The organism is Sphingomonas glacialis (assembly GCF_014653575.1).
Lineage (GTDB): Bacteria > Pseudomonadota > Alphaproteobacteria > Sphingomonadales > Sphingomonadaceae > Sphingomonas > Sphingomonas glacialis.
In genome coordinates this window covers 401321-512469 of the sequence record NZ_BNAQ01000001.1, presented here as the reverse complement: position 1 = coordinate 512469, position 111149 = coordinate 401321, and the positions used below count along the sequence as shown (strand labels likewise).

The following is a 111149-nucleotide window of genomic DNA, read 5'->3' as shown; positions in this document are numbered from 1 at the left end:
TCGACGCGTTCGATCTCAGGCAAATCGTCGAGCGCCGACGACGTGCGCGAGCGATAGACGCCATCGATGAAAACGCCGACCGAGCTTTCGATACCGTCATTGCCGTTGCCGTTGCCGAAGCCGCGAATGATGAAGTTCGTCTGCCCGGTTGCGTTGAGCTGCGGCACTTTGAGCGAGGGGACGACCGACTGCAGGTCGATCAGATCCCTGATCTGCGCCCGTTCGATCGTCGCTTGGCTGGTCACGGAAACCGAGATCGGCACGTCCTGCAAGGATTGCTCGCGCTTTGCGGCGGTAACGATGATGTCGTCGCTGCTGTCCTGGCTGGCGCTGCTCGGCGTCGATCGCGACGGCGCGCTTTGCGGGGCTGGCGCCGTTGCACTTGTATCTTGCGCCGCTGCGGGACACGCGTAGAGCGAGACCAACGCCGACGCAGCGAGCAGTTCGAATTTCTTCATGATGGCATCCCCTGTCTCTGCCGCCTCCAGTCTGTGCCGGATGACGGTTTTCGAAGATCAGGTTCGTTAAATGGCGAGGCATAGTCAATGGGCTAAATTACCTAACGGCGGGGGCGTGCAATGGCGCAAGCCGCCCGGTAGAGTTGCAAATAAGGACTATTTCCATGTTGCAGTACGGCGAACCCAAGCCGCCGTACGGTCATTGCATGGGTGGATCGCGAAGGAAGCAGCGTGGACGGACGTAAAGATGAAGATTTCGGCAGCACTCAGGTCGGCGCTGACGGCAAGATTGTGGTGCCCGATGCGGTTGCCGATGCGGTTCGCACGCTGATCCGCTGGACGGGCGACGATCCCACGCGCGAGGGTTTGCTCGACACGCCGGCGCGAGTCGCGCGGGCGTGGAAGGAATATTGCGTCGGTTATACCGACGATCCGGCCAAGCATCTGTCGCGCGTGTTCGAGGAAGTCGGCGGCTATGATGAGATCGTCTTGCTCAAGGACATCCCCTTCCAGTCGCATTGCGAGCATCACATGGCGCCGATCATCGGCAAGGCGCACATCGCCTATCTGCCGGGCAATTATGTCGTGGGAATCTCCAAATTGGCACGCGTGCTCCACGCCTTTGCGCGCCGCTTGCAAGTGCAGGAGCGGCTGACCGCCGAGGTTGCCGACTGTATCTGGACCAACCTCAAGCCGCTCGGCGTCGCGGTGGTGATCGAGGCGAGCCATGCCTGCATGACCGCGCGTGGCGTGCGCACGCCGGGCGTGACGATGGTGACGAGCCGGATGATGGGCGTGTTCCGCGACGACGAACGCAGCCGCAAGGAAGTGCTCGCGCTGATCGGGCGCGGATGAGCGCTGCGCGAACCGTTCTGGTGACCGGCGCGGCGCGTCGGCTCGGCGCGACGATCGCGCGACAGCTTGCGGGGCAGGGGTGGCGGGTCGCGATCCATCACCATCATTCGAGCGCCGAAGCCGATGCGCTCGCCGCCGAGCTACCCGGCGCGATCGTGGTGTCGGGCGATCTCGCCGATCCGGGCGTTCCCGGGGCGCTTCTCGCTGCCGCACGCACGGCATTCGGCGGGCCGCTGTGCGGGCTCGTCAACAGCGCGTCGCTGTTCGACTATGATACGCCGCCCGACATCACTGCGGCATCGCTGCGCACGCACGCGGCGGTCAATCTCGCTGCGCCGGTGTTGCTGGCGAGCGCGCTCGCCTCGCAAGACGATCTCGATGCGGGCGCGGTCGTCAACATCCTCGACCAGAAGGTCGCCAACCTCAATCCCGACTTCTTCTCGTACAGCTGCGGCAAGATAGCGCTCACCGGCGCGACGACGATGCTGGCGCAAGGCCTCGGCCCGCGGATCCGCGTCAATGCGGTGTCGCCGGGCCTGTCGTTGCCGAGCGCCGACCAGAGCGAGGCGGAGTTCGTTGTCGCTGCCTCGAAGAACCTGCTGCGACGCCCGGTCGACCCCGGCGATATCGCACGCGCGGTGGGTTTCCTGCTCGATGCCGAAGGGCTGGAGGGGCAGAATGTATTCGTCGATTGCGGCCAGCGTTTCCTCAAGCGCGACCGCGACGTAATGTTCGAGGACCGCGCATGACCGCCCGCTTCACCACAGTCCTCGAGGGCCTAGAGGTCACGATGGGGCTCGGGATCCACCCCGAAGAACTCGCCGCACCGCAGCGTGTGATCGTCTCGGTGCGGATGGAGGTGGTCTATCCGACCCCGCCGAGCGAGGACCGGATCGACGCCGTGCTCGATTACGATTTCGTTCGAAGCGGTGTCCATGCGCTGATCGCCGGGCGGCACTTCCACCTCCAGGAAACGCTGTGCGAGGCGATCGCCGCGCTGTGTCTCGCCGACTCGCGCGTCGAACGCGTGACGGTGCGGACGTCGAAGCCCGACATCTATCCCGACGCGGCCGTCGGGTGCGAGATCATCCGGGCACGGTGAGGCGCGATCCTCCCCGTGCCGGGGAGGATCAGGCGCGGTTGGCGGCGCTGAGCACGGCGCGGACCGACGCGGTCGCGATGTCGGCGTCGATGCCGACGCCGAATACCGTCTGCCCGCCAGCGGTGCGGCACTCGACATACGCCGCCGCCTGCGCATCGGCACCGTGGCCGATCGCATGTTCGCTATAGTCGACGACGTCGAGCTGCGGCCCGGTGGTGTCGCCAAGTGCAGCGATCACGCCCGAAATCAGGCCGTTGCCGCGCCCCGAGATCGAGCGCTCCTCGCCATCGACCGCGACATGCCCGATAAAGAGGCGATCGCCGACGCTCCCGCTCTCGGTATAATCGAGCAAGCGGAAGCGATCCGTGTCACGCGCGAGATAGGTCGCCTCGAACAGCCCCCAGATATCGCTCGCATTCATCTCGCGGCTTGTCTCGTCGGCGAGGCGCTGGACGTGACGGCTGAAATCGGCCTGGAGCCGCTTGGGCAGCTTGAGGCCCTTGTCCTGCTCGATCACCCAGGCGACGCCGCCCTTGCCGCTCTGCGAATTGACGCGGATCACCGCTTCGTAGCTGCGCCCGAGATCGGCCGGGTCGATCGGCAGATAGGGGACTTCCCACAGCGTATCGTTCTTGGCTTCCTGCGCGGCGAAGCCTTTCTTGATCGCATCCTGATGGCTGCCCGAGAAAGCGGTGAACACCAGGTCGCCGGCATAGGGCGTGCGCGGGTGGACGGGGAGCTGCGTGCAATAGTTGACGGTGTTGACGACCGCGTCGATGTCCGAAAAATCGAGCTTCGGATCAAGGCCTTGCGTGTACATGTTGAGCGCGACCGTCACCAGGTCGCAATTGCCGGTGCGCTCGCCATTGCCGAGCAGGCAGCCCTCGACGCGATCGGCGCCCGCCATCAGCCCGAGCTCGGCGGCGGCGACGCCGGTGCCGCGGTCGTTGTGCGGGTGCAGGCTGAGCGCGACGGTGTCGCGGTTCCGGATGTTGCGGCCGAACCATTCGATCTGGTCGGCATAGACGTTGGGCGTCGCGCACTCGACCGTCGCGGGCAGGTTGAGGATCAGTTGGTGGTCGGGCGTTGGGCGAAGCACGTCCATCACCGCCTCGCAAACCTCGAGGCTGAAATCGAGCTCGGCGGTCGAGAAGGTTTCTGGGCTGTATTCGAAGAACCAGTCGGTGTCGGGCTGGGCTGCGGCCTGGTCGCGCAGGATCATCGCGCCGTCGATCGCGATCTGCTTCACTTCGGCGCGGGTCATGCCGAACACGATCTTGCGCCAGGCGGGGCTGACGGCGTTGTAGAGATGAACGATCGCGCGCGGCGCGCCACGCAGCGAGGCGAAGCTCTTCTCGATCAGGTCACGGCGCGATTGCGTCAGCACCTGGATCATCGTGTCGTCGGGGATGCGCCCGCTGGTGACGAGGCCCGAGATGAAATCGAACTCGGTCGCGCCCGCCGCGGGGAAGCCGACTTCGATCTCCTTGATCCCGACCTTGACGATCAGGTCGAACATCCGGGTCTTCTTCTCGGCGTCCATCGGATCGATCAGCGCCTGGTTCCCGTCGCGCAGATCGGTCGACAGCCAGCGCGGTGCGGTGGTGATCGTCTGCGACGGCCAGCGGCGATCGGGCAAGTCGATCGTCGGAAAGGGGCGGTATTTGGTCGAAGGGTCACGCAGCATGATCGGTCTCGCTCGGAATCGCCGTTTTGGGGCGCGGTTCGCTAGGGGCGGGGGATCCTCAGGCGCGCCGCGCTGGCCGGTATCGGCGCGCGGCAGTGTACACGCCTAAGGGCGCGTAAGTCGAAGCGAGGTAAGGCCCAGGGCGAGATCCATGCGCGTTGAATAGCGCTCGACGATCGGCCGTGTCCAGCATCAAGATGGGGTTGAGCGATATCAATTTCAGCGCACACGCGCTGGGGTAAACCGCGGCCATGCGTCAAATCATCTATACCAGCGTCACGACCAATCCCAGCGGTCGGGCCGAGGACGAGTCCGTGGCGATCCTGCGGCAGGCGTCGCTGCGCAACGGGCTCGATGGGATTACCGGCTTGCTCTACACGCAAGGGTCCGAGTTCCTGCAGGCGCTCGAGGGGCCGAACGACAGCATCGCCGATCTCCTCCTGAGCCTCACGAGCGACCCGCGCCATCGCGACCTGCGCATCCTGATCGATCGCGAGACCGAGGATCGCGAGTTTGGCGACTGGATGATGGTGCACCGGGAGCGGCGCGAGAGCGTCGACGATTTCGATCGTCGCCTCCACGGGCTGTTGCTGGGCGTATCGCGCGAAACCGCCGAGTATTTCCGCGCGCTCGTGCCCGCCTGAGCCCCAGACCCGTCGAAGCCGCCAGTGAGCCCGTTCCGGCTAAACTGGCGGCCAGGCGTCGCTTATTGCAGTTCGAACGCGGCGTTGATGACAAGCACGGTCTCGTCCGACACGACGGGCACGTACTTCGTCACGCCGAAGTCCGAACGACGGATCATCATCCGGCCGAGGAAGCCGATCGATGCCTTCTTGCTCATCGGGTTGGTCGCCGCGCCGAACAGCTTCGCGCGGAAGCTGACGGGCTTGGTCACGCCGTGGAGCGTGAGCGTGCCATCGACCTGCACGGCGTCGGGGGCGATCTGCGCGACCTTGGTCGAGCGGAAGGTCGCGGTCGGGAACTTGGCGGCATCGAACCAGTCGGCGCTCTTGAGCTCACCCGTGAGCACATCGCTCGTCGTCTGGACGCTCGCGATCGGGAGCGTCAAGTCGAGCTTGGTCGCGGCGGGCTTGGAAGGATCGAGCGTGAGCGTGCCCGAGGCGTTCGAGAAGGTGCCGGCATAAGGCGAGATGCCGAAATGGCTGACGCTGAAGGTCACCTGGGTGTGGTTCGGCTCGATCTTGTAGGTGCCGGCCTTGACGTCGGCGACGGTGCCGGCCCCCCGCATCATCTCGGGCGAAGCGGTCTGGGCGAGCGCGGGCGCGGCGATCAGCAGCGCGGCGGTAGTGGCGGCATGAAGCAGGTTAAAGCGCATTAGATACTCCTGTTAAGAAATACCCAAGTGCGGTGCCTGCGTCGCAGCGTCAAACCCCGTTTCGGCAACGAAGCGTTTCGCTGGAGTGAGCCCCTCCCCCAAAAGGGGAGGGGCGCAGGACGCGGTCAGTTCTTGCTCTGATCGACCAGCTTGTTCGCGCCGATCCACGGCATCATTGCGCGGAGTTCGCTACCGACCTTCTCGATCGGATGTGCCTCTGCCTGCTTGCGCGCGGCCTTGAGCTCGGGCTGGCCGGCGCGGTTGTCGAGCACGAAGTTCTTGACGAAGCGGCCCGACTGGATGTCGGCGAGGACGCGCTTCATCTCGGCCTTGGTCTCGGGCGTGATGATCCGCGGCCCGGTGATGATGTCGCCATATTCGGCGGTGTTGCTGATCGAATAGCGCATGTTGGCGATGCCGCCCTCATAGAGCAGATCGACGATCAGCTTGGTCTCGTGCAGGCACTCGAAATACGCCATTTCGGGGGCATAGCCCGCCTCGACCAGCGTCTCGAACCCGGCCTGGATCAAATGCGTGATCCCGCCGCACAGCACGGCCTGTTCGCCGAACAGATCGGTCTCGCACTCTTCCTTGAAATTGGTCTCGATGATGCCCGAACGACCGCCGCCGACGCCCGACGCGTAGGCGAGACCGATGTCATGCGCGTTGCCGCTCTTGTCCTGGTGGATCGCGATCAGGCAGGGGACGCCGCCGCCGCGGACATATTCGCTGCGCACGGTGTGGCCCGGGCCCTTCGGCGCGATCATGATGACGTCGAGATCGGCGCGTGGCTCGATCAGGCCGAAATGCACGTTGAGGCCGTGGGCGAAGGCGATCGTCGCGCCCTGCTTGAGGTTCGCATGGAGATCGTCGGCGTAGATCGCCGCCTGATGCTCGTCGGGGGCGAGGATCATCGTGATGTCGGCCCAGGCGGCTGCCTCGGCATTGGTCATCACCTTGAAGCCGGCGGCATACGCCTTCTGCGCGGTTGCCGAGCCTTCGCGCAGCGCGATGGCGATGTCGGTGACGCCCGAATCGCGCAGGTTCTGGGCGTGGGCATGGCCCTGGCTGCCATAGCCGACGATCGCGATCTTCTTCGACGTGATCAGGTTCAGATCGGCATCGGCATCATAATAAACGCGCATGGTAGTCCCTTTTTGGCAGTCGTCGCCCCGGCGGAGGCCGGGGCCGCTTCGTTGCTGGCGCTGTCCGCACAAACCGGACGGCCCCGGCCTCCGCCGGGGCGACGCGAGAAAATTAGATCGACGCGTTCCCGCGGGCCATTGCGACGATCCCGGTGCGCGCGACCTCGCACAGCCCGACTTCGCGCATCAGCGTGATGAACGTGTCGATCTTCTCGCGCCCGCCGGTCACTTCGAACACGAAGCTGGTGGTGGTCGCATCGACGACGCGCGCACGATAGACATCGGCGAGGCGCAGCGCCTCGATCCGGTGATCGCCCGTGCCCGACACCTTGAGCAAGGCAAGCTCGCGCTCGACATGCGGGCCGAGCGCGGTGAGGTCGGTCACCGAATGCACCGGGATCAGCCGGTCGAGCTGCGCAAGGATCTGCTCCATCGTCGCATCGCTCGCCGAGGTCACGATCGTGATCCGGCTGACCGCCTTGTCGGCGGTGACGTCGGACACCGTCAGGCTCTCGATATTATAGCCGCGCGCGGTGAATAGGCCGGCGATCCGCGCGAGAATGCCGGGCTCGTTGTCGACCATCACCGCCAGAGTGTGGCGCGAGGCTTTTTCCTTGGTGATGTGCATTAAACCAGCGCCTTCGCTTCGTCGTCCATTTCGCCCGACACTTCGCTCGCCTGGAGCAGCATCTCGGTATGCGCCGCTCCGCTCGGGATCATCGGGAAGCAGTTTGCCAGCTTGGCGACGCGGCAATCGACGATCACCGGCCCGTCATGGTCGAGCATCGCGGCGATCCCGTCGTCGAGCTGGCCGAGCCCTTCGATACGGATGCCCTTCCAGCCATAGGCCTCGCCGAGCTTGACGAAGTCCGGGAGGGAATCGCTGTAACTCTCGGAATAGCGGCTCGAATAGGTCAACTCCTGCCACTGGCGGACCATCCCCATATATTCGTTGTTGAGGATGAAGATCTTGACCGGCAGCCGGTACTGGCTCGCCGTCGCCAGCTCCTGGATGTTCATCTGGATCGAGGCTTCGCCGGCGATGTCGATCACCAGCGCCTTGGGATTGCCGAGCTGCGCACCGATCGCGGCGGGCAGGCCGTACCCCATCGTGCCGAGGCCGCCGCTGGTCAGCCATTTGTTCGGCGCGTCGAAGCCGAAATGCTGCGCCGCCCACATCTGGTGCTGGCCGACCTCGGTGGTGATGATCGGGGCGCGCTTGTGCGTTGCCTCCCACAGCGCGCGGACCGCACGCTGGGGCATGATGTCGTTATCAACCTCTGGAAAATCGAGGCTTTTCTTGGCGCGCCACTCGCCGATCATCTGCCACCAGGCGGCGAGATCGGGCTTGGGATGGCGTCGCGCCTTGAACACGCGGACCATGTCCTCGAGCGCGTGGCCGACATCGGCGACGATCGCGAGATCGACGCGCACGTTCTTGTTGATCGACGAGCGATCGATATCGACGTGGATTTTGCGGCTGAACGGGCTGAACGCGTCGAGCCGCCCAGTCACCCGGTCATCGAAGCGCGCGCCGAGGCAGACGATCAGGTCGGCCTTGTTCATCGCCAGATTGGCTTCGTAGGTGCCGTGCATGCCGAGCATGCCGAGCCACTGCTCGCCGCTCGCCGGATAGGCGCCGAGGCCCATCAGCGTCGACGTGACGGGCGCGCCGCTGATCCGCGCGAGTTCGCGCAGCAACTGGCTCGCCGCCGGGCCGGCATTGATGATGCCGCCGCCGGTGTAGAGGATCGGGCGCTCGGCGGCCGCGAGCATGTCGACCGCTTGCTCGATCGAGGTCTGGTCGGCCTTGATCTGTGGGCGATAGGTCTTGTGGCGAATGGGACCTGGCTTGGTGTAGCGCGCGGTCGCGACCTGGACGTCCTTGGGGATGTCGATCACCACTGGACCGGGACGGCCCGATGTGGCGATGTAGAACGCCTCGTGGATCGTGTCGCCGAGCTTGGCCGGGTCCTTCACCAGATAATTGTGCTTCGAACAGTGGCGCGTGATGCCCACCGTGTCGGCTTCCTGGAACGCGTCGGTGCCGATCAGCGCGGTCGGCACCTGGCCGGTGATCACCACCATCGGGATCGAATCCATCAGCGCGTCGGTGATCCCGGTGACGGCATTGGTCGCGCCGGGGCCCGAGGTGACGAGCACCACGCCGGGCTTGCCGGTCGAGCGGGCATAGCCTTCGGCGGCATGCGTCGCGGCTTGCTCGTGGCGCACCAGGATGTGCTTGATCCGCCCGGAGCGGAACAGGGCGTCGTAGATCGGCAGGACGGCACCGCCCGGATAGCCGAAGACGACCTCCACGCCGAGATCGCACAGCGCCTCGATCAGGATGTCTGCTCCGCTTTTCTCGGTCACGTCTCGTCTCCCGTCGCGCCGCCAACGATTAGCAGCCTTCGAGCGGTGCTGCTAGAGAAACGAAATGTGCGTGTCAACGGCTATCTACGTAATAATATGTCGAAACTACCGCTTCTTTCGCCGCTTTCTAACGCGGCAGTCCGATGCCAGCTCGCCGGAGGCTGATTGCGGAACCAAGTATATTGGCGTTTTGCATATTGCCGCGTTGCGAGTGCGACCGCATCAACCGCTTGTTTTTGCGATATTTCTCCCGACAACGTAGAAGCAACCTCCCTGACGCCAATGGCGCGCCGGATCGGGGCTTCGGGGGCGATTTCGCTGCGCGCGAGCAGCGCGCTCACTTCCGCGCGCGCACCGCCCGCGAGCATCGTCGCCGCGCGGCTATCGCAGCGTGCCCACAGCCAGTCACGATCGGGCAGCAGGACGATCGCGGCGAGCGAGATCCGCGTGCCGATCCCGCCGCTGCGCTCGGCTTGCCAGCTGGCGAGCGTCCGCCCGGTCGAGCGCACCACTTCGAGCGCGCGCGCCACGCGCGTCGTATCGGTGGGGGCGAGCCGCGCGGCGGCGGGGGGATCGAGCGCGGCGAGTGCCGCATGCGCCTGCGCAACGGGCAGCGCGCGGACCTCCGCGCGGATGGCCGGGTCAATCTCGGGCACCGGCGCGATTCCGTCGAGCAGCGTACGCAGGTACAGGCCGGTACCGCCGACCAGCACGGGCAGCTTGCCGAGCGCGTGCGCACGGTCGATCTCGGCGCGCGCCTCGTCGGCCCAGCGCGCGGCGGAATAGCTTTCGGCGCCATCGACCTGGCCGAACAGCCGGTGCGGCACGCGCGCTTCGTCCGCCTCGGTCGGGCGCGCGGTCAGGACGCGCAGGTCGCGATAGACTTGCGCGGAATCGGCATTGATGACGATTCCGTCGTGACGTTCGGCGACCGCGATGCCGAGTGCGGACTTGCCGCTCGCGGTCGGCCCTGCGATGAGCGCGACCTGCGGGAGATTCACTGTGTTCATTGCCACCTTGATAGCATCGGAAACGCTCAGCGCAGGCGATCTTTCTGCAGCGATCGACCGGATTGCGGCTGTGGGGTGCGCACCGGCGACCTCGGCGTGGATCGAGCCCGAGAAGGCGGTCGATATCCTGTTCGGTGTTTCGCCCGACGCCGCGCGCAAAGCACTCGAGGGTGTGTTCGAAGGCGTCGATGTCGTCGTGCAATCGGTCGAAGGGCGCGAGAAGAAGCTGCTCGTCGCCGACATGGATTCGACAATGATTACCGTCGAATGCATCGACGAGCTCGCCGATTATGCCGGCATCAAGCCGCAGATCGCGGCGATCACCGAAGCGGCGATGCGCGGCGAGCTCGATTTCGAGGGCGCGCTCGATGCGCGGGTCGCATTGCTCAAGGGGCTCGACGAGGCGGTGATCGAGCGCTGTCTCGCCGAGCGCGTGACGATCATGCCGGGCGCCGTGGCGCTGGTGCGGACGATGCGGGCGCGTGGCGCGACCGCGATCCTGGTGTCGGGCGGCTTCACGCGCTTTGCCGAGCCGGTCGCCGAGCGGATCGGCTTCCACCGCGCGATCGCCAATCGGCTCGAGCTCGGCGACGGCGTGCTGACGGGCACGGTCGCGAAACCCGTCGTTGGCTCCGACACGAAATTGCAGACGTTGCTCGCGGCGCGGGCCGAGTTTGGCTTACTGCCCGAGCAAACGCTCGCGGTGGGCGACGGCGCGAACGATCTGGCAATGGTGCAGGAAGCGGGGCTCGGCGTCGCCTATCACGCCAAGCCGATTGTCGCCGCAGCGGCGGCGGCGCGGATCGATCACGGTGATCTCTCGGCGCTGCTCTACGCTCAGGGCATCGCGCGCGACGATTGGGTGACCGCCTGACGCGTGGCGTGCGCCGCGCTTATGGCGCGACGGGCACGCAAGGCTTGATCGATCCGCACGCCGATTGCGCGGCGCCTTTCGACGCGAAGGGCCCGAAGAGCACGCGCGTCATCGCGCCGCTCTTTACATAGGATACGTCTGCACCGCCGAACCGCCGACCGACCTGGCTCCACAGCTTGCGCGCATTGGCGGGGTCTCCGAACGAGCCGAGCTGCACCTTCCAGCCGCCGCGGCTGGTCGCGACTGCCGTCGGCGCTGGCCCGCGTGCTGGTTCGGGGGTGGGGATCGGCGCGGGCGGGCGTAGCCGTGCCGGCTGAGGACGCTTCGGCTGCCGCTCGGGCGCTAAAGCCAGCACCTCGGGTTTGCGCGGGACGTTGGGGTCGTACGCGGACGGCGGCAAGTCGGTGCTACGCACGCCAGCGCCGCCCGGCTTGCTGGCGAGTGCAGGCGGCAGTTCGGGGCGTTGCGCCTCGGCCTCGTAGCGTCGCGCGAGCTCGAGGCCTTGCTGGCGCTGGTCGGTCGGGATCGCCTTGTCCATCTGCGCTTGGACTTCGGACGCCTTCGGCGTGTTGGCGGCGGCGGCGCGGACGATCCATGCATAGGCACGCGGCCAGTCCTTCGCGCCGCCATCGCCGTTGAACAACATCGTGCCATAGACCAGCTGCGCCCGCGGCTCGCCGCGCAGCGCTGCTTTCTCGAGCCACGGCGCGGCGTCGTTCGGCTTGTGCTGATCGAACAGGATCAGCCCGTATTTCGCCTGGGCGGCGACATGGCCCTGGAGCGCCGCCTTGCGGAACCAGCTTTCGGCGACGGGAATATCGGTGGGTACGCCGCGCCCGAGCGTATAGGCCTGCGCGAGGTTGAACTGCGCGTCGGCATCGCCGGCATTCGCCGCCGGGCGCCATTCGGCAATGGCTTTCTTATAGTCGGCGCGGCCCCACGCCTCGACGCCCTCGCGCACATCCGCCAGCGCGGGGCTCGCCGAAAGCAGCGTTCCCGCCAGCGCCATCCATACTCGTTTGCGCATGATCGTCGTCCTGTCCCGTGCGTCTGTACCACCTGACCATGCCGACTATCGCGGGCTTGGCAAAGATTTCGTTAGCCGTTTTGCGCCGCGCGCCGGCAGCACCGAGGGCGTTAACCCTTCCTTGACCGATCCTATGGCATTCGGTGGCCTCGATTAAAGGGGCGAAAGGGGCTCATGCGCGTTCTTGCGATGGCATCTCAAAAGGGCGGATCGGGCAAGACTACCTTGTCCGGCCACCTGGCAGTACAGGCGCAGCTCGCAGGGGCGGGGCCGGTGGTGCTGATCGACATCGATCCGCAGGGGTCCTTGTCGGATTGGTGGAACGAGCGGCAGAGCGAGTTTCCCGCTTTCGCGCAGACCACCGTCGCGCGGCTCGCCGCCGATCTCGAAGTGCTGCGCCAGCAGGGCTTCAAGCTGGCGATGATCGATACCCCGCCCGCCATCACCATGGCGATCCAGAGCGTGATCGCGGTGGCCGAACTGATCGTCATCCCGACGCGGCCGAGCCCGCACGATTTGCGCGCCGTCGGCGCGACGGTCGACCTGTGCGAGCGCGCGGGCAAGCCGTTGCTGTTCGTCGTCAACGGCGCCACGCCCAAGGCGCGGATCACCTCCGAAGCCGCGGTCGCGCTGTCGCAGCATGGCACGGTCGCCCCGATCACGATCCACCACCGCACCGATTTCGCAGCGTCGATGATCGACGGGCGGACGGTGATGGAAGTCGACGCGAAGGGCCGCTCGGCGCAGGAAGTGCGCGACCTGTGGACCTATATCTCCGACCGGCTCGAGAAGAATTTCCGCCGCACGGTGTTCGCGACGCCGACTTCGATCAACGGCTTTGGCGCGCCGCGTCCCGCCGCGGGAGGTGGTTTCGGCCGCCGCGTGGTGAGCTGAGATGAGCATGTTCGGAAACCCCAAGCCGACCGCCCCCAAGGCGACGGCGTCGCTGTCCTCGACGCTGCTCGCGCGCAAGGGCATGGCGAAGCCCGCGATGCGGCCGCAGGGCTTTGGCGGGTTCGGCGCGATGCCGGGCGCGCACGACGATCTTGGCTGGAACGACATGGGCGACACGCCGCCGGTTCCGCCGGTGCTCGTCCAGCGCGAAGTGCTGCGTGAGGAATTCGCGCAACCCGTCGCAGCGCCCGAGCCGGTCGTGATGCCTGAGGCCGTTCCGGTCGCTGCCGAGCCCGAGCCAGCTGCAGCGTTGGAGCCCGAGCCTGCGCGCCTCGTGTCGAAGCCCGTTTCGGTCGCAACCGCGACGCGGATCGGCCGCGAGACGAGCAAGAAACACAACAAGAAGCGCCCCAAGTCGGCGTTCACGCTGCGGCTCGACGAAGACCGGCATCTCCGCCTGCGTCTGGCCAGCGCGCTGCACAATGCCTCGGCCCAGTCGCTGGTCACCGAGGCGCTCGATCAATTCCTGCAAACCTTGCCCGAAGTCGAAAATCTGGTGCGCCAGTTGCCGACACGGGCGCAGCGCTAAACCCCGAGGAGGGCGTTACGATGAAGACCCGGTCCGCCATCACTTTCGGCCCGCTTACCGTGGGGCTTTCGCTCCTCATGCTCGGAGGCACGGTTGCGGCCACCGCAATGTCGACGATCGCCGCTGCCAGCGCCCGCGCGCAATCGCGCGCCGAGAAGGAAGCGCGCACCGAGGCCGCCGCGGCGCAGCAGGCGTTGCGCGCAGGCCGTTTCGCCGAGGCGATCGGCCATGCCGAGCGCGCGGTCGGCGACCAGCCCGACGCAGCCGAATATCGCATGATTCTTGGTCAGAGCTATCTCAAGGCCGGGCGCTTCGCTTCGGCGCGCGATGCCTTTGCCGACACGCTGACGCTTGCCCAGGGCAACGGCAAGGCGGCATTGAACCTCGCGCTCGCGCAGATCGCGACGGGCGACTGGGCCGGTGCGCGCACGACGCTCGACGCCAACGCGGCGACGATCCCGGTCAGCGACCGCGGCCTTGCGATCGCACTGGCGGGTGACCCCGCAACCGCGGTCGAAATGCTCGGCGCTGCGGCGCGCGGCCCCGAGGCCGACGCCAAGGTCCGCCAGAATTACGCGCTGAGCCTGGCGCTTGCCGGACGCTGGCGCGAGGCGCAGGCGGTGGTGGCAATGGATGTCGCCCCGGCCGATGTCTCGCGGCGCATCCTCGATTGGTCGACCTTCTCGCGGCCCAGCTCGGCGTCGGATCAGGTCGCGACCTTGCTCGGCGTGACGCCAGCGGTCGATCCCGGCCTGCCGGTCGCGCTTGCACTCAACGGCGCGGCGCGCGGCGGCACGACCGCGCTGGCGAAGGCCGAACAGCCGATCGACAGCTATATGCCCGGCCAGGTCGGGGCCGAGCCTGCAGCCCCGCCGGCCCCCGTCGCAGTGGCCGAAGTCGCCGCGGCGCCGACGCAGCAGGTCGCCGCGGTCGGTCCGACGATTGCCGGCGTGGTGTTCGCCGAACGCAAGGAAGTCGTCCAGGCGTTGCCGGTCGCCTATGCCAAGGCCCCGACCAAGCGCGGCAGTGTGGCAGAACGCATCGCGGTCGCGAGCAGCGGCGCTGCGCCACGCGCTGCGTCGGCATTCCCCGAACCGCGTGCGCCGATGCGCGGCGGCTTCGTCGTTCAGCTGGGCGCCTATGATACCGCAGGCGTCGCGCACGATGCGTGGACGCGTGTGACGCGCCGGTACGCCGGTTTCGCGAGCCACACGCCGCAAGGCATGACTGTGTCGCGCGGCGGCAAGCAATTCTACCGCTTGTCGGTCGGCGGCTTCGCGCGCGCCGATGCGGTGTCGATGTGCCAGCAGTATCGCAGCCGTGGCGGCGCGTGCTTCGTCCGCGCCGGCGCGGGCGATCAGGTCGCGATGTGGGCCAAGGGGCGCGAACTGGCGTCGCGCTGAGGCGGCGTCAGGCGGGGACGGGAAGGGCGGTACCGCCCTTGAACAGCCGCAGCACCTTGCCCTGTACCGGCAGCCCGTCGAACGGCGTATTGCCGGCCTTGGCGTGAAGCCGGTCGCCCGCAATCTGCCACGGTGCTTCGGGCGCCAGCAGCAACAGATCCGCGGGCGCGCCGACGCCAAGCGACCCCGCTTCCACGCCGAGCACCTTCGCCGGATTGGCCGCGAGCAGCGCGAACAGGCGCTGGAGCGAGATCGTCTCGTCGCGCACCAGACCAAGACCAAGCGCGAGCAGCGTTTCGGCGCCCGCCATGCCCGATGCCGAGTCGGCGAAAGGCAAGCGCTTCTCTTCGGGGCCACGCGGATCATGGCCTGAACACAGCACGTCGATCGTCCCGTCGGCCACGGCAGCGACCGCGGCCTGGCGGTCGCTCTCGTTCCGCAGCGGCGGCGAGAGGTGCGCGAAGGTGCGGAAATCGGTCATCGCGATGTCCGACAGCAGCAGATGCGCGGGGGTTATCCCGCACGTCACGCGGACACCGCGCCGCTTGGCCGCACGCACCAGCTCGAATCCGGCGGCGGTCGTGACTTGGCGGATGTGGAGCGTCGCGCCGGTCTCCTCGGTGAGCATCAGGTCGCGCGCAATCGCGAGTGCCTCGCCGATCGACGGGGCGGAGGGGAGGCCCATCCGCGTCGCGGTCTCGCCTGCGGTGGCGACGGCGCCTGCGGTGACGCCGCCGTCTTCGGCATGGGTGATGACGCTCAGACCAAGATCGCCGGCATAAGCGAGGACTTTGCGCATCACCCCCGAATCGGCGATCCAGCGAGCGCCGGTCCCGACCGCGCGCGCACCGGCATCGCGGTTGATCGCCATCTCGGCGAGATCGGTGCCGGCGAGGCCACGCGTCGCCGCGGCGATCGGATGGATCCAGAGGCCAGGGCGGCCGATCAGCGCTGCGCGCTGGACGATGCCGGGATCATCGAGCACCGGCGACTGATCGGGCATCAGCCCGACGCGAACGATGCCGCCGGCATGGAAGGCGGGCAGGTCGATCGCGAACACGCCGAGATCGACGATCGCGGGCGCAAGCGTCGCGCCGCCGCAATCGATCGTCTCGGCCCCTGCCGGTACGTCGATCAACCCCGTCGCGACGATCCGGTCGTTCTCGACGAGCACGCCGCCCTGCGACACGCCGCCGAGCGGGCAGACCAAGGTCGCGTTGAGCAAGGCGAGCATCCGGCTCATGCCCAGCCCGCCACGCCGCGCGAGCGCCGCGTCAGCACATCGAGGCACGCCATGCGGACGGCGACTCCCATTTCGACCTGTTCGGTGATCGCCGAGCGCGCATGGTCGGCAACGGCCGAATCGATCTCGACGCCGCGGTTCATCGGCCCCGGGTGCATCACCAGCGCATCGGGCGCGGCGCGCTCGAGCCGCTTGAGCGTCAGCCCGTAGCGCAAATGGAACTCGCGGTTCGACGGGATGAAACCGCCCGCCATTCGCTCGTTCTGAACGCGGAGCATCATCACGACGTCGGCGCCCTCGAGCGCGGTGTCGAAATCGGTGAAGGGGGTGACCCCCATCCGCTCGATTCCCTCGGGCATGAGCGTCGCCGGTGCACAGACGCGGACTTCGGCGGCGAGCGCGGTCAGCGCGAGAATGTTCGAACGGGCGACGCGGCTGTGGAGGATGTCGCCGCAAATCACGACGCGCTGCCCGGCGATCGTGCCGCGGCGGCGACGAATCGTCAGCGCGTCGAGCAACGCTTGCGTCGGATGCTCGTGCTGCCCGTCGCCGGCGTTGAGCACTGGGCAATCGACTTTGCCCGCGATCAGCCGGACCGCGCCCGAGCTCATGTGGCGGATGACGATCACGTCCGCGCGCATTGCGTTGAGCGTCATCGCGGTGTCGATCAGCGTCTCGCCCTTCTTCACCGAGCTTTGCGCCGCATGCATGTTGACGACATCGGCGCCGAGCCGCTTGCCCGCGATCTCGAACGACAGCAGCGTGCGCGTCGAATTCTCGAAGAAGGCGTTGATCAGCGTGAGCCCGCCCAGCCGCTTGTCGCTGATCGCGCGCGTCCGGTTGGCGGCGACCCAGCCATCGGCTTCGTCGAGCAGGAAGACGATTTCGTGCGGCTGCAATCCCTCGATGCCGGTGAGGTGCCGGTGCGGAAACACGGCGCGGCCCGGGATGAGCGAGGCGGGGCGGTGATCGGACGGTTGCATCGAGGCCGTCGGGTAGCCGTGCCGCGGGTTGCTGGCAAGGCCGGATAGGGGTGGGAGAGGGCGGCGAGCGACCCTCTCCCCATATCGTCTGATCAGTTCGACGGCTCGTGATACGGGCAGCCATTCACCCGCGCGCGGAAGTCCGCCGAGTGACGATAGGTATCGCGCCGCGCGCGGTTGATGTTGCCGAGCGGTTGGTGCGCGGCGATCCCGGTCCACACGCTGAAGCGCGTTTCCTCGTTGATCTGCTGGACGTGGGCGTCGCTCCAGCTGTCCTGCGCCGCGGCGCGGATCGTGCCGACGCGCACGAACGGGCTCGTCCACAGCACAGTCGCATCCTCGACCGGCTGCGCTTCGAGATCGCGGCACAGTTGGACGCGGAATTCCCATTCTGCGTCGAGCGTGCGCATTTCGGTGCGGACGTCTTCGCGGATCGCGTCCTGACGACCCTCGATCGCGATTTCCTTGCCGCTCAGCGCGATCATTGCCGGCGCCACGGGTGCGATGCTGAACTTGGCGATATAGTCGCCGAAGCGGAAGGCGGTCGCGCTGTAATAGGTCTCGCCGAGCGGCTCGACATTGGGTGCGCCGCCGAGCGAATTGATCGCCGCGGGAGCCTCGGCCCCGACCGCTTCGAAGGCGTGCCGTACGCCGCGCAAGGCGGCCGAGACGACCTTCTTGGTGCCCTCGAGCCGATCGGTGGTCTTGGCGAGCAGCTTGAGGTTGCCGAGGAACTTCTCGGCGGTCTTCGCCTGGAACACCGGGCCGTTGACCATCACGAAGTCCTGCGCGGCGCCCTCGGAGCCTTGCAAACGGTCGCCTGCGACATCGAACACCTTCATGGCGAGGCCGCGCGGCAGGCCGATCGCATCGGGCAGGATATCGCCGGCATTGGTCGACAGCCGGATCAGCACCTTGTGGCGTCCGCCCTGCGCGAACAGGCCCTGCGCGAGCTCGGCCGGCAAGTCCGAATCGATCGTCAGTTCGCCTTCGAGCAGCCCGTGCGACTTGGCGTGGACCGATCGCACGGCATGACCATAGTCCTCGGCCGTCCGTTCGAGGATTGTATCGAAGGTTTCGTTGAGATCTGTAACGGTTGCTTGCTCATCTGGCTGGGGTTGCTCGACGTCGGGACGGTAGCGGATCGGGGACTGTAACATAGGGACGCCTTTACTTGGGGGGGCTGGATCTCAAGGAACACGCGAGCCCAACGCGCCAGCGCGACAAACGCTGCCTGTCGTGTTTCCTGCTGCCTTTCAGCAAGCGTTCAGAATTGCCGATTTGGCGGTTTTCCGCGGGATAGCGTGGTTTCTCCCTGCCGTGGAAGCCGCACGTCCTGCCGGATAGCGGTTGCCAAGCCGGGCACGGCTGCGCTTGTGAACCGCACCACGCCATTTCAAAAGGGTAAGTATATGCGCTCGAATATTGTGAAGTCCGCAACGGTAGCCATGATCCTCGCGGGATCGATCGGCGTTAGCGGCTGCGCGACCAAGGGTTATGTCAACCGCCAGATCGCCACCGTGAACACGCGCATCGACGGCATCGATGGCCGCGTCCGCACCGTCGAAGGCGTATCGGGCCAGGCGCTCACCCAGGCACAGGCTGCTGCCGGCCAGGCACAGCAGAACGCACAGCGGATCGACCAGATCAGCGGCCGCGTCGATGGGCTCGACCAGCAAGTCCAGCAGCAGGCACAGCGCGCACAGCGCCGCCCGCGCGGCTGATCGCACTCCCGCATTCCTCTTATTGTGACCGGACGCATTGCTGAACCAAGTCGAGATGCCAAACAGGCCGTTCTCTCTGCGTCATGGTGTGGGCATGGCCGCAGCACTGCTGGGTCTGATCGCAGGCGCGATCGGACCCACGGCAGCGCTCGGCCGTGCCCCGCTGTCCGACAAGGCGGAGTCGCCTTCGGTGGCGACGCCGTCCAGTCGCAAGCCCGTAAAGGCCAGGGGTAACGCCCCGGCCAAATCCGTGTCCAAGGGTGGGGCCAAAACCGCCGCTGCGCGCCGCGCGGCGGCCAAGGCCAAGGCCACCGACACGCCGCCGCTGCCCGGACCGGTGCGGTCCGAGGCGGCGAGCCGGGTAATCGCCTGGGTCGGATCGGCGCACGACAATGGTACGCTGCCCTATATCGTCATCGACAAGCAGGCGGCCTCGCTTTCGCTGTTCGATGCGAAGGGCACCTTTCTCGGCGAGACCCCGGTGCTGCTCGGCATCGGCATCGGCGACGATTCCACCCCCGGGGTGGGCGCCAAAGACCTGTCCGAGATCGGGCCGGCCGAACGCACGACGCCAGCCGGGCGGTTCGTCGCCAAGTTCGGCCGCGCATTCGGCCGCCAGCGCGTGCTGTGGGTCGATTACGCCAATTCGGTCGCGCTCCATGCGGTGATCACGACGCACAAGACGGAACAACGCGTCGAGCGCCTGCTGTCGCCGACGCCCGACGACAATCGCATCAGCTTCGGCTGCATCAATGTCGGGACGAGCTTCTACACCAAGCAGATCCGGCCATTGTTCCTCAAGACGGGCGGGGTGGTCTATATCCTCCCCGATACCAAGCCGCTCGATACCGTCTTCCCGCGGGTACGCTTGCTGCCGTATCTCGCGCCGACGGCACCGGCCGAGCAGGTCTCGGGCTAGGGGCTGTCGGCTCTCTGGGCGGCCGCGTGCCCGGATCAAAGGAAGTGCCATGATCTTGCTTGCCCTCGCGATCGCCGCACCCGAAGCACCGCCGGTGGTGGTGAGCCCGCTCCAGACTTCGCAACTCGCCGAGGCGTGCAGCGGCAAGGATGCCGACACGACCGCGAGTTTCTGTACGGGCTATATCCTCGGGGCGTTCGACGCCTTGTCGTTGTCGCACCAGATCTGCCCCTCGGCGGCCAATGCGTCGACGATCAAGGTGGTGAGCGTCGCGCGCAAATATCTTCGCAGCCACAAGAAGAGCTGGAGCAGCGCGCCGATCTTCGTGATCCGCACCGCGCTGAAAACGGCCTTCGCGTGCAAGGGCCCCTGAACGCCGCTCGCGCGGCTGCTAGGTCCGTGCAGCCAAACGGGGATGACAGGATCGCGAAACGCTCCTAGTTCCGCGGGCGATGGCCGCCCTTCGCATCTTGTTTCGAGCGCATCGGCGGCTGGCCGGCCTGCTGCTGGCGCTCGCGCTATTGGCCAAGATCATGATTCCCGGCGGCTTCATGCCCGTCGTCACCAGCAACGGCCTCGTGCTCGAACTGTGCTCCGGCATGGAACGCACGCAAGCGCCGATGGCGATGGCAATGCCGGGCATGGCGGGCGACCATCACGACCAGAAGGGCGACAAGGCTGAAAGCCCGTGCAGTTTCGCGGGTCTGACGGCACCCGTCATCGCGGGTGCCGACCCCGCATTGCTCGCGATTGCCGTGCTGTTCATCGTGGCGCTCGGCCGGGTGGCGGAGCGTCGGGTCGTGCTGCCGTATCGCCATGCGCTGCGACCGCCGTTGCGTGGACCCCCGGTAGCGGCCTGATTCCTCGCCGCAAGGCTGAGCGACGGTGCGCGCGGATCAGGTCCTGGCGTGCAGGATAGCAATCGAAATCGCTGACAGGCCCTGCGCCTGCTTCCCGATCCCCGTCGACAGTCCCTGTGGCGAGCAGCGCTCGATCATATTGCGCGATGATCGAGCGTCAGCAGCACGAACCCGTGCGCGAGGCACCCGAACGGGCCGCGCGCGATGGGCTTCGTCCCATTACCCTATCGAACAGGGACCTTCTCATGGTCAGCCGCTCATCCGTGCTCGGCGTCACGTCGTTTTGCGCCATGCTCGCAAGCACAACCGTTCCGGCCTTTGCCGACGAGCGCGCATCGCCAGCGCCCGATTCAAGCCTCGACGATATTCTCGTCACCGCACAGCGCCGCGCCGCGACGATCGAGAACGCGCCTTCGTCCAAGGCGTCGATCGACGCCGCGACGATCGCGACGACGATCAACGCGCGCAATGTCGAGGATACGCTCAAATATCTCCCGAGCCTCGTCGTTCGCAAACGCCATATCGGCGACAGCCAAGCGCCGCTTGCGACACGCACCTCGGGGCTCGGCGCGAGCGCGCGCAGCTTGATCTACGCCGATGGCGCAATCCTCTCGGCGCTGGTCGGCAACAACAACACCTCGGCCAGCCCGCGCTGGAGCCTGGTATCGACCGAGGAGATCGCCCGCGTCGACGTGCTCTACGGGCCGTTCTCGGCGGCATATCCCGGCAATGCGATCGGCGCCGTAATCAACATCACGACGCGCTTGCCCGATAGTTTGGAGGGCACGCTGGTCGCGGGAACCACGGTCCAGCGTTTCGACCTGTACGGCACGCACCGCACCTTGCCGGCCTATCAGCTCGGCGGCACGTTCGGCGATCGGTTCGGGCCACTCGCGGTCTTTGGAAGCGTCGATCATGTCGACAGCCACGGCCAGCCGATCGGCTTTGCCACCGCCGCCGCCACTAAAGACGCGACCGGCACGCCGACAACGGGTGGCTATGACGACGTCAATCGCACCGGCGGCGCGATCCGCGTCGTCGGCGCGACCGCGTTCGAGCATCAGGTGCAGGATCGCGTCAAGCTCAAGGCTGCGCTCGATCTCTCCGCCGCGCTGCGGCTGACCTATGTCGGCAGCCTGTTCCTCAGCACCACCGATTCGACTGTCGAGAGCTACCTCACCAACCCGGCGAGCGGCCTGCCATTCTATGCCGGCACCACGATCAACAACGGCCGAATCTACACGCTGGCCGCCAGCGCCTTTGCCGGCAGCGTCTATCGCACCGAGCAGCGGCAATGGTCGCACAATCTGTCGCTCAACGGCAGCGGTACCCGGTTCGACTGGCAAGTGATCGGCACGCTGTACGATGTCGACAAGGATCAGCAGCGCATTTCGAACACCGCGCTGCCGGCTGTGCAAACGGGCGGGGCGGGTTTCATCACCGACCTGGCGGGAACCGGCTGGAAAACGCTCGACGCTAAGGGCGCGTGGCGATCGGATGCGGCGGCGACGCATACGGTGAGTTTCGGGGCGCACGCCGATTGGTACGAACTCGACAGCAATCGCTACAACACCAGCGACTGGGTCGGCGGATCGAAGGGTGCGCTCAACCTGCAAGGTAGCGGCAAGACGCGGACGTACGCGCTGTGGGCGCAGGATGCCTGGCGGATCCTGCCGCCGCTGACGCTTACGCTCGGCGGGCGCTACGAATGGTGGCGCGCCTATGACGGCGTGAATTTCGCGCAGTCGCCAGCGATCGGGCCGGTCCGTCAGCCGGCGTTGAGCAGCAATCGATTTTCGCCCAAGGCAGCGCTCGCCTATGCGATCGACCCGCACCTGACCGCGCGGCTGTCGTTCGGCCAGGCGTGGCGCTTCCCGACCGTCGGCGAGCTCTATCAGATCGTCACGACACCGGTCGCGTCGGTCCCAAACCCGAACCTGCGCCCCGAACGCGCGCGCTCGCTCGAACTGGCGCTCGAGCGGCAGGACAGCCGGGGAACCTTGCGGCTCGCTTTGTTCAACGAAGTGATCAGGGACGCGCTGATTTCGCAGACCGGCCCGCTGGCGGTGACCCCGGTTCAAGTCGGCACCTATGTCCAGAATGTCGACGAGACGCGGGCGCGGGGGGCCGAACTCTCGGTCGCCCGGACGAACGTCGTCGGGCGGGTCGATGTCTCGGGCAGCGTGACCTATGCCGACGCGATCACCAGCAAGTATGCGGTCCTGCCCGGCGCAGTCGGCAAGCTGCTCCCGAGCGTGCCGCGCTGGAAGGCGACGGCGGTGGCGACCTGGCGACCCGTCGAGGGCGTCGCGCTGACGGCTGCTGCGCGCTACGCCAGCCGCAATTACGGTGCGCTCGATAACGCCGACGTGGTCGGCAACACCTATCAGGGCTTTTACAGGTATTTCGTCGTCGATCTGCGCGCGCAGTTTCGCGTCGCGCAGCATATCGAATTCGGGATCGGGGTCGATAACGTCAACAACGACCGCTACTTCCTCTTCCACCCCTTCCCGCAACGCAGTTTCGCCGCCGACGTGAAGGTGACGTTCTGATGCCGGCGATCGCGACCTCAGCAAGCACGGTTCCGGCCGGGCAGGCGCTGTACCGCTGGGTGTGGCGCTGGCACTTCTATGCCGGGCTGTTCGTCCTGCCCTTCATCCTGATCCTGGCGGTCACCGGATCGATCTATCTGTTCAAGCCGCAAGTCGAGCGGTGGGAAGAACGGGCGTTTCGCGGTCTCGGGACTGAGGGCGCAGTGGCTCCCGAGGCACAGCTGTCGGCGGCCCTGGCAGCCAATAAGGGGATGCGGTTCAACCACTATCGCCTGCCGCGCGAGGCTGGCGACGCCGCGATGCTTCAGTTGGTGGATGCGGACGGCAGACCGCGCGAGGTCTACGTCTCGCCGCAGGGGCGCGTGCTCGGCAGCCTCGATCCCGCGGCGCGGATCGAGGCGATCGTTGCGCGGATCCACGGGTCGCTGCTGATCGGCACACTCGGCGATCGGCTGGTCGAGCTCGCCGCGAGCTGGACGATCGTGCTGATCCTGTCGGGCCTGTATCTGTGGTGGCCGCGACCGTTCAGTCTTGCAGGGACACTCTGGCCGCGGTTCTGGCTGCGCGGGCGGCCGCTGCTCAAGGATCTGCACCGCGTCACTGGGTTCTGGGTGGCGGGGCTGGTCCTGGTCATGCTCGCGAGCGGCCTGCCCTGGGCGGGCGCGTGGGGCGGGACGTTCAAATGGGTGCGAGCCGAGCTTGGGCTGGTGAAGGGGCGGCAGGATTGGAAGATCGGCGTCGATGGAGGCCACGCCGGTCACCACGGCGCGATGACCGATATGCCGACGGCGCGGGCGCCCGAGCCGAAGGGCCTGCCGCTCTCGGTCTTCGTCGCCAAGGCAGCGGCGGAGCGGATGGCGTTTCCCGTGCTGGTGCTTCCGCCGCACACCGTCCAGAAGTTCGGACCACCGACCGGTGCCGTATGGACGGTGAAGTCCGAGGCGCAGAACCGCTGGCTGGATCGGCGCGTGACCTATGATCCGGCGAGCGGGATCGAGACCGGGCGATCGGGCTTTGCCGACCTGCATGTGATCGACCGGATCGTCAACACCGGGGTCGCCTGGCACGAGGGGCAATTGTTCGGCCTTGCGAACCAGCTGATCGGGGTGGCGACCGCGATCTCGCTGATCGCGATCAGCGTGCTCGGCACGCTGCTGTGGCTCAAACGCCGACCCCGGGGGCAGGTGGCGGCGCCACCCCGGCGTGGCGCAGCGGCGCCGGGGTGGATGTTCGCGCTCCTCATCGTGCTCGGGGTGCTGCTGCCGCTGTTCGGCGCGTCGGCGCTGGTTCTCGCACTGGTCGATCGGATTGTCGTGTCGATCCGTGCGCGGGGTCAGGCGGAGGTGACGGCATAGCGCAGCGCGACGATGCCATGCCCTTGCGTCTCGGCGCCGAGCAAACTCAAGCGGACTTTGCCGTTCAAGCCCTCGGTGCCGTAGGTCACGATCCCGTCCACCGCTGCGCCGCCATCGAGCGCGGGCGCGACGAGGACGTGGAGTTCGTCGACCACTCCCGCCGCGAGCAGTGACCCGTTGATCCCGCCGCCGCCCTCGAGCAGCAGCTTGGCGATGCCGAAGTCGCGCCCCAGCGTCTCGAGGATCTCGGCGAAATCGAATTCGTGATCCGGCGAGACGATATAGGAAACGCCGTCGGCGGCCAGCTCTGCGAGATGGCTGTCCGCCACATCCGGACCGAGCAGCACGATGACGGCATCACCCCCCACGGTGCCACCGTCGAAATGCAGCTTGCCCGAACGATCGAGCGCGATCGCATAGCTGTCGGCGCGGGTCGCGACGTGGAGCGGTCGTTCGACCGCGCCTGGCGATGCGGGCGGATGCGGTGCGGCCTTCGACATCTCCGCCATCGTCACGCGGCCGACGAGCCAGGCGTTGCCGCCGAGCGCGTCGTGCGCGCTTTCATACGCGGCGGTCCAATCCTTGCGGCTTCCGTCGGGGCTTTCGGTATAGCGGCTCGGATGCAGACGCCCGTCGATCGACGACTGCATCAGGCAAATCACATACGGCTTCGCCGCCGCACCCGCGTCGCTCTGGGTTACCATTCGACACCGATCTTGCCGAAGTGCCCCGCGCCCATCTCGTAGCGAAAGGCATCGCCGAGCGCCTCGAGCGGGAATCGGCGATCGACCACCGGGCGGATTCCGGTCGCGTCGAGAGCGCGGACGAACGCCTGCTGTTCGCGCCGGCTGCCGACGATCAGGCCCTGCAACCGCGCTTGCTTCGCCATCAGCGCCGCGGTCGGGACTTGGCCGGCGGCGCCGGTCAGCACGCCGATCAGCGAGATATGCCCGCCGACGCGCACCGCTTCGATCGATTGCGCGAGCGTGCCGGGACCGCCGACTTCGACGACATGGTCGACACCGCGGCCGTCGCTCCAGTCGCGCACCGCTTTGCCCCACTCCGAGTGCTCGCGGTAATTGAGCGTGAAGTCTGCGCCGATGCGCTTGGCGCGCTCGAGCTTCTCGTCCGACGACGAGGTAATCGCGACGGTCGCGCCCATCGCCTTGGCAATCTGCAAAGCCCAGATCGACACGCCGCCCGTGCCGAGCAGCAGCACGCTGTCGCCCGCCTTGAGCTTGCCGTCGACGACCAGCGCGCGCCACGCGGTGAGGCCAGCGGTGGTGATCGTCGCCGCCTCGACCGCGTCATAACCCTTTGGCGCATGCGTGAAGGCGCTGGCGGGCAGCACGACGAATTCGCAGGCGAAGCCATCGATCCCGTCGCCGGGCGTGCGGCTGAAGTCGCCAATCGTCGCGCTGCCGTCCTGCCAGTCGGGGAAGAAGCACGAGACGACGCTGTCGCCGGGCGCGAATTCGGTGACGCGTTCGCCGACCGCCTCGACGATCCCGCCACCATCGGCGAGCGGGATACGGCCGTCTGCGGTCGGCATCCGCCCGGTCGCGATGCCGAGATCGTGGAAGTTGAGCGAACTGCCGTGCAGCGCGACGCGGATCTCGCCCGCGCCCGGCGCGCCCGGATCGGGACGGTCTTCGAGTGTCAGATGATCGAGCCCGATCGGGGCCTTGAGAACCATCGCCTTCATGCCGGAAATCCTTGCTGTGTGCGGGCGCAACGCTTGGGGGGCGTTAGTTTTCCCGCGATCACCCGATATTGCGGCGGGTATCGTCTCCGTCGGAGCGAACCCGCTCGCGCATCGACTGCCGGATGTAGAACAGATGCGAGCCGACTTGCGCGACCTTGACGAGCGAGTCGCGCCAATAGGGGACCATCCAGTCGGCGTGATAATGCGTCGCGCGTCCGACATCGGCGAACACGCGCCCCGCGAGCGCGCGGCGGGCGGCCTGGCGTGCGGCGGCCCAGCCGTCATGCACCGGCCGTCGCACGAACGATCCATCGCAGGTGAACGAGAATTGGCATCCGATCGTGCGCGTATAGCCTTGATAGACCACGCCGCAGATCGTCCGCGGAAAGCCGCGCGCGCGGACGCGGTTGAGGATGACCTGGATCACCGCTTTCTGCCCGCGCGCGTCGTCGCCCGCTTCGTAGAGCGCGGCGGTGGCGAGGCATTCGGTGGCTTGCAAGCGCGCGGCGGGGCCACCGTCGAAGCGGTAGCGCGCGGCCGGGACGCGGAAGCGCGGCTCGACCGGGACGGCGCGGTTCGACGCGCGGGCTTGCGCCATCGTTAGCGGCTTGGGGCGCTCCGGGTTCGGCTCTGTCGGCACGCTTGGATAGAGGAACGTCGCGATCAGCAGGATCGCGGCGACGCTGCCGAGCAGCAGCAGCCAGGTCTCCGAAGCGGCGTCGCGCGCGACGCTGCGCGATCCTGCGCGTCGCTTTGGAGGGGGTGGTTTGCGCGCCATGGCCGCGCGCTTATTCAAAGCTTCCAGCCCGGGCGCAACCGCTCGTGTGTAGATGCCTGTCGGCGCGGGTTTTAGCGCGCGGTTTGCTGGTCCGTGGGATCGGGAAGCACGACATAGGCGGCTCCCGGAACCGCCACCGACATACCTGTCGGGTGGAGACGCCCGTCGGCGTCGATCGTCAGCGTCGTCACAGTCTGCGCCTTCTCGTGCGCGACGATCACCAGCCCCGCATCGTCGAGCAGCAGGAAGTGGCGCGGCGACGCGCCGCCGGTCGCGGTATGACCAAGCAGCGTCGGAACGCCGGCATCATCGAGCGCGAATACCGCGATGCTGTCATGCCCGCGATTGGAGACGTAGAGCCGATCGCCCGCGCGATTGATCGCCAGATGCGCGACGATCGAATCGCCGTGCCAGCCGTCGGGCAGGGTCGAGAGCGTGGTACGATGCGTGAAGCTGCCATGGCTGCGATCGAGCACGCTCAGCGTATTGTCGAGTTCGCCGATCACGTAGGCGCGCTGGTCGAGCCGCGGGTGGAGAAGAAGATGCCGCGGTCCCGAGCCCGGGGCGGCGCGATAGGCGCGCTGCGGCGCGTGCAGCGTACCTTCTGCCGCGATCGGAAAGCCGAGGATTTCGTCGGTCCCGAGATCGGTCTGGTAAAGCCAGTGCCCGTCGGGGCTGAACCCGACCCAATGCGCGTGCGGCGCTTCCTGCCGCGCCGGGTTTGGCCCGGATCCCTGATTGGCACTGACCTGCACGGCGCCCGTAGGCAGCCCGCTCTGCGGATCGAGCCGCAACAGCGTCACGCTTCCGCTCATGTAATTGGCGACCGCCAGCAGCGTCTCGGTCGGATCGAGCGCGATATGGCACGGCGCGGCGCCATCGACCGCGATCGACGCGAGCCGCTCCCACCGCTGGTCGGCGTAGCGGTGGACACCGACGCTGCCTGCGTCGGCTTCATCGACGATATAGTGCAGCCGGCGTCCCGGCGCGTAGATGCTGAACGAGGCGTTGGGGGCGTCGGTATAGGGCGCGCCGAGCCGCCACGCTCCCGCCTCGTCGCGGCACAGCGGCTGGATCCCGGCGCCACCGCCGCCACGATAGGTGCCGATCCCGACGCAGAGGGCAAAGGGAGCTTCGGTCATCGGAAATCCTGTTCGGCGGCGGTCGTGTTACGAGGCCGCGCCCGCGACGCCGAGCTGATCGAGCACGAACGCCTGCCACTCGGCATTCTGGCGGAAGCGTTCGAAGCGGCCCGACTTGCCACCATGCCCCGCCTCCATGTTGACGCGGAACACCAGCGGATTGGCACCGGTCTTGAGCTCGCGCAGCTTGGCGACCCATTTGGTCGGCTCGTAATATTGCACCTGGCTGTCCCACAGGCCGGTGCCGACATACAGCGCCGGATACGCCTTCGCCGCGACATTGTCGTAAGGCGAGTAGCTCAGCATATAGTCGTAATACGCCTTTTGCGCGGGGTTGCCCCATTCGTCATATTCGAAGGTGGTGAGCGGGATCGAGGCGTCGAGCATCGTCGTCACGACATCGACGAACGGCACCTGCGCCACGATCGCCTTGTAATCCTGCGGCGCCATGTTGGCGACTGCGCCCATCAGCAGCCCGCCCGCGCTGCCGCCCATCGCCGCGACGCGGTCCTTCGCGACGTATTTCTGCGCGACGAGGAAGCGCGTGACGTCGATAAAATCGGTAAAGCTGTTGCGCTTCTTGAGCAGATGGCCGTCGTCATACCAGCCGCGCCCCATTTCCTGCCCGCCACGAATATGCGCGATGGCATAGACTACGCCGCGATCGAGCATGCCGATCCGGCCGGGATCGACGGCGGGATCGGTCGACATGCCGTAGCTGCCATAGGCGTATTGGAACAACGGTGCGGTGCCGTCGCGCTTCAGCCCCTTGCGATAGACGATCGACACCGGCACGCGCGTGCCGTCGCGCGCGGTCGCCCAGACGCGCTCGGTGACGTAATTGGCGGGGTCGTAGCCCGGCACCGGCGCGACCTTGAGCACGCGCCGCGCGCCGGTCTTCACATTGACCTCATAGGTCGTCGTCGGCGTGACGAGCGAGCCGTAGGTGTAGCGCACCCACGGTGTCGCGGTCTCCTCGTTGACGTCGAGCGCCATCCGGTAGGCGGGCTCGTCGGCCTTGACCGGGATCGATGTGCCGGCGTCGGTGAGCAAGCGGATCATGCGATTGCCGCCCTCGCGCTGGTCGATCGCGACGAAGCCGGCGAACGGCTTGAAGCGCTCGATAAACACGCTGTCGCTCGCCGGCGTCAAGTCACGCCACGCGGTGACGCCCTTGGCGACGTCGGCATCGGTGACCGTGACGAGCTTGTAGTTCTTCGCCGCGCGATTGGTGCGGATGATCCAGCGTCCGCCCTGATGGTCCGCCGTGTAGCGAAACTCGCGTGCGCGTGGTGCCAGCACGGTAAACGCGCTCGGGTTCGACGCCGGCGCGCAGCGTTGTTCGTCGCTCACCGTGCTCCCGACGGTGATGCAGATGAAGCGATCGTCGGCGGTGCGCGCTATGCCCATCTGGAAGGTGTCGTCCTTCTCCTCGTAGAGCAACGCATCGGCGGCGGGCGCGGTGCCGAGGACATGCGCCATCACGCGATAGCCGCGCAGCGTCACCGGGTCCTTCGCGACGTAGAGGATCGTGCGATTGTCGTCGGCCCATACGACGCTCGGCTCGGCATTGGCGATCGTGTCGCTGCGCACCGCGCCGGTCGCGAGATCCTTGATCTTGAGGACGTATTGGCGACGCCCGACGGTATCCTCGGCCCAGGCGACCTGCGCGTTGTCGGGGCTGACCGCCCAGTCGCTCAGCGCGAAGAAGCTGTGGCCCTTGGCCATTGCCGGCTCGTCGAACATCGTCGTGGCGGGCGCGGTGGCGGCGCCCTTGCGCCGCTCGATCAGCGGATAGTCGGCGCCGGCGGCGAAGCGCGAGGCGTAGTAATAGCCGTTTTTCGCATAGGGGACCGAGCTGTCATCCTGTTTGATGTGCGCGACTGTCTCGGCATAGAGCTTGGCTTGGAGCGGCTTCAACGGCGCGAGGCGCGCATCGGCATAGCCATTTTCCGCGGCAAGATAGGCGAGCATCGCCGGGTCCTTGCGGGTGTCGTCGCGCAGCCAGTAATAGTCGTCGGCGCGCGCGCCGTTGGGCGAGGTTACCTGGAACGGCCGCTTGGCGACATGCGGGGCGGGGGGCGGCGTCTGCGCCTCGGCCTGCGATCCCAGCATCACGGCGCCACACGCCACTATCGTCCACCGCATCGTCGCATCCCCTGTCGATCGAGTTCGCGGGCAGGGTGGCGACCCACTGCCCGACGCGCAAGGGGACTTTGCCACCCGCGCGGCGGGGCGCAGCGGTCACTCCGCCATATAAGCGGCGAATGCGTCCTTCCAGTCGGGGTGCCAGCGCGACAGGGCAGGGCGGTTCTCGGCCACGTCGCCGGCCGCCCAGGCGATCCGCTTGGCGTCCTGCTCAGACGTCGTCTCGTTGTCGGGGCAGACGATGTAGAAATCGCCCGCAGCTAGCCGTTCGAGCATCAGCGCGACGACTTGCTCGGGAGTCCACGCGCCCGCGGGCTTTTCGGTGCTGCCGGGGCGCGTCATGCCGGTGAAGGTGAAGCCCGGCACCAGCAGATGCGCGCTCACCCGGTCGCCGCAGCGAGTCCGCAGCGTGTGCGCGAGGCCTTCGGTCAGCGCCTTCACCCCGGCCTTGCTGACATTGTAAGCGGTATTGCCGGGCGGCTGGGTGATGCCCTGCTTCGAGCCGGTGTTGATGACGAGCGCCGGGCTGCCATGGTCGAGCATCGCGGGGACGAAGCTCTGCACGCCGTTGAGCACGCCGAGCAGATTGACGCCGAGCACCGCATCCCAGACCTCGGCATCGGCGAACACGTCTCCACCCGCTCCAATCCCGGCATTGTTCATCAACAGCGCGACCGTGCCGTGCTCCGCAACGATCCGGCCGGCGAGCGCGTGCATCGCCGCGCGGTCCGACACGTCCACGGTATGCGCGATCGCGCCGTCAATCGAGGCGGCGGCGGCCTCGAGCGCCTCGCCCGAGCGGTCGACCAGCACGACGCGCATCCCGGCCGCCGCAAAGGCGCGCGCGGCGGCGAGGCCGATCCCGCCCGCCGCGCCGGTGACGACGGCGAGGTTGCCCGGCGCGATCGCCGCAAACGAGGCCGTGCTCATTGGTCCACCGTCGCCATCGAGACCGCGGGGTAGCGCATCCCCTCGGCACTGCCCGGCGGCAGCACTGCGTCGATCCGCGCGAGCGCGTCGGCATCGAGCACGATTTCGAGCGCGCCGAGATTGTCCTCGAGGTAGCTGCGCCGCTTGGTGCCGGGGATCGGCACAACGTCGTCGCCCTGCGCGAGCACCCAGGCCAGCGCGAGCTGCGCCGGGGTGCAGCGCTTGGCCGCCGCCATTTCCTTGATCGCCGCGACGAGATCGAGGTTCTTGGCGAACGCGGCACCCTGGAAGCGCGGATGCATGCGGCGGCTGTCGCCCTCCGCCAGATCCTCGGGCTTGGTGAACTGCCCCGTCAGGAAGCCGCGGCCGAGCGGGCTGTAGGGGACGAAGCCGATGCCGAGCGCGCGGACCGTCGGCAGGATTTCGGCCTCGACGTCGCGGCTCCACAGCGAATATTCGGTCTGCAGCGCCGAGATCGGGTGCACCGCATGCGCACGCCGGATCGTCTCGGGCGCCGCTTCCGACAGGCCGAGATAGCGGACCTTGCCTGCCGCCACGAGCTCGCTCATCGCGCCGACGGTATCCTCGATCGGGACGCCGGGATCGACGCGGTGCTGGTAATAGAGGTCGATCACGTCGAGCCCGAGCCGCTTGAGGCTCGCATCGCACGCCTGGCGGACGTAATCGGGATGGCCGTTCACGCCGCGGAAGCTGCCGTCGGGCCCGCGGACGTTGCCGAACTTGGTCGCGACGACGACCCATTCGCGCCGCGTCCGCACCACCCGGCCGATCAGCTCCTCGTTCGCGCCAACGCCGTACATGTCGGCGGTGTCGAGGAAGGTGACGCCGAGATCCAGCGCGCGGTTGATCGTCGCGACCGACTCGGCCTCGTCGCGGCTGCCGTAGAAGTCCGACATGCCCATGCAGCCGAGACCGAGCGCCGAGACTTCGAGGCCTTGCTGGCCGAGCTTACGCATTTGCATTGCGGACGTCCTTAACGATTAGGAAAGCGAGCGCACAACGAAGCCGCGGGCGCTTGTTTCCAACGGGTTCGCGGCGGCCCGAATGCCGCGAACCCTCCGCCCGCCGGTTCAGTCGACGAGCGTCGCGGTATCGCCCATCAGCTTGGGGAAGAACCCTTCATGGGCGGTGCGCAGCGCGTCGAGCGTGACGACATGATCGTCGTCGGGCAGTTCGAAGATCAGCCGACCCGCGATCGTCCGGCCGATCCGCTCGATCTCGACCCCGGCAGCATCGGCGGCAGTGAGCGTCTCGAGCAGCAGATGGTCGGCGATCGTCGCGACGTAGAGGCCCTGGTCCTCGCCGAACAGCGAGCACGCCACGCCGCACGGCAGCGGCGCGTGGAGCATCGCGCCGACATTACCCGCAAGCGCCATCTCGGCGACCGTGACGGCCACGCCGCCATCGGACACGTCGTGCACCGCGGACAGCGCGCCGGTCGCGATGTGCGCGCGGACGAACTCGCCGTTGCGGCGCTCGGCTTCGAGATCGACCGGCGGGGGCGGGCCTTCCTCGCGGCCATGGACTTCGCGGAGCCACAGCGACTGGCCGAGATGCCCGCGGCGGTCGCCGATCAGGACGATCACGTCGCCGGTGCCCTTGAACGCGATCGTCGCCGACTTGGACCAGTCGGCGAGCAGGCCGACGCCGCCGATCGCGGGGGTCGGCAGGATCGCCGAGCCGCCGCCGGTCGCCTTGCTCTCATTGTAGAGCGAGACATTGCCCGAGACGATCGGGAAGTCGAGCGCGCGGCACGCATCGCCCATGCCGTCGAGGCAACCGGTAAGCTGCGCCATGATCTCGGGGCGCTGCGGATTGGCAAAGTTGAGGCAGTTGGTGACGGCGAGCGGCGTCGCGCCGACCGCGGAAAGGTTGCGATAGCATTCGGCGATCGCCTGCTTGCCGCCTTCATACGGGTCGGCATAGCAATAGCGCGGGGTGCAGTCGGTGCTCATCGCGAGCCCCTTCTGCGTGCCGTGGACGCGGACCACCGCGGCGTCGCCGCCGGGGCGCTGGACGGTGTCGGCGCCGACCTGGGTGTCATATTGCTCCCAGATCCAGCGGCGCGAGGCGATGTCGGGCGAGGCCATCAGCTTGAGCAGGTCGGCGGCGATGTCGCTTGCCTCGGGGGTGGCGCCGAGCGGCGGCACCTTGGCCCAGGCTTGATACTCTTCCTTCGACGCGGCGGGGCGGTCGTAGAGCGGGGCTTCGTCGGCGAGCGGGGCGAGCGGGATGTCGCAGACGGTCTCGCCGTTGAACTTCAGCACCATATGGCCGGTCTCGGTGACCTTGCCGATCACCGCGAAATCGAGCTCCCACTTCTTGAAGATCGCTTCGGCGAAATCCTCGCGGCCGGGCTTGAGCACCATGAGCATCCGCTCCTGGCTCTCGCTCAGCATCATCTCGTACGGCGTCATCCCGGTTTCGCGCTGCGGCACGGCGTTCATGTCGAGCTCGATGCCGACGCCGCCCTTCGACGCCATCTCGACCGCAGAGGAGGTGAGGCCGGCGGCGCCCATGTCCTGGATCGCGACGATCGCGTCCGAGGCCATCAGCTCGAGGCACGCTTCGATCAAGAGCTTCTCGGTGAAGGGATCGCCGACCTGGACGGTCGGGCGCTTCGATTCCGAATCCTCGCCGAAATCGGCCGAGGCCATCGTCGCGCCGTGAATGCCGTCGCGGCCGGTCTTCGAGCCGACATAGACGATCGAATTGCCGATCCCGCTCGCCGCCGAGTAGAAGATCTTGTCCTGCTGCGCGATGCCGACGGTCATCGCGTTGACGAGGATGTTGCCGTCATAGGCCGGGTGGAAATTGACCTCGCCGCCGACGGTCGGGACGCCGACGCAATTGCCGTAGCCGCCGATGCCGTGGACGACGCCCGCGATGAGGTGGCGCATCTTGGGATGATCGGGCCGGCCGAAGCGCAGCGCGTTGAGGTTGGCGATCGGGCGCGCGCCCATCGTGAAGACGTCGCGCAGGATGCCGCCGACGCCGGTCGCCGCGCCTTGGTACGGCTCGATGTAGGATGGATGGTTGTGGCTCTCCATCTTGAAGATCGCGGCCTGGCCGTCGCCGATGTCGATGACGCCGGCATTCTCGCCGGGGCCGCAGATCACTTGCGGGCCGGTGGTCGGCAGCTTTTTCAAATGGATACGCGAGGATTTGTACGAGCAATGCTCGGACCACATCACCGAGAAGATGCCGAGCTCGGTCAGGTTGGGCTCGCGGCCCATCGCGACGAGGACGCGCTCATATTCTTCGGTGGACAGCCCGTGCTGGGCGACGATCTCGGGGGTGATCTGGCTCATGGAGTGTGCCTTTAGCGGGCGGTTGCGCGTCCGTCACCCTTATCGCGCGGGTCGATCTGCGACGAAGCGAGTTTGGTTGACTCGATTGACCCCTGGACGGGGTGTTGTGCGCGGCGATCGTTTCCGATTTTGGCATGATCTGCGGGGTTCGTGGTCGCGCGTGCGGGCCGGCGTTGCGGTTCGCTGTTCCTAGGCTTTCTACGATTTGAAAGAGCAGACCTGAACATACCAGAAACACGGCCTGTAGGACAGCGCTTTTACATCCTCCCCGGCACGGGGAGGGGGACCGTCCGCCCCCTTCGGGCGGATGGTGGAGGGGGACCTCCGCGACCGTTACGCTCGCGGCGCGCCCCCTCCACCCTTCGCTGAATGCTCAGGGTCCCCCTCCCCGTGCCGGGGAGGAGTTAAGCCTTCGCCTCCTCGACAAAATCCACGTCGCGGCGTTCGGGGCCTAGCCAGGTCCAGAGTACCAGCACGAGCGCGGTCACCCCGGCGACGAGCGCCATCGCATAGCCGTAATTGCCGCCATGCGCCTCGGCGATCCCGGCCTGGAGCGGCCCGTTGCGCGAGGCGATCAAATTGCCGAGTTGATAGGCGAAGCCCGGAAACATCCCGCGCACCAGCGCCGGCGACAGTTCGTTGAGATGCACCGGCACGATTCCCCACGCGCCCTGCACCGCGACCTGGACGAGAAATGCGCCGAACCCGAGCAGCAACGGCGTCTGCGCGAACGCCCAGAGCGGGATCACCGGCAGGATGAGCAGGCTGGCGATGATGATCGCGCGCTTGCGGCCGATCGTCTCGGACCAGATGCCGAAACTCAGCCCGCCGACGATCGCGCCGATATTCATGATCGCGGTGAGCGTGCCGATCGTGTGCGTGTCGAACTTGTGCTGTTCGCGCAGGAAGGTCGGGTAGAGATCCTGCGTACCGTGGCTGAAGAAGTTGAACGCGGTCATCAGCACGACAAGGTAGAGCGCGATCTTCCAGTGGCGAGCGAGCTCGACGAACGGGTTGGGTTTCGCCTCGTCCTTGCGCGCCTCGAACGCGGGGCTTTCGTCGACGTGCGAGCGGATGATGAAGACGAGGATCGCCGGCGCGATCCCGACGACGAACATGCCGCGCCAGCCGATCTGGTCGAACAGCAGGAAATAGATGAGGCTCGCGAGGAAATAGCCCGAGGGGTAGCCCGACTGGAGCAGCCCCGACACCGGCCCGCGCAGCTTGGGTGGGATCGATTCCATCACGAGGCTCGCGCCGATCCCCCATTCGCCGCCCATCGCGAAGCCGAACGCCGCGCGGACGACGAACAGCATCGTCAGCGAGGTGACGAAGGCCGAGGCGAGCGAGAAGAAAGAGAAGAGCAGGATGACGATCATCATGATCGGCCGCCGCCCGACGCGGTCGGCGAGCCAGCCGAAGAAGAACGCGCCGAACGGCCGCGCGGCGAGCGTGAGGAAGGTCGCTTCGGTGACGTGCTTGACGTCGGTGCCGTATTCGGTGGCGATCGCCGAAAGCATGAAGACGAGCAGGAAGAAGTCGAACGCGTCCAGCGTCCAGCCGAGATAGCTCGCCCAGATCGCACTGCGTTGCGATGGGCTGAGCGTGCGCAGTTGGTCGATCAGCGTCATGGCGGCTCCGGGGCGGTCGGGGGGAGCTTAGGGAGGCGAGGCGAGGAGGCCAAGCGGTTAGCGGGGGGCGGGTGGTGCGAGACGGCTCGCCTCCTTCGTCACCCCGCCCTTGTGCCGGGGCCTACCGTCCCGCGAGAGCCGCACGCGCCGAACGCGCGTCTCTGTGGACCCCGGCACGGGGCCGGGGTGACGGCGGGGGCCGTCGTTTCATCCCACCGGCTTCGCGTCTTCGCGTGAAGAAGAAGTCTGGTTCACGCGAAGGCGCGAAGACGCGATGCGCAACCCCTCTGCGTCCTCCGCGCCTCTGCGCGCAAAAAAAGAAGGTGGTTCGCGCAGAGGCGCAGAGGACGCGGAGAAGAAGTGGCGCAGAGATGAAGAGGCGACACCGTCGCCGATCCACCAATCCCATCCGTGACCCCGGGCTCGTCCCGGGGTCCACCGTGCCGCGCGTTCTGCGCGTGCAGCTCCTGCGGACGGTGGACCCCGGCACAAGGCCGGGGTGACGGCGGCAGCGGCGGCGGTGGCGTCGGGAATGGTCTATCGCGCCGGCAGCCCCGCGACGAAGCGGTCGACGTCGGCGGCGCTTTGATCGGGATGTTCCTCCATCGGCACGTGACCGACCCGGGGATAGATGATCAGCCTGCTCGTCGGGATATGGCTATGCAGCCATTCGCCCGACGAGAGCGGGATCAGATGATCGAGCGCGCCCCACAGGATGAGCACTGGCATTTTCAGCGCTTCAAGCTGCGCCGGTGTCGCGCTATCGGGCGGCAGCGCGAAGCGGTCGATCGTCGCGACGCGGTTGCCGGGATAGCGCAGCAACTCCCAATAGCGATCGATCATCGCCGCATCGACGCGGCGCGGATCGCCGAATACCTGGGGCAGGCTGTCGGCGATCAGGCTGCGTGGGGTGATGACTGCGGCGATATTGCGCAGGATGGGGATCCGCGCGATGCGGAAGGCGAGCGGGGCGTCGTGCGATCCGCCCGGTTCGGGCTGGCCGACCGAATCGACCAGGACGAGCGCGCGGACATGCTCGGGATGCGCCAGCGCGTAATGCCACGCGACCCCGCCGCCCATTGAATTGCCGACGACCACCATCCGATCGACCGCCAGCCGCCTGCGGATCTGCTCGACGACATCGACATAGGCGGCGGGGCGATAGTCGTGCGTCGGACTCGCGCCGGTCAGGCCGTGGCCGGGCAAATCCATGCGGATGAGGCGATAGCGCGTCTGGAGTCGCTGCGCCCACGGTTCCCAGGTGTGGAGCGAGGCGTTCGAGCCGTGGACCAATAGGAGCACCGGCGCATCGCGCGGGCCGGTGTCGCGCAGATGGACGCGCAGGCCCCCGCCGAGATCGACGAACTGCGACGGCGGCGCGCCGTATTTGGCGCGCATCGCGCGCGGATCGGTGTCGGGGCTGCGAAAGGAGAGAAAGGCGATGAACAGCGACGCAAAGATCGCTGCCGCGATTGCAGTGAGAATTCGTGTGCGCACCGATTTCCCCTTGTCACCCCTGACGCCGTGATGTGGCGCCGATCACCCCATCATTACGGGTTCGCAAGGAATAACAAGGGGAAAGGGGATCAGGCGTCCTGGCGCGCGAGCCATTCCTCGAGCCACTTGATCGTATAGTCGCCCTTCTGGAAGTCGGGGTCCTCGATCAAGGCCTGGTGGAGCGGGATCGTCGTCGTCGGGCCGTCGATGACGAACTCCTCGAGCGCACGGCGCAGCCGGCGGATCGCGCCGGCGCGGGTGGTGCCATAGACGATCAGCTTGGCGATCATCGAATCATAGTACGGCGGCACGCGGTAGCCGGCATAGAGCCCGCTATCGACGCGGACGTTCATCCCGCCCGGTGCGTGATACGCCTTCACCAGCCCCGGCGACGGCGCGAAGGTGCGCGGGTCTTCGGCGTTGATGCGGCATTCGATCGCATGGCCGCGGAACTGGACGTCTTCCTGGCGGAGCGTCAGGCCGTGGCCCTCGGCGATGCGGATCTGTTCGCGCACCAGGTCGAGCCCGGTGATCGCCTCGGTGACGGGATGTTCGACCTGGAGGCGCGTGTTCATTTCGATGAAATAGAACTCGCCATTTTCCCACAGGAATTCGATCGTCCCGGCGCCGCGATAGCCCATGTCGGCCATTGCCTTCGCACAGACGCCGCCCATCCGCGCGCGGTCTTCCTCGCCGAGCACGGGGGAGGGGGCCTCTTCGAGCACCTTCTGGTGGCGGCGCTGGAGCGAGCAATCGCGCTCGCCCAAGTGGATCGCATTGCCTTCGCCGTCGCCGAACACCTGGAATTCGATGTGGCGCGGGTTGCCGAGATACTTTTCGAGATAGACCGTCGCATCGCCGAACGCGGCCTTCGCCTCGCTGCCGGCCTGCTGCATCAGCGTCTCGAGCTGATCCTCGGAGGTGCAGACCTTCATCCCGCGACCACCGCCGCCCGACGCCGCCTTGATGATCACCGGATAGCCGGCCTGCGCCGCAATTTCCTTGGCTTCGGCGAGATCGCTGATCGGACCCGCAGAGCCCGGAACGAGCGGCAGGCCGAGCGCGCCGGCGGTGCGCTTGGCCTCGATCTTGTCGCCCATCGTGCGGATATGCTCGGGCTTGGGGCCCACGAAGATGATGCCGTGGGCTTCGATGATCTCGGCGAACTTGGCGTTCTCCGAGAGGAAGCCGTAGCCCGGGTGGATGGCGTCGGCGCCCGAGATTTCGGCGGCCGAGATGATATTGGGGATGTTGAGATAGCTCTCGGTCGCGCTCGGCGGCCCGATGCAGATCGCCTGGTCGGCGAGTCGCACGTGCATCGCATCGGCGTCGGCGGTCGAATGCACCGCGACGGTCTGGATGCCCATTTCGTGGCAGGCGCGGTGGATCCGCAGCGCGATCTCGCCGCGGTTCGCGATGAGGAGCTTCTTGATCTCGGCCACGTGCTTACTCGACCACCACGAGCGGCTGGTCGAATTCGACCGGCTGGCCGCTCGTCACCAGCACCGCGGTGACACGGCCCGCGCTCGGCGCGAGGATCGGGTTCATCACCTTCATCGCCTCGACGATCAGTAGCGTGTCGCCAGCGGCAACGCTGTCGCCGACGCTGACGAAGGTCTTCGCCTCGGGGTTGGGCGAGAGGTAGGCGGTGCCGACCATCGGCGATTTGACCGCGTTGAGCGCGGCGGCCGGCGCAGCGACGATTTCGGCGGGTGCCATCGCTGCGGGCGCGGGCGCGCTGGCAACGGGGGCGGGGGCGTATTGCACCGCGCTCGCGACAGCTGCCGCCTTGCGCGCGATGCGGATCTTGCGCCCGCCATCTTCGACTTCGATCTCGGTCAGCTGCGTGTCATCGAGCAGCTGGGCGAGCTGACGCACCAGATCGACGTCGATCCGCATTGCATCCGTGTTCGTATCTTCGGCCATACGACCCTTATCTCCCTTGTTACGGCGCGTCCTGTCAGAGACGCGCGGCGGCTTCAAGCGCCAGCATGTAGGAAAATGCGCCGAAACCGCAGATCGTCCCGTGTGCAACGGGGGAGATACGGCTGACATGGCGAAAGGCTTCGCGTGCGTGCGGGTTCGAGAGATGGACCTCGATCACCGGCGTGCGGATCGCCTTGATCGCATCGTAAAGCGCGATCGAGGTGTGCGTATAGGCGCCCGCGTTGAGCAACACTGCCTTGGCGGGGAGCGCTTGTGCCTCGTGCAGCCAGTCGATCAGATGCCCCTCGTGATTCGATTGGCGCAGGTCGATCGACAGGCCGAGCTCGCGCGAGCGGTCCTCGAGCTGGCCGGCGATGTCGTCGAGCGTTTCGTGGCCGTAGATCTCGGGCTCGCGCGTGCCGAGCAGATTGAGGTTGGGACCGTTGAGGACGAAGATCGTTTCGGGCATCGCGCGGGACTTCCGGTTGCGGGCGGTTGAATGCTGCCAGGCCTCGGCCTAGTTGAGCAGACCCATAGCCCGTTCGCCCCAAGCTTGTCGAAGGGCTGTTCGTCCCGGCCGGGACGGACAGGGTTTCGCCAAGCTCAGCCCGAACGGGGAACGAACGTGCCGCATACCGATGGAACCGTCAGCATCCAGGTCAATGGCGAGCATCGCCGCGTGCGCAGCGGGCTGAGCCTCGCCGAGCTGGCGCAGGATCTGGGGCTGCTGCCCGAGAAGGTCGCGATCGAACGCAATCTCGAGGTCGTGCCGCGCTCGACGCTCGGCGACGTGCTGGTCGAGGATGGCGACGAGCTCGAGATCGTGCATTTCGTCGGCGGGGGGGATCATGCCGCCGCAGTCGATGCCGACACCTGGAGCGTCGCGGGGCGTACCTTCCGCTCGCGTCTCATCGTCGGCACGGGCAAGTACAAGGATTTCGCGCAGAACGCCGCCGCGCTCGAAGCGTCGGGCGCCGAGATCGTCACCGTCGCGGTGCGCCGCGTCAACGTCTCGGACCGCAACGCGCCGATGCTGACCGATTTCATCGACCCCAAGAAAGTCACCTATCTGCCCAATACCGCGGGCTGCTTCGATGCCGAATCGGCGATCCGCACGCTGCGGCTTGCGCGTGAGGCGGGCGGTTGGGACTTGGTGAAGCTCGAAGTGCTGGGGGAAGCGCGCACGCTCTATCCCGACATGGTCGAGACGCTGCGCGCGACCGAGATCCTCGCCAAGGAAGGCTTCCTGCCGATGGTGTACTGCGTCGACGATCCGATCGCGGCGAAGCGGCTCGAGGATGTCGGCGCGGTGGCGATCATGCCACTTGGTGCGCCGATCGGATCGGGGCTGGGGATCCAGAACCGCGTCACGATCCGGCTGATCGTCGAGGGCGCGAAGGTGCCGGTGCTCGTCGATGCCGGGGTCGGCACCGCGTCCGAGGCGGCGCAGGCGATGGAGCTCGGCTGCGACGGCGTGCTGATGAACACCGCCATCGCCGAGGCGAAGGATCCGGTGATGATGGCGGCGGCGATGAAGGCCGGGGTCGAGGCGGGGCGGCTCGCTTATCGTGCCGGGCGGATGGGGCGGCGGATGTATGCCGATCCGTCGAGCCCGCTCGCCGGCCTCATTTGAGCGAAATCGGCCATAGTATGAAACATAAGTTATGGAACTAGCCCGGGACTAGTCCGTTTAAACCTCGGGACTAGCCGATGTCGACCCGCGACATCGAACACCGAAAGGATAGTATCATGGGCGAATTCGTCGACAAGGTCAAAGGCAACGTCAATGAAGCCATTGGCAAGGTGAAGCAGCACAGCGATAATCCCGAGACGAAGGCCGAAGGCGCCGCGCAGGAAGCCAAGGGCAAGGCCCAGCAGGCTGCCGGCACCGTCAAGGGCGCGCTCGGCGACGATATCTGATCTTCGGATCATTTGCGTAAAGCGTACCGAAAGGCCGCTCCGATTACGGAGCGGCCTTTTTGGTGTTTGCCGCCATCGCAGTCAGCGTCGTTCCGGCGGTGATCGCTTCGATGTCGGTCTTGAGATGGAGCAGGCGCACGCCGGTCTCGCCCATCGCGCGGGCGAGCGCCGGGGCAAACGCCGCGGTCGTCTCGACCGTCTCTGCCCAGCAGCCATAGGCGCGGCCGAGTGCGGCGAAATCGGGATTGTGCAATCGCGTACCGGTGACGCGGCCGGGATATTCGCGCTCCTGGTGCATGCGGATCGTGCCGTAGCCGCTATTGTCGATTACGAGCACGAGCATGTCGGCGCCATGCGCGACCGCGGTGGCGAGTTCCTGACCGTTCATCAGGAAACAGCCATCGCCGGCGAGTGCGACGACGGTGCGATCGGGATGGCGGAGCGCGGCGGCGGTCGCGGCGGGGACGCCGTAGCCCATCGCGCCTGCGGTCGGCGCGAGTTGCGTGCCGGGCCCGGCGTAGCGCCAGTAGCGATGCCACCAGCCGCTGTAATTGCCAGCGCCGTTGCAGATGATGCTGTCGGCGGGGAGGTGCTCGCGCATCGTTGCCACGCAGGGGCCGAGGTCGAGTGCAACGCCTGCGCGCGGGGCGGGGGTGGACCAGGCGAGATACGCAGCGTGCGCGTCGGCGCCTGAGTCGAGCATCGGCATGTCGATCGCAAGCAGCGTATCGGCGAAGCTCGTCATGTCGGCACAAATCGCCAGATCGGCGCGGTAGGTCTGGCCGAGTTCGTTCGGATCGGGATGGATATGGACGATCCGCTGGCCGGGATGGTCGGGCGTGATTAGCGTATAGCCATCGGTGGTCGCCTCGCCGAGCCGGGGCCCGGCGACGATCAACAGGTCGGCCTCGCGGATTCGCGCGACGAGCGCTGGATTGGGGCCGTACCCGAGATTGCCCGCCCAGACCGGCGATTCGTTCGCGATCGCATCCTGGCGGCGGAAGGCCGCAGCGACGGGGACGCCCGATCGCTCGGCCCAGGCGGCGAAATCGCGCGCGGCGGCTGGCGTCCAACCCGCGCCGCCGACGATCGCGAGCGGACGCTCGGCCGCGCCGAGCAGGGCTGCGAGGTCACACATCTGGACAGGATCGCATGCCTGGACGACGCGCTCGACGCGCGGGCGATCGAGCGCTGCGACGTCGTCGAGCAGCATGTCCTCGGGCAGCGCGAGCACGACCGGCCCGGGCCGCCCCGACATCGCGACGTTCCACGCGCGCGCGACATATTCGGGGATGCGGCGCGCATCGTCGATCTTCGCCGCCCATTTGGCGATGGGGCCGAACATCGCGGGGAAGTCGATTTCCTGGAACGCCTCGCGGTCCTTCGTCCCGCGATCGACATCGCCGATGAACAGCACCATCGGCTGCGAATCCTGCATCGCGACATGCACGCCGATCGAGGCGTTGGTCGCGCCGGGCCCGCGCGTGACGAAGGCGACGCCGGGGCGCCCGGTCAGCGCACCGTCGGCGCACGCCATGAAGCCGACGCCGCCCTCCTGCCGGCACACCACCAGGTCGATCTGCGGCGTGTCGTGGAGCGCGTCGAGCACTGCGAGGAAGCTCTCGCCGGGGACGGTGAAGATTCGATCGACCCCTTGCGCGACGAGTTGATCGACGAGGATGCGCCCGCCGGTGCGGGGGGTGGGGGAGGTGGTCATCGCCATTTTGTAGCGGGGCCGCGGCGGCTTGGGTAGGGCTCTGCGGGGCCGCAAGTGGCGTGAGAAACGTCGCATTCCCCGGCGAAGGCCAGGGCCCAGTTGCGATGGCGGTAAGGGGAACAGTCGCGCGCCCGATCGGCGACGCCGCGACTAGGCCCGGCCTTCGCCGGGGAACGATGTGCGGCGAGCGGGCGGCTATCTGTCGAAAAATCTTACAGCTGCAACCTTGCGGCTATCGGCGTTAACTAGTTGAAAGCGCGAGAAACCGGGATTTCTCAAAACTGGCACGCGGGGTGCACTACTCTGTGTACGCCGAGCGATAATCGCTTCAGCAGGGCGGGCCAGCGCTACAGAGCGCGGCCCGCCCGACCCGGCATCCTCACTTCTCGGTCGAAACGCCCTGTTCCTCGAGCAGTGCGGCGAGCTCGCCGCTCTCGTACATCTCCATCATGATGTCCGATCCGCCGACGAATTCGCCCTTCACATAGAGCTGCGGGATCGTCGGCCAGTCGGAGAATTGCTTGATCCCCTGGCGGACGCCCTGGTCCTGCAGCACGTCGACGCTGCCGAACTCGGCGCCGAGATGGTTGAGGATCGCGACCGCCCGGCTCGAAAAGCCGCACTGCGGGAAGAGCGGGCTGCCCTTCATGAACAGGACGACGTCGTCCTTCTGGACGAGTTCGGCGATGCGGATCTGGTCTGGATCGGTGCTCATAGGTTTACTCCTGGACTGGTACGGCGGTGGTCAACTGGAGCGCGTGGAGCACGCCCCCCATCTTGTCACCGAGCGCGGCGTAGACGGCGCGCTGTTGCTTGAGGCGGGGCAGCCCGCGGAAACTTTCCGACACGACGCGGGCGGCCCAATGGTTGTTGTCGCCCGCAAGATCGGTCATCTCGACCTGCGCGTCGGGGATTCCCGCGACGATCAGCGAGACGATCTCATCGGCGGCCATCGGCATTATTGCGACCCCATCAACTGGCGACGCGCCTCGACGGTCTTTTCCTCGATCGCGCGGCGAATCGCCGGCTCGTCGATCTCGACACCTGCGGCGGTCAAGTCGCTGACGAGCTTGCGGATCACGTCCTCGTCGCCGGCTTCCTCGAAATCGGCCTGCACCACGGCGGTGGCATAGGCGTCCGATTCTTCCTTGGTCAGCTTCATCTGCGTTGCCGCCCATTGCCCGAGCAACCGGTTTCGGCGCGCCACGATCCGGAAGGCAACTTCTTCGTCGCGGGCATATTTGGTTTCGAAAGCGCGCTCGCGATCGTCGAAAGTGGTCATGGTCGGTCCCCTTGGGCCTGTCGAAATAGCGCCTTCGAGATAAGCGTGCTGCAGGGCATGCGCAACGCCCGCCGCGCGGCTTCGCATCGAAAGCAACTTTGTCGCATCTGAATCGCTTGCTTGGCCGTAGCCGGGACAGCCCGCATCGGTTTACACGCAATCGATCGCTTCACTGTCCAAAGCCGGGATTTCGACCATCAATGGCCACATTGCCCGACCGATCCTCTCCGCCAGACCTGGCGCCGTCGCTGCCCGAGGCGCACCGCACGCTCAAGGTATGGGCGACGGGCGATGCGCGGCGTTCGGGCTGGCGGCAATGGCTGGGCTTTGCCGGGCCGGGGTTCCTGGTCTCGGTCGGCTATATGGACCCGGGCAATTGGGGGACCGATCTCGCTGGCGGAAGCCAGTTCGGCTACAGTCTGCTGTGGGTCATCCTCGCGTCGAACCTGATGGCGATCTTCCTGCAGATCCTCTGCGCGCGGCTCGGGATCGTGACGGGGCGCGACCTCGCGCAGTCGTGCCACGATTATTATCCGCGGCCCGTCGCGGTGGCGCTGTGGCTGCTGTGCGAGATCGCGATCATCGCCTGCGATCTGGCCGAGGTGGTCGGCTCGGCGGTGGCGCTCAACTTGCTGCTCGGGCTGCCGCTGGTGTGGGGCGTGCTCGTCACCGGGCTCGACGTGCTGCTGTTGCTGCTGCTCATCAACCTCGGCTTCCGCAAGATCGAGGCGGTGGTGATGGCGCTGATCGCGACGATCGCGTTGTGCTTCGTCTACACGATCTTTCTCGCCAAGCCCGACTGGAGCGCGGTGGCCTTGGGGGCGGTGACGCCGGCGATTCCGAATACCGCTGCGTTGCTGGTGGCGCTCGGCATCCTCGGCGCGACCGTGATGCCGCATAACCTCTATCTGCACAGCTCGATCGTCCAGACGCGCGCGGTCGGGCGCACGCCGCGCGACGTCAAGGCGGCCTTGTGGTTCAACACGCTCGATACCGTGCTCGCGCTGGGCGCCGCGTTCTTCGTCAATGCCGCGATCCTGGTGCTGGCGGCGGCGGTGTTCTGGCGCTCGGGGATCGTGGTGGATGATCTGCGCCAGGCGTTCGAGTTGCTGCGCCCGGCTTTGGGCGGCGTGGCGGCGACGGCGTTTGCGCTGGCGCTGCTGGCCTCGGGGCAGTCGAGCACGATCACGGGGACGCTTGCCGGGCAGATCGTGATGGAGGGGTTCCTGCGGATTCGCATCGCGCCGTGGATCCGCCGGCTGGTGACGCGCGGGATCGCGATCGTGCCAGCCTTGGTGGTGATCTCGGCGAGCGGGGGCAAGGATACCGTCGCGCTGCTCGTGGTGTCGCAGGTCGTGCTGTCGATGCAGCTGCCGTTCGCGATCTTCCCGCTGATGATGGTGACGAGCAGCCGCGCGCGGATGGGGGACTATGCCAATCCGCTATGGGTGAAGGTCGTTGGCTACGCGATCTGCAGCGTGATCGCGGCGCTCAACGTCTATCTGCTGTGGGAGACGATCGGGCCGGTGTGGGTCGGCGTGATGGCGGCGGTGGTGGTGGTGTTTGCGCTCTATGTCTGGGTGTCGGAGCGCCGGGTGGCGGCGGGGCGCGTAGCCAGTTCGTAAGCCGCTTTCGCGTCTTCGCGTCTAAAAGAAGGCTGGTTCACGCGAAGGCGCGAAGACACGAAGAGCGACGCCTCTGCGTCCTCCGCGCCTCTGCGCGCAAAAAAGAAGATGGTTCGCGCAGAGGCGCAGAGGACGCGGAGCAGAAGAAGAGAAAGTTGCATGGCCTGGGGCCGACGCTCCCTCCGTCGTCACCCCGGGCTTGTCCCGGGGTCCACCGTACCGTACCCGCTGCCGATGAGGCGTATGGGGGACGGTCGACCCCGGCACAGGGCCAGGGTGACGGAAGGGGGCCTCAGTCCGCTACCTTGACCACCAGCTTCCCGATCGCGGCCCGCGCCGCCATCTTGGCGATCGCCTTGCCGCCATCCTCGAATGCGAAGGTCTCGGTGACGCGCGGGGCGATCTTGCCGTCCTGCCACAGCTGGAAGAGCCGCGCGATGTGTGCGGCGTTGGCCTTGGGATCGCGTGCGGCGAAGGCGCCCCAGAAGACGCCGCAGACGTCGCAGCTCTTGAGCAGCGTCAGGTTGAGCGGGAGCTTGGGGATGCCGGCGGGGAAGCCGACGACGAGATAGCGCCCCTCCCATGCGATCGAGCGCAGCGCGGGCTCGGCATAGTCGCCGCCGACCGGATCGTAGATCACGTCGTAGCCGGCCTTTCCGCCGAGCGCCTTGAACTGTTCGGCCAGCGCCTTGGACTGGTCCTTGTCGAACGGCGCGCGGGCGTAGATCAGCGTCTCGTCGGCACCCGCATCGCGCGCGGCCTGCGCCTTTTCCTCGGACGACACTGCCGCGACGACGCGCGCGCCGAACGCCTTGCCGAGTTCGATCGCCGCCAAGCCGACGCCACCCGCCGCGCCGAGCACGAGCAGGCTCTGCCCCTCGGCGATATGCCCGCGGTCGAGCAGCGCGTGGATCGTGGTGGCATAGGTGAGCAGCAGCGCCGCACCCTCGGCGAAATCGCGCTCGGGCGGGAGCGGGTAGAGCGAGCCGGCCGGCACCGCGACCTTCTCGACCAGCCCACCGTGCCCGGTCATGCCGATCACGCGGTCGCCGACGCTCCAGCCGGTCACGCCTTCGCCGATGCTCTCGATCACGCCGGCGATCTCGCCGCCCGGCGCGAACGGGCGTTGCGGCTTGAATTGATATTTGTCCTCGATGATCAGCACGTCGGGATAGTTGATCGCGCAGGCCTTCACCGCGACCACGACTTGCCCCGCGCCCGCCACCGGATCGGGCAGTTCGTCGAGACCTAGAGTTTCAGGTCCGCCCGTCGCTTTCGACAGAAGTGCTCGCATGTGCCCGGTCTCCGCTCATCCACGGCCGGTGTTCTTTTACCCCGGCTTCGTATTTCGAAATCTGGGTATCTCTTGCCAGCGTAAGACCGATCTCGTCCAGCCCTTCCATCAGGCACTGGCGACGAAACGCGTCGAGTTCGAAGTCGAAGCGATCCTGATAGGGGGTGGTGACGGTCATCGTCTCGAGATCGACGGTGATCGGCTGGTCTTGCGCGACCTCGATCAAGCGGTCGATCGCGTCCTGCGGCAGCACGACCGCAACGATCCCGTTCTTGAAGGCGTTGCCCGAAAAGATGTCGGAAAAGCTCGGCGCGAGGACGGCGCGGATGCCCATGTCGGCGAGCGCCCAGGCGGCATGCTCGCGGCTCGACCCGCAGCCGAAATTGTCGCCCGCGATCAGCATCGGCGATCCGGCATAGCGCGGATCGTCGAAGATGTTGCCGGGGACCGCGCGCACCGTTTCGAACGCGCCCTTGCCGAGCCCCTCGCGGGTGATCGTCTTGAGCCAGTGCGCGGGGATGATGACGTCGGTATCGACGTTCTTCTGGCCCCAGGGATAGGCCTTGCCCGAAACCTGCGTCACTGGCTGCATGCGTTAGCGTCCGGTTGATGTCGGCGTGGTCGCCGCATTGGTCTTGGCGGTGGCGACATAGGCGGCCATCCCGCTGAGAATGGTGCCCATCACGAGCAAAACCAGAACGCGCTTCATACAATGCCCCTCAAGAACTCGTAACCAGGTTACGAACATCGCTCAGTCTCCCCGTGACGGCGGCCGCAGCCGCCATCGCGGGTGAAACCAGATGCGTGCGCGCACCCGGTCCTTGCCGTCCTACGAAATTGCGGTTCGAAGTGGAAGCGCAGCGTTGCCCCGGCGGCACTTTGTCGGGGTTCATCGCCAGGCACATCGAGCACCCCGGCTCGCGCCATTCGAACCCGGCGGCGAGGAAGATGCGGTCGAGCCCCTCTGACTCCGCCTGCGCCTTGACCAGCCCCGAACCGGGCACGACGAGCGCGGTGACGCCATCGGCGACGTGACGCCCGTCGGCGACCTTCGCGGCGGCGCGCAGATCCTCGATGCGGCTGTTGGTGCAGCTGCCGATGAAGACGTAATCGACGCCGACGTCCTGCATCGCGGTGCCCGCGGTGAGGCCCATATAAGCGAGCGACTTGCGCGCGGCGTCGCGCTTGGCGGGATCGGCGAAGCTGTCGGGATCGGGGACGACGCCGGTGATCGGCACGACGTCCTCGGGCGAGGTGCCCCAGGTCAGCAGCGGGGCGATCTCGGCCGCGTCGATCGTGACGACCGCGTCGTACACCGCGCCAAGGTCGCTCGGCAGCGTGCGCCAATAGGCGAGCGCCTCGTCCCAATCGGCATCTTTGGGCGCCATCGGGCGGCCCTTCAAATAGGCGAAGGTCGTCTCGTCGGGCGCGACGAGGCCGGCGCGCGCGCCCGCTTCGATCGACATGTTAGCGATCGTCAGGCGGCCCTCGATCGACATCTCGCGGATCGTCGAGCCGGTATATTCGAGGACATAGCCCGTCCCGCCGGCGGCACCGAGCTTGCCGATGATCGCGAGCGCAACGTCCTTCGCCGAGACGCCGAAGCCGAGCGTGCCGTCGACGCGGACTTCCATCGTCTTCGACTGGCCGAGCAGCAGCGTCTGCGTGGCGAGCACATGCTCGACCTCGCTCGTGCCGATGCCGAAGGCCAGCGCGCCGAGTGCGCCGTGTGCCGAGGTGTGGCTATCGCCGCAGACGAGCGTCGTGCCGGGGAGGGTGAAGCCCTGCTCGGGGCCGACGACATGGACAATACCCTGTGCGGGGGCGAGGGCATCGATATAGTCGATGCCGAAATCGGCGGTGTTGCGGGTCAGCGCGTCGAGCTGCGCCGCGCTTTCGGGATCGGCGATCGGCAGCGGACGCCCCCCGGCGTCGCGGCGCGCGGTGGTCGGCAAGTTATGGTCGGGCACCGCGAGCGTGAGGTCGGGGCGGCGGACGGTGCGGCCGTTCGCGCGGAGGCCGGAGAAAGCCTGCGGGCTGGTCACTTCGTGGACGAGGTGACGGTCGATATAGATCAGGCAGGTGCCGTCGTCGCGCTGTTCGACGACGTGGTCGGCCCAGATTTTTTCGTACAAGGTGCGGGGGTGGTTCGCCATAAGGCGCTCGCCCTAGCCGAAAGATGCGCCGAGGCAAAGCTTTGGATGCCGGAAGTTGCGCCGCGCGCAAGGCGGCGACTGCGCGTACCCGTCGGTACGCGCAGCCCCGCTCCCTCACTTTGCAGTGATAAAGGGGTCCCAATTGACGTAATAGGAGATCGGGCGGAGCTGCCCGACCGTCACCTTGATCTGGATCTGATAGGTCTGGTGGCCGACATTCATCGCCTGACCGATCCAATAGGCGCCGACCGGTTCGGTACCGATCGGCGGTTGCTGCTGTGGATAGCCCTGCGAGCCGAACACCGACCCCTGCGACACGGTGAAACCGGTGATGATCACGGTATCGCCGCTGCCGGGATTGATCGGCACGGTGTTGAAGCCGATCAGCGAGCCGACCGGGACGACGGTCGACAGCTCCATCTGGCCTTCGTTGGTGCTGCCGTTCGAGACCTGATTGTCCATCATATAGACGCCGTGGCTGATGTTCTGGCCCTGCTGCGAGGCGACATAGGCGGTGTCGACCGCGATGGTAACGAAAGCCTGGGGCTGCAGCACCGCCGTCTGCACCAGCACGAGGTTGGATGCGCTCATCATTGTGACGATTCCTTTGCGATTTCGAGAAGATCGGACCGGGCGCGCGTCGCGCGCTTATTTCACCGCCATCGACGGGTCGAAATTGATCGTGATGCCCGCGCTGCCCGGCTGCTTCTGGGCGTTGATCGTGACTTGGTAAGCATCCTGACCGGTCGCCTGGACCTGGCCGACAAAGGCGCCGGTGCCGTCGGCTTGCGGCTGGCCGCCCGCGCCCCAGATGTTGGCGTTGCCGATCGCGGTGAGCGTCGGGACGACCGTGCTGGTCGCATCGATGTTGTAGACGTTCCATTGGATCGTCGAGCCATTGGTCACCTGCGTCAGCAGGTTGGGCGTGCCTTCGTTGGTGCTGCCCGCGCCGACGCGGTTGTCGACGGCATAGACGCCCCTGGTCGAGCCGTTCTGGATCGCGTTGATATCGACCCAGATCTGGATGAACACGGTTGCCGAGCTTGCCACTCCACTCTCCTTCGCTGCGTGATGGGGAACGCGGTGCGCGGCAGCGTCGGGGAAATCGGGTCCGATCGCTGTCGCGCAGGGCTTAGCCGACGCAAAAGGCGCGCGCAGGCGATGTTGGCTCCGAAACGACCCGAACCACGCGCGCGCGCGCGGACGACGGCGGGCGGTCCTGGATATTTCCGCTGCACAACGGATGCGATTGTTCGCAAAGGCGCGTCGCGCGCGTGCGCGGCTCAGCGCGCGGGCATCGTCCGGTTCAGGAAGGCGACGCTGTCGGCGAGCACCGGCGCCTTGCCGCGGAACGGCACCGACAGCGCCATCGCGACATTCTCGTGGTTGATGCCGGGATAGTTGCGGAACTCGACTGCGCCGCCCTGTGCTTTCAGCGCAGCCGTCAGATGGATCGCGTTGCGCGGGCGGACCTCGGTGTCCTCGGTCGAGGTGACGAGCAGCATCGGCGCGGCGTCACCGCGCGCGAAGTGGATCGGCTGCGTCATCAGCGGGTCCTTCGCGCCCTGCATCGCGTCGATCGAGCGCTTCTTGTCGAACGGGTAGAAATCGTACGGGCCCGACAGGCCGACCGCGGCCTTGATGATCCTGGGGTCGACTTGCTCGGCGGCGAGCCAGCGCGAGTCGAGCGTCAGCATCGCGACGGTATAGGCGCCCGCCGAATGGCCGGCGACGCCGATGCGGGTCGGGTCGCCGCCAAACGCTGCGATGTGGTCGCGCGTCCATTTGACCGCCTGCGCGCCGTCCTGGAGCATCGCGGGGAAGCGGATCTGCGGGACCTTGCGGTAATCGGGCACCACTACGACGAAGCCGTTTCGCGCAAAGGCGCGCGCGGCGAAGGCGTAGCCCTGGCGTGTGCCCGCGACCCAGCCGCCGCCGTACCAGAAGATCAGCACCGGGCGCCTGGTCACCGGGCCGGCGGGGCGCCACACGTCGAGCGTCTGGCCCTCGCTCCCGAAGGGGATCGCGGTGCCGGCGCGTTCGGTGCCCGAGCCGCCGCCCATCGCCGCGTCGAGCAAGCTGAGCTGGCCGGGCGGCGAGACGAGCGCGTAAAGCGCTCCTCCGGCGACGACGAGGAGCAGCACGATTCCCGCCAGTGCCCAGCGGATCATGCGCGATGATCTGCGGTGATCGTACCCGCTGCGGCGAGCTCGGCCTCATGCGCCGCCTCGCGCCAGCTTTCGGTGAGCGCGGCGCTTTCCCATTCGCGCATTGCCGGATGCTCGAGGATGTGCGCGACCCACGCAGCGCCCGCGGCGCCGACATCGAGGCCATAGGTGCGCACGCGGAAGGCGACGGGCGCGAAAAAGGCATCGACCGCGCTGAACGTCGGGCCGGCAAGCCACGGCCCGCCGAAGCGATCGAGCCCCTCGGCCCAGAGTTCGGCGAGCCTGGCGATCTCGCGGGCGAGCGCCGGGGTCGGGGCGGGGGGGCTGACCCGGACGCCGACGTTCATCGTATAGGCGTTCCGCACCGCGCCGAAGCCGCCGTGCATTTCGGCGGTGGCACATTGCGCCCAGCCGCGCGCGGCTTCGTCGTCCGGCCAGACGCCGGGGTGCCGCTCGGCGAGATAGAGGACGATCCCGAGCGAATCCCACACGGTGCGGTCGCCGTCGAGCAGCACGGGGACCTGGCCGGTCGGCGAAAACGCCCGGAAGGCGTCGTAATTGACGGCTTGCGTGAAGGGTTCGAGCCGATCCTCGAACCGAATCTCGAGCGCGCGCAGCAACAGCCACGGCCGCAGCGACCAGCTCGAATAATTCCGGTTCGCGGTGATCAGCGTGTAGCCCATCGCCTTACACCGCGTACTGCGCGGTGGTCTTGGCGGCGATCTCGTCGGCGGTCACGCCCGGCGCCATCTCGATCAGCTTGAACGGCGACTGATGGTCGGGCCGCTGGAACACCGCGAGATCGGTGATGACCATGTCGACGACGTTCTTGCCGGTCAGCGGCAGCGTGCAGGCCGGGATGAACTTGGGGTCGCCGTTCTTCGAGCTGTGCTCCATCACGACGATGATCTTCTTGACGCCGGCGACGAGATCCATCGCGCCGCCCATGCCCTTGATCATCTTGCCCGGGATCATCCAGTTGGCGATGTCGCCATTCTCGGCGACTTCCATCGCGCCGAGCACGGTCAAGTCGATATGCCCGCCGCGGATCATCGCGAAGCTCTGGTCCGAGCCGAAATAGGCCGATTGCGGCAGCTCGCTGATCGTCTGCTTGCCGGCGTTGATCAGGTCGGCGTCTTCCTCGCCTGCGAGCGGGAAGGGGCCGATGCCGAGCATGCCATTCTCCGACTGGAGCGTGACGGTGACGCCCGCGGGGATATGGTTGGCGACGAGCGTCGGGATGCCGATGCCGAGGTTGACGTAGAAGCCGTCCTGCAATTCGCGCGCGGCGCGGGCTGCCATTTCGTCACGAGTCCAAGCCATTATTTCTCTCCAGAATTGGTGGGCGTCCAGCGCTTGTCGGCGGGGAAGACGTCGTCGATCCCCCCTTTCAACGCGGTGCCGTAAACGGGGTTGGGCATGACGAACCAGAAGCGGCCCCACATGCCGTGGATAGGAGGCGACGAGGCCACCGCGCGGCGCTGTTGCGGGGTGCCGGTGAACAGGTCGGAGAAGTCGCCGAGCTGGTCGCCGCCCATCGCCACGACGCAATAACGCGCGGCGATCGCCTGGCGGCGGGTGTCCTTGCCCGAGCCGCTGCCGAGATCGCCCTTCAGCCACAGCGTTTCGCCGTGTTTGGCGGTGCCGAGGCCGGCATGGCCGATCGCCTGTTCGGTGAAGCTGGCGGTCGCGGCGGAGCGGTTGGTGTTGAAGACGACCGTCACGCCCATCGCGCGAAGCTCGTTGACCGCGGCGATCGCGCCGGGGACGGCCTCGACGCGGTCGACGCCGGCTTGCTCCCATTGCTGCCACAGCGCTGCGTCGTAGGGGCGCCCGGGGTGCCGCGCGTCGTCATATTCGAAGCCGAGGTTGAGCAGCAGCGTCTCGTCGACGTCGAACACGACCGCGCGGGGGCGGTCGCCGCAGGGGATGGTAGCAGGCTGGTCGAGCGTGGCGCCGGGCTGGAGGACCGCCGAGGTGCGGTCGCTCATCGCCTTGGGATCGGCCTTCTCGCTCGCGATGCGGCGGCGGACGGCGTCGACCAGGACGTTGTAGGCCTGGTGGTCGAGCGCGGCGGCTTCGCCCGAGCCGTAGAGGAATTGCATGCCGGGGGGGATGGTGGGGGCGGCTGATACAGGCGCGACGGGTGCCTGTGGCACGGTCGTACACGCGGACAGCATCAACGCGAGCGCTGCCGCTATCCCCCTCCCGCTTGCGGGAGGGGTTAGGGGAGGGAATGACCTGGAAGCTTGGGCGACGCCCGAGACAGGCCCTCCCCCAGCCCCTCCCGCAAGCGGGAGGGGGGAAGAAGAAGCGAGGTGGTTCACGCCGCCTCGCGGACGGTGCGGAATTCGATGCGCTTGTCGTATGGGCTGCCGATGATCATCCGCTTCACATAGATTCCCGGCAGATGGATGCAGTCGGGATCCAACGACCCGACCGGGACGATCTCCTCGACCTCGGCGACGCAGATCTTGCCCGCGGTCGCCATCGGCGCATTGAAGTTGCGCGCGGTCTTGCGGAAGATGAGGTTGCCGCTCTCGTCGGCCTTCCAGCCCTTGATGATCGACAGATCGGCGCGGATGCCGCGCTCGAGGATGAACTCCTCGCCGTCGAAGACCTTCACCTCCTTGCCCTCGGCAACGAGCGTGCCGACGCCGGTCTTGGTGTAGAAGCCGGGGATCCCGGCACCACCCGCGCGGCAACGCTCGGCGAGCGTGCCCTGCGGGCAGAATTCGACCTCGAGCTCGCCCGAGAGATACTGCCGCTCGAATTCCTTGTTCTCGCCGACGTACGAGGAGATCATCTTCTTGACCTGGCGCGTACGGAGCAGCTTGCCGAGGCCTTCGCCGTCGATGCCCGCATTGTTGCTGGCGATCGTCAGGTCCTTGGTGCCGGCGTCGCGGATCGCGTCGATCAGCCGCTCGGGGATCCCGCACAGCCCGAACCCGCCCGCGCAGATCGTCATGCCATCATGGAGCAACCCGTCGAGCGCTGCTGCCGCATCGGGATAGAGTTTCTTCATGATGCATCGACTCCTTGTTTTGGAGCGCGATAGGCGGGGCCGCGGCATCGATCAATAAGGGGGGATCAATATGCGAGGCGCAACCCCGGCCGCGGCCATTCCATGCTCACGAGTTGCCCGGTGCCCGACAGCGTGATGTAGGCGGTGCGCATATCGGGTCCGCCCCAGCAGATGTTGGTGGTGAACGGATCGGGCGTGGCGACGAAATCGACGAGTTCGCCCGCAGGCGAGATGACCGAAATTCCGCTCTCGCCGATCGTCGCGACGCAGATGTTGCCGCATTCCTCGACGCCGAGCGAATCGAAGAATTTGTAGCCCGCGGGGCGATAGAGCGGGATGCCGGGTCCACCGAGGCCGGCGGTGAGGTCGACCTCGCCCGGCGCGGTGATGTCGAACGCCATCAGCCGGCAGGTATAGGTCTCTGCGGCGTAGAGCCGCTTGCCGTCGGGCGAGAGCCCGATGCCGTTGGGGTTCTCGCTCGGGAAGATCACCTCGGCGAGATGGCGCCCGTCGGCGTGCGAATAGAAGATGCCCGTGACGTCACGCTCCCGCTCGCGCGTTTTGCCGTGGTCGGTGAACCAGAAGCCGCCGGCATCGTCGAACACGATGTCGTTGGGGCCGCGCAGGCTGCAGTGGAAGTCGCCGTCCTTGTAGAGCACCTCGACCTCGCCGGTCTCGATGTCGATCCGCTCGATCCGCCCGCCCGAATAGTCTTCGGGCTGGCCGTGCGGGACGAGCAGGCCGCTCGGGGTTTCGACATAGTGGAAGCCGCCATTGTTGCAGCAATAGAGCTTGCCGTCGGGCCCCAGCGCCAGGCCATTGGGGCCGCCGCCGGGTTCGGCCACGGTGGTCTTGGTGCCGTCGGGATGGACGCGCGTGATGCGGCCGGCTTCGATCTCGACGAGGATGACGCTGCCGTCGGGCATCGCCACGGGGCCCTCGGGAAAGCGCAGGCCGGTCGCCAGGGTGGTGAAAGTCATCGCTCCGCTCCTGTTTTTTGGGGCAGCCTATCCCTCCTGCCGGGGCGAGCAAGCAAGCACTTGACTACAGACGTAATCGATACGATTACATCCGTAGTCATTACGGAGAGCGACTCGTGGCCGAACGCATCAGCGATGCCGAACATGCAGTGATGGAAGTGTTGTGGGACGAGAGTCCGCTGACCGCACAAGACGTGGCCGAGCGCATTCCCGACACGCGCGAGTGGAGTGCCAACACCGTCAAGACCTTGCTCGGGCGTCTGCTCGCCAAGAGCATCATCGCGCATGAACAGGATGGCCGACGCTATCTGTATCGTCCGCTCGTGAAGCGGGAAGACTATGTCGCGGGCGAATCGCGCAAGTTGATGGATCGGCTGTTCGGTGGCAGACTGAGCCCGCTCGTCGCGCACCTCGCCGACCGCGATGCGCTCACCGCACAGGATATCGCCGAGATCGAAGCACTGCTCAAGGAGCTCAAGGCATGACCGACTGGATCTCGCCAAGCTGGCTGATCGAAGCGCTGATCGGATCGAGCGTATTGATGGTCGCGGTGCTGCTGTTGCGGCGCCCGGTGCGCAAGGCGTTCGGCGCCGATGTCGCCTATGCGCTGTGGCTGCTCCCGGTGCTGCGGCTGGCGCTGCCGCCGCTGCCAAGCGCGTGGCATGACGCGGCCGTCGCGCCGGTGCTGCACGCGACCGAGCAGATGAGCGTGCTGTTCGCCGAGCCCGTCGCAGCCGCGACCGCGGCGTCGGCGCCGGCGCAGGAATGGCTCGTTCCCGTGCTCGCCGCACTGTGGATCGCGGGGGCGGGGGCGTTCGTCGCGTGGCATGCGCTGGCGCATCACCGCTTCTGCCGGCGGATGCTCGACCAGGCCGCGAGCAGCAAAGAGCATGGCGGCGTGTACGTGATCGAAACGGGCGCCGCGAGCGGTCCGCTCGCCTTCGGGGTGTGGCGCCGCTACGTCGCCTTCCCGCACGATTTCGCCGAGCGCTTCGAAGCCGAGGAGCGCGATCTCGCGCTCGCGCACGAGCTTGGCCATCATGCGCGGGGCGATCTGATCGCCAATTGGGTCGCCTTGGTCGTGCTCGGGCTCCACTGGTTCAATCCGATCGCCTGGCGTGCCTTCCGCGCGTTCCGCGCCGACCAGGAAATCGCCAACGATGCGCGCGTGCTCGCCGGCATGAACCCGATGCGCCGCCACACTTATGCCTGCGCGATCCTCAAGGCGGCGCATCCGAGCTTCCTCGGCGGTACGGTGTCGGCGACCTGCCATCTGCACACGATCGACGATCTGAAAGGGAGGTTGAAGATGTTGACCACGACCAGGACGTCGCGCACCCGGCTGCTGGCGGGGGCAGGAATGCTGACGCTGCTCGCCGCGGGTGGGCTTGGCCTCACCGCCTCGGGCACCGCCGCCGCCGCCAAGGTGCGCAGCACCGTCGAGGCGGCCACGGGGGTCGATCTCGCGAGCCTCGACCAAGCGGTGGCCGCCCCGCCGCCGGCCGCCGCCGTCCCTACGGCCCCGCCTGTCCCGGCCGCGCCACGCCCGGCACCGCGGATGCGCGAGCACGTCGAGGCCTCGGACACGCCCGGCCCGGGCCTGCCGCCCGCGCCCGAGCCGCCACTCCCGCTGTCGGACGTCGCCGATGGCGTTCCGCCCGCGCCGCCTGCACCGCCGATGCGCGCGACTGGCAAGTCCGGCCCGGGTATGACGACGACGATGGTCACGGTGACGAAGGACGGCAAACGGGTCGTCCGCTATGGCCGCTACGTAAAGCTCAACCGCGACGGCAGCGCGACGCTGGTCGGGGAGATCGGGGCGATGCCGCCGATCCCTGCAATGCCTGCGAGGCCTGCGATCGGATCGATGCCGCCCATCCCGCCGATGCCGCAAGTCTCCTCGCGGAATTGCGGTCCGCGCGGCAAGGACGGAACGATGGTGATCAAGGAGCGCAGCGCGATCCGGCAGCGCATCATCATCTGCACCGATCGGATTGCTGCCGCGGCCGCCAAGGGCGCTGCGATGGCTGCGAACAGCAAGGACATGGAGCGCAACGCGTACAGCCATGCGCTCGACGGGCTTAACCGCTCGCGCGCGCACGTCATGGCGTCAGCGGCAATGACTGCCGCGCAGCGCAAGGAAGCGCTTGCCGGTATCGATACCGCGATCGCCGAACTCGAAGCGGATCTCGCGCACGCCCGATAAGACCTGGCGGGAATGGCCGGGCATAAGCTCCGACGGGTCGCGCCCTTGCCTTCGCCGGCGCGACCCGCCATTTCGATGCGATGATCGAGCAAACCCCCGGCGTGCCCGAGCAGCTCGAGCCTCTTGTCGCCCGCCTGCTCGCGCCCAATCCGTCGCCTTTCACGCACACCGGCACGCAAGTGCATCTGGTCGGGACGACCGATCTCGCGGTGATCGACCCGGGACCCGACGACCCAGCGCATATCGACGCGATCGTCCGCGCGATCGCCGGGCGGCCGCTCCGCGCGATCATCATCACCCATACGCACCGCGACCACAGCCCCGGATCGCGCCCACTGGCCGCCGCGATCGGCGCGCCGATCGTCGGCTGTGCGCCGCTCGCGCTCGACGACGCAGGGATCCGCGCCGATGCGGCGTTCGACCGTGGCTATGCGCCCGACCGCGTGCTCGCCGAGGGGGACAGCGTATGCGGGGAGGGGTGGACGCTGACCGCGCTTGCGACGCCGGGGCATACGTCGAACCATCTCGCCTATGTCCTGCCCGAGGCGCAGGACGGCGCGGGGGCGCTGTTCAGCGGCGATCATTTGATGGGCTGGTCGACCAGCATCGTCTCGCCCCCCGACGGCAACATGACCGCGTATATGGCGAGTCTTGAGAAGCTGCTCCCGCGCACCGAGCGTCGCTATTATCCCGCGCACGGCGACCCGATCGAGAACCCCCAGCGCCTCGTTCGCGGGATGTTGGGGCACCGCAAACAACGCGAGGGGCAGATCCTGCGCAGCTTGCGCGACGCGCCCGCCGCGATCGGCGAGATGGTCGCGCGCATGTATGTCGGGATCGATCCGCGGCTGTTCCCCGCCGCCGAGCGATCGGTGCTCGCGCATCTGATCGACTTGCGCGACCGCGACCGCGTCGCCGAGCACGGCGGGATCTGGAGCCTGACGTCATGACCTTCATCGGCAAGTTCGCCGCGGCGCTCGCGCTGATTGCGCTGTTCATCCTCGGGCTGGTGTGGGGCATCGGCGCGCTGGTCGAGCACAAGCTCGCCGGCCCCGATCCGGTGACGATCGCGAGCGGCTCGCTCGAGGGCTTACGCGAACAGAACCGGCTCTCGGCCTTCGCCGCGCGCTTCGTCGCGGTGTCGACCTCGACGCAATCGCAATTTGGGCTGCAGGCGAAGAAGACGCTGATCATGCCCGGACTCGTCGAATATCATGTCGACATGGGCCGCCTCAGCAAGCGCGACGTGACGTGGGACGCCAAGACGCGGACGCTCGGCGTCGTGCTGCCGCCGGTCGAGGCATCGGCGCCGCAGATCGACCTGACGCAGATCCGCGAATATGGCGAGGGCGGCATCCTCTCGACGATTACCGATGCCGACGCGCGGCTCGAAAAGGCGAACCGTGCCGCGGGGCAGCGCGAGTTGGTGCGCCAGGCGAGCGGCGCGGTGCCGATCCGGCTCGCGCGCGACGCCACGCGCCGTGCGGTCGAGCGCAGCTTCGCGCTGCCGCTGCGCGCCGCGGGGCTCGATGCGAGCGTCAAGGTGCGCTTCGCCGACGAAGCCAAGGACGGAAGCGAAGTGTGGGATACGACCAAGTCGATCGCCGAGGTTCTCGCCAACCGCTCCTGACGGATGTTAGCGACTCAAGCCCGCTTCGCCTGCTCGAGTTGCGTGTTTTGCCCGCTCGACTGTGATAAGACGCGCCCACGAGTCGGTTTCATCGCGGGGTGGGCATGGCAACTATCGCAGCGCCGGATACGATCGTGCGGAGCGACGATCGTTTCTTTCTCGTTACATCCTATCTCATGGCGTTGGTCGTCTTTGCGGGCTTTTCGTTTGCACTCGCGAGCGGCCGGTCGAGCTTCGCCTCGCCGCCGATCGTCCATGCCCATGCGCTCGTCTTCATGGGTTGGGTGGTGTTGTACGTCGCGCAGAACAGTTTGGTGTCGAGCGGCGCGATAGCGCTGCATCGCGGGCTGGGCTGGATCGGCGCGGGTTGGGTCGTCGCGATGGTCGTGCTCGGCACGCTCGTCACGACGCGGCTGGCGCAGCTCGGGCGCGTGCCGCCCGTTTTCCTGCCGGCGCAGTTCCTCGTGTTCGACCCGGTGCTGATCCTGACCTTCGCCGGGCTGACCGCCGCGGCGATCGTGCTGCGGCGATCGACGCAGTGGCATCGCCGGCTGCATTATTGCGGGATGGCGCTGCTGCTCGGGCCCGCGCTCGGCCGCCTGCTGCCGCTGCCGTTGCTCATTCCGTATGCTTATGAGGTCGATTTCCTCGCGGTCCTGATCTTCCCGCTGATCGGTATCGCCGCCGACATCCGCCGCTCGGGCAGCGTCCATCCGGCGTGGTGGTGGGGGCTCGGGGCGATCGTCGGGTCGACGGTACTGGTCGAGCTGATCTCCTTCAGCCCGCTCGGCGCGGCGTTCTACGCGGCGGTCGTCGCTGGAACACCCGGCGCGGCGGTCTCGGGCTATGCTTTCCCGCCATTCCCGGGAATGCCTTGATCCCGCGCGCGCGTGCGTCCATTTGACGACCTCCACGACGAGGAACTGACTATGGACGCGCGCAACGGGATCGGCGGTAGCCTGACGGGATTGGACTTGCGCGCCGAGATCGACCGGCTGCGGACCGAGCGCAACGCCGTCATCCTCGCGCATTATTACCAGAAGCCCGAGATTCAGGATCTGGCGGATTTCGTCGGCGACAGCCTCGACCTGTCGAAAAAGGCCGCGGCGACCGACGCCGATGTCATCGCCTTCTGTGGCGTGCGCTTCATGGCCGAGACCGCCAAGATCCTCAGCCCCGACAAGATCGTCGTGCTGCCCGACATGGATGCCGGCTGCAGCCTCGAGGACAGCTGCCCGCCCGACAAGTTCGCGGCGTTCCGTGCGGCGCATCCCGATCACATCGCGCTGACCTACATCAACTGCTCGACCGAGGTGAAGGCGCTCAGCGACGTCATCGTGACGAGCTCGTCCGCCGAGAAGATCCTCAGCCAGATCCCACTCGACCAGAAGATCATCTTCGGCCCCGACAAAAATCTCGGCGGCTATCTCGCGCGCAAGACCGGGCGCGAGATGCTGCTATGGCCTGGCGTCTGCATCGTCCACGAGGCGTTCAGCGAGACCGAGCTGCTCAAGCTCCAGCTGCAATATCCCGGCGCGCCGGTCGCGGCGCATCCCGAATGCCCGCCCTATATCCTCGACCATGCCGATTATGTCGGGTCGACCAGCGGGATTCTCGCCTTCGCCGATACGATGCCCGGCGACACGCTGATCGTCGCGACCGAGCCGCACATCATCCACCAGATGCAGAAGGCGGCGCCGCTCAAGAATTTCATCGGCGCGCCCGGCGCGGACGGCAACTGCAACTGCAACATCTGCCCGTACATGGCGCTCAACACGCTGGAAAAGCTCTACGCCGCGCTACGCGACCTCACCCCGCGCGTCGAGATCGAGGAAGGGCTTCGCTTGCGCGCCAAGAAGAGCCTCGATGCGATGCTGGCGATGGCGAGCGGGACCGTGGGGATGGGCGATCTTGGCCCATTACGTGTGTCCGGCGACTGATTGAGTTTATGGAAGCACCCCCGATGCTATGCGAAACCATCGGGATGCAGCGATATTTCTTCCATGTCCTGAACCAGACCTCGTACGTTCGCGACGAGGTCGGTGCCGAACTGGCGTCGCTCACGCTTGCGCGCGCGCGGGCGTCAGACGCGGCGGGGGAAATCCTGACCTCGGATCTGCGCGAGGGAAAGACCGACATCGTCTTCGACGTGCACGTCGAGGATGACGAAGGCGCGCGCTTCCTGACGGTCCACATCGTCGCGACCGTCGAGGCTGGAGCGCCGCCGCACTGACGCGCCGGCTTCGGTTATGACAGGTGCAGATAGCGCGGGTTGAAATCGCTCGCGTCGCGCAGTGCGTCCCAGTTCAGGATCTTGATCTGGCGCCGGTCTCGCGAAATGAGGCCGCGCTGCGTCAGGGCGCGCAGCACGCGATTGACGTGCACCGGGGTGAGGCCGACGGCGTCGCCGAGCTGCTCCTGCGTCATCGGCAAATCGTAGTGTCGCTCGTTCGCGCCGGTGGTGATGTGGAGCCTGACCGCCAGTTCGCACAGCAAATGCCCGACTCGACTGTGCGCGTCACGCCGCCCGACATTGACGATCCATTCGCGAGAGATCGACGCGCTGATCAATGCTTCGGTCCACAAGGCCGTGCCGATCGCCGGACGCGTCAGCGCGAGCTTGCGCAGCGCGGCCGAGTCGATCTCGGCAACGCTGCCGCGTGTCAGAGCCTGGACGTTATGATCAGACTCGCTGAGGAAGAGATGCTGCAAATCTATGAAATGCCCTGGTATCTCGATCGACACGATTTGGCGGGCACCCTCGGTCGTCAATTTCTGGCGATAGCAGAAACCCGACAGCAGGAATGTGCAGCGCGGGGTCGGCGCGCCCTCGCGCACGAGATAGCTCGAGGTTTCGACCTCGCGTCGCGTGTACGCCAAGGCGCGCATCGCACTACGGTCGTCATCGGTCAGGGTCGCGCGCGATTCGAGTCGGGTGACGATCGTCTCGAGAACAGGATCGAAATGCATTGGCCCTCCGCCGGGGCGGGAGCGTAAGCATCTCACAGTCGCCTAGGACCCTGTAGCGGTGCGCGGTATGCCGCGCTTTAGCGTGGATCGTTCTGGCTGCGCCTATCAAATATCAATGCTCTCAATGCGGTGCGCGGTTTTCGGTAGAGCGCGGAGGGGCGCGGTGATAGGCTCGGAGCGAAGCCGAACCGACGGACCGGCGTCCGTGAGACGCGTATCCGTCTCTCGTCTCATGCGAGGAGCGTCTATGCCTCGGTGGTATTTCCACCTGTATCAATCCGGCGATCTTTTGCTGGATCCCGAAGGCACCGAGATTGCCGATCTTGCCGACGTGCGGACACGAGCGGTCGCGTGGGCGCGCGATATCATTGCCACCGATGCGAGGAACGGAGCGCTCTATCTCGACACGCGGTTGTGCGTCGCGGACGATCGCGGCGCCACTGTGCTCGACATCGCCTTTGCCGATGCGATCGCTGTTGTGCCCGGCCGCGATACGGTCGCCTGACTCGGTCGCCGTTGCGCGCCGAGCGGCAATTTCTGGCCTGATCGCCTGCGCCATCCTATAGCGGCCCGCTTTCCACCCCGCTGCCGGAGGCTGCCGTGCGCTTCACCCTCGATCGCTTCGATCTCACTGCCTTTGTGGCTGCCACGCTGGCCGAGGATCTCGGTCCGGGCGGCGATATCACGTCGAGCGCGGTCATCCCGGCGGATGCGCGCTTTACGGGCGTGATGGACAGCCGCGACGCGATCGTCGTGGCGGGGTTGCCGATTGCCGAGGAGTTCTTCGTGGCGCTCGATCCGGCGGTCGAGATCGAGCGGCTGGTCGAGGATGGCGAGCGCGTTGCGGCCGGGACCGCGCTGCTCCGGCTGCATGGCCTTGCCCGCGCGATGCTGACCGCCGAGCGTTCGGCGCTCAACACCGTCCAGCATCTGTCGGGGATCGCGACGATGACGCGCGGCTATGTCGATGCGATCGCGGGGACCGGCGCGACCTTGCTCGATACGCGCAAGACGATCCCGGGCCTGCGCGCGCTCGAGAAATATGCGACGCGGATGGGCGGGGCGACCAACCACCGCATGGGCCTGTGGGATGCCGCGATGATCAAGGACAACCATGTCGCGGTCGCTGGCGGCGTCGGCCCAGCGGTCGCGCGCGCCGTCGCGGCGGGGATCGTGCGGATCATCGTCGAGGTCGATTCGATCGCGCAGATCGAGCCCGCGCTGGCGGCGGGCGCGACGCATCTGCTGCTCGATAACATGGACCCGCCGATGCTGCGCGCGGCGGTGACGCTCGTCGCCGGTCGTGTCCCGACCGAGGCATCGGGCGGGGTGCGGCTCGACACGATCCGCGCGATCGCCGAGTCGGGCGTCACCTATGTCAGTGTCGGTCGGCTGACCCAATCGGCGCCGGCGGCCGATATCGGGCTCGATTTCACCACGCTCGGATGAGCCATTGCGCGGGGCGCGCTCGGCGCTAATCTGGCGCGCAAGGGCTTCTAAGGGGGGAAGAATCGTGGAGCGTCCAAACGCGATCGTGCTGTTCGAACGCTGCTATCTCGGCGGCGTCCTCGTCGGGTTGGTCAATGCCGCGCTGTCGTGGAACGCGAGCGTGACGCGGCTTACCGAAGATCCGGTGGCAGCCCAAATGGGGGCGTCTTTCGGGGTCGGTACGCTGATCGGCGGGATCCTGCTCGGGCTCCTGATTTCGCTGTTCCTGTGGTACTTCACCGCGCGCGCGCAGTCGGTGGTGACCAAGTGGTTCATCACCGTGTTCTTTGCGATCGGCGCGCTCGGCTTTGTCTGGAGCGTGGTGCGCGGCACCAGCCCGCAGGGGATTGGCGCGGTGCTTTCAGTCGTCGCCTTGGTGCTCGATGGCATCGCGGTCTGGCAGCTGTTCAAGCCCGAGAGCAAGATCTGGTTCGGGGAAAGTGTCGCATGAAACTTCTGTCCAAGGCCGTCGTCGTCGCAGCGCTTGCGCTGCCGGGTGCCGTCAGCGCGCAGGCGCTGCAATGCAGCGTTCCCGCGAGCTTGCCGCGCCCGCATCCCGATCTTGCGTCGGACAAGCAACCGCAGCGCGTCCGCCCGATCACCGGCTACACGCTCGCGCTGACCTGGGCCCCCGAATATTGCCATGGCAATTCCAACGATCCGGCCAAGAGCTTTCAGTGCGGCGGCGGCAACCGCTTCGGCTTCACGCTGCACGGGCTGTGGCCCGATGGCGTCGGGCAGGAATGGCCGCAATATTGCGCTGCAACGCCGCTACTCTCGCCTGAGCTGATCAAGCAGCATGTCTGCGCGACCCCGTCGCCGCAACTGCTCCAGCACGAATGGGCGAAGCACGGCACGTGCATGGGCATCACGCCCGATGCCTATTTCGCGCGCTCGAACGGTCTGTATGGCAAGCTGCGCTACCCCGACATGGACCGGCTGTCGCGCCGACCGCTGACCGCCGGCCAGCTCGCCAGCGCCTTCGCCGTCGCCAATCCCGGCGTTCCGGCGAGCGCGGTGCGCGTGACGGCGAACAAGAAGGGCTGGCTCGACGAGCTGTGGCTGTGCCTCGACAAGAGCTTCGCCTATACGCGCTGCGTCGCCGGATCGGGCGGGCTGGCGAACGCCGACAGCGTCAAGGTGTGGCGCGGCCGGCGCTTTTGAGCGCCGCCCCCGCCGACCGGACACTGCTTGCGCGTCAGCGCGCGTCGATCACCGCCGTCGCGGGATAGTGTTTGTCGAGATGGCGCTTGATCATCTTCAAGTTGCGCGTGTTCGAGCGGAACAGCAAATCGGGGATCGCGCCGATGAACGGCACCGCGCCGAGCACGAAATCGATCCCGACATTGCCGAACATCCGCGCCATCTGCGTCTTCGACATGCCGAGGTTGCGCGCTTCCCACACCATCCACGCGCCCATCGCGGCGCCGACCGCATCGCCGCCGATCGGGATGAGATCGAGGATCACGTCGAGCCCGACCTTTCGGTTGATGCCCGGAATGGTGAACAGGCCCTCGAGCAAATGCTCCATCGCCTCGATCCGTTTACGCACCGCCGCAGGGTCCTTGCCCGCATAGCGCGCTGCAAAGTCGCCGAGCGGCGGGGGAGTCATGCGAGACGTGTTGGCCATGTCACCTCAATTGGAATCGTTGCGCAAGTGACTCAACGGGTGCCACGCGCGCGAGTTCCCCGTCCAGGCCTTGAGGCCGACACTGACCAGCGACCAGCGCAGCGGACGCGCGAGCGGAATGAACGCGACATCGGCGGCCAGCGCGGCATCGGCGGCGGCAATCTGCTGCGCGCGCAGCCGCGGGGAATCGGCCTCGCGTGCCGCTTCGATCGCCGTGCTCGCGGCTTCGCTGCACGGCTGACAGGCGGTGGCGGCGTACCAGCGGCCGCTGTCATACGGCGCAACGGCGTCGATCAGCCGCAGGTCGGCCGCGGCATTCGGCGCGACGCGCTCGGGCTCGATGCCGAGCGACAGCAACGCCGCCCCGACATAGCCGAACAGCACCGTCCCGCCGGGGCCGCCCGGCACCGCGACGCGCAGCCGGATATCGCCGGGATTGACCGTACGCCATTGATCGATGCGCGCGCGCGGCGAGGGATCACCCTCGGCCGGCGCGAGCGACCATCCGGGCACTGCGGGCGGGGCGGCCGAGTCGAGCTGTTCGGGGAGGAGCTGCGTATCCGGCGCCCAGTCCGCCGCGATCGCCGCGACGAAGCCCGCGCGGTCGATCGCGCGCGCGATCGCTGCACGGTTGCCGGGATCGGCGAGCACGCCGCTGCGGTTGACCACCGCGAGCCCGAACAGACCCGCCGCAGGATCGAAGCGGCGGTTGGCGGGGGCGATCTGCGTCGTCATGACGAGCGGCCAATCGTCGAAGCTGCCGCCGGTGACGAGCGCTGTCTCGCCGCGCGTGAAGCGCACGATCGCGCGCGCGGCGCGCTCGCCGATGAGCTGGACGTTGGCGGCGGGGGAGGGCTCGACCGGCTCGTCCTCGACCGCGCGCGCCGGGTCGAACGCCGGGCGCAAGGTGACGCTGTGGCGGCGCTGCGCGATGACGCGATACGGCCCGCTGCCGCTCGGCGGCTGGACGCGGAAGATCGCGAGCTCGGGCTGCGCGAACAGTTTGAGCAAATCGGGGCGGGGGCGCTTGAGCCGGATCTCGATGACTTCGGGGGTCATCTCGACGATCTCGTCGATCGCGGTGAGGAACGGGCGCAGCGGGTTGCGCGATTGCGGCGCGAGCTGGCGGCGCAGCAGCTTGACGACTTCGGCTGCGGTCACGGGCTGGCCATCGGCCCATTCGCCGCCGCGTAGCCGGAAGATGTAGCTGGTTCCGTTGTCGATCACGCTCCAGCGCTCGGCGATGCCGGGCTCGACCTGGCCCGTGGCATCGAAGCGGACCAGTCCCTGCGCCGTCGCGTCGAGCATCAGCCGCGCCGGCGTGTCGAGCGGATCGCGCGCCGGGTCGGCCAGGGTCGGTGCGCCGCCGATGGCGCTGACCACGACTGGCCCGGTATCGGCGCGCGGCGTGCACGCGGCGAGCGCGAGCAGCGTGGCGAGGCCGAGGGTCTTGCTGGTCGGCACGAAGCGGGACGGCGCGGGCATCATCCGCGCGTCTTGCCACGCGCCTTGGCGGAGCGCCACCGTGGACCCGCCGGTGGCGTGCGGACAAGCTGGCGTTTCCTCTGGCGGCGCGCTCGGTTTTCGTGGCCCCGCAAACGTGGGTCTCGAAGGCATTGATCCGCCCTACAGAGGTTCGGCGCGCGCCAGACGATGCGGCACCAGCAACCGCCTTGGCAAACATTGCCGACAGCGTCGCGCTGGCGGCGCTAACCGGCGCCGTCAATGGTGCCAAATGGCCGCGATCACGAACCGCTCGGCCAATATCGGCAACGCCGCGGCCGATTCGCTCGCGAGGCGCTATGCCAGCGCGGCCTCATGGCGGGACCGGATGATCCGTCGCGCGCCGCATCGCGCCGCTTGCCGGTGTGGACGATCAGGTCGACGGATGTCGACACCGTCCAGGCCTCAAGCATTCGCGAGCGGCCATCACGGAGCATGGGGGGTAAGATCGGTACCCGCAGCGATCAGTTCGAGCCGCTGCGGAACCGTGCCAATGTCGATCCCTGCGGCTCGGAATTGGTCGAGCAACGTCATCAACACCGTGCTGCGCGCGGCGTAGACCGCGCGCTGATTGGCGACGTGGCCAAAGCAGTTGAATTCGATCCGTCCTTCGGTGAGCCCGTCGATAAAGACCTTGGGGGGCGGTTCGTCGAGCACTGCAGCATCGCTCGCAAAGGCCTCCTGCACCATGGCCCGTACCTGGCCGGCGTCGGTATCGAGCGGGACCGAGAATTTGATCTGGATCCGCCCCAGCGGGCCCGCCATCGTCTTGTTGAGCACCGACTTGGTGATCAGCTCGGAATTGGGGACGATCAGCGTCGAATGATCGGCCAGCTCGATTTCGGTCGAGCGGACGCTGATGCGCTTCACGTCGCCCTCGTCATTGCCGACGCGAACGAGATCACCGATCTTGATCGGGCGCTCGGCCAGCAGGATCAGCCCCGACACAAAGTTCTGCGTAATCGCCTGCAGGCCGAACCCGATGCCGACCGACAAGGCCGATAGCAGCAACGCGACTCGCTCAACCCCAATGCCGAGCGATGCGAGCGCCCAGATAAAGGCGACCGCAATCGCGACATAGCGCGCCACCAGGCTCACCGAATTGCGACCGCTCCCGTCGAGGTCGGTGATCGGCAAGTAGCGGTTTTCGAGCCAGCCCATGAACGCGCGGGTAAGCGCCAAGCCGATGCCGAGCACGACGATCCCGCGCAGGATCGTTGCCGGCGAAATTGAAACACCCCCCACTTCGATGCCCTGCGCGAGCAACCCGAGCCGCCCGAACACCGCCGCAAAACCGCCGCTGCCCCCGAACGGCGACACCAGCAGCCCAAGCGCGACGCACACCAGCACCAGGCGCAAGACGGCCGAGAGCAGGACGCCGAACTGGTCGATCACGCTGCCGCGCACCCCAAGCGCGCGGGTCAGCGTGACGCCGAGCCGGCTCGACCGCGTGAAGGCGCTCGTCGCGACATCGTCGACCGCGGCGGTCATCAGATACACGGTGGCGCCAAGAATCGCCGCCCAGGCGATGACCTGCGCGGTGAACAGGCTGAACGCGATATAGCCGAGCAACAAGGCGGTCGACGCGATGCAGACGAGCACCCACACCACGAGCAGCACGATGCCGATTCCGGCGCTCGCGGTCCCATTGGCGGCATCGTCTTTCGCCGATCGTTCGGCGCGCAGCCGCCCCAGCACCAGCAGGAACGTTGCGATCAGCAGCAAGTGCAGCAAGGCAATCAGCGTCTGGCTCGCGACCTGAGCAGCCTGGCTCGCGCCGATCGCGGTATCGAATGCCGATAGCAGGATCGTGCCAAACGACAGTCCTGCGAGGATCCAGGTGAGCGGCCTCACGCGCGCCGCCGTCTCGTCGTCGATCGCGGCGATCCGCCATGAGGGCTGGCGGCGCATGAGCAGCGCTCCGCTGACGGCGGCGGTAAACGCACTGAAGCCCGTCGCGAGCACGACCGCATCCCCCATGCCGGCCCACCGCAGCGGGAGCAGTCCCGACCACCGCAAGCCCTGCATCACGATCATCGCGGCGAGGAGCGGGCACAGCGTCCCGATGATCACGCGCCACAGCGCATTGGCCGATCGCCGCACGCGGCGCCCCGGCGCGCCTTCGACCAGAACCTTCTGGCCGAGCGCGCGCGCCCAGATCCGCACGGGGAGGAAAACGACGAAGCCAAGCACGAGGCCAAGCAGCGCTTGCCAGGGCAGGCCATGGCGCGCGCTGCCAATCTGATCGATGCCCTGCTTGAGAAAGAGACCAACCCGCTTGATGTCGCGCGGGAGCGAAGCCAGCAACGTCTGCCAGAACGTCGGCGCCAGCGGAGACGCCGCCTGGGCCGAGATCTTCTCGTTGAATTGCTGCTCGCGGCTTTGTTCGATTTCGTCGACCAATTGTTGGGCTTCGACGCTGGCGAGCCCGGCGCGCTTGGCGGTCGCATCGAGCGCGGACCGCTGTTGCGTTAGCGCCGCGCGTTGCGCCGTGATGTCGGGCGCTTCGGTCACGCCGGGTGCCGCGGGGCCGAGCCCGGCGATCCGCGCATCGAGCAGCGTGATCTGATCGTCCAGCGCGGCGCCGACGTCCTTGGCGACTTGCTGTGCGGCGAGCGCGCGCATGCGCAGCGCCTTTTGCGCGTCAGCGTCGACGCGTCCGTCGAGCGCGCGATCGACTGCGCGCAGCTCGGTCTCGGTTCGCGCGAGTTGGGCCGAGAGCGTCACGGCAGGCGTCTGCGCGGCCAAGGGCTGTGCGATCAGGATCGAGAAGGCCAGGATCGATAAGGCGAGCGCGCCCAGCAGTCGTTTTCTCATGATATCCGTCCAAACACCGCACCCGCCGTGCTCGACTGGAACGCGGGGCGCCAGCGGCGTATCCGATGCTGGGCGATCACACTACCGCTTTGCCCCGTTCGACGCGGTGCGGAGGGGGCTTGCTCCCCGTTTTTCGAGCGGGTCGGTGTGGACCTCCAGCAGGGAAGGAGGCCGGGCGTGAAGACACCGTCCGGGGGCGGCCGGGCCCCCGCATGTCACGAGCCAAGATGGGGTGTTGGGATGCAGGGGGCTTCAGGCGCTGCGGGCTCAAACAGGCAAAGCGATTACCAAAAGATTCCAATCTGGTGCGGACGGCGGGACTCGAACCCGCACACCCTGAGGGCGAGGGATTTTAAGTCCCGTGCGTCTACCAATTTCGCCACGTCCGCGCGGTACTCGTCCAAGCGCACCGAGCGCGCGGCGTCAACCCACTCAGACGTTCAAATTGGCGCGCATTTCCTTGCCGGGTTTGAAATAGGGCACGCGCTTTGCGTCAACGTCGACCAGTTCGCCAGTGCGAGGGTTGCGCCCGGTGCGCGCATCGCGTGCGCGGGTTGAGAAGGCGCCGAAGCCGCGCAGTTCGACACGGCCGCCAGCCGCGAGCCGCTTGATGATTTCGTCAAAAAAGGTCGTGACCAGAGCCTCGATATCGCGGGGCGACAAATCGGGATTTTCGGCAGCCAGCGTCTGCACCAATTCTGATCGTATCATCGTACGCGTTCCTTACCCCCAAGCCTCGCCCGAGCGGACGAAATGGCCGCTTCGGCTTGATCTACAGCAAGCCTAGCATGGGGATAGGTTGAAAACGACGGAAAAAAACGAAAGGGGCGCCTTCCTCCCGGAAAACGCCCCTTCGTCATCCTAAAGTATTACTTCTTGGCGTCGGCACCCTGCGCCTTGAGCGCTGCACCGAGGATGTCGCCCAGCGACGCGCCCGAGTCGGACGAGCCATACTGCGCAACCGCCTGCTTCTCTTCGGAGATCTGCATCGCCTTGATCGAGAAGGTCGGCTTCTTCGAACGATCGAAGCCGGTGACCATCGCATCGAACTTCTGGCCGGTCTGGAACCGCTCCGGACGCTGCTCGTCGCGATCGCGGCCGAGGTCGGTGCGCTTGATGAAGCCCGTCGCGCCGTCGTCGCCGACCTGCACTTCGAGACCCGCGTCGCGGACTTCGAGCACGGTGACCGTGACGATGGCGTTCTTGTTGAGGCCCGATGCCGCTGCCGAGATGCCGCCGGCGGCAACGCCGCCTGCTGCAGGGGCACCACGCTCGAGCTGCTTCATGCCGAGCGAGATACGCTCCTTCTCAGCGTCGATGTCGAGCACGATGGCCTGAACCATCTCGCCCTTGCGATGCAGGTTGAGCGCGTCCTCGCCCGAAACGCCCCAGGCGATGTCGGACATGTGGACCATGCCGTCGACGTCGTTGTCGAGGCCGATGAACAGACCGAATTCGGTCGCGTTCTTGACTTCGCCTTCGACGGTCGAACCGATCGGATGCGCTTCAGCGAAGGCCTCCCACGGGTTGCTGATCGCCTGCTTGAGGCCGAGCGAGATGCGACGCTTGTCGGGATCGACCTCGATGACCACGACGTCGACTTCCTGCGAGGTCGAGACGATCTTGCCGGGGTGAACGTTCTTCTTGGTCCACGACATTTCCGAAACGTGCACCAGGCCTTCGATGCCCGGCTCGAGCTCGACGAACGCACCATATTCGGTGATGTTCGTGACGCGGCCGGTCAGCTTGGCGCCGACCGGGTACTTGGCGGCTGCACCTTCCCACGGATCGCTCTCGAGCTGCTTCATGCCGAGCGAGATACGCTGCGTGTCCTTGTTGATGCGGATGATCTGAACCTTGACGGTATCGCCAATGTTGAGAACTTCCGAAGGATGGCCGACGCGCTTGTAGCTGAGATCGGTGACGTGCAGCAGGCCGTCGATGCCGCCGAGGTCAACGAACGCACCATAATCGGTGATGTTCTTGACGACGCCGTCGATGATCTGGCCCTCGGCGAGCGACAGGATGAGGCCCGAACGCTGCTCGGCGCGAGTCTCTTCGAGGATCGCGCGACGCGACACGACGATGTTGCCGCGCTTGCGGTCCATCTTGAGGATCTGGAAGGGCTGGGGGATATCCATCAGCGGGGTGACGTCGCGCACCGGGCGGATGTCGACCTGCGAACCCGGCAGGAAGGCCACGGCGCCGTTGAGGTCGACCGTGAAGCCGCCCTTGACGCGGCCGAAGATGACACCCTCGACGCGTGCCGTCTTGGCGAATTCGGTTTCGAGCGTGTCCCATGCGGCTTCGCGGCGGGCGCGGTCGCGCGACAGCATCGCTTCGCCGTGCACGTTCTCGACGCGGTCGACGAACACTTCGACTTCGTCACCGACCTTGAGATCGGCCTTCTGGCCCGGCATCGCGAATTCGCGAAGCGGAACGCGGCCTTCGGACTTCAAGCCGACGTCGATGACGGCCAGATCGTTCTCGATTGCGGTGACGGTGCCCTTGACGACGCGGCCTTCGAAGCTGTCGGCACCGCCGAGAGTCATTTCGAGAAGGGCGGCGAAATCGTCGCGGGTTGGGTTTGGCTGAGTGGCCATAAAGGGATCAGATCCTAAATCATTGTTCCGGCCAGCCGGTTGTCTCCGGCGGTCTTGGCCTATGTGTCGGAACAGCCGAATGCCGGGCCGACATCCGCCGATTGACGTTCGCGGGGGCGGGCAACTCGCTAAATGCGAAAAGGGCGCGAGAGGACATGCCTGTCGCGCCAGCCTCCGCGAGCACCGCTCGCCGGACCTCGCACCCATAGCCGAGCGCGAGGGGGCGATCAAGTCGCGTCGGTATTGACAAAGATTGGCAATGTGAGACCGTGGAAGGCGGAGATTTCAATGGCTACGATTACAATTTCCCTGCCCGATGCGATGAAGGATTGGATCGAGGCGCAGGCTGCGACGGGGCGGTTCGGCAACAGCAGCGATGTCGTGCTCGACTTGATCCGGCGGGAGCAGATCCGCTCTGAAAAGATCGCAGCGATGAACCGGATGGTCGAAGAAGGCCTGGCGAGCGGGATCTCAGACCTTACGGTTGAAGAAGTCCTGGAAGAGGCTCGACGGAAGGCGTTGGCGCGCGCTTCCGGCGCTAGTGTTTAAGCTAACGCGGCAGGCCGATGCGGATTTCGCCGCGATCTATGCCTATGGGTTCGACCGCTTCGGTCAGGATCAGGCGGAGCGCTATGCCACCGGCCTCCGCAAGGTTTTCCATTTCCTCGCGGATTTTCCCCGTGCTGCGGGCGAGCGGACCGAGACGCGGCGCCGCGTCCGCGCGCACCCGTACAAGGCACATCTTATTGTCTACGTCCTCGACGGCGAGGATGTGCTGATCGTTCGCATCCGTCATGCGCACGAAGAGTGGGCCGACGATTGACGCGGCGCTATGGCGCAATGATCTTCGACTCGACGATATCGATCGCACGCTGCACCGACGCCTCGATCGACAGGAAGCTCGTGTCGAGGAACGCCGCGTCGTTGGCGGGCACCAGCGGTGCGTTCGAGCGTGTCGAATCGCGCAAATCGCGGGCGCGGATGTCGGCGAGCACCTTGTCGATGCTGATCAGTGACCCGTGCGACCGCAGTTCGGCGTGACGGCGCTTGGCGCGAATGTTGGGGGTGGCGCGGACGAATAGCTTGGCGTCGGCGTTGGGCGCGATGACCGTGCCGATGTCGCGCCCGTCAAGTACCGCGCCGCCCGGTTGCTGGGCGAAGCGCTTCTGCCGCTGGAGCAGCGAGGCGCGCACGAGCGGATGCGCCGAGACGACCGACGCCAGCGAGCCGATCGCATCGCTGCGCAGCATCGGATCGTCGAGCAGCGAATCGTCGAAGTCGCACGCGGCGACCGCATCGGCCTCGACCGCGGCGTCCAACTCGAGCCGCTGCACGTTTGACGCGACCGCGCGATAGAGCAGCCCGGTGTCGAGATGTGGGAGGCCGTAATGGCGTGCGAGCGCACGCGCGATCGTGCCCTTGCCCGAGGCGGCGGGTCCGTCGACCGCAATAATCATCGGCGTCTAGCCACGATACGTACCAATCCAATGAGAGCGATTGCGGCCCAGGCCAGTTCGAGGGCGAGCGCGGGGAGATTGTAGTTCACCACGAGCGACAGCGCGAGTAGCGACGCGCCGAGAAAATTGAGCCCGTTCGAGAACAGGTTCGGCGCGGCGTTGCGGAGCGTCTGGTACGCGAAGCCGGTCAGGATGACGATCGCGCCGACAAAGCCGATCAGATCGGCGGTATGCGAGTCAATCATGCGCCGCCGCTCTGCAACTGCGCGATCTGGTCGAAGAAGGCGGGATAGCTCGTCGCCACCGGCGACGCGTCGTCGAGCGTGATACCGGCGCCCGCGCTCCCCTTGCGGCAATGCAAAGCCGCCACCGCCATACTCATCGCGATGCGGTGGTCGAGCAGCGTCGCGATTGTCGCGCCGCCGGGCAGCGGATCGCCGCCGGTGCCGTCGATGATCATGCCGTCCTCGACTTCCTCGACGCGCGCGCCGGCGGCGCCGAGCGCGGCGGCCATTGCGGCGATCCGGTCCGATTCCTTGACGCGCAGCTCGTCGGCGCCGCGCGCGATCGTGCGGCCGGTGGCGAAGGCGGCGGCAACGAACAGCACGGGATATTCGTCGATCATGCTCGGCGCGAGATCGGGCGGGATCTCGATACCGGTGAGCGCCGCGTGGCGGACGCGCAGATCGGCAACGGGCTCGCCGCCGACTTCGCGCGGGTTCAGCTCTTCGATGCTCGCACCCATCAGGCGAAGCGCGGTGAACAGCCCGGCACGGGTCGGGTTGAGCCCGACATTCTCGACCACCACGTCCGATCCCGGCACGATCGTCGCGGCAACGACGAGGAACGCGGCGGAGGAGGGGTCGCCCGGCACGACGATCGCTTGCGGCGTGAGCTCGGCCTCGCCGGTGATCTCGATGATGCGGCCTTGCGGCGACGGCTCGACCGTCACGGTCGCGCCGAAGCCGCGCAGCATCCGCTCGCTATGATCGCGCGTCGCGATCGGCTCGATCACGCGCGTGATCCCGGGGGTGTTGAGGCCGGCGAGCAGGATCGCCGACTTCACTTGCGCCGAGGCGACGGGGAGGGTGTAGGTGATCGGGATCGCGGGGCACAGGCCGCGCAGCATCAGGGGGAGGCGACCGCCCGGGCTCGACGTCACATCGGCGCCCATCTGCGACAGCGGGGTGATGACGCGGCCCATCGGTCGCTTCGACAGCGAGGCGTCGCCGATGAAGGTGGCGGTGATCGGGTGGCTCGCGACCAACCCCATCAGCAGCCGCGTCGAAGTCCCCGAATTGCCCATCTCGAGCGCGGTCGCAGGCTGGAGCAGCCCGCCGACGCCGACGCCATCGACGTGCCACACCGCATCGTCGCCGCGGCGGATCGTCGCGCCCATCGCGCGCATCGCGGCCGCCGTGGCGAGCACGTCCTCGCCCTCGAGCAGCCCCTCGATCCGGCTCGTGCCGACCGCAAGCGCCGAGAGCATCAGCGAACGGTGGCTGATCGACTTGTCGCCGGGGACGCGGACGCGCCCCTTGAGCGGCCCGGATGGTTGGATTTCGCGGGGGATAGGCGTAGGGTGTGTCATCGGGGCCGCGCTTTGACAGCGCGCTTGCGCTATGGCAAGGCGCGCACCACTTTGCGGCCCTTCGGGTCGCGAGACCCAATTCCTATCAGCCGAGGGCCGCAACGCCCGTCGGCCCAACAAAAGGTTCAATCGGCATATGATCCAGCCGGAATGGGGCACGAAGCGTACGTGCCCGAAATGCGCCACCCGTTTCTACGACCTCGGCAAGGACGATCCCGTCACCTGCATCAATTGCGGTGCGCATTGGGAGCCCGAGCCGATCCTCAAGTCGAAGCAGCCGCTGCCGTTCGAGCAGGCCAAGCCCGAGCTGGTAAAGAAGGACGACGATCTCGCCGGCGACGACGAGGATATCGACACCGGTGAAGACGAGGAGCCCTCGCCCGACGACGAGGTCGATCTCGGCGGCGACGACGATCTCGGCGTGGAAGCGCCGCAGAGCGAAGACGAGCATTGATCCACAGCTAATTGATGTTTTTTCTGGCAAGCGACACTCAGACCGCTTGCCAAGGGCGCGTCGCCTCGGTAGGGGCGACGCCTTCCCGCAAAGAGGTCCCGGTTTCGGGTCTCTCTTTCCAGAATACGATGGGGCCGTAGCTCAGCTGGGAGAGCGTTCGCATGGCATGCGAAAGGTCAGGGGTTCGATCCCCCTCGGCTCCACCATTCTTCCACAAGCGATCGATGTTTCTCGCTTGATGGCGGTGGGCGCGACCCCCGTCTCAAAAACTTTCAATCTATCGTAGCGTTCGTCGCAACTGCGCTTCTCGTCCCGATGTCGGTGCGTTAGGCGCGACGGTGTCGTGGCCCGCTCCTCGTGCGGGCCTGTCGAAGTGTGGAGTTCCGAGTATGCGTCGTAAGCGTCCCGAGGGGATCAAGGATTATACCGGCCCGGCGGGCGGCTGGGGGGCGCTCAAGGCGGTCGCGGTCTCGCTCAAGGCGCAGCAGATCGTGTCGCAGGGCGCGCAGACGCTGCTCAAGTCGAACCAGCCCGACGGCTTCGATTGCCCGAGCTGCGCCTGGCCCGACCCGAAGCACTCCTCCTCGTTCGAATTCTGCGAGAATGGCGCCAAGGCAGTCGCATGGGAATCGACTGCCAAGCGGATCGGCGGCGATTTCTTCGCGCAGCATTCGGTCTCCGAGCTGTGGGAAAAGACCGATCACTGGATCGAGGATCAGGGCCGCGTCACCGAGCCGCTGCGCTACAATCCGGCGACCGACCATTATGAAGTCGTCGGCTGGGACGAGGCGCTCGCCGAGATCGGTGCGGGTCTGGCCGCGCTCGAGGATCCCAATCAAGCCGAATTCTACACTTCGGGGCGCTGCTCGAACGAAGCCGCGTTCCTCTACCAGCTGTTCGCGCGGCTGTATGGCACCAACAATTTTCCCGATTGCTCGAACATGTGCCACGAGGCGACTTCGGTCGGCCTCCCCAAGTCGATCGGCATCGGCAAGGGCACCGTCAGCCTCGAGGATTTCGACCATGCCGACCTGATCCTCTCGATCGGCCACAATCCCGGCACCAACCATCCGCGGATGATGGCGACGCTGCGCGACGTGGCGCGGCGCGGCGGCAAGATCATCGTGTTCAACCCGCTCAAAGAGCGCTCGCTCGAACGCTTCGAATCGCCGCAATCGGTGGTCGAAATGGCAACCTTGTCGGCGACGCCGATCGCGACGAGCTATTTGCAGGTCAAGGTCGGCGGCGATGCCGCGGCGCTGAAGGGCATTGCGAAGGCGCTGGTGGCGCTCGACACGCCCGACGCGCCGGTGCTCGACCATGCCTTCATCGCCGAACATACGGCGGGCCTCGAGGCGTTCCGTGCCGATCTCGATGCGACCGACTGGGCCGCGATCGAGCAATCGAGCGGCCTTGCGCGCGCCGATCTCGAAGCGGTCGCGCAGATCTATGCGCAGTCGAAGGCGACGATCTGCTGCTACGGCATGGGCATCACGCAGCACCGCACGGGCACGAGCAACGTCCAGCAAATCGCCAACCTGCTGCTGCTGCGCGGCAATATGGGGCGGCCAGGCGCAGGCATCTGCCCGCTTCGCGGCCACAGCAACGTCCAGGGCGACCGGACCGTCGGCATCACCGAACGGCCGAGCGCGGCGTTGCTCGACAAGATCCAGGACGTATTCGGCTTCGATCCGCCACGCGCCGATGGGCATTCGGTGGTCGAGAGCATCGCTGCGATGCGCGACGGGACGGCCAAGGCGATCGTCTGCCTCGGCGGCAATCTCGCGATCGCGTCGTCGGATCCGCAGGCCTGCGCGCAAGGCTTCCGCAACATGGACCTCGCGGTCCACATCACCACCAAGCTCAACCGCACGCATCTGCTGATGGCCAAGGCGAGCTACGTCCTGCCGTGCCTCGGGCGGACCGAGCGCGATACGCAGGACGGTGGCCCGCAAGCCGTGACGGTCGAGGATTCGATGTCGATGGTCCATGCCTCGCGCGGCTTCCTGATGCCGCCGGGCGAGAATGTCCGTTCGGAACCGTGGATCGTCGCGGGGATCGCGAAGGCGACGCTCGGCGACAAGGGCGCGATCGATTGGGACGGCTATGTCGCCAATTACGACCGTATCCGCGACAAGATCGAGGCGGTGTTCCCGGCGTTCAAGAACTACAACACGCGCATCCGCGCGCCAGGCGGCTTCCACTTGCCCAATTCGGCGGCCGAGCGCGTCTGGAACACCGATACCGGCAAGGCCAATTTCATCGTCGCCACGGGCGTCGAGGAAGACGAGACGACGCGTGATCCAAGCGTCCTGCGGCTGACGACGCTGCGCTCGCACGATCAGTACAACACCACGATCTATGCCCTCGACGATCGCTATCGCGGCGTGTTCGGGCGGCGCGACGTGCTGTTCCTGAACGCGAAGGAGATCGCCCGGCTCGGCTTTGTCGAAGGCGATGTCGTCGACGTGACGACCGCGCTCGCGTTCAAGCGCGACGATCGGATCGTCCAGGGGCTGATGCTCGTCGAGCATGCGCTGCCCGATGGGTGCTGCGCGTCCTATTACCCCGAGACACAGCCGCTGATCGCGCTCGAGGACCATGATCCGCAAAGCCTGACCCCGTCGTACAAGTCGGTGCCGGTCCAGATCCGCAGCGCGGGAACCAAGAACGCGGCGGACCGTATCGTTGCGCGGGCGGGCGTTGCTGGCCGCAAAATCTCTGTGAAAGCGTAAAATCCATGTATGCACCGACGGTAACCGGCTTCGCTGATCGCGCCGCCGCCGAAGCCGCTTCGATCCGCCGCTCGCCGCTGGGCTTCTTCGTCGGCGCGATGCTGGCGGGGGCCTATATCGGCATCGCGATGATCCTCGCGCTCAGCACCGCCGACGCCTTGCCGGCCGGCGTGCGCCCATTGGTGATGGGCGCGACCTTTGGGCTCGGGCTGATCCTCACCGTGTTCGCCGGGGGGGAGCTGTTCACCGGCTATGTCATGTATCTCGGCTTCGGGTTGATGCGGCGCAGCGTCAGTGTCGCGGACGCCGCCTTGCTGATCGTCGTGGTGTGGATCGGCAATCTGGCGGGCGCGCTGTTGCTTTCGGCTATCTTCATCGCGGGCGGTGGGGGGTTGGTGTTCGCCAATGCCGCGACGATGTTCAACGCCTATGCCGCGCACAAGGTCGAGGCCGATGCGACGGCGTTGATCGCGCGCGCGGTGCTGTGCAACTGGCTGGTCTGCCTCGCGATCTGGACCGCGGCGCGGGTGACCGGCGATGCCGCGAAAAGCCTCGTCATGGCGTGGGTGCTGCTCGCGTTCGTCGCCGCCGGGTTCGAGCATTCGGTCGCCAACATGACCGCGCTGACACTTGGCCTGTTCTCGCCGGGCGAGACGATCACGCTGGCGCAAGTGTTGCGCAATCTTGCGTTCGTCACGCTCGGGAACGGGATCGGCGGGTTGCTGTTCGTGGTCGGCGCCTATGGCCTTGCGGCGAAAACCGACGCTCCGATGGCGCGCCAGTAATCGCTCGGCGTCAGGCCGGCCCGGCGTCGATCTTGATCCGCAGGAGCTCGTAGGGTTTGCGCCGCAGATCCTTGCCCTTGTGGAAGCCGGGCTGGCGGTGGAGTTGGTTGGCGGTGAAGTACAAATAGCCGTCGGTGCCGATCGACAGCGTGTCGGGCCACAGGATCCGGCGGTCCTGCGCGATCGTCTCCCACTTTCCGTCGGCGAGCCGGCGGATCGCATTATGCTCATAGTCGCCGCCATAGATGTGGCCGCGCGAATCGACCGCCAGACCGTCGGAGGCGCCCTTGAGCCCGAGATCGCGCACGGCGGCCGAGAGCTTTGCCGGGTCGATAACGGGATCGCGCAGCAAGGCGGTCGGGACGGCGTAGAGGTGGCGGCTCGACAGCGGCGAATAATAGAGGGTCGCGCCATCGGGCGAGAGCGCGATGCCGTCGGCGGCGACCTTCCATGGCTTTGCCGGACCATCGGCGGGGCGCGTCATCACCGGCTTGCCTTCCACGACGGGCGCGAAAGCGGGGTCGGGCATCGTCGTCGCATCGCCCGACAAGCGGCGGACGGCGGCACCGCTCGCCAGATCGACGACGATGATCGCGCCGGGGCCGGTCACCGAACTGTCGGTGATATAAGCGACGCCCGCGATCCCCTGGCGCAAATCGAAGCGCACGTCGTTGAGGTAGGTCGTCGGCAGCACGACGTCGGGGCCGAGTACGATCGTCTGCACGACGCGGTCGCGTGCGAGATCCACCGCGACGAGCTTTGCGCCGCCTGCGAGCGGCGCCGCGAAATTGGGGGCGGCGGTGTCGAGGATCCACAAGCGGTTCGCGCTGTCGGCGACGACGCTTTGCACGCTGATCAGCGTTTCGCCCGGGCGCGCGGGATCGGCTTGGTTGATCGCCTGGTCGGGATAGGCGGTGACGACACCGTTCTTGAGCTCGCCGACGGTGAAGCGCGGATTGTCGCCCCACTGCGGATAGTTGACGAAGATCCGGCCGTTCGCCGCGACGGTGACGCCCGTCGGCATCGCATCGCCGAAGGTCGCGACGCGTTCTACCTGCGACGGGGACGGGCGCCGCGCGAAGGCGCCGATGGCCGCGGTCGCGACGAGCGTGATCGCGCTGGCGCGTAGCGCGCTGCGGAGCAAGGACCGGCGCGTCATGGCGCGACCTGCTTGACCGGGCGGACGAGGATTTCCTCGACCAGCACCCGCGGCGGCTGCGCGAAGGCGTAGACCAGCGCCTGCGCGATATCCTCGGCCTGGAGCGCGTCGAGCGATTCGCGGCGCTCGCGCATCGTTTCCTCGGGGACGTTGTGGCCCCATTCGGTCCACACCGCGCCGGGTTCGATCAGCGAGACGCGAATGCCCGCATTGCCGACTTCCTTGCGCAGCGCATCGGCAAAGCCGACCACCGCGAACTTGGTGGCGTTGTAGACCGACCAGCCGGCGATCCCGTACCGCCCGCCGACGCTCGACACGATCGAGACCATCGCGCCCGCGCGGCCGTGCATCAGCGGCAAGGCGGCGTGGGTGCAGTTGAGCACGCCATAGAGATTGGCGTCGATCTGCGTTTTCCAGTCGTCGGGATTGCTGTCGGCGAACGCGCCGTTGACGCCCATGCCGGCATTGTTGAACAGCAAGTCGATCCCGCCGAAGCGCGTCTTGACCGCGGCGACCATCGCCTGGACCGCCGCCAGATCGGCGACGTCGGTTTCGATCGCCATCGCGCTCTCCCCGATCTCGGCGGCGATCGCGTCGATCCGATCCTTGCGCCGCGCGACGAGCACGACGTGGGCGCCTTCCTTGGCGAGCAGGCGCGCGGTCGCTTCGCCGATCCCGCTCGAGGCGCCGGTGATGACGGCGACCTTCCCGGTCAGATCCTGCATGTCCATCGCGTCACTCCTTCGCGCCATGGCCGCGGCGGCCAGCGTGTCGGTGTAACACGCCGGCGCTGTGGAAGTTGCGCGAGGGACGACGTCGGAACGCTGTGGACAGCGTCAATCAGACTTGATGGTGGTGTGATCGGAAGGACTAAGCTGCATCGCGATCGGGCATGGTCCCGATGGCTGCATCGCGGCCGCGCGGTTGATCTCGAAGCGATCGCGGTGGCCGAGCAGCATCGTCTCGATTGCGGTAAAGCGCGCGTTACGGTTGCTTGCCTGTCCCGGTGCGGCGGCATCGGTCGCGACGAACCGGCTTCCCCACGCGTCGGCGAGGGCAAGCGCTTGCTCGACCTGGAACGACGGATCGCTGATGACGATCGAGGGAAAGGGCAGGCGGCAGGCAGGGCCGTTCTGCATCGCCGCCGCGGCCGCAATCTGATCGAATCCGACATGCAACGGCGTGTGGAACAGCGCACCGCTGACAGCCTTCAAATAGCTGCGCGGCGAAAGCTGCGCCCACCACGCCACCGCGCGACACGCGATGCCATGCGCCAGGATGACGACGGGGGTCTCGTGCCGCGCGAAAACGGCGTCGAGGTGGAGCGCCCAGCGTCCATTGTGAAATTTCGAGAGGTCGAGCTCGATCCGAGCTGGCAACGCCGGGGCGGCCGAATCGCCTTTCGCCGTCACTACGATCGGGACGGGGCGCTCGGTCGGCGACTCGAAAGCAAGCGTCATGACGGCTCTCCTCTTGCAGAAGCGCGGTCCGGTGCGACGATCTCAGCGCGCCGACTCGGAACACGCCCCCGGCACGCGAGGGTATGCGCATCGCCTAAACCGGCAAGAGCGGAAGCGCTGGAAGGCGTCTGGCAAGCGCCCAGCCGAGCGACGAGCGGTGCACCCGGATCGAGCGGCATTGCACGACCGGACAGCCAGCGGTGATCGCGTCGACTGGGCCGCGGACGGGCTGTCGTGGTTAGATCGCGACGAGCGCGTCGATCGCGCCTTGCAGGATGTACGCAGCGGCCATCTTGTCGACGAGCTCGGCACGCTTGGCGCGGCTCGCGTCCTGCTCGATCAGCGTGCGCGTGACCGCGACGGTCGACCAGCGCTCGTCCTGCAGGAAGATCGGCAGGTCGAGATCGGCCATGTTGCGCGCGAACGCCCGGCTCGACTGGCTGCGCGGGCTCTCGCTGCCGTCGTTCAGATTGAGCGGCAGGCCGATGACGATCCCCTTCACCTGCTGCGCAGCGATCATCTCGGCGAGCGCGAGCTTGTCCTTCTGGAACTTGGTGCGGCGGATCAGCAACGCTGGCGAGGCGAAGCTCCACCCGGCGTCGCACAGGGCGGTCCCGATCGTCTTGGTGCCGACGTCGAGCCCGATCAGCCGGCCACCAGCGGGAAGCGCGCCACGGAATTCGGTGCGATCGGTCGTGATCATTTCGCGAAGACCGCCAGCCGTCGTGCCGCATCGGCGCGGACGTTCGCCCAGAACAGGCTGTAGTCGTAGACGTGGTAGTTGTTGCCCGGCAGCACATAGCCGCCGAGCTTGGGCGGATCGCCGATCAGCAGGAGCCCGCGCGAATCGCAGCGCGCCGGAACCTGGCCCGCGACGATCGTCGCGCTCGAGAGATCGGCCGAGGGAACGAGCGTGCCGAGATTGGCGGTCGCGGGCGCGGTCGCATCGGGGGTTCCGGTCAGCGGATTGGTGCAGATCATCGGGGTGCCGCGGCGCGGCGTTCCATCGCTGCCGCGGCTGGCGTTGTAGGTGTCGAGCACCAGCGACGGCTCGGCGGGTTCGGCGAAGCTCTCCCACGACTGGATGCAGCCGGCCTGATCGGCGCTGCGGCATTCGGGCAGGCCAAGCTTGGGCAGGTCGACGCTGCGCGACACTGGCCAGCCGACGACATAGGCGGCGACGATCCGCTTCTGCAGCGGCGTGCCAGCGATCTTCTCGCGCAGCAGCCGCAGCAGGTGCAGCGCGCCCTGGCTGTGGCCGGCGAGGATGATCGGCCGGTCGCCCGCTTGCGCGACGAACGCGTCGAATGCCGCCGCGACGTCACCATAAGCGAGGTCGAGCGCCTTGGCGGCATTATCCTGCGTCGTCAGGAACGCGCCGAAGGTCGCCTGGCGATAGCGCGGCGCCCAGATCGCGCCGACCGCGTTGAACGCGCTGGCCTGGCCGCGCAGGAACAGCTCGGCGCGGGCATTGGCCTCGGCATCGTCGAGCGGCGCGTTCCAGCGCGATCGGTTGAGGAACGAGGTGGGGTGGATGAAGAACACCGCCGCGCGCGTGTCGGTGGCGGGCGTGTAGCCGGGCGGAAGCCATAGCGCCGCGTTGCCCGGCTTGTCGGGACGCGCGAGCCACATCTCGGCGCGGCGGTACGCAGCGGCGGGCTGACGCGGCTCGGCGATGAAGGCGGCGCGCGGGATCATCGCCAGCTTGATCAGCTCGGTGCCCCAGATTGCATAGGCAAACGCACCCGCGATCACGATCACGATCAGCACGGTGAAGATGTAGAGAAACTTGCGCGCCAAACCGGTCGACCTCCCACGGCATGGCGCGGCGGTGCCCATGCAAGCGTGCTGCGGTTTTCCGTGCCGCAGGATCGCCGCGCTTGCAATCGCCTTGGTGCTGGCGTTGGTGTGGGCACGGCGCGGGGGAGCGATGCGATGAACGAAAGTCCGGGATTCGAACGCGATACCCACAGCTGGCCGTTGCGCCCGATGCTGCTCGCCGTGGTCGGCGCGCTCGCCGCGCTCGCGGTGCAGCAGCTACTCGACCGCGGCCCCCACGTTCCCGTGATCGACCCGGCGGCGTGGCGAATCGCGCTGACCACCGCGATCGGTACGGGGGCGGTGACGTTCGGCTTCGCGCTCGAGCGGCGGCGCTGGTGGTGGGTGGCGGCCTTCGGGATCGGCATCGGCGCGGTCGCGGGGCTGATCGTCTATTGGAACGGTGGCGGCTGGGGCGCGTGGTACAGTTGGCGCGGCGCGAGCCTGTTCATCGCGATCGCGATCGCCGTGCCGCTGTTCCAGACCGCGCGCGATCATGCTGCGGTGCGCTTTCCCTATGCCGACGTGCATGGCGACGCATGGACCAACGTCGTGCTGTGGTGTGCCTGCTGGCTGTTCACTGGCGTCGCATTCGCGCTGGCATGGCTGCTGGCCGCGCTGTTCGACTTGATCGGCGTGCATGTGTTGCGCGACCTGCTGCGCCACGAATGGTTTACCGCGCTGCTGGCGGGCGCGAGCTTTGGCGGATCGCTCGGGTTGCTGCGCGAGCGCGACGGCGTGCTGCGGCTGCTCCAGCGCGTGGTGACCGCGGTGCTCGCGGTACTCGCGCCAGTGCTCGGCGCGGGGCTGCTGGTGTTTCTGCTCGCGCTGCCCTTCACCGGGCTCGACGCACTGTGGGAGGCGACCAAGTCGACCACGCCGATCCTGCTCAGCTGCGTGATCGGCGCGCTGATCCTCGCCAATGCGGTGGTCGGCAATGGCGCGGGCGAGGAAGCGACCCATCCGGTGCTGCGCTTCGGCGCGATCGCGCTGGCGCTTGCGGTGCTGCCGCTGGCGGTGATCGCTGCGATCGCGACGAGATTGCGGATCGCGCAATACGGCCTGACGCCCGACCGGCTGTGGGCAGCCGTGTTCGTGGGGTTCGCGAACCTTTACGGCGTTGCCTATCTCGTCGCGGTGCTGCGCGGGCGGTTGGCGTGGAGCCGCTATGTGCGGCCGAGCAATTTGCGGATCGCGTTCGTCGTCGCCGGTGTCGGGCTGCTGCTCGCCACGCCGCTCGCGAGCTTCAACGCGCTCGCGACGCTCGACCAGGTCGCGCGGCTCGAATCGGGGCGGGTTGCGCCCGCGAAGTTCGACTGGGCGGCGCTGGCGTTCGATTTCGGTGATCCTGGCAAGGCGGCGCTGCGGCGGCTCGCCCGCTCGGCGACCCCGGGCATCGCGGCGCGCGCGAAGGACGTCGCGACCAAGACCAACCGCTGGGACGTAGCGAGCGTCGACCGCGCACAGGCCGACGCCGATGTGCTCGTCAAACGGCTGCGCGTGGTGCCCGTGGCGGTGGCCGTGCCATTCGCACTGCGTAAGGTGCTAACCGACTGGCAGGGCTGCAGCACCGATGTCAAAGACCGCTGCTCCTTGCTCTATGATCCGGGCTCTTCCGAAGCTGTTGCAATATCAGGGGCTTGCGTCGATCAGCTGATGGCGCCGCCGAAGGTAGAGACCTCTCGCCGCGATCCTGCACCCGCATTTCAGTCGGCGTGCGGCCCCACGCGCTATCGGCGCACCGGCGAGACCTGGGCGCGGATCGACACAAATACGCGCGCGCCGCTGAGTGCGCCCGAGCGCGCCGCGCTCAAGGCGGGCGATGCCGCGGGCAAGGTCGAGATCCGCGCCGTGCCCGCGCGCCGGGTGTTCGTCGGGGGCGTTCCGCTCGGCGATCCGTTCGAATAGGTTGCGCTAGGCTCGGGCGCTCTGCTAGCCGCAAGCCATGCCAGTCACCATCGCCACCGTCAGCAAGATCGCGAGCCTCGCCCGCATCTCCATCACCGAGGAAGATGCCGTGCGCATCGCGCCCGAGCTCGAAAACATCATGGGTTGGATCGAGCAATTAAGCGAGGTCGACACGGCCGGCGTCGCGCCGATGACCGCGGTGATCCCCAACCACCTCCGGCTGCGCGACGACGTCGTCAACGCCGACCCGCTGACCGGCGGCGGCATCCGCGATGCCGTGCTGGCCAATGCTCCCCAGGCCGAGCACGGCTTCTTCACCGTGCCCAAGGTGATCGAATGATCCGCGCCATCGTCGCCCCGGCGCAGGCCGGGGCCGCCGCGTTCGTCGCGAGCGGCCTGCACCACAACGAAGCGGCCCCGGCCTATGCCGGGGCGACGGGAATGACCGTATGACTGACCTCACCGATCTCGGCGTAGCCGCCATCCGCGACGGCGTCCGCGCCGGCACCTTCTCCGCGCGCGAAGTCGCTGAGGGGTTCATCGCCAACGTGTCGAAGGCCAAGGCGCTCAATGCGTTCCTGGTCGAAACCCCCGACCACGCGCTCGCCGCCGCCGATGCCGCCGACGCGGCGCGCGCTGCGGGCGAGACGCTCAAGCCGCTCGCCGGCGTGCCGATCGGGATGAAGGACCTGTTCTGCACCAAGGGCGTGCCGACCACCGCGGCGAGCTTGATCCTCGAAGGCTTCGTGCCGCCGTACGAATCGACGGTGTCGGCCAATCTGTGGGATGCTGGCGCGGGCATGCTCGGCAAGCTCAACATGGACCAGTTCGCGATGGGCTCGTCCAACGAGACCAGCGCTTTCGGCAACGTCATCTCGCCGTGGCGGCGGAGCGACGGCGGCAACGCGCCGCTCGCGCCCGGCGGTTCGTCTGGTGGTTCGTCGACGGCGGTCGCCGCGCGGCTGTGCCCGGCGGCGACCGGCACCGACACCGGCGGCTCGATCCGCCAGCCTGCCGCCTTCACCGGCATCAGCGGCATCAAGCCGACCTATGGCCGCTGCTCGCGCTGGGGGACGATCGCGTTCGCCTCGTCGCTCGACCAGGCCGGGCCGATGGCGCGAGACGTCCGCGACTGCGCGATCCTGCTTGAGGCGATGAGCGGCTTCGACGCGAAGGACGCGACCTCACTCGATCTGCCGGTGCCCGCGTGGGAAGCCGGATTGTCGGGCGATCTCAACGGCAAGCGGATCGGCATTCCCAAGGAATATCGCGTCGACAATATGCCCGCCGAGATCGACGCGCTGTGGCAGCAGGGGATCGACTGGCTCAAGGACGCCGGCGCCGAGATCGTCGAGGTCTCGCTGCCGCACACCAAATATGCGCTGCCGGCTTATTACATCATCGCGCCGGCGGAAGCCTCGTCCAACCTCGCGCGCTATGACGGCGTGCGCTACGGCCTGCGCGATCTGCCCGAGGGGGCAGGGCTGCAGGACATGTATGCCGCGACGCGCGCCGACGGGTTTGGCGATGAGGTCAAGCGCCGGATCATGATCGGGACATATGTCCTGTCTGCAGGGTTTTACGACGCGTACTTTACACAGGCATCGAAGGTCCGCACGCTGATCGCGCGCGATTTCGAGCAGGCCTGGGCAAAGTGCGATTTGCTGCTGACCCCGACGGCGCCGTCCTCGGCGTTCGCGCTGGGCGAGAAGTCGGCCGATCCGATCGCGATGTATTTGAACGACGTCTTCACCGTGCCGTCCTCGCTGGCGGGTTTGCCGGCGATGTCGGTGCCGGGTGGCCTCGACGGCGCCGGACTGCCGCTCGGCCTGCAGATCATCGGCAAGCCGCTCGACGAGCAAGGCGTGCTCAATGCCGGGCTTGCGCTCGAGCAGCGCGCCGGGTTCACCGCACGTGCCGAGGCGTGGTGGTGATCGCGCTCTTCTTCACTTCGGGCAAAGAAGGGCAGGGCGTCGACACGCTCAGCCCGAACGGAATTTAGGTCATGACTGACACCAAATACACCATCCGCGGCGAAACCGGCGACTGGGAGGTCGTGGTCGGCCTCGAAGTCCATGCGCAGGTCACCTCGAACGCCAAGCTCTTCTCGGGCGCGGCGACCGCGTTCGGCGCCGAGCCCAACACGCAGGTGTCGCTGGTTGACGCCGCGATGCCCGGCATGCTGCCCGTTCCCAACCGCGAGTGCATCCGCCAGGCGGTCCGCACCGGAATGGCGATCGACGCGCAGATCAACCGCTGGTCGCGCTTCGACCGCAAGAACTATTTCTACGCCGATCTGCCGCAGGGCTATCAGATCAGCCAGCTCTACCACCCGATCGTCGGCGAGGGCGCGATCGACATCAGCCTCGACGACAAGAACCCCGACGCTGCGGGCAAGCGCATCGGCGTCGAGCGGATCCATGTCGAGCAGGATGCGGGCAAGCTGATGCACGACCAGCATCCGACGCGCTCCTACGTCGACCTCAACCGCTCGGGCGTTGCGTTGATGGAGATCGTGTCGAAGCCCGATATGGCTTCTCCTGCCGAAGCAGGGGCTTATCTCCGCAAGCTCAGATCGATTCTGCGCTACGTCGGGTCGTGCGACGGCAACATGGAAGAGGGCTCGATGCGCGCCGACGTCAATGTCAGCGTGCGGAAGGCCGGTGACGAGCTCGGCACGCGCACCGAGACCAAGAACGTCAATTCGGTCCGCTTCGTGATGGCGGTGGTCGAGCAGGAGGCCAAGCGCCAGATCGACGTGCTCGAAAGCGGCGGCCGGATCGTCCAGGAAACGCGGCTCTACGATCCCGATCGCAACGAGACGCGCTCGATGCGCTCGAAGGAAGACGCGCACGATTATCGCTACTTCCCCGATCCCGATCTGCTCCCGCTCGAGCTCGACGACGCGTTCCTCGAAGAATGCCGCGCGTCGCTGCCCGAGCTGCCCGACACCAAGCGCCGCCGCTACGAGGCGCTCGGCATCACGCCTTACGCCGCTGCGGTGATGACCGCCGAGGTCGAGGCGGCGCGCTGGTTCGATGCGTTGCTCGACACGGGCGTGGCGCCGGTTGCTGCGGCGAACTGGACGACGTCGGAGCTGTTCGGCGCGCTTAACCGCACCGGCCGGGACATCGAGAATTCGCCCGTCAGCCCCGATCAGGCCGCCGAACTGCTCGGCCTGATCGCCGATGGCACGCTGTCGGGTACGCTCGCCAAGCAGGTGTTCGAGATCATGCTCGAAACCGGGCAGGGCGCTGCCGAAATCGTCGAGGAGCGCGGGCTCAAGCAGACCAGCGACACCGGCGAGATCGAGCGCGTCATCGCCGAGGTGATGGCGGCGAACGAAGACAAGGTCGCCGATTATCGTGGCGGCAAGGACAAGCTGTTCGGCTTCTTCGTCGGGCAGACGATGAAGGCGATGGGCGGCAAGGCGAACCCGGGCGTCGTCAACGACGTGCTGAAGAAGATGCTGGGGTAAAGAAACGCGGGCGCCCGGCCAACCGGGCGCCCTGACTGCGGGTAGTCAGCCTTTCTTTGCGGTCATCGCCTTGCGTGCGTTGTTGGCATATTCCTCGAAATTCTTGTCGAACACCGAAACCAGCTCATTGAGCGCGGCAGTCGCGTCCTCGCCTTCCTTGGCGGGAAATAGCTTCAAGCCATTGCCACCCCATGCTTTATATTCGTAATCGATCCTCTGGTCGTTGCCGAAGTCGCGCAGCATGAACAGCGTGCGCAGCGACCGGCCGTAGATCGCCGCCTTCTGATAGAAGACATCGGCGACGATCAGCTCGGAATAGCAGGCCGCGGTCGAATCCGACCGACGCGTCTTGACCTTGTTCATCGTCTTGCGCTCGAGCGGTGTTTCGTGGCGCACGATGACGGTGCCGGGCTGACGGTTGAGCAGATCGGTCAATTTGAGCGACTGCAGCGCGTCGAGCTGCGACGGACTATCGAGCGCGCTTGCCATCTGGGCTTTGTTGCTAGCGTCCTTCCCGCTGTGGAGTGCGGCATCGAGCAGACCGCCGCCGAGCAATCCGGTCGTCATCGAGTTCATCCGTTCGGCCGGCCAGATGTGAAGTTCGCACGGCGCTGCCTGAGCGCTGGCGATGCCTCCGATCGCACAGGCGACTGTAGCGAAAGCGGCTCCCAGGACGCGATGGACTGCGTTGGTCATTATAGTCTCCCCCTTTGGTTTCGGCCCCTTTCCCAGGGGTCGTCATGGACGGCCTTATTTAATGTGACGCTTTGGTGTTTGATGGCTTTGCCAAGGCGCTTGCGAAAAGCGCGACATCGCTGGTGAAGGCCGCGCGCAGTTCGGCGGCGGCGGCGACCATGTCGGTTGCGGGCGTCGGCGGAAGCAAAGTCAGTCTGGTCTTGGTCCAGGTGCTGAAGACCCGACGTGGTGCGGGCTCGGTCGTGAAGTCGCGGTAGCGGAAAAGGATCTTGAGGTAACTCCCGTCGACGATGTCTTGCTGGAAGAAGACACTGTCGACGATAAATTCCGCATAACATGGCGCCGACGAGGGCGCGATGCGCGCGACGCTTGTCCGCATGAGGCGACTCGACAACGCCTCCTCGTGGACGATTGGCTGATACTTTGCCAAGTTAAGTTGATCACGCAAAGCAGCACTTCGCAGCAGTTCGACCTGATTGGCGGTGTCGATGGGTTCGACCGCCAAGGCGGGATATCCGTCTCGCCCGGTGACGGCACCGTTGACGATGCCTCCGTGGAACACGCCACTGTAAACAGAATTAAGGCCCGCGCCTGGCCAGATATGGAGTTCGCAGGCTCCATCCGATGACGACGACTGTGCAGCGGCGGGAAAGCACGCGATAAAAGCGGCTGCAAGACCTATCGAAACCTTTAATGCCACCGTATCCCCCCGGACATGTCCGGGGGGAATTAGACGGATATTCAAACCGTTGCAACGGGAGCTGATTTACTGCGCGTCGTCGTCCTGGTTTTTCACCACGCCGCCGGTCCCGCCGACGCCGTCTTCCATGCCTGGAGACGTAAAGGCATCGGGCTCGCGCCCGCCTTCGCCGCGCTCGACCGCGTCCTTGCGCGCTTCGACTGCTTGTTCGATGTCGCTGCGGGCGTCGGTGTCGTTCTCGGGCAGGCTGTCGGGGTGCGGGGCGCTCATGCGAAGTCTCCCGTCATGCCGGTGTCGGTCGGCGCGATCGGCGCACCGCCGGGGTCGCCCGCGGGATCGGGCACGACCACGTCGGGCGTCGGGCTCGGCAGTTCGGTCGGCATCGAATCGGGCTGGCCGGGTTCGCTCGGGATCGGCAGTTCGGTTGGGGGCGTGCTGGCCATAACGTCTCTCCTCTTACGCTGTATCAACGCGCCAGCATCCTAGCGGTTGCGTGGCGATGCGGCATCGGGTGTTTGCCCGCTTGCCCCCGGGCGCATGGCTGGTATAGACGCCCCCCACACCGGCGGTGTCCTTGCGGGCGTGGCGGAACTGGTAGACGCAGCAGGTTTAGGTCCTGCCATCGAAAGATGTGGGGGTTCGAGTCCCTTCGCCCGCACCAGTCTCTCATGCGTTTGTGCATGGGGACTGCGACACACTATCCCTGAACTCCTTATCCATTGGGCGTGAGATCTGAAATGCAGACTGTCGAGACGTTGAACGAAGGCCTCAAGCGCGCCTACACGCTGACGATCACCGCGAAGGATATCGATTCGCGTGTCGATGCCGAACTGAAGCGCGTCGCGCCGACGGTGAAGATGCCCGGCTTCCGCCCCGGCAAGGTGCCCGCGAACCTGGTGCGCAAGATGCACGGCGACGCGCTGATGCAGGACGCGCTCAACAGCTCGATCCAGCAGGGCATCCAGGAGCTGATCGCCGAGCAGAAGCTGCGCCCCGCGCTGCAGCCCTCGGTCGAGCTCGCCGAAGGTTTCAAGCTCGGTGACGATGCGCAGATCACCGTGACGCTCGAAGTGCTCCCCGAAGTGCCGACCCCGGCGATCGACGCGCTCAAGCTCGAGCGCCTCACCGTTCCTGCCGACGACGCGACGGTTCAGGCGCAGCTCCAGAAGTTCGCCGACCAGCAGAAGAAGTGGGACGACGCGGCCGAGGGCCATGAAGCACAGATGGGCGACCTGGTCGTCATGGACTTCGTCGGCAAGGTTGGCGACGTGGCGTTCGAGGGTGGCACCGGCAGCGACATGTCGGTCGAGCTCGGCACCGGTCGTCTGATCCCCGGCTTCGAGGAGCAGGTCGTCGGCGTCAAGGTCGGCGACGAGCGCCAGATCACGGTGACCTTCCCCGAGGATTATCAGGCCAAGGAACTCGCCGGCAAGCCCGCGACCTTCGACCTCAGCATCACCGCGGTGAAGACCGCCGGCGAGAGCGTGATCGACGACAGCCTCGCGACCTCGCTCGGGCTCGAGAGCCTCGAGCAGCTCACCGGTCTCCTGAAGGGCCAGATCGAGCAGGAGCTCAACGGCCTGACGCGCACCCACATGAAGCGCAAGCTGCTCGACCAGCTCGCCGAGGGTCATGACTTCGAAGTGCCGCCGTCGATGGTCGAAGCCGAATTCGACCAGATCTGGCAGCAGCTCCAGCACGAAGCGACGCACGAGGAAGATCCCGCGGCGGCGCTCGCCGAGATGGAATCCGAGCGCGACGATTACCGCAAGATCGCCGAGCGCCGCGTGCGCCTTGGCCTCCTCCTGTCGGAAATCGGCCAGGCCAATGGCGTCGAAGTCAGCCAGCAGGAAATGAACCGCCTGATCGCGCAGGCCGCGCAGAACTATAACAACGAAGACCGCCAGCGCTTCCTGCAGTACATCCAGCAGGAGCCGATGGCCGCCGCCCAGCTGCGCGCGCCGCTGTACGAGGACAAGGTCGTCGACTTCCTGTTCGAGAAGGCCGAGATTTCGGACCGCGAAGTGACGCGCGAAGAGCTCGAAGCGGCGATCGAGAGCGAAGAAGGCTTCTCGAGCGGCACGCACACCCACGATCACGACAACCACAAGCCCAAGGCAAAGAAGGCGGCTGCTAAGAAGGCGAAGCCCGCTGCCGACGACGCCAAGGAAATGGAAGCCGCCGACATCGAGCCGGCAGCCGCTGGCGACGATCTTGTCGAAGCCGAGCCGGTGAAGAAGGCCGCGACCAAGAAGGCGCCGGCGAAGAAGGCGGCAGCTGCTGCCGACGCTGAGGCCGAGGCTGTTCCGGCTGAGGAGGCTGCTGCCCCCGTAAAGAAGCCGGCTGCCAAGAAGAAGGCTGCTGCCGACAAGGCCGAATAAGGCGTACACCCGCCCGCTCGACTCCATCATCCGTCACCCCGGCCCTGTGCCGGGGTCCACCCCGCCCCGGACGATACGTCGAGCGGCATGGTGGACCCCGGCACGAGGCCGGGGTGACGACCTTGTAGGGGATGCGCCGGCTGCGGCGACTGCGAACCCCACGCCGCACACCACAAAACAGTCGAACCCGTCACGATAACGCCCTAAGGCTCGGCCATGACATCCCGTATCGCCGTCCTGCTGCCGTGCTACAACGAGAGCACCGCCATCGCGCAGACCGTCGCGGCGTTCCGCGCCGCGCTCCCCGATGCGACCATCTACGTCTATGACAACAACAGCCGTGACGACACCGTCGCCGTGGCGCGCGCGGCGGGCGCCGTCGTTCGCACCGAGCGGATGCAGGGCAAGGGCAATGTCGTCCGCCGCATGTTCGCCGACGTCGATGCCGACATCTACGTCATGGCCGATGGCGATGCGACCTACGACGCGACCGCCGCGCCGGCGCTCGTCGCGCGGCTGCTCGACGAGCAACTCGACATGGTGGTGGGCAGCCGCGTGACGCAGGTCACCGCCGCCTATCGGCGCGGGCACGTGCTCGGCAACAAGGCGATGACGGGGATGCTCGCGCAGCTGTTCGGGCGCAGTTTTACCGATATCTTCTCGGGGTACCGCGTCTTCTCGCGGCGCTTCGTGAAGAGCTTCCCGGTGCTGTCGGCCGGGTTCGAGATCGAGACCGAGATCAGCGTCCATGCGCTCGAACTCAAGATGCCGACGGGCGAGATCGAGACCGCCTATTTCGCGCGGCCCGAAGGGTCCGAATCGAAGCTCAGCACGTATCGCGACGGCTTCCGCATCGCGCGCACGATCGTCACGCTCTACCGGATCGAGCGGCCGCTGCTGTTCTTCGGCGCGATCGCAGCCCTGCTGTCGCTCGCCGTGCTCGCGCTCGGGATCCCGCTGATCGTGACCTATATGCACACGCATCTCGTGCCCCGACTGCCGACCGCGGTGCTGGTCGTCGGCCTCGCGATCCTCGCCGCGCTCAACGTCTTTACCGGGTTGATCCTCGACACGGTGGTCCGCGGTCGGCGCGAAGTGCGGCGGCTCGCTTACCTCAGCCACCGCGCTCCAGGTGGCGATGACCGTCGCTCCGACGCCGTCGGGGCTTGAACTCGTTTCGTGCAGCGCCGATGTATGCGGTTCTAGGGGCATAAAGGACTAAAAGGCTCATCATGCGCAATCCGTTCGACACCGGCGACTTTCTGGCCCCCATCAATGACGGCCTCGTTCCGATCGTCATCGAGCAATCCAACCGCGGCGAGCGCAGCTTCGACATTTATTCGCGGCTGCTGCGCGAACGTATCATTTTCGTGACCGGTGGGGTCGAGGACCATATGGCCTCGGTCATCTCGGCACAGCTGCTCTTCCTGGAGTCGGAGAACCCCAAGAAGGACATCTTCATGTACATCAACTCGCCGGGCGGCGTCGTCACGGCGGGCATGGCGATCCATGACACCATGCAGTACATCCGTCCGCGCGTCGGCACGGTGTGCATGGGGCAGGCCGCCTCGATGGGTTCGTTCCTGCTTGCCGCCGGTGAGCCTGGCATGCGCGTCGCGCTCACCAACGCGCGGATCATGATCCATCAGCCTTCGGGTGGTGCGCAGGGCATGGCGTCGGACATCCAGATCCAGGCCAAGGAAATCCAGCGCATCAAGAACCGGATGAATGCGCTTTACGCGCAGTACACCGGCAAGCCGCTCGAGGAGATCGAGCGCGCGATGGATCGCGATACCTTCCTCGAAGCGCACGAAGCCAAGGATTTCGGCCTGGTCGACCAGGTGTTCGACAAGCGTCCGGCACTGCCCGACGATTCGAGCACGCCGCCTGCGCTGACCTCGGCGTAAGCTTGCCGGTTAAGGTTCTGTTGGGCACCGGGGCGTCATACGTACGTCCCGGTGCTGACATCACCGGGTATTTTGGTGATTGTCGGATTGCGCGAGGACGGTCTAGGATACACGTTCCGCATATGCGCGCCTGGTGGCGCCAAGGATGGTTAGAATGACGAAGCTCAGCGGCGGCGATTCGAAGAGCACGCTTTATTGCTCCTTCTGCGGCAAGTCGCAGCATGAAGTCCGCAAGCTCATTGCCGGACCGACGGTGTTCATCTGTGATGAGTGCGTCGAACTGTGCAACGACATCATCCGCGAGGAGACCAAGTCGGCGCTCGTCTCGAAGAAAGATGGCGGCGTGCCCACGCCGCAGGAAATCTGCGACGTGCTCGACGATTATGTGATCGGCCAGAAGCGCGCGAAGCGCGTGCTCTCGGTGGCGGTGCACAACCATTACAAGCGCCTCAACCACGGCCAGAAGGGCGCCGATGTCGAGCTCGCAAAGTCGAACATCCTGCTCGTCGGGCCGACCGGCTGCGGCAAGACGCTGCTCGCCCAGACGCTCGCGCGCATCCTCGACGTGCCGTTCACGATGGCCGATGCGACGACGCTGACCGAAGCCGGTTACGTCGGCGAGGACGTCGAGAACATCATCCTCAAGCTGCTCCAGGCCTCCGACTACAATGTCGAGCGGGCGCAGCGCGGGATCGTCTATATCGATGAAATCGACAAGATCAGCCGCAAGGCCGAGAATCCCTCGATCACGCGCGACGTTTCGGGCGAGGGCGTCCAGCAGGCGCTGCTCAAGCTGATGGAAGGCACCACCGCGAGCGTTCCGCCGCAGGGTGGCCGCAAGCATCCGCAGCAGGAGTTTCTGCAGGTCGACACGACCAACATCCTGTTCATTTGCGGCGGCGCGTTCAGCGGCCTCGAGAAGATCATCGGCGACCGCCTGCAGGGCAAGTCGATCGGCTTCGGTGCTTATGTTGCCAGCCCTGAGGAACGCCGTACCGGTGAGACGCTCAAGGCGGTCGAGCCCGAGGATTTGCTCAAGTTCGGCCTGATCCCCGAGTTCGTCGGCCGTCTGCCGGTGATCGCGACGCTCGAGGATCTCGACGTTCCGGCGCTGGTGACGATCCTGACCGAGCCGAAGAACGCGCTGGTAAAGCAGTATCAGAAGCTGTTCGACATGGAGGCGGTCAAGCTCGGCTTCACTGACGAAGCGCTCGTCTCGGTCGCCAAGAAGGCGATCGACCGCAAGACCGGTGCGCGCGGGCTGCGCTCGATCCTCGAGGGGATCCTGCTCGACACGATGTTCGACTTGCCCGGTATGGACAGCGTCGAGGAAGTGATGATCGACAAGGACGTGATCGAGGGCCGCAAGGAGCCGATCCGCGTCTACGGCAAGAAGGAAAAGGCCGGCGCCGGCGCGGCCTAATCTGGTCAGACCCTGTCCCGTTCGCGGGGCAGGGCGCTGCGTGCGCGAAGGCGTCCGATGACGCCTTCGCACGGGTCCGTCGTGCGTCCCGACCGGAACGCTGACCCTGTTGCGGGTGTCCGGGTCGCCGGCACTGCCGATCGTGACCGTATCGTCGCGCTGCTCGCGCGCGCTTTCGCCGATGATCCGGCGATGGCCTATATCTTTCCCGATCCTGCTGACCGTGCGCTCCGGCTGCCGCGGCTGTTTGGCGTGCTGTTCGATTCCGACGCGTCCAGCGGCATCCGGCTGGTGACCGCTGGCGGCGAGGCGGCGACGCTGTGGCGTGCGCCGGGGCAAACGTCTGACAGCATGCTCACGATGCTGCTCCACGCCTGGCCGCTGTGGCGCGCGCTCGGCGGATCGATCGGCCGTGCGCTGGCGGTGTCGAGCGCGATCTCGGCACATTTCCCGCGCGAGGCCGTGTGGTATCTTCACCTCGCGGGTTGCGATCCCGCGGCACAGGGCCGAGGCTTCGGCGCGGCTGCGGTGCGCGGCGGGCTCGATCGCCTCCTCGGGAGCGGACTCCCGGCCTATCTCGAAACCGCAACCGAGCGGAACCTCGCTTTCTACCGCGCGCTCGGCTTCGAGATCACCGCCGAATGGAGCGTGCCCAAGGGAGGCCCGCGCTTTTGGTCGATGCTGCGCCCAGCCAGTTCATAGGACGCCCGGCACGAAGCGTTTGACCCGCGCGGCATAGGCATCGAACGCGGGCCCGAACGCTGCGCGCAGCACCACCTCTTCGTGCCGCACGCGCATCCATGTGCCAAGCGCGAAGAGCGGGATGCCGACGACAAGGCTCGCGGTGTGACCATAAGCGATCGCCATCGCGATCATCACGAACGCCAGCGAGACGTAGATCGGGTTGCGGATCAGCGCGAACGGACCCGTTTCGATCAATTGCCCGTCGTCGCGCGTCCGTGCGACCAGCGCCCAGTTCCGCCCCATCGCGCGCGACGCCGAGTCGAACAGCCACGCCGCCGCGAGCATAAGCGCGAGCACGACGCCCGCCTCGATCAGCGCCTTGGCCGAAAGCGGATCGAGCGCGATGCGGATTCGCCCGAGCCCGGCGCTGCCGATCCCCAAGCCCTGCACGACGATCCACAGGATCGAGGCGTTGCGGCGTCCTGAATCGGGGCTGGCCGGGGCGCTCCGGCCACGCGCGCGCGCGAGCAGCAGCGCCGTCAGTCCCGCGAGTATGCCGATCGCAAACGCCGCGAGTCCGGGAAGCCCGACCGAGTCCAACGGGATGAAATTCATGGCGAAGCCCCTTGCAACAGCGCTGTAGTATTCAGCTATGACACCGCGGTGTCAACTGGCCGGTTTGGCGGCCTTTGCCACTGCGTCGCGCCACGCTTGATAGTCCTCGATCGCGGTCGATCGGCGCAGCAGCTTGGCGTTCGGATCGATCACGAGGTGCGCCCCGCGCGGGACCGTGACGCTGCCAAAGCCGCCCGCCATCGCAAGCCGCACGATCCGCCCGCCGATCTGCACATCGACCGGCATCGGGAACACCCCGCCGCCCGGCGCCAGCCAATGCAATGTCAGCCGGGTTGCGCTGCGTGTCTCGACCAGCTCGGGCAGCGCCGCCTGGCGCAGATAGACGTCGAAGAACCAGCGATAGTCCTTGCCCGTCACACGCCGCACGATCCGCTCATAGTCGGCGGTCGAGGCGTAGCGCGGCGTGAAATTGCCCGGCCGAGGGTCGAGCCGGCCGTAGACGATCAACCGCGTCACATCGCGAAACGCGCGGTCGCCGATCAGCGTGCGCAGGCTGTGGAGCATCCACGAGCCCTTGTAATAGATGTCCTGGCCGGGGCCGCCCTTGCTGATCTCATACACCTCTTCCTCGGTGCGGACCTTGCCGGCGATGACCGGGCGGAGGTTGGCAATCTTGTTGCGCTGGTCGGAGAGCATCGTCGCATAGCGCGCCTCGCCTTCGCGCCAGCGGCCGTAGAGCGGCTGCATGTAGCTGCCATAGCCCTCGTGCAGCCAGTAATCGTCCCAATTGGCGGCGGTCAGCTGGTTGCCGAAGAATTCGTGCGCGAATTCGTGCTGGAACAGCCAGTCGAAGCCTTCGGGCGCCTTGGCATAGCCGTTGCCGTAAGCGTTGATCGTCTGGTGCTCCATGCCCTTGTACGGCGTCTCGACCACGCCGAGCTTCTCGTCGCCGAACGGGTATGGGCCGACTTCGCTCTCGAAGAAATCGAGCGTCGGCGCGAATTCGGCGAACAGCGCCTTTGCCTTGGCTTCTTCGCCGGGGAGATACCAATAGGCCATCGGGATCGTGTTGCCGTAGCGGCTCTTGTAGCTGCCCGAAATCTCCTCGAACGGCCCGACCGTCAGCGCGATGCCATAGGTGTTGGGGTGCTTGACCCGCCAGTTCCATGTCGTGCGCCCATCGGTGAGCGTGTCGACCCCGAGCAGCACGCCGTTCGACGGCGCCTTCAGGCCCTTCGGCACGGTGATGTGGAGCGTGACGAGGCCCGGCTCGCCGGTCGGGAAATCGAGGCACGGCCAGAACAGGTCGCACCCGGCGCCCTCTGCGGTCGTGCCGAACCACGGCGCGCCGCTCGGCGTCTTCGCCCAGACGACGCCGGGGTCCCACGGTGCATTGACCGCGACGTGCGGCGTGCCGCCATAGGTCAGCTTGGCGGTGACGTGCCCACCCGCCGCGACCATGCGTGGCAGCGTGATGACGAGTTGGCCCTCGGGATTGCGCCAGGCCGATGGCGCAAGCGGTGTGCCGTCGACCGATACCGCATCGACCGGCAGGTTGCGGTCGAGATCGAGCACGAGCCGGGCGAGCGGCGCCTTGGCGGTGAAGCGCAGCGTCGCGACGCCGCGCAGCGTCTCGGTCTCGGGCAGCACTTCGAAGGCGAGGTCGGCGGCGTCGAAGCCGAGCTTGGCTTGCTCGGCATCGATCGGCCCGCCCGATTTCTGCGTCTGTGCGGTCAGCGGCGGCTCGCCCTTGGTCGGCAGGGCGGCGGCGGTCAGCGCGAGGCAGCTCGACAGGAGCGCGATACGAACAGGGATCATGCGGGGCTCAGTTCCACGGAGAAATCGGTGATCGTCAGGCGCAGCGACGGGCGGCCGTCCTGGAGCATCGTCGTGACGCGCGGGAAGCGGACGCCTTGCGCGTTCACGCTGCCGGCAAAGCTGAAATGCTGGCGGATCGCGGGGGCGCCGGGTTCGGGTGCCGTCAATACATAATCGGCCGCCGCGATCCGTCCGTCGCGATCGAGCGTCAGTGCGATCGGCGGATAGCCGTCGCGCGCGGCGTTGAGCCGGTTATAGCCCGCGGTGGAAACGAAGGCCGGGGCAAGCAGCAGATAGGCGAACGCGCCGAGCCGCTGGCGTTCGAAGCGTGCCTGCGCGGCGGCGAGCGTCGTCTGCGCGCCGTCCTGCACCAGAAAGGCGGTGTCGCGCTCGATCATCACGGTCCGCGCGGCGCTGCGCGTTTCGCTGACGAGCCAGCTGTCCGACCGCGACCGTGCAAACGGCTCGATCCGGCTTTCGACGTGCAAGTCGACCGGGGTCTTGCCGAGCATCATCCGTGCCATGCCGCTCCACGTCAGCACGCGGACGCGCGCCAGCCGGTCTTGCCCGCCCGCAGCGATCATCGCGCGGGCAACCGCGTCGCCACCGCGCCCCGCAGCACCGATCGCCTGCGGCAGCGCCGCGATCGCGATCGTTCCGCCCAAAATCGCACGACGATTGATGGATCGGCAACTCCCCCCATATAAGGGGGCAAGCACGCGGCCTTGTCGCGATCTCGGAGTATCCATGACCCAAGCTTCTTCCACCCCGTCCACTCAGGCTTATCCCGTCCTGCCGCTGCGCGACATCGTTGTCTTCCCCAACATGATCGTGCCGCTGTTCGTCGGTCGCGACAAGTCGGTCGCAGCCCTGGAAGCCGCAATGGCCGCCGACAAGGAGATTTTCCTGGTCGCGCAGCTCGATCCGAGCGAGGACGACCCCGATCGCGACGATCTGTACGAGATCGGCGTCACTGCGGTCGTGCTGCAATTGCTCAAGCTGCCCGACGGCACCGTCCGCGTGCTGGTCGAGGGCAAGCGCCGCGCCGCGCTGACCTCGCTCGTCCAGAGCGACGGCTATCTGTCGGCCGAAGTCGAGATGCTCGAGGGCGATGCCGGGTCGGACGAGCTCGAAGCCGCGAGCACCGAGCTCGGCGACCGCGTCGGCGAACTCACCCCCGACGATCTCAGCCCCGATCTCAAGGCGCTGATGCGTTCGGTGATCGACCAGTTCGAGAATTACGCCAAGCTCAACCGCAAGCTGCCCGCCGAGACTGCCGTCCAGCTCGGCGAGATCGAGGATCCCTCGAAGCTCGCCGACGCGGTCGCCGCCAACATCCAGGTCAAGGTCAGCGACAAGCAAGCGCTGCTGATCGAGCGCGATCCTGCCAAGCGGCTCGAGATGGTGTTCGCCTTCATGGAGGGCGAATTGGGCGTCCTGCAGGTCGAGAAGAAGATCAAGTCGCGGGTCAAGCGCCAGATGGAGAAGACCCAGCGCGAATATTATCTCAACGAGCAGTTGAAGGCGATCCAGCGCGAACTCGGCAACGAGAGCGATGACGGCGAAGGCGACGAGATCGCCGAGCTGACGCAGAAGATCGCGACGATGAAACTCTCGAAGGAGGCGCGCACCAAGGCGACCGCCGAGCTCAAGAAGCTCAAGACGATGGCGCCGATGAGTGCCGAGGCGACCGTCGTGCGCAACTATCTCGACGTGCTGCTCGGCCTTCCGTGGGGCAAGAAGTCGAAGATCCGCAAGGATATCTCGGCCGCGCAAGCGGTGCTCGACGAGGACCATTACGCGCTCGAGAAGGTCAAGGACCGGATCATCGAATATCTCGCGGTGCAGGCGCGCACCAACAAGCTGAAGGGGCCGATCCTGTGCCTCGTCGGCCCGCCCGGCGTCGGCAAGACCTCGCTCGGCAAGTCGATCGCCAAGGCGACGGGGCGCGAGTTCATCCGGCAGTCGCTCGGCGGCGTGCGCGACGAAGCCGAGATCCGCGGGCATCGCCGCACCTATATCGGCTCGCTGCCGGGCAAGATCGTGACGAACCTCAAAAAGGCCGGCACCAGCAACCCGCTGTTCCTGCTCGACGAGATCGACAAGCTCGGCCAGGATTTCCGCGGCGATCCGGCGTCGGCATTGCTCGAGGTGCTCGACCCCGAGCAGAACGCCAAGTTCCAGGATCACTATCTCGAGATCGACGTCGATCTATCGGACGTGATGTTCGTGACCACCGCGAACACGCTCATCCTGCCGCAGGCGCTACTCGACCGAATGGAGATCATCCGGCTCGAAGGCTATACCGAGGACGAGAAGGTCGAGATCGCCGAACGCCACTTGATCGAGAAGCAGATCGAGGCGCACGGCTTAAAGGAAGGTGAGTTCACGCTCACCACCGAGGGCCTACGCGCGCTGATCCAGTACTACACGCGTGAAGCCGGCGTCCGCACGCTCGAGCGCGAGATTGCCAAGCTGGCACGCAAGGCATTGCGCCAGATCCTCGAGGGCAAGACGACGAGCGTCACCGTAACGCCCGACAATCTGTCCGACTTCGCCGGCGTGAAGAAGTATCGTCACGGCTTGGGTGAAGAAGAGAATCAGATCGGTGCGGTCACCGGGCTCGCCTGGACCGAGGTCGGCGGCGAATTGCTGACGATCGAGAGCGTCACCGTGCCCGGGCGCGGTCAGGCCAAGATCACCGGCAAGCTCGGCGACGTGATGAAGGAATCGATCGAGACCGCGTTCAGCTTCATCAAGGCGCGCTCGCCCTCGTACGGAATCAAACCGAGCATCTTCGCGCGCAAGGACATTCACATCCATCTGCCCGAAGGCGCGGTGCCCAAGGACGGTCCGTCGGCGGGCATCGGCATCGTGACGGCGATCGTCTCGACGCTGACCGGCGTGCCGGTGCGGCGCGACATTGCGATGACCGGCGAGGTGACGCTGCGTGGTCGCGTGCTGCCGATCGGGGGCTTGAAGGAAAAGCTGCTCGCGGCGTTGCGCGGTGGCATCACCACGGTGCTGATCCCGCACGAGAACGAGAAGGACTTGGCCGATATTCCCGCGAATATCCGTGACGGGCTCAAGATCATCCCGGTGGCGCATGTCGATGAGGTGCTCCGTCTTGCGCTAACCGCGCCGTTGACGGCGATCGATTGGACCGAAGCGGACGATCTGGCGGCACAGCCCCCGGCAGGCGTCCCGGCAATCGGCGGTGAACTGCACCACTGAGCTCGGATCGGCGTATAATACTGCATCCTCGCCGTTTTGACCGACGGCGGGGATGTTTTTGCTTTGACAGCCCCGGTGCGAGCCGCCTTACTGCGCCACCGGCTTTCGCCTGGGAATCATTTCAGTAGTTTTTTAAACGGGGGTTTCGTGGCCATGAACAAACAGGAACTGATCGCGACGGTGGCCGACACGTCGGGTCTGACCAAGGGTGATGCAAGCAAGGCCGTCGAAGCCGTGTTCGAAGCCGTGTCGGCCGCGCTGAAAAAGGGGGATGAAGTCCGTCTCGTCGGTTTCGGGACGTTCTCGGTCAGCAAGCGCAAGGCGTCGACCGGCCGCAACCCGCGCACCGGCGAGCCGATGACGATCAAGGCGTCGTCGCAGCCCAAGTTCAAGGCCGGCAAGGGCCTCAAGGATTCGGTCAACTGATCGACTGACTCGCAAAATCTGGGCATCGGCGCTGGACAAGCGGCGCCGGCTCGTTTTAAGAGACTCCAACAGGGCGGCGTTAATGCCGCCCTTCTCCGTTTCGCCCCGCCGTACCGGCGGAAAAGGCAACGGGCGCGTAGCTCAGTGGTAGAGCACACCCTTCACACGGGTGGGGTCGCAAGTTCAATCCTTGCCGCGCCCACCATATTGCAGCCGCCGGATCCGCATGGGTCCGGCGGCTTTTTACGTTACCGCCAGGCGCGTTCGCGAAACCATTTGGTGATGACGTATTTGGTCCCCGCGCGGACTTTCATGCCGTGGTGGAGCGTGGCCGGGTTGAGCGTGCCATCGGCCTGCCGGTTGTTCCAGGCGAGCAGCTTGCCGGTCTCGGGCTGGATGATCTTGTTGATCGCCTTGAAGCGCGTCGCGCCGCCCGCTTCGGGTTCGTTGAGATAGAGCATCACGGTCCAGGTGCGGTTGCCCGCAACACGGCAATGGCGATCGAAATCCACGCCGCCCGGTTCGAAATAATCGGTGTGCGGCTTGAACTCCTGGCCAACCGCATAGCGCTGACCCTGGATCGGTTCGCCGTGCGCCGGGTCGAGCCCGGTGAACGCGCTGATCCGCGCGTCGAGCCACTGCGTCAGCGGGGCGAGCGAGTCGAGATCGCCGGTCTCGCTCGTGCGAAACGCGCGGTCGCCGTTGAAGTCCGCCACCGTCGAAGGGCGCCGCGTCGCGTCGACCGCGTCGCGCACCTGCGCACAGGTTTCGGCATCGAGGAACTTGCGGCACACGAACAAGGTCAGCTTGGGAGACGGGACACGCTGGACGCCCGGCAAAGCGGCGAGATGTGCGACCATTGCCGCTGCATCGAGACCCGAACCGAAGCTCGGGGCGGCTGGGAAGGCAGGAGCATCGGTCACGCGCCACACTTTGCCAAAGACTTCGCGCATTTTCCAGGTGCTGGCAGCGCGTCCGATTCAGCGGCCGCCACGTACAAGGTTCACAGCGGCACCGCGGAACGGTAACACGGGCTGTAATATGGCGTCGCGATCGGGGATGGGTTCCACATGCGCTTGGTTTTGGATGCGCGGGCGCGGGCCTTTCTGCGACGGTTTCCGGTTACCACGGTCTATTCCGCGCTCGAGCTCGCGCTGATCGCGGGGCTTGCCGTGCAAAGCGCGCGGCTCGTCTGGGCGGTGCTGACGCCGGTCGGCCCGGTCGGGATCTGGCGGCCCGAGCAAGGCGGCGTGCCCGGCTCCCCCGAGGCGATTTTGCGCGGCTTCGATCCGTTCTACCGCGCGAGCGGCGGCGATGTCGCGGGGCCGTCGGTCGTCACCACGCTCCAGCTCTCGCTGTTCGGCGTGCGGATCGACGAAGCGCAGGGCGGTGGCTCGGCGATCATCGCTGGCCCTGACGGCGTCCAGCAAAGCATCGGCGTGGGGCAGGAGATCATGCCCGGCGTGCGGCTGAAGGCGGTCGCGTTCGACCACGTCACGATCGACCGCGGCGGCGTGTCGGAGGATCTCTATCTGCCGCAGAGCGAGCAAGCGCCGGTCGCGCCCGCGATGCCGAACGGGCCAGCGCTGATCGGCGGCAGCGCACCCGCAGCCATCACCGCGCCGCCCCCCGCCGCGATTGGACCGCAAGGCGTCAGCTTTGCGCAGTTGCGGCGCGATGTCGGCTTCATCCCGCGGATCGACGGCGGCCGCGTGACGGGGCTGACGGTGCGGCAGCAAGGCGACGGCGCTGGCTTCCGCGCGGCGGGGCTGCGCGACGGTGACGTCATAACGCAGATCGCGGGCAAGCCCGTCGGCGGCGCTGCAGACATCGAGCGTCTCGGCGCGCAATATGCAAAGGGCGGCACGCTTGGCTTTACGGTCGAGCGTGGCGCAGACACTGTACCACTCGTCATCACGATTGCGGGGCAATGAAGAAACGAATCCTGGCGCCTATCCTCGCGATCACGCTTGTCACGGCGGCGCATGCGCAACAGACCATGAATGTCCGCGATGCGGATATTCGCGCGTTCATCGCCGATGCCGCCCGCGTGACGGGGCGGACTTTCATCATCGACGCGCGGGTGCAGGGCAAGGTGACCGTCGTCACCGATCACCCGGTGAGCAAGTCGCAATATTTCGAGATCTTCCTCTCGACGCTGCGTGCCAACGGGCTCGTCGCGGTGCCGACGACCAATGGCGCGTTCCGCATCCAGCCGACCGATAACGCCGCGTCGCAGCCGAGCCGCATCGGCTCGCGCGGCGCGACGAGCAACAGCTACATCACCGAAATCGTCCGGCTGCGCTCGATCGATGCGCAATCGGCGGTCGATACGGTGCGCGGGCTGATCTCGCCGCAAGGCTCGGTCACTGCCAATCGCGGCGGCAACAGCCTCGTCATCGTCGACTTTGCCGACAATGTGCGCCGCGTGCGCGAAGTACTGCGCCGGATCGACACCGACAATGCCTCGACGCGGATCATCGCGCTGAAGAATGCCGGCGCGCGCGAGATCGCGACCGCATTGCAGGCGCTCGCCGGGCAAAGCGCGGGCGGTGCCGGGGGCGCAGCCCCCGCAGGCGCCGGGACGTCGGTCAGCGTCGTTGCGGTCAACAGCTCGAACTCGGTCGCGATTCGCGGCGATGCCACCTCGGTCGCGCGGCTCGCCGCGGTCGCCGAGGATCTCGACCGGCGCGCGAAGAACGGCACCGAGATCAAGGTGATCTTCCTCGAAAACGCCGATGCCGAGCAATTGCTGCCGGTGCTCCAGCAGCTGGTCGGGCAGACGCCATCGCCGATCACCAACCAGCAATTGTCGGCGTCGAACTTCGGGAACAACAGCCAGTCGGGCGGTAGCAACGGCAACAATCCCAGCTCGCGCCCAGCGAACACGCCTGCGGTCCAGCAGCAGGACACAGGAAATACCGGCAACGCACCGACCCAGACTGCGATCACTTCGGGCGGGCGCACCGCCTCGGTAGTGACGCGGTTCGTCGGCGCGAACGCGATCGTCATCGCCGCGCCCGCCGAAGTCCAGCGTCAGCTCGCCGACGTCGTCCGCCAGCTCGATACGCGGCGCGAGCAAGTGCTCGTCGAGGCGATCGTCGCCGAAGTGTCGGACCAGACGGCGAGCTCGCTCGGCGCGCAATTCGCGATCGCGAACTTGAAGGGCGGCGCGTTCGCCGCGTCGAGCTTCCAGAACTCGGCGCCGAGCCTGCTCACCATCGCCGGCGCGATCGGCGCGCGGCAGCTCGCGACGACGACGACGACGATCAACGGCGCGACCGTCACCACGAGCACCGGCAGCTCGTCGAGCGATTCGCTGACGCAAAGCGCGATCAGCTCGGTGCTCGGCGCGAGCGGCGGCTTTGGCGGCTGGGCGGGCAAGATCGGCGACACCGTGTTCGGCTCCATCATCAACGCGGTGAAGAGCGACACGACCTCGAACCTGCTCCAGGTGCCGCATCTGGTGATGCTCGACAATCAGGAAGCACACAGCTTGGTCGGGCAGGAAATCCCGATCACCACGGGCAAGGCGCTGTCGACCAATTTCGACAATGCCTTCCAGACGACGCAGCGCGAGAATGTCGGGATCGAGTTGACGGTGCGGCCACAGGTTAATTCGAGCGGGACGGTGAAGCTCAACCTGCGGCTCGAGGTCAGCTCGATCGCCGGGCCGGTGTCGAGCAGCAACAGCGACTTGATCCTCAACAAGCGCGAGGTCGAGACCGTCCGCACCGTCGACGATGGCGACATTGCGGTGATCAGCGGCTTGCTCGACGATAACGAGCGGCGGACGATCGAGAAGATCCCGCTGCTCGGCGACATTCCCGGCTTGGGCAACCTGTTTCGTTCGAAGGCGAAGTCCCGGACCAAGACCAATTTGATGATCTTCATCCGCCCGACGATTCTGCGCACCGCCGATGACAGCCGCAAGCTGACCGAGCAGCGTTATGGCTATCTGCGGCTCCAGCAGGGGCTGGCAATGCCCAATGACGAACCGTCGATCGACCAGCTGGTGCGCGATTACATGGGCGCCGCCCCGCCGATCCCGAGCGCGCCGGTGCCGGGGAATATCGAGGATCCGCGGATCATGGTGCCGGTGCAGCGGAGCTCGAGCACGGTAATCCGCACGAAGCGGGACCGGTGATGGCGATGCGCGGTCCCGCTTTCTCCTTCTGCGCTTCCCCGGCGCAGGCCGGGGCCCAGGGGCGGGCGGCTGAGTGTTCGGACGCTGCGCGCGATGCGCCTGACCTCCGCGACTGGGCCCCGGCCTGCGCCGGGAAAGCGCGTTAGGATGGCCGAGATCGATCTTCTGGCGCTGACAAGCGTGGCAGCGGCAACCATCCCCTACGCCTTCGCACGCCGCTTCGGCGTCGTCCTCGACCCCACCCACGACCACCTCACCGTCGCGATGCGTGAGGGCTCCGACCCCAAGGTCCTGCTCGAACTGCGCCGCCACCTCGCGCGCGCCTTCGACGTGACCTTCGTCGTCGCGACCGAATTCGACCGCCTGCTGTCCGAGGCCTATGCGATGGACGGCCAGGCCGCGGCGATGGCCGCGGGGACGCTCGGCCTTGGCGACGAACTCGACCTGCTCGCCGATCATCTCCCCACCGCTGACGATCTGCTCGACACCGCCGACGATGCCCCCGCGATCCGGCTGATCAACGGCATCATCGCCGACGCCGCGCGCAACGGCGTGTCGGACATTCATATCGAGCCGTACGAGACCGGCCTCGTCGTCCGTATGCGCATCGACGGCGTGCTGCGCGAGACGCTGCGGATGCCGCCACACGTCGCCCCCGTCGTCGTCAGCCGCGTCAAGGTGATGGCACGGCTCGACATCGCCGAGCGACGCGTGCCACAGGACGGCCGCATCGGCCTGACGCTGGGCGGCAAGCTGCTTGACGTCCGCGTCTCGACGCTGCCGAGCCGCGCGGGCGAGCGCGTGGTGCTGCGTATTCTCGACAAGGAGAATGCCGGGATCACGCTCGACGTGCTCGGCATGACCGCGGCCATCAACCAGTTGCTCAAGGACGCGATCACCGAGCCAAACGGGATCATCCTCGTCACCGGGCCGACCGGTTCGGGCAAGACGACGACGCTCTACGCCTCGATGCGGCTGCTCAACGACGGCAGCCGCAACATCCTGACGGTTGAGGATCCGGTCGAATATGCGATGGAGGGGGTCGGCCAGACGCAAGTCAACGCCAAGGTCGGGCTGACCTTTGCGGCGGGGCTGCGCGCGATCCTGCGGCAGGATCCCGATGTCGTGATGGTCGGCGAAATCCGCGACCGCGAGACCGCCGAGATCGCGGTGCAGGCATCGCTGACCGGGCATCTCGTGCTGTCGACCGTCCACACCAACGACGCGGTCGGCGCGATCACGCGGATGCGCGACATGAAGGTCGAGCCGTTCCTGTTGGCATCGACGCTGCGCGCGGTGATCGCGCAGCGGCTGGTGCGGCGCTTGTGCGAGGTGTGCCGGCGCCCGGTGGCGGCGGATGCATCGGTCGCGGCGCTGCTCGGGTTCGAGCCGGGGGCGATCGTCTATCAGGCGGTCGGCTGCGAGCAATGCCAGGGGACGGGCTATAAGGGCCGCGTCGGTGTCTATGAGGCGATCCGCATCGACGAGACGGTGCGGCGGCTGATCAACGATGGCGGCGACGAAGCGCTGATCGCGCGGCATGCGTTCCTGCATGCGCCGACGCTGGGGTCGGCGGCGCGGCAGTTGGTGCGCGATGGGGTCACGACGGCGGAGGAGGCGGTGCGCGTTTCGCGGCGCGACATGGCCGATGCCGAGGCGCCGATGGTGGTGCCGGAGGTGGGGGATGCGTGACCGCAATCGTCGCCCCGGCGCCGGCCGGGGCCGCCAGGTTGCAGGGCGCGACGGCACTCCAGAACGCAGCGGCCCCGGCCTCCGCCGGGGCGACGGTATGACACATGCCTGACTTCGATTACCTCGCGATCGACACGAAGGGGCGCGAAACACGCGGGGCGATTGCCGCGCCCTCGATCGACGCGGCGCGCGTATTGCTCGACCGGCGGCGGCTCTATGTCGTCAAGGTCGAGCCCGGCTCGGGCCGCTCCCCCAAAGGCAAGCCGCTCCTCTCCGACCTCCGCCTGGGCTCGAAGAAGATGAGCACCAAGCAGCTCACGCTCTTCACCCGCCAGCTCGCCACGCTCAACCGCGTCTCGCCGCTCGAGGAATCGCTCCGCACGATCTCGCGCCAGACCGAGCAGCCGCACGTCCGCGCGATCGTCGAATCGGTCCATGCCGGCGTCGTCGAGGGCCGCCGCCTGCACGAGGCGATGGCGCGCGAGGGCAAGAGCTTCCCCTCGCTCTACCGCGCAATGGTGTCGGCGGGCGAGAGCTCTGGCTCGCTCCCGGTGATCCTCGAACGCCTCTCGGTGCTGCTGGAACGCCAGGCCGAGATCAACGGCAAGATCATCACCACGCTGGCGTACCCCGCAGTGCTCGCGGTGGTGGCGATGGCGGTGGTGACGGCGCTGATGGTGTTCGTCGTGCCGCAGGTGGTCGAACAGTTCGACACTGTCGGGCAGCAGCTCCCGTTCCTCACGCGCGTCGTGATGGGGCTGTCGAATTTCATGGTCGGCTATTGGTGGGCGATCCTGCTCGTCATTCTGTTGGTTGGGTTCGGATCGTGGCGCGCGCTGAAAAATCCGCGGATCAAGCTCGGCTTTGACACCTGGATCCTCAAACTGCCGATCCTCGGCCGCCTGTTCCGCGATCTCCACGCCGCGCGCATGGCGCGCACGCTCGCGACGATGGTGGCAAGCCGCCTGCCGCTGCTCGAAGGGCTGACGCTGACGGGCAGCACGATCCACAACCTCCGCCTCAAACAAGCATCGGACGAGATCATCGAATCGATCCGCGGCGGTGGCAGCCTGTCGGCGGCGATGCGCCGCGCGGGCGTCTTTCCGCCGCTGCTGACGTATCTGGCTGCATCGGGCGAGACGGCGGGGCAGCTCGACGACATGCTCGAACGCGCCGCCGAATATCTCGAGCGCGAGTTCGATCGGTTCACCACGACCGCGCTGTCGCTGCTCGAGCCGATCATCATCGTCGTGATGGGGGGTGTCGTCGCGACGATCGTGCTATCGATCCTGCTGCCGATCCTGCAGCTCAACACCCTGGCAGGCCAGTAAACATGACGAGGTTCGCAATGCCCCCCATCCGTCATTCCCGCGCAAGCGGGAATCCCGCTGCTTCCCCCCGCCCGCAACGGCGAGACCCCCGCTTTCGCGAGGGTGACGGGGAGCAGGGTTTTACGCTGATCGAGCTGATGGTGGTGATCGTCATCATCGGCCTGCTCGCCGCGATCGTCACCTACAACGTCCTGCCGCTCGGCGACAAAGGCAAGATCGTCAAGGCCAAGGCCGACATCTCGACGATCGAGGGCGCGCTCGATCTCTACAAGCTGCAGAACGATTCGTACCCCTCGACCACCGATGGCCTGCAGGCGCTGGTCTCGGCCCCCGCCGATGCCGATGCGTCGAAGTACCAGCGCGGCGGCTATATCAAGAAGCTGCCGCTCGATCCGTGGGGCAAGCCGTATCTCTATGCGGCGCCCGGCGCACATGGCGAGGCCGATGTCTGGACGCTCGGCGCGGACAAGAAGGAAGGCGGCGAGGGCGTCAATGCCGATATCGGCAGCTGGCAGTAAACGCCGCGTAAGCGAGCGCGGCTTCACGCTGATCGAGCTGATGGTCGTCGTCACGATCATCGGCCTCGCCAGTGCGGCCGTCGTGTTCGCGCTGCCCGATCCGCGCGGTCGTCTCGCCGACGAGGCCGCGCGCTTCGCGACGCGGACCAGCGCCGCCCGCGATCTTGCCGTGGTCGGCGCCAAGCCGATCAGCGTGTGGGTGTCGCAGGGCGGCTACGGGTTCGACGAGCGGGTCGACGGCGCGTGGGTCGCGATGGCCGAGAAGCCGCTGCGCGTGAC

111 protein-coding genes and 4 tRNA genes (2 of these 115 running past the window's edge) are annotated in these 111149 nt (G+C 66.8%); 53 read left to right on the top strand and 62 right to left on the bottom strand.

The window, feature by feature from the left end:
• On the bottom strand, positions 1-458 hold the 5' portion of the coding sequence (locus IE187_RS02360; protein WP_189674939.1) for a TonB-dependent receptor. It extends 2182 nt beyond the left edge of the window; only the first 458 of its 2640 coding nucleotides appear in the window; it begins with the start codon at positions 456-458; its stop codon lies beyond the left edge, outside the window.
• A 231-nt stretch (positions 459-689) separates the two neighbouring features.
• Between IE187_RS02360 and folE the strand changes: the two genes are divergently transcribed.
• From folE to IE187_RS02345, 3 genes are read left to right on the top strand one after another with little or no spacing between them, the layout of a single operon-like run.
• Positions 690-1313, top strand: coding sequence for a GTP cyclohydrolase I FolE (gene folE / locus IE187_RS02355; RefSeq protein ID WP_133188777.1), 624 nt, complete (start codon positions 690-692; stop codon positions 1311-1313).
• Entirely contained in the window at positions 1310-2062 is a 753-nt protein-coding gene (locus IE187_RS02350) for an SDR family oxidoreductase (RefSeq protein WP_189674938.1), read from the top strand. Before folE ends, IE187_RS02350 begins: the two co-directional genes overlap by 4 nt.
• A complete protein-coding gene (locus IE187_RS02345; protein ID WP_133188773.1) occupies positions 2059-2415 on the top strand; it encodes a dihydroneopterin aldolase in 357 nt (118 codons plus the stop codon). Before IE187_RS02350 ends, IE187_RS02345 begins: the two co-directional genes overlap by 4 nt.
• A gap of 28 nt (positions 2416-2443) precedes the next feature.
• Here IE187_RS02345 and leuA read toward each other — a convergent pair whose 3' ends face one another.
• On the bottom strand, positions 2444-4102 hold the full coding sequence (gene leuA, locus IE187_RS02340; protein ID WP_189674937.1) for a 2-isopropylmalate synthase: 1659 nt from the start codon (positions 4100-4102) through the stop codon (positions 2444-2446).
• Between the two features lie 251 nt (positions 4103-4353).
• Between leuA and IE187_RS02335 the strand changes: the two genes are divergently transcribed.
• The gene (locus tag IE187_RS02335; RefSeq protein ID WP_133188770.1) at positions 4354-4746 is read left to right on the top strand and encodes a BLUF domain-containing protein; all 393 of its coding nucleotides are present in this window, start codon (positions 4354-4356) and stop codon (positions 4744-4746) included.
• A gap of 62 nt (positions 4747-4808) precedes the next feature.
• Here IE187_RS02335 and IE187_RS02330 read toward each other — a convergent pair whose 3' ends face one another.
• The 5 genes from IE187_RS02330 to miaA all read right to left on the bottom strand — a co-directional run bounded on the left by IE187_RS02330 (position 4809) and on the right by miaA (position 9966).
• Entirely contained in the window at positions 4809-5438 is a 630-nt protein-coding gene (locus tag IE187_RS02330; RefSeq protein ID WP_189674936.1) for a YceI family protein, read from the bottom strand.
• 125 nt (positions 5439-5563) lie between these two features.
• A complete protein-coding gene (gene ilvC / locus IE187_RS02325) occupies positions 5564-6583 on the bottom strand; it encodes a ketol-acid reductoisomerase (RefSeq protein WP_189674935.1) in 1020 nt (339 codons plus the stop codon).
• Between the two features lie 112 nt (positions 6584-6695).
• A complete protein-coding gene (ilvN, locus tag IE187_RS02320) occupies positions 6696-7211 on the bottom strand; it encodes an acetolactate synthase small subunit (RefSeq protein ID WP_133188762.1) in 516 nt (171 codons plus the stop codon).
• On the bottom strand, positions 7211-8956 hold the full coding sequence (locus tag IE187_RS02315; protein WP_133188760.1) for an acetolactate synthase 3 large subunit: 1746 nt from the start codon (positions 8954-8956) through the stop codon (positions 7211-7213). The genes ilvN and IE187_RS02315 overlap by 1 nt, the downstream gene beginning before the upstream one ends.
• An 80-nt stretch (positions 8957-9036) precedes the next feature.
• On the bottom strand, positions 9037-9966 hold the full coding sequence (gene miaA / locus IE187_RS02310) for a tRNA (adenosine(37)-N6)-dimethylallyltransferase MiaA (protein WP_189674934.1): 930 nt from the start codon (positions 9964-9966) through the stop codon (positions 9037-9039).
• Here miaA and serB point away from each other — a divergent pair.
• On the top strand, positions 9959-10840 hold the full coding sequence (gene serB, locus IE187_RS02305) for a phosphoserine phosphatase SerB (protein ID WP_189674933.1): 882 nt from the start codon (positions 9959-9961) through the stop codon (positions 10838-10840). The genes miaA and serB overlap by 8 nt on opposite strands.
• A gap of 19 nt (positions 10841-10859) precedes the next feature.
• On the opposite strand, the gene IE187_RS02300 is transcribed toward serB, so the two are convergent.
• On the bottom strand, positions 10860-11867 hold the full coding sequence (locus IE187_RS02300; protein WP_229839186.1) for an SPOR domain-containing protein: 1008 nt from the start codon (positions 11865-11867) through the stop codon (positions 10860-10862).
• A 174-nt stretch (positions 11868-12041) separates the two neighbouring features.
• Here IE187_RS02300 and IE187_RS02295 point away from each other — a divergent pair, with 174 nt between their 5' ends.
• Genes IE187_RS02295 through IE187_RS02285 form a run of 3 tightly spaced genes read left to right on the top strand, consistent with a single transcriptional unit; the run spans position 12042 to position 14753 of the window.
• The gene (locus IE187_RS02295) at positions 12042-12761 is read left to right on the top strand and encodes an AAA family ATPase (protein ID WP_133188754.1); all 720 of its coding nucleotides are present in this window, start codon (positions 12042-12044) and stop codon (positions 12759-12761) included.
• A 1-nt stretch (position 12762) separates the two neighbouring features.
• Complete coding sequence (locus IE187_RS02290) at positions 12763-13350, top strand: hypothetical protein (RefSeq protein ID WP_189674932.1); 588 nt, start codon at positions 12763-12765, stop codon at positions 13348-13350.
• A 20-nt stretch (positions 13351-13370) separates the two neighbouring features.
• Positions 13371-14753, top strand: coding sequence for an SPOR domain-containing protein (locus IE187_RS02285; RefSeq protein ID WP_189674931.1), 1383 nt, complete (start codon positions 13371-13373; stop codon positions 14751-14753).
• Between the two features lie 7 nt (positions 14754-14760).
• On the opposite strand, the gene IE187_RS02280 is transcribed toward IE187_RS02285, so the two are convergent.
• The 3 genes from IE187_RS02280 to IE187_RS02270 all read right to left on the bottom strand — a co-directional run bounded on the left by IE187_RS02280 (position 14761) and on the right by IE187_RS02270 (position 18139).
• The gene (locus IE187_RS02280) at positions 14761-15996 is read right to left on the bottom strand and encodes a dihydroorotase (protein WP_189674930.1); all 1236 of its coding nucleotides are present in this window, start codon (positions 15994-15996) and stop codon (positions 14761-14763) included.
• Positions 15993-16979: an aspartate carbamoyltransferase catalytic subunit gene (locus IE187_RS02275; RefSeq protein WP_133188746.1), complete on the bottom strand. Its 987-nt coding sequence runs from the start codon at positions 16977-16979 to the stop codon at positions 15993-15995. The genes IE187_RS02280 and IE187_RS02275 overlap by 4 nt, the downstream gene beginning before the upstream one ends.
• A 92-nt stretch (positions 16980-17071) precedes the next feature.
• On the bottom strand, positions 17072-18139 hold the full coding sequence (locus IE187_RS02270) for a catalase family protein (RefSeq protein WP_189674929.1): 1068 nt from the start codon (positions 18137-18139) through the stop codon (positions 17072-17074).
• Between the two features lie 252 nt (positions 18140-18391).
• Here IE187_RS02270 and IE187_RS02265 point away from each other — a divergent pair, with 252 nt between their 5' ends.
• The 6 genes from IE187_RS02265 to IE187_RS02240 all read left to right on the top strand — a co-directional run bounded on the left by IE187_RS02265 (position 18392) and on the right by IE187_RS02240 (position 24389).
• The gene (locus IE187_RS02265) at positions 18392-18703 is read left to right on the top strand and encodes a hypothetical protein (protein WP_229839185.1); all 312 of its coding nucleotides are present in this window, start codon (positions 18392-18394) and stop codon (positions 18701-18703) included.
• A gap of 94 nt (positions 18704-18797) precedes the next feature.
• Positions 18798-19622 carry a hypothetical protein gene (locus IE187_RS02260; RefSeq protein WP_189674928.1) on the top strand — a complete coding sequence of 275 codons (825 nt, stop codon included), beginning with the start codon at positions 18798-18800 and terminating at the stop codon, positions 19620-19622.
• A 49-nt stretch (positions 19623-19671) separates the two neighbouring features.
• Entirely contained in the window at positions 19672-19995 is a 324-nt protein-coding gene (locus IE187_RS02255) for a Rap1a/Tai family immunity protein (protein WP_189674927.1), read from the top strand.
• Between the two features lie 79 nt (positions 19996-20074).
• Positions 20075-20482: a DUF2946 family protein gene (locus tag IE187_RS02250; protein ID WP_189674926.1), complete on the top strand. Its 408-nt coding sequence runs from the start codon at positions 20075-20077 to the stop codon at positions 20480-20482.
• Positions 20483-20727: 245 nt separating this feature from the next.
• Entirely contained in the window at positions 20728-23034 is a 2307-nt protein-coding gene (locus IE187_RS02245) for a TonB-dependent receptor (protein ID WP_189674925.1), read from the top strand.
• The gene (locus IE187_RS02240) at positions 23034-24389 is read left to right on the top strand and encodes a PepSY-associated TM helix domain-containing protein (RefSeq protein ID WP_229839184.1); all 1356 of its coding nucleotides are present in this window, start codon (positions 23034-23036) and stop codon (positions 24387-24389) included. The genes IE187_RS02245 and IE187_RS02240 overlap by 1 nt, the downstream gene beginning before the upstream one ends.
• Here IE187_RS02240 and IE187_RS02235 read toward each other — a convergent pair.
• From IE187_RS02235 to aroQ, 13 genes are all read right to left on the bottom strand, one after another.
• Positions 24368-25093 (bottom strand): RibD family protein, encoded by a 726-nt coding sequence (locus tag IE187_RS02235; RefSeq protein ID WP_189674924.1) that lies wholly within the window; start codon positions 25091-25093, stop codon positions 24368-24370. The genes IE187_RS02240 and IE187_RS02235 overlap by 22 nt on opposite strands.
• Entirely contained in the window at positions 25087-26094 is a 1008-nt protein-coding gene (locus IE187_RS02230; RefSeq protein ID WP_189674923.1) for a zinc-dependent alcohol dehydrogenase family protein, read from the bottom strand. Before IE187_RS02230 ends, IE187_RS02235 begins: the two co-directional genes overlap by 7 nt.
• A 58-nt stretch (positions 26095-26152) precedes the next feature.
• Positions 26153-26872: a cell wall hydrolase gene (locus IE187_RS02225; RefSeq protein WP_189674922.1), complete on the bottom strand. Its 720-nt coding sequence runs from the start codon at positions 26870-26872 to the stop codon at positions 26153-26155.
• A 71-nt stretch (positions 26873-26943) separates the two neighbouring features.
• A complete protein-coding gene (locus IE187_RS02220) occupies positions 26944-28014 on the bottom strand; it encodes a lactonase family protein (protein WP_189674921.1) in 1071 nt (356 codons plus the stop codon).
• Positions 28015-28041: 27 nt separating this feature from the next.
• A complete protein-coding gene (locus IE187_RS02215) occupies positions 28042-30162 on the bottom strand; it encodes a S9 family peptidase (protein WP_189674920.1) in 2121 nt (706 codons plus the stop codon).
• A 96-nt stretch (positions 30163-30258) separates the two neighbouring features.
• Positions 30259-31092 (bottom strand): SDR family NAD(P)-dependent oxidoreductase, encoded by an 834-nt coding sequence (locus IE187_RS02210; protein WP_189674919.1) that lies wholly within the window; start codon positions 31090-31092, stop codon positions 30259-30261.
• Complete coding sequence (locus tag IE187_RS02205) at positions 31089-32075, bottom strand: aldo/keto reductase (RefSeq protein ID WP_189674918.1); 987 nt, start codon at positions 32073-32075, stop codon at positions 31089-31091. The genes IE187_RS02210 and IE187_RS02205 overlap by 4 nt, the downstream gene beginning before the upstream one ends.
• A 108-nt stretch (positions 32076-32183) precedes the next feature.
• On the bottom strand, positions 32184-34424 hold the full coding sequence (gene purL, locus IE187_RS02200) for a phosphoribosylformylglycinamidine synthase subunit PurL (RefSeq protein ID WP_189674917.1): 2241 nt from the start codon (positions 34422-34424) through the stop codon (positions 32184-32186).
• A 404-nt stretch (positions 34425-34828) separates the two neighbouring features.
• Positions 34829-36055 carry an MFS transporter gene (locus IE187_RS02195; protein ID WP_189674916.1) on the bottom strand — a complete coding sequence of 409 codons (1227 nt, stop codon included), beginning with the start codon at positions 36053-36055 and terminating at the stop codon, positions 34829-34831.
• A gap of 537 nt (positions 36056-36592) precedes the next feature.
• Positions 36593-37552: an alpha/beta fold hydrolase gene (locus tag IE187_RS02190; RefSeq protein WP_229839183.1), complete on the bottom strand. Its 960-nt coding sequence runs from the start codon at positions 37550-37552 to the stop codon at positions 36593-36595.
• Positions 37553-37641: 89 nt separating this feature from the next.
• Positions 37642-38994: an acetyl-CoA carboxylase biotin carboxylase subunit gene (accC, locus tag IE187_RS02185; RefSeq protein ID WP_189674915.1), complete on the bottom strand. Its 1353-nt coding sequence runs from the start codon at positions 38992-38994 to the stop codon at positions 37642-37644.
• Between the two features lie 4 nt (positions 38995-38998).
• Entirely contained in the window at positions 38999-39478 is a 480-nt protein-coding gene (gene accB, locus IE187_RS02180; protein ID WP_189674914.1) for an acetyl-CoA carboxylase biotin carboxyl carrier protein, read from the bottom strand.
• A gap of 34 nt (positions 39479-39512) precedes the next feature.
• A complete protein-coding gene (gene aroQ / locus IE187_RS02175; RefSeq protein WP_189674913.1) occupies positions 39513-39947 on the bottom strand; it encodes a type II 3-dehydroquinate dehydratase in 435 nt (144 codons plus the stop codon).
• Positions 39948-40103: 156 nt separating this feature from the next.
• Between aroQ and thiS the strand changes: the two genes are divergently transcribed.
• Together thiS and IE187_RS02165 are read left to right on the top strand one after the other, a co-directional pair.
• On the top strand, positions 40104-41111 hold the full coding sequence (thiS, locus tag IE187_RS02170; RefSeq protein WP_133188710.1) for a sulfur carrier protein ThiS: 1008 nt from the start codon (positions 40104-40106) through the stop codon (positions 41109-41111).
• 116 nt (positions 41112-41227) lie between these two features.
• Positions 41228-41398 (top strand): CsbD family protein, encoded by a 171-nt coding sequence (locus tag IE187_RS02165; RefSeq protein ID WP_133188708.1) that lies wholly within the window; start codon positions 41228-41230, stop codon positions 41396-41398.
• Between the two features lie 43 nt (positions 41399-41441).
• On the opposite strand, the gene IE187_RS02160 is transcribed toward IE187_RS02165, so the two are convergent.
• From IE187_RS02160 to IE187_RS02145, 4 genes are all read right to left on the bottom strand, one after another.
• Entirely contained in the window at positions 41442-43115 is a 1674-nt protein-coding gene (locus IE187_RS02160; RefSeq protein ID WP_189674912.1) for a thiamine pyrophosphate-binding protein, read from the bottom strand.
• Positions 43116-43494: 379 nt separating this feature from the next.
• On the bottom strand, positions 43495-43830 hold the full coding sequence (grxD, locus tag IE187_RS02155) for a Grx4 family monothiol glutaredoxin (RefSeq protein WP_133188704.1): 336 nt from the start codon (positions 43828-43830) through the stop codon (positions 43495-43497).
• Positions 43831-43834: 4 nt separating this feature from the next.
• Positions 43835-44074 carry a BolA/IbaG family iron-sulfur metabolism protein gene (locus IE187_RS02150; protein ID WP_133188702.1) on the bottom strand — a complete coding sequence of 80 codons (240 nt, stop codon included), beginning with the start codon at positions 44072-44074 and terminating at the stop codon, positions 43835-43837.
• Positions 44074-44397 carry a DUF1476 domain-containing protein gene (locus IE187_RS02145; RefSeq protein ID WP_189674911.1) on the bottom strand — a complete coding sequence of 108 codons (324 nt, stop codon included), beginning with the start codon at positions 44395-44397 and terminating at the stop codon, positions 44074-44076. Before IE187_RS02145 ends, IE187_RS02150 begins: the two co-directional genes overlap by 1 nt.
• 200 nt (positions 44398-44597) lie before the next feature.
• On the opposite strand from IE187_RS02145, the gene IE187_RS02140 reads away from it, so the two are divergent.
• On the top strand, positions 44598-46022 hold the full coding sequence (locus IE187_RS02140) for an Nramp family divalent metal transporter (RefSeq protein WP_189674910.1): 1425 nt from the start codon (positions 44598-44600) through the stop codon (positions 46020-46022).
• A gap of 292 nt (positions 46023-46314) precedes the next feature.
• Here IE187_RS02140 and IE187_RS02135 read toward each other — a convergent pair whose 3' ends face one another.
• From IE187_RS02135 to IE187_RS02085, 11 genes are all read right to left on the bottom strand, one after another.
• Entirely contained in the window at positions 46315-47316 is a 1002-nt protein-coding gene (locus IE187_RS02135) for an NADPH:quinone oxidoreductase family protein (RefSeq protein ID WP_189674909.1), read from the bottom strand.
• Positions 47279-47908, bottom strand: coding sequence for a 3-isopropylmalate dehydratase small subunit (gene leuD, locus IE187_RS02130; protein WP_189674908.1), 630 nt, complete (start codon positions 47906-47908; stop codon positions 47279-47281). The genes IE187_RS02135 and leuD overlap by 38 nt, the downstream gene beginning before the upstream one ends.
• A 127-nt stretch (positions 47909-48035) precedes the next feature.
• Complete coding sequence (gene leuC, locus IE187_RS02125; RefSeq protein WP_189674907.1) at positions 48036-49472, bottom strand: 3-isopropylmalate dehydratase large subunit; 1437 nt, start codon at positions 49470-49472, stop codon at positions 48036-48038.
• Between the two features lie 114 nt (positions 49473-49586).
• Positions 49587-50063, bottom strand: coding sequence for an AidA/PixA family protein (locus IE187_RS02120; protein ID WP_206365657.1), 477 nt, complete (start codon positions 50061-50063; stop codon positions 49587-49589).
• A gap of 57 nt (positions 50064-50120) precedes the next feature.
• Positions 50121-50522 (bottom strand): DUF8788 domain-containing protein, encoded by a 402-nt coding sequence (locus IE187_RS02115; RefSeq protein WP_133188688.1) that lies wholly within the window; start codon positions 50520-50522, stop codon positions 50121-50123.
• Between the two features lie 233 nt (positions 50523-50755).
• Positions 50756-51643, bottom strand: coding sequence for an alpha/beta hydrolase (locus IE187_RS02110; protein WP_189674906.1), 888 nt, complete (start codon positions 51641-51643; stop codon positions 50756-50758).
• A complete protein-coding gene (locus IE187_RS02105) occupies positions 51640-52323 on the bottom strand; it encodes a glutathione S-transferase family protein (RefSeq protein ID WP_189674905.1) in 684 nt (227 codons plus the stop codon). Before IE187_RS02105 ends, IE187_RS02110 begins: the two co-directional genes overlap by 4 nt.
• Positions 52324-52327: 4 nt before the next feature.
• Positions 52328-52963, bottom strand: coding sequence for a 3-oxoacid CoA-transferase subunit B (locus IE187_RS02100; RefSeq protein WP_133188684.1), 636 nt, complete (start codon positions 52961-52963; stop codon positions 52328-52330).
• Positions 52963-53820: an HAD family acid phosphatase gene (locus tag IE187_RS02095; protein WP_189674904.1), complete on the bottom strand. Its 858-nt coding sequence runs from the start codon at positions 53818-53820 to the stop codon at positions 52963-52965. The genes IE187_RS02100 and IE187_RS02095 overlap by 1 nt, the downstream gene beginning before the upstream one ends.
• A 143-nt stretch (positions 53821-53963) precedes the next feature.
• On the bottom strand, positions 53964-54665 hold the full coding sequence (locus IE187_RS02090; RefSeq protein ID WP_133188680.1) for a CoA transferase subunit A: 702 nt from the start codon (positions 54663-54665) through the stop codon (positions 53964-53966).
• Positions 54666-54730: 65 nt separating this feature from the next.
• The gene (locus IE187_RS02085) at positions 54731-55645 is read right to left on the bottom strand and encodes an SMP-30/gluconolactonase/LRE family protein (protein ID WP_189674903.1); all 915 of its coding nucleotides are present in this window, start codon (positions 55643-55645) and stop codon (positions 54731-54733) included.
• 116 nt (positions 55646-55761) lie between these two features.
• Between IE187_RS02085 and IE187_RS02080 the strand changes: the two genes are divergently transcribed.
• From IE187_RS02080 to IE187_RS02050, 7 genes are all read left to right on the top strand, one after another.
• Entirely contained in the window at positions 55762-56130 is a 369-nt protein-coding gene (locus IE187_RS02080; protein WP_133188676.1) for a BlaI/MecI/CopY family transcriptional regulator, read from the top strand.
• Positions 56127-57851 carry a M56 family metallopeptidase gene (locus IE187_RS02075; protein ID WP_189674902.1) on the top strand — a complete coding sequence of 575 codons (1725 nt, stop codon included), beginning with the start codon at positions 56127-56129 and terminating at the stop codon, positions 57849-57851. Before IE187_RS02080 ends, IE187_RS02075 begins: the two co-directional genes overlap by 4 nt.
• Positions 57852-57931: 80 nt before the next feature.
• On the top strand, positions 57932-58801 hold the full coding sequence (locus tag IE187_RS02070; RefSeq protein WP_189674901.1) for an MBL fold metallo-hydrolase: 870 nt from the start codon (positions 57932-57934) through the stop codon (positions 58799-58801).
• The gene (locus tag IE187_RS02065; RefSeq protein ID WP_189674900.1) at positions 58798-59481 is read left to right on the top strand and encodes a DUF4230 domain-containing protein; all 684 of its coding nucleotides are present in this window, start codon (positions 58798-58800) and stop codon (positions 59479-59481) included. The genes IE187_RS02070 and IE187_RS02065 overlap by 4 nt, the downstream gene beginning before the upstream one ends.
• 104 nt (positions 59482-59585) lie before the next feature.
• Positions 59586-60359 (top strand): hypothetical protein, encoded by a 774-nt coding sequence (locus IE187_RS02060; RefSeq protein ID WP_229839181.1) that lies wholly within the window; start codon positions 59586-59588, stop codon positions 60357-60359.
• A gap of 51 nt (positions 60360-60410) precedes the next feature.
• On the top strand, positions 60411-61421 hold the full coding sequence (gene nadA, locus IE187_RS02055; protein ID WP_189674899.1) for a quinolinate synthase NadA: 1011 nt from the start codon (positions 60411-60413) through the stop codon (positions 61419-61421).
• 44 nt (positions 61422-61465) lie between these two features.
• Positions 61466-61714, top strand: a complete 249-nt coding sequence (locus tag IE187_RS02050) for a DUF6894 family protein (RefSeq protein ID WP_133188666.1) — start codon at positions 61466-61468, stop codon at positions 61712-61714.
• 14 nt (positions 61715-61728) lie between these two features.
• Here the strand turns inward: IE187_RS02050 and IE187_RS02045 are convergent, their stop codons facing one another.
• Entirely contained in the window at positions 61729-62451 is a 723-nt protein-coding gene (locus IE187_RS02045; RefSeq protein ID WP_189674898.1) for a Crp/Fnr family transcriptional regulator, read from the bottom strand.
• A gap of 247 nt (positions 62452-62698) precedes the next feature.
• Here IE187_RS02045 and IE187_RS02040 point away from each other — a divergent pair, with 247 nt between their 5' ends.
• From IE187_RS02040 to IE187_RS02025, 4 genes are all read left to right on the top strand, one after another.
• Entirely contained in the window at positions 62699-62956 is a 258-nt protein-coding gene (locus IE187_RS02040; protein ID WP_189674897.1) for a DUF6894 family protein, read from the top strand.
• A gap of 95 nt (positions 62957-63051) precedes the next feature.
• Positions 63052-63900, top strand: a complete 849-nt coding sequence (nadC, locus tag IE187_RS02035) for a carboxylating nicotinate-nucleotide diphosphorylase (RefSeq protein ID WP_189674896.1) — start codon at positions 63052-63054, stop codon at positions 63898-63900.
• A gap of 64 nt (positions 63901-63964) precedes the next feature.
• Entirely contained in the window at positions 63965-64390 is a 426-nt protein-coding gene (locus tag IE187_RS02030) for a hypothetical protein (RefSeq protein ID WP_189674895.1), read from the top strand.
• Entirely contained in the window at positions 64387-65103 is a 717-nt protein-coding gene (locus IE187_RS02025) for a ribonuclease T2 family protein (RefSeq protein WP_189674894.1), read from the top strand. The genes IE187_RS02030 and IE187_RS02025 overlap by 4 nt, the downstream gene beginning before the upstream one ends.
• A 34-nt stretch (positions 65104-65137) precedes the next feature.
• On the opposite strand, the gene IE187_RS02020 is transcribed toward IE187_RS02025, so the two are convergent.
• The 6 genes from IE187_RS02020 to rpsA all read right to left on the bottom strand — a co-directional run bounded on the left by IE187_RS02020 (position 65138) and on the right by rpsA (position 72492).
• Positions 65138-65551 (bottom strand): DUF4112 domain-containing protein, encoded by a 414-nt coding sequence (locus IE187_RS02020; protein ID WP_189675558.1) that lies wholly within the window; start codon positions 65549-65551, stop codon positions 65138-65140.
• A 24-nt stretch (positions 65552-65575) separates the two neighbouring features.
• Positions 65576-67054: an ABC transporter substrate-binding protein gene (locus tag IE187_RS02015; protein WP_189674893.1), complete on the bottom strand. Its 1479-nt coding sequence runs from the start codon at positions 67052-67054 to the stop codon at positions 65576-65578.
• Between the two features lie 444 nt (positions 67055-67498).
• Positions 67499-69889 (bottom strand): DUF3772 domain-containing protein, encoded by a 2391-nt coding sequence (locus tag IE187_RS02010; RefSeq protein WP_189674892.1) that lies wholly within the window; start codon positions 69887-69889, stop codon positions 67499-67501.
• A gap of 303 nt (positions 69890-70192) precedes the next feature.
• Positions 70193-70278: transfer RNA gene (locus IE187_RS02005), tRNA-Leu, on the bottom strand.
• 43 nt (positions 70279-70321) lie between these two features.
• Positions 70322-70600 (bottom strand): integration host factor subunit beta, encoded by a 279-nt coding sequence (locus tag IE187_RS02000; protein ID WP_133188652.1) that lies wholly within the window; start codon positions 70598-70600, stop codon positions 70322-70324.
• Positions 70601-70758: 158 nt separating this feature from the next.
• On the bottom strand, positions 70759-72492 hold the full coding sequence (gene rpsA / locus IE187_RS01995; protein WP_133188650.1) for a 30S ribosomal protein S1: 1734 nt from the start codon (positions 72490-72492) through the stop codon (positions 70759-70761).
• Between the two features lie 243 nt (positions 72493-72735).
• On the opposite strand from rpsA, the gene IE187_RS01990 reads away from it, so the two are divergent.
• Positions 72736-73041, top strand: a complete 306-nt coding sequence (locus IE187_RS01990; protein ID WP_308435267.1) for a type II toxin-antitoxin system ParD family antitoxin — start codon at positions 72736-72738, stop codon at positions 73039-73041.
• Positions 73034-73315 carry a type II toxin-antitoxin system RelE/ParE family toxin gene (locus IE187_RS01985; RefSeq protein WP_229839179.1) on the top strand — a complete coding sequence of 94 codons (282 nt, stop codon included), beginning with the start codon at positions 73034-73036 and terminating at the stop codon, positions 73313-73315. Before IE187_RS01990 ends, IE187_RS01985 begins: the two co-directional genes overlap by 8 nt.
• A 7-nt stretch (positions 73316-73322) precedes the next feature.
• Here IE187_RS01985 and cmk read toward each other — a convergent pair whose 3' ends face one another.
• From cmk to aroA, 3 genes are read right to left on the bottom strand one after another with little or no spacing between them, the layout of a single operon-like run.
• Positions 73323-73949, bottom strand: coding sequence for a (d)CMP kinase (gene cmk / locus IE187_RS01980; RefSeq protein ID WP_189674890.1), 627 nt, complete (start codon positions 73947-73949; stop codon positions 73323-73325).
• Positions 73946-74194, bottom strand: coding sequence for a CBU_0592 family membrane protein (locus IE187_RS01975; RefSeq protein ID WP_189674889.1), 249 nt, complete (start codon positions 74192-74194; stop codon positions 73946-73948). Before IE187_RS01975 ends, cmk begins: the two co-directional genes overlap by 4 nt.
• The gene (gene aroA, locus IE187_RS01970; RefSeq protein WP_189674888.1) at positions 74191-75540 is read right to left on the bottom strand and encodes a 3-phosphoshikimate 1-carboxyvinyltransferase; all 1350 of its coding nucleotides are present in this window, start codon (positions 75538-75540) and stop codon (positions 74191-74193) included. Before aroA ends, IE187_RS01975 begins: the two co-directional genes overlap by 4 nt.
• Positions 75541-75676: 136 nt before the next feature.
• On the opposite strand from aroA, the gene IE187_RS01965 reads away from it, so the two are divergent.
• From IE187_RS01965 to IE187_RS01950, 4 genes are all read left to right on the top strand, one after another.
• Positions 75677-75994 carry an FYDLN acid domain-containing protein gene (locus IE187_RS01965; RefSeq protein WP_133191968.1) on the top strand — a complete coding sequence of 106 codons (318 nt, stop codon included), beginning with the start codon at positions 75677-75679 and terminating at the stop codon, positions 75992-75994.
• A gap of 130 nt (positions 75995-76124) precedes the next feature.
• Positions 76125-76200 (top strand) — tRNA-Ala (locus IE187_RS01960).
• A 183-nt stretch (positions 76201-76383) separates the two neighbouring features.
• Positions 76384-78729, top strand: coding sequence for an FdhF/YdeP family oxidoreductase (locus tag IE187_RS01955; RefSeq protein WP_189674887.1), 2346 nt, complete (start codon positions 76384-76386; stop codon positions 78727-78729).
• A 5-nt stretch (positions 78730-78734) separates the two neighbouring features.
• Entirely contained in the window at positions 78735-79514 is a 780-nt protein-coding gene (locus IE187_RS01950) for a formate/nitrite transporter family protein (RefSeq protein WP_133188640.1), read from the top strand.
• A gap of 10 nt (positions 79515-79524) precedes the next feature.
• Here the strand turns inward: IE187_RS01950 and IE187_RS01945 are convergent, their stop codons facing one another.
• The 5 genes from IE187_RS01945 to IE187_RS01925 all read right to left on the bottom strand — a co-directional run bounded on the left by IE187_RS01945 (position 79525) and on the right by IE187_RS01925 (position 83933).
• Positions 79525-80673, bottom strand: a complete 1149-nt coding sequence (locus tag IE187_RS01945; RefSeq protein WP_189674886.1) for an L-dopachrome tautomerase-related protein — start codon at positions 80671-80673, stop codon at positions 79525-79527.
• Positions 80670-81404: an SDR family oxidoreductase gene (locus IE187_RS01940; RefSeq protein WP_133188636.1), complete on the bottom strand. Its 735-nt coding sequence runs from the start codon at positions 81402-81404 to the stop codon at positions 80670-80672. Before IE187_RS01940 ends, IE187_RS01945 begins: the two co-directional genes overlap by 4 nt.
• Positions 81405-81509: 105 nt before the next feature.
• Complete coding sequence (locus IE187_RS01935) at positions 81510-82133, bottom strand: alpha/beta hydrolase (RefSeq protein ID WP_189674885.1); 624 nt, start codon at positions 82131-82133, stop codon at positions 81510-81512.
• Positions 82134-82371: 238 nt separating this feature from the next.
• Positions 82372-82836 carry a Holliday junction resolvase RuvX gene (gene ruvX, locus IE187_RS01930; protein ID WP_189674884.1) on the bottom strand — a complete coding sequence of 155 codons (465 nt, stop codon included), beginning with the start codon at positions 82834-82836 and terminating at the stop codon, positions 82372-82374.
• Positions 82833-83933 (bottom strand): DUF3089 domain-containing protein, encoded by a 1101-nt coding sequence (locus IE187_RS01925; protein ID WP_189674883.1) that lies wholly within the window; start codon positions 83931-83933, stop codon positions 82833-82835. The genes ruvX and IE187_RS01925 overlap by 4 nt, the downstream gene beginning before the upstream one ends.
• A gap of 135 nt (positions 83934-84068) precedes the next feature.
• On the opposite strand from IE187_RS01925, the gene IE187_RS01920 reads away from it, so the two are divergent.
• From IE187_RS01920 to gatB, 4 genes are all read left to right on the top strand, one after another.
• Entirely contained in the window at positions 84069-85859 is a 1791-nt protein-coding gene (locus tag IE187_RS01920; protein WP_189674882.1) for a DUF4153 domain-containing protein, read from the top strand.
• A 37-nt stretch (positions 85860-85896) separates the two neighbouring features.
• Positions 85897-86199: an Asp-tRNA(Asn)/Glu-tRNA(Gln) amidotransferase subunit GatC gene (gene gatC / locus IE187_RS01915; protein WP_133188626.1), complete on the top strand. Its 303-nt coding sequence runs from the start codon at positions 85897-85899 to the stop codon at positions 86197-86199.
• Between the two features lie 109 nt (positions 86200-86308).
• On the top strand, positions 86309-87793 hold the full coding sequence (gatA, locus tag IE187_RS01910) for an Asp-tRNA(Asn)/Glu-tRNA(Gln) amidotransferase subunit GatA (protein WP_189674881.1): 1485 nt from the start codon (positions 86309-86311) through the stop codon (positions 87791-87793).
• Positions 87794-87864: 71 nt separating this feature from the next.
• Entirely contained in the window at positions 87865-89337 is a 1473-nt protein-coding gene (gene gatB, locus IE187_RS01905; RefSeq protein ID WP_133188622.1) for an Asp-tRNA(Asn)/Glu-tRNA(Gln) amidotransferase subunit GatB, read from the top strand.
• A gap of 45 nt (positions 89338-89382) precedes the next feature.
• On the opposite strand, the gene IE187_RS01900 is transcribed toward gatB, so the two are convergent.
• From IE187_RS01900 to IE187_RS01885, 4 genes are all read right to left on the bottom strand, one after another.
• Complete coding sequence (locus IE187_RS01900) at positions 89383-89904, bottom strand: hypothetical protein (protein ID WP_189674880.1); 522 nt, start codon at positions 89902-89904, stop codon at positions 89383-89385.
• A gap of 187 nt (positions 89905-90091) precedes the next feature.
• Complete coding sequence (locus tag IE187_RS01895; RefSeq protein WP_189674879.1) at positions 90092-90733, bottom strand: hypothetical protein; 642 nt, start codon at positions 90731-90733, stop codon at positions 90092-90094.
• A gap of 66 nt (positions 90734-90799) precedes the next feature.
• Complete coding sequence (locus IE187_RS01890; protein ID WP_189674878.1) at positions 90800-91003, bottom strand: hypothetical protein; 204 nt, start codon at positions 91001-91003, stop codon at positions 90800-90802.
• Entirely contained in the window at positions 91000-91176 is a 177-nt protein-coding gene (locus tag IE187_RS01885; protein WP_165954473.1) for a hypothetical protein, read from the bottom strand. Before IE187_RS01885 ends, IE187_RS01890 begins: the two co-directional genes overlap by 4 nt.
• A 133-nt stretch (positions 91177-91309) precedes the next feature.
• Between IE187_RS01885 and IE187_RS01880 the strand changes: the two genes are divergently transcribed.
• The 6 genes from IE187_RS01880 to IE187_RS01855 all read left to right on the top strand — a co-directional run bounded on the left by IE187_RS01880 (position 91310) and on the right by IE187_RS01855 (position 97146).
• Positions 91310-91394 (top strand) — tRNA-Leu (locus IE187_RS01880).
• 76 nt (positions 91395-91470) lie between these two features.
• Positions 91471-93114, top strand: a complete 1644-nt coding sequence (tig, locus tag IE187_RS01875) for a trigger factor (RefSeq protein WP_189674877.1) — start codon at positions 91471-91473, stop codon at positions 93112-93114.
• Between the two features lie 216 nt (positions 93115-93330).
• The gene (locus IE187_RS01870; RefSeq protein ID WP_133188612.1) at positions 93331-94284 is read left to right on the top strand and encodes a glycosyltransferase family 2 protein; all 954 of its coding nucleotides are present in this window, start codon (positions 93331-93333) and stop codon (positions 94282-94284) included.
• A gap of 62 nt (positions 94285-94346) precedes the next feature.
• Positions 94347-95021 (top strand): ATP-dependent Clp protease proteolytic subunit, encoded by a 675-nt coding sequence (locus tag IE187_RS01865; protein WP_133188610.1) that lies wholly within the window; start codon positions 94347-94349, stop codon positions 95019-95021.
• A 154-nt stretch (positions 95022-95175) separates the two neighbouring features.
• A complete protein-coding gene (gene clpX, locus IE187_RS01860) occupies positions 95176-96444 on the top strand; it encodes an ATP-dependent Clp protease ATP-binding subunit ClpX (RefSeq protein ID WP_010186846.1) in 1269 nt (422 codons plus the stop codon).
• A 57-nt stretch (positions 96445-96501) separates the two neighbouring features.
• Positions 96502-97146: a GNAT family N-acetyltransferase gene (locus IE187_RS01855; protein ID WP_189674876.1), complete on the top strand. Its 645-nt coding sequence runs from the start codon at positions 96502-96504 to the stop codon at positions 97144-97146.
• On the opposite strand, the gene IE187_RS01850 is transcribed toward IE187_RS01855, so the two are convergent.
• From IE187_RS01850 to IE187_RS01840, 3 genes are read right to left on the bottom strand one after another with little or no spacing between them, the layout of a single operon-like run.
• Positions 97141-97743 (bottom strand): methyltransferase family protein, encoded by a 603-nt coding sequence (locus IE187_RS01850; protein WP_189674875.1) that lies wholly within the window; start codon positions 97741-97743, stop codon positions 97141-97143. The two genes, IE187_RS01855 and IE187_RS01850, sit on opposite strands and share 6 nt — an antisense overlap.
• Before the next feature lie 51 nt (positions 97744-97794).
• Positions 97795-99522 (bottom strand): M1 family metallopeptidase, encoded by a 1728-nt coding sequence (locus IE187_RS01845; protein WP_189674874.1) that lies wholly within the window; start codon positions 99520-99522, stop codon positions 97795-97797.
• Positions 99519-100187, bottom strand: coding sequence for a hypothetical protein (locus IE187_RS01840; protein ID WP_189674873.1), 669 nt, complete (start codon positions 100185-100187; stop codon positions 99519-99521). Before IE187_RS01840 ends, IE187_RS01845 begins: the two co-directional genes overlap by 4 nt.
• 82 nt (positions 100188-100269) lie before the next feature.
• Between IE187_RS01840 and lon the strand changes: the two genes are divergently transcribed.
• The 3 genes from lon to IE187_RS01825 all read left to right on the top strand — a co-directional run bounded on the left by lon (position 100270) and on the right by IE187_RS01825 (position 103387).
• The gene (gene lon, locus IE187_RS01835) at positions 100270-102756 is read left to right on the top strand and encodes an endopeptidase La (protein WP_189674872.1); all 2487 of its coding nucleotides are present in this window, start codon (positions 100270-100272) and stop codon (positions 102754-102756) included.
• Between the two features lie 153 nt (positions 102757-102909).
• Complete coding sequence (locus IE187_RS01830; protein ID WP_133191967.1) at positions 102910-103182, top strand: HU family DNA-binding protein; 273 nt, start codon at positions 102910-102912, stop codon at positions 103180-103182.
• Positions 103183-103312: 130 nt separating this feature from the next.
• Positions 103313-103387 (top strand) — tRNA-Val (locus tag IE187_RS01825).
• A gap of 43 nt (positions 103388-103430) precedes the next feature.
• Here the strand turns inward: IE187_RS01825 and IE187_RS01820 are convergent.
• Positions 103431-104135: a prolyl hydroxylase family protein gene (locus IE187_RS01820; protein WP_189674871.1), complete on the bottom strand. Its 705-nt coding sequence runs from the start codon at positions 104133-104135 to the stop codon at positions 103431-103433.
• 117 nt (positions 104136-104252) lie between these two features.
• Between IE187_RS01820 and IE187_RS01815 the strand changes: the two genes are divergently transcribed.
• From IE187_RS01815 to IE187_RS01790, 6 genes are all read left to right on the top strand, one after another.
• On the top strand, positions 104253-105116 hold the full coding sequence (locus IE187_RS01815; RefSeq protein ID WP_189674870.1) for a type II secretion system protein N: 864 nt from the start codon (positions 104253-104255) through the stop codon (positions 105114-105116).
• The gene (gene gspD, locus IE187_RS01810) at positions 105113-107329 is read left to right on the top strand and encodes a type II secretion system secretin GspD (protein ID WP_189674869.1); all 2217 of its coding nucleotides are present in this window, start codon (positions 105113-105115) and stop codon (positions 107327-107329) included. Before IE187_RS01815 ends, gspD begins: the two co-directional genes overlap by 4 nt.
• 147 nt (positions 107330-107476) lie before the next feature.
• Entirely contained in the window at positions 107477-109021 is a 1545-nt protein-coding gene (locus IE187_RS01805) for a GspE/PulE family protein (protein WP_189674868.1), read from the top strand.
• A 104-nt stretch (positions 109022-109125) separates the two neighbouring features.
• Positions 109126-110352 (top strand): type II secretion system inner membrane protein GspF, encoded by a 1227-nt coding sequence (gene gspF, locus IE187_RS01800; RefSeq protein WP_189674867.1) that lies wholly within the window; start codon positions 109126-109128, stop codon positions 110350-110352.
• A gap of 17 nt (positions 110353-110369) precedes the next feature.
• Complete coding sequence (gene gspG / locus IE187_RS01795) at positions 110370-110870, top strand: type II secretion system major pseudopilin GspG (protein ID WP_438810906.1); 501 nt, start codon at positions 110370-110372, stop codon at positions 110868-110870.
• On the top strand, positions 110845-111149 hold the 5' portion of the coding sequence (locus IE187_RS01790) for a GspH/FimT family pseudopilin (protein ID WP_189674866.1). It continues 172 nt past the right edge of the window; the window shows 305 of its 477 coding nt (coding positions 1-305); its start codon is at positions 110845-110847; its stop codon lies beyond the right edge, outside the window. The genes gspG and IE187_RS01790 overlap by 26 nt, the downstream gene beginning before the upstream one ends.

What these genes read in the sequence shown, in the direction of transcription:
- gatC (WP_133188626.1), top strand. Translation starts at nt 85,897, where the DNA reads ATGCCAGTCACCATCGCCACCGTCAGCAAGATCGCGAGCCTCGCCCGC.
- IE187_RS02215 (WP_189674920.1), bottom strand. Translation starts at nt 30,162, where the DNA reads ATGCGGTGGACGATAGTGGCGTGTGGCGCCGTGATGCTGGGATCGCAG.
- IE187_RS02290 (WP_189674932.1), top strand. Translation starts at nt 12,763, where the DNA reads ATGAGCATGTTCGGAAACCCCAAGCCGACCGCCCCCAAGGCGACGGCG.
- IE187_RS02010 (WP_189674892.1), bottom strand. Translation starts at nt 69,889, where the DNA reads ATGAGAAAACGACTGCTGGGCGCGCTCGCCTTATCGATCCTGGCCTTC.
- IE187_RS02330 (WP_189674936.1), bottom strand. Translation starts at nt 5,438, where the DNA reads ATGCGCTTTAACCTGCTTCATGCCGCCACTACCGCCGCGCTGCTGATC.
- IE187_RS02015 (WP_189674893.1), bottom strand. Translation starts at nt 67,054, where the DNA reads ATGCCCGCGCCGTCCCGCTTCGTGCCGACCAGCAAGACCCTCGGCCTC.
- aroQ (WP_189674913.1), bottom strand. Translation starts at nt 39,947, where the DNA reads ATGCCCGAAACGATCTTCGTCCTCAACGGTCCCAACCTCAATCTGCTC.
- IE187_RS02145 (WP_189674911.1), bottom strand. Translation starts at nt 44,397, where the DNA reads ATGACCACTTTCGACGATCGCGAGCGCGCTTTCGAAACCAAATATGCC.
- IE187_RS02285 (WP_189674931.1), top strand. Translation starts at nt 13,371, where the DNA reads ATGAAGACCCGGTCCGCCATCACTTTCGGCCCGCTTACCGTGGGGCTT.
- IE187_RS01950 (WP_133188640.1), top strand. Translation starts at nt 78,735, where the DNA reads ATGTATGCACCGACGGTAACCGGCTTCGCTGATCGCGCCGCCGCCGAA.
- IE187_RS02025 (WP_189674894.1), top strand. Translation starts at nt 64,387, where the DNA reads ATGAAACTTCTGTCCAAGGCCGTCGTCGTCGCAGCGCTTGCGCTGCCG.
- IE187_RS02050 (WP_133188666.1), top strand. Translation starts at nt 61,466, where the DNA reads ATGCAGCGATATTTCTTCCATGTCCTGAACCAGACCTCGTACGTTCGC.
- IE187_RS02105 (WP_189674905.1), bottom strand. Translation starts at nt 52,323, where the DNA reads ATGGGCTACACGCTGATCACCGCGAACCGGAATTATTCGAGCTGGTCG.
- leuD (WP_189674908.1), bottom strand. Translation starts at nt 47,908, where the DNA reads ATGCAGCCAGTGACGCAGGTTTCGGGCAAGGCCTATCCCTGGGGCCAG.
- leuA (WP_189674937.1), bottom strand. Translation starts at nt 4,102, where the DNA reads ATGCTGCGTGACCCTTCGACCAAATACCGCCCCTTTCCGACGATCGAC.
- IE187_RS02205 (WP_189674918.1), bottom strand. Translation starts at nt 32,075, where the DNA reads ATGCAAATGCGTAAGCTCGGCCAGCAAGGCCTCGAAGTCTCGGCGCTC.
- IE187_RS01945 (WP_189674886.1), bottom strand. Translation starts at nt 80,673, where the DNA reads ATGACGCGCCGGTCCTTGCTCCGCAGCGCGCTACGCGCCAGCGCGATC.
- purL (WP_189674917.1), bottom strand. Translation starts at nt 34,424, where the DNA reads ATGAGCCAGATCACCCCCGAGATCGTCGCCCAGCACGGGCTGTCCACC.
- ilvC (WP_189674935.1), bottom strand. Translation starts at nt 6,583, where the DNA reads ATGCGCGTTTATTATGATGCCGATGCCGATCTGAACCTGATCACGTCG.
- IE187_RS02270 (WP_189674929.1), bottom strand. Translation starts at nt 18,139, where the DNA reads ATGTTACAGTCCCCGATCCGCTACCGTCCCGACGTCGAGCAACCCCAG.
- IE187_RS02345 (WP_133188773.1), top strand. Translation starts at nt 2,059, where the DNA reads ATGACCGCCCGCTTCACCACAGTCCTCGAGGGCCTAGAGGTCACGATG.
- ruvX (WP_189674884.1), bottom strand. Translation starts at nt 82,836, where the DNA reads ATGATCACGACCGATCGCACCGAATTCCGTGGCGCGCTTCCCGCTGGT.
- IE187_RS01855 (WP_189674876.1), top strand. Translation starts at nt 96,502, where the DNA reads ATGACGCCTTCGCACGGGTCCGTCGTGCGTCCCGACCGGAACGCTGAC.
- IE187_RS01955 (WP_189674887.1), top strand. Translation starts at nt 76,384, where the DNA reads ATGCGTCGTAAGCGTCCCGAGGGGATCAAGGATTATACCGGCCCGGCG.
- IE187_RS02220 (WP_189674921.1), bottom strand. Translation starts at nt 28,014, where the DNA reads ATGACCGAAGCTCCCTTTGCCCTCTGCGTCGGGATCGGCACCTATCGT.
- IE187_RS02100 (WP_133188684.1), bottom strand. Translation starts at nt 52,963, where the DNA reads ATGGCTTGGACTCGTGACGAAATGGCAGCCCGCGCCGCGCGCGAATTG.
- IE187_RS02265 (WP_229839185.1), top strand. Translation starts at nt 18,392, where the DNA reads ATGCGCTCGAATATTGTGAAGTCCGCAACGGTAGCCATGATCCTCGCG.
- IE187_RS02095 (WP_189674904.1), bottom strand. Translation starts at nt 53,820, where the DNA reads ATGCTGTCCGCGTGTACGACCGTGCCACAGGCACCCGTCGCGCCTGTA.
- IE187_RS01865 (WP_133188610.1), top strand. Translation starts at nt 94,347, where the DNA reads ATGCGCAATCCGTTCGACACCGGCGACTTTCTGGCCCCCATCAATGAC.
- IE187_RS02040 (WP_189674897.1), top strand. Translation starts at nt 62,699, where the DNA reads ATGCCTCGGTGGTATTTCCACCTGTATCAATCCGGCGATCTTTTGCTG.
- IE187_RS01820 (WP_189674871.1), bottom strand. Translation starts at nt 104,135, where the DNA reads ATGCGCGAAGTCTTTGGCAAAGTGTGGCGCGTGACCGATGCTCCTGCC.
- IE187_RS02135 (WP_189674909.1), bottom strand. Translation starts at nt 47,316, where the DNA reads ATGCGAGCACTTCTGTCGAAAGCGACGGGCGGACCTGAAACTCTAGGT.
- IE187_RS01845 (WP_189674874.1), bottom strand. Translation starts at nt 99,522, where the DNA reads ATGATCCCTGTTCGTATCGCGCTCCTGTCGAGCTGCCTCGCGCTGACC.
- accB (WP_189674914.1), bottom strand. Translation starts at nt 39,478, where the DNA reads ATGGCCGAAGATACGAACACGGATGCAATGCGGATCGACGTCGATCTG.
- IE187_RS02225 (WP_189674922.1), bottom strand. Translation starts at nt 26,872, where the DNA reads ATGGCGCGCAAACCACCCCCTCCAAAGCGACGCGCAGGATCGCGCAGC.
- IE187_RS02165 (WP_133188708.1), top strand. Translation starts at nt 41,228, where the DNA reads ATGGGCGAATTCGTCGACAAGGTCAAAGGCAACGTCAATGAAGCCATT.
- IE187_RS02075 (WP_189674902.1), top strand. Translation starts at nt 56,127, where the DNA reads ATGACCGACTGGATCTCGCCAAGCTGGCTGATCGAAGCGCTGATCGGA.
- IE187_RS02230 (WP_189674923.1), bottom strand. Translation starts at nt 26,094, where the DNA reads ATGAAGGCGATGGTTCTCAAGGCCCCGATCGGGCTCGATCATCTGACA.
- IE187_RS02160 (WP_189674912.1), bottom strand. Translation starts at nt 43,115, where the DNA reads ATGACCACCTCCCCCACCCCCCGCACCGGCGGGCGCATCCTCGTCGAT.
- lon (WP_189674872.1), top strand. Translation starts at nt 100,270, where the DNA reads ATGACCCAAGCTTCTTCCACCCCGTCCACTCAGGCTTATCCCGTCCTG.
- IE187_RS02060 (WP_229839181.1), top strand. Translation starts at nt 59,586, where the DNA reads ATGGCAACTATCGCAGCGCCGGATACGATCGTGCGGAGCGACGATCGT.
- IE187_RS01870 (WP_133188612.1), top strand. Translation starts at nt 93,331, where the DNA reads ATGACATCCCGTATCGCCGTCCTGCTGCCGTGCTACAACGAGAGCACC.
- IE187_RS02350 (WP_189674938.1), top strand. Translation starts at nt 1,310, where the DNA reads ATGAGCGCTGCGCGAACCGTTCTGGTGACCGGCGCGGCGCGTCGGCTC.
- IE187_RS02195 (WP_189674916.1), bottom strand. Translation starts at nt 36,055, where the DNA reads ATGACGCTGATCGACCAACTGCGCACGCTCAGCCCATCGCAACGCAGT.
- IE187_RS02280 (WP_189674930.1), bottom strand. Translation starts at nt 15,996, where the DNA reads ATGAGCCGGATGCTCGCCTTGCTCAACGCGACCTTGGTCTGCCCGCTC.
- IE187_RS02090 (WP_133188680.1), bottom strand. Translation starts at nt 54,665, where the DNA reads ATGAAGAAACTCTATCCCGATGCGGCAGCAGCGCTCGACGGGTTGCTC.
- IE187_RS01965 (WP_133191968.1), top strand. Translation starts at nt 75,677, where the DNA reads ATGATCCAGCCGGAATGGGGCACGAAGCGTACGTGCCCGAAATGCGCC.
- IE187_RS01815 (WP_189674870.1), top strand. Translation starts at nt 104,253, where the DNA reads ATGCGCTTGGTTTTGGATGCGCGGGCGCGGGCCTTTCTGCGACGGTTT.
- IE187_RS02110 (WP_189674906.1), bottom strand. Translation starts at nt 51,643, where the DNA reads ATGATCCGCTGGGCACTGGCGGGAATCGTGCTGCTCCTCGTCGTCGCC.
- gatA (WP_189674881.1), top strand. Translation starts at nt 86,309, where the DNA reads ATGACTGACCTCACCGATCTCGGCGTAGCCGCCATCCGCGACGGCGTC.
- IE187_RS02250 (WP_189674926.1), top strand. Translation starts at nt 20,075, where the DNA reads ATGGCCGCCCTTCGCATCTTGTTTCGAGCGCATCGGCGGCTGGCCGGC.
- IE187_RS02150 (WP_133188702.1), bottom strand. Translation starts at nt 44,074, where the DNA reads ATGCCGATGGCCGCCGATGAGATCGTCTCGCTGATCGTCGCGGGAATC.
- IE187_RS01850 (WP_189674875.1), bottom strand. Translation starts at nt 97,743, where the DNA reads ATGAATTTCATCCCGTTGGACTCGGTCGGGCTTCCCGGACTCGCGGCG.
- IE187_RS02070 (WP_189674901.1), top strand. Translation starts at nt 57,932, where the DNA reads ATGATCGAGCAAACCCCCGGCGTGCCCGAGCAGCTCGAGCCTCTTGTC.
- gspF (WP_189674867.1), top strand. Translation starts at nt 109,126, where the DNA reads ATGCCTGACTTCGATTACCTCGCGATCGACACGAAGGGGCGCGAAACA.
- IE187_RS02210 (WP_189674919.1), bottom strand. Translation starts at nt 31,092, where the DNA reads ATGAGCACGGCCTCGTTTGCGGCGATCGCGCCGGGCAACCTCGCCGTC.
- IE187_RS01940 (WP_133188636.1), bottom strand. Translation starts at nt 81,404, where the DNA reads ATGGACATGCAGGATCTGACCGGGAAGGTCGCCGTCATCACCGGCGCC.
- IE187_RS01920 (WP_189674882.1), top strand. Translation starts at nt 84,069, where the DNA reads ATGAACGAAAGTCCGGGATTCGAACGCGATACCCACAGCTGGCCGTTG.
- IE187_RS02020 (WP_189675558.1), bottom strand. Translation starts at nt 65,551, where the DNA reads ATGACTCCCCCGCCGCTCGGCGACTTTGCAGCGCGCTATGCGGGCAAG.
- IE187_RS01935 (WP_189674885.1), bottom strand. Translation starts at nt 82,133, where the DNA reads ATGACGCTTGCTTTCGAGTCGCCGACCGAGCGCCCCGTCCCGATCGTA.
- IE187_RS02335 (WP_133188770.1), top strand. Translation starts at nt 4,354, where the DNA reads ATGCGTCAAATCATCTATACCAGCGTCACGACCAATCCCAGCGGTCGG.
- clpX (WP_010186846.1), top strand. Translation starts at nt 95,176, where the DNA reads ATGACGAAGCTCAGCGGCGGCGATTCGAAGAGCACGCTTTATTGCTCC.
- IE187_RS01805 (WP_189674868.1), top strand. Translation starts at nt 107,477, where the DNA reads ATGGCCGAGATCGATCTTCTGGCGCTGACAAGCGTGGCAGCGGCAACC.
- IE187_RS02295 (WP_133188754.1), top strand. Translation starts at nt 12,042, where the DNA reads ATGCGCGTTCTTGCGATGGCATCTCAAAAGGGCGGATCGGGCAAGACT.
- aroA (WP_189674888.1), bottom strand. Translation starts at nt 75,540, where the DNA reads ATGACACACCCTACGCCTATCCCCCGCGAAATCCAACCATCCGGGCCG.
- IE187_RS02085 (WP_189674903.1), bottom strand. Translation starts at nt 55,645, where the DNA reads ATGACTTTCACCACCCTGGCGACCGGCCTGCGCTTTCCCGAGGGCCCC.
- leuC (WP_189674907.1), bottom strand. Translation starts at nt 49,472, where the DNA reads ATGGCGAACCACCCCCGCACCTTGTACGAAAAAATCTGGGCCGACCAC.
- IE187_RS02255 (WP_189674927.1), top strand. Translation starts at nt 19,672, where the DNA reads ATGATCTTGCTTGCCCTCGCGATCGCCGCACCCGAAGCACCGCCGGTG.
- gatB (WP_133188622.1), top strand. Translation starts at nt 87,865, where the DNA reads ATGACTGACACCAAATACACCATCCGCGGCGAAACCGGCGACTGGGAG.
- IE187_RS01830 (WP_133191967.1), top strand. Translation starts at nt 102,910, where the DNA reads ATGAACAAACAGGAACTGATCGCGACGGTGGCCGACACGTCGGGTCTG.
- IE187_RS02240 (WP_229839184.1), top strand. Translation starts at nt 23,034, where the DNA reads ATGCCGGCGATCGCGACCTCAGCAAGCACGGTTCCGGCCGGGCAGGCG.
- IE187_RS01890 (WP_189674878.1), bottom strand. Translation starts at nt 91,003, where the DNA reads ATGAGCGCCCCGCACCCCGACAGCCTGCCCGAGAACGACACCGACGCC.
- IE187_RS02140 (WP_189674910.1), top strand. Translation starts at nt 44,598, where the DNA reads ATGGCCACATTGCCCGACCGATCCTCTCCGCCAGACCTGGCGCCGTCG.
- IE187_RS01975 (WP_189674889.1), bottom strand. Translation starts at nt 74,194, where the DNA reads ATGATTGACTCGCATACCGCCGATCTGATCGGCTTTGTCGGCGCGATC.
- cmk (WP_189674890.1), bottom strand. Translation starts at nt 73,949, where the DNA reads ATGATTATTGCGGTCGACGGACCCGCCGCCTCGGGCAAGGGCACGATC.
- miaA (WP_189674934.1), bottom strand. Translation starts at nt 9,966, where the DNA reads ATGAACACAGTGAATCTCCCGCAGGTCGCGCTCATCGCAGGGCCGACC.
- IE187_RS02245 (WP_189674925.1), top strand. Translation starts at nt 20,728, where the DNA reads ATGGTCAGCCGCTCATCCGTGCTCGGCGTCACGTCGTTTTGCGCCATG.
- grxD (WP_133188704.1), bottom strand. Translation starts at nt 43,830, where the DNA reads ATGAGCACCGATCCAGACCAGATCCGCATCGCCGAACTCGTCCAGAAG.
- IE187_RS02120 (WP_206365657.1), bottom strand. Translation starts at nt 50,063, where the DNA reads ATGAGCGCATCCAACCTCGTGCTGGTGCAGACGGCGGTGCTGCAGCCC.
- gspG (WP_438810906.1), top strand. Translation starts at nt 110,370, where the DNA reads ATGCCCCCCATCCGTCATTCCCGCGCAAGCGGGAATCCCGCTGCTTCC.
- IE187_RS01885 (WP_165954473.1), bottom strand. Translation starts at nt 91,176, where the DNA reads ATGGCCAGCACGCCCCCAACCGAACTGCCGATCCCGAGCGAACCCGGC.
- IE187_RS02300 (WP_229839186.1), bottom strand. Translation starts at nt 11,867, where the DNA reads ATGCGCAAACGAGTATGGATGGCGCTGGCGGGAACGCTGCTTTCGGCG.
- nadA (WP_189674899.1), top strand. Translation starts at nt 60,411, where the DNA reads ATGGACGCGCGCAACGGGATCGGCGGTAGCCTGACGGGATTGGACTTG.
- IE187_RS02000 (WP_133188652.1), bottom strand. Translation starts at nt 70,600, where the DNA reads ATGATACGATCAGAATTGGTGCAGACGCTGGCTGCCGAAAATCCCGAT.
- ilvN (WP_133188762.1), bottom strand. Translation starts at nt 7,211, where the DNA reads ATGCACATCACCAAGGAAAAAGCCTCGCGCCACACTCTGGCGGTGATG.
- IE187_RS02235 (WP_189674924.1), bottom strand. Translation starts at nt 25,093, where the DNA reads ATGGTAACCCAGAGCGACGCGGGTGCGGCGGCGAAGCCGTATGTGATT.
- IE187_RS02260 (WP_189674928.1), top strand. Translation starts at nt 18,798, where the DNA reads ATGGCCGCAGCACTGCTGGGTCTGATCGCAGGCGCGATCGGACCCACG.
- IE187_RS02045 (WP_189674898.1), bottom strand. Translation starts at nt 62,451, where the DNA reads ATGCATTTCGATCCTGTTCTCGAGACGATCGTCACCCGACTCGAATCG.
- gspD (WP_189674869.1), top strand. Translation starts at nt 105,113, where the DNA reads ATGAAGAAACGAATCCTGGCGCCTATCCTCGCGATCACGCTTGTCACG.
- IE187_RS01900 (WP_189674880.1), bottom strand. Translation starts at nt 89,904, where the DNA reads ATGACGACCGGATTGCTCGGCGGCGGTCTGCTCGATGCCGCACTCCAC.
- tig (WP_189674877.1), top strand. Translation starts at nt 91,471, where the DNA reads ATGCAGACTGTCGAGACGTTGAACGAAGGCCTCAAGCGCGCCTACACG.
- IE187_RS02275 (WP_133188746.1), bottom strand. Translation starts at nt 16,979, where the DNA reads ATGCAACCGTCCGATCACCGCCCCGCCTCGCTCATCCCGGGCCGCGCC.
- IE187_RS02065 (WP_189674900.1), top strand. Translation starts at nt 58,798, where the DNA reads ATGACCTTCATCGGCAAGTTCGCCGCGGCGCTCGCGCTGATTGCGCTG.
- rpsA (WP_133188650.1), bottom strand. Translation starts at nt 72,492, where the DNA reads ATGGCCACTCAGCCAAACCCAACCCGCGACGATTTCGCCGCCCTTCTC.